Raw genomic sequence first — 111,747 nt, 5'->3', positions numbered from 1 at the left:
GCCTGGATCATCCTGAGAGGGCGCTCGCGCAAGACGATGCCGGGGTTTGTGGTTCTTGAGCTCAGGGTGCGGGATCAGATTCCGCTGGCGCTGCTTGCGGTTATCCTGACCAGCACGCCGGGCTCTGCGTGGCTGGAATATGATTCCAACGACAACACGGTGCTGCTGCATGTGCTCGATCTCGAGAACGAGGCGCAATGGCGTCAAACGGTCGCCAACCGTTATGAAAACCTGCTGATGGAGATTTTTGCATGAGCGCCACGATCATCCAGATATCCGTTACGATTGCGCAGATGATGATCGTGGCGGCGATGGCGATCGCCTTCATTCGTATGTTCCGGGGACCGCGCGCGCAGGATCGCATCATTGCACTCGACACGCTTTATGTGAATGCCATGCTGCTCCTGTTGATTTTCGGCATTGGAACCGCCCGCGTCGTCTATTTCGAGGCGGCACTCGTCATCGGCATGCTGGGTTTTGTCGCAACGGTTGCCTTGGCGAAATTTCTGATGCGCGGGGAGGTGATCGAATGAGCGCCTCATTTGAAAACATACCTCTGTGGGCCGCTATCCCCGTCGGCGGACTTCTCGTGACCGGCGCTTTCCTGACGCTCGTCGGCGCCATCGGGTTTCTGAGGCTTGGAACATTCTACGAGCGCATTCACGCGCCGACATTGGGAACGAGCGGCGGCATCGGCGCGATCATGATCGCGTCGATGATCTTCTTTTCGACCGCGACGCGGTCCCTCGTCATTCATGAACTGCTGATCGGTATTTTCATAACCGTGACGACGCCGATCACCTTCATGCTGCTCGCCCGCGCAGCTCTGCATCGCGATCGTGCCGAGCAGAACGGCAATGTTCCGCCAAAACAATCGCCCGAGCAGAAGCCGGCCGAGGGGCGTCACTCATAAACGACCAACGACTACTGCCGCATGAAGATGCGGCGCTGCGTCTTCTATGGGATCGCGGTACTTAACGCTCAAGCATATAGCAACACTGGACGATGGTTTCGCGACGCGCCCGCGAAAAGAGCTCCCTGTAGCTGGCTTGGCGGAAGCCCAGTTTGGTCAGAACCCGTCCCGAGGCGGGGTTGTCGGATGCGTGACCGGATTCGAGCCTGGACAAGCCGACCACCTGGAAGGCAAAGCCGATCAGTGCTCGCGCCGCCTCGAAGGCATAGCCCTTTCCCCAGGCTTGCCTTTCCAGCCAATAGCCAAGGCTGCCCTCACTCCCGGTAATGCCATCGACGTCGACGATGCCGATCATTCTTTCCTCTTGTTCGATGGCGAAACGATAGGCGGAGCCTTCGGCCCATTCGCGTCCATGGCTGGAAAACCAATCTCTGATATCGCTTTCGTCCGGGGGGTATGAGGCGTTGCTCAGCATACGTGTCACGGCCCAGTCGCTCTGGATTTCGAATGCGCGTGTAGCGTCGATGGCCGAGGTAGGGCGCAAGCGGAGGCGTACCGTCTCGATAGAAGAGCGCTGGATTGATTTTGCTGTCATCATGGAAGTGTCTTGCCGGTAGAAAGATGGCGATGTGCGGTGAGGGCTCCTGAGTTTACTATCTCTGCGCGAGATGATGATGGGAAGCGATTTTATCAAGCTGCCGTTTTTTAGTCTTAGCCAATATATTGCCGCAATGGGCGCGCAAAAGCGCCGCCTCTTGCGGGCCTGGCCTGCGGGAATGTGGGACCGGCCGTGAGAGCGTTCCGTTTACGAGGGGCGAACCCCCTTTCGCGGTCCGGTCCTTTATCGCCGCGTCTTCCCGCAGATCCCCGCCGACCGCTGAAGCCGTGCCGTAACCTTCATTGAGGCAGCGCGACGGCACTGCCGGTACTCGCGTCTATGACGTCTTCGTCGATTGTTTCCAGAACGTCTGCTCAATCATATCCGCATTGAAGATGCGGCATACGAACATGATAGCTTCGATCAAGATGCTGCAACAAAGTTCTTGTTCTATCGGCATGGCGACCTGACGAAGGTGGTCGCATCGATGAACACCTATGAATTTGCCGGACAACAAAATAGCGGTCAGCGCTAGCTGCCATCAATAAATTGTCGATACGCCACAAGTTTTATACTGTCGCGGGTTACTTCGAAGCGAGTATGCGCAGCAGCACGAGGGTGTCGAAGTTCCAGATCGGAACGAGAGCGGCCTGTCCCAGCGAATGAAAAGATAAGAAATTTGCGCTTCGGGGTCGAAAAGGCCGCAATAGGACGGCCGAAATGGCGATTTGCCCCGCAATAATAACGGATTATGTTGCCATTATACATCTATCCTTTACATATATGCGGGCATCCCTGTGGAGGAGCTCCGTCAGCTTTTTTGAAGCGATGGCGGCGTGACAAGGAACGCTAACCTGAAGAGATCAGATCAATGGCAAACTTTCTTGAGAAATGGACTTCCAAAAAGGCTGACAAGCCGAAGGCTGGTGCGCGGAACGTTGTTGATACATTTCGTGCCCGAGTAGCAGAACAGAAGGCATATCTGGAGGAGTACGAGCGCGACGCGGCTGGCTTCAAGAAGTGGCGCTCCACCTGGTTCCAGCGCGTTCCGGGCGGATATGGCGTAACGGTCGGTCGTGACTCGATCAATGCCGGTCGCGGCTTGAGCTATGTCGTCGTCGATACCATCAAGGACGTGGCTGAGTTTCTCGATGATCTCGCCTATCATGCGGAACACGATGTTGGTTTCCAGCAGGCTCTCGAGCAGAACCGCCAGCGTCGTGTCGCACTCCTGAACGCGGCAAAGACGGGAGGCAAGGCAACAACGTCCAAAGCGAAAGCCAAGGCAAAGCCCGTAGCGGCAAAACCGGCTGCCGCCAAGCCCGCTACCGCCAAGACGTCGACGAGAGCTACCCGGGCAAAGGCCGCTGTGGCAGCTCCCGCACCGGCCGCCGCAGAAGCGGCAAAGCCGAAGCGCACTCGCAGGACGAAGGCCGCCGGCGCGGCAGAATAAAGCTGAAGAAGCCCGCCTCGCGCGGGCTTCATTTTGTCTTCCTTCTGCATGGAGGATTATGCGTCAGTTGAGGTGAGACGTAGCATCTAGCAGCATCTAGCAGCATCTATGTTGCAGATGCCGTTTCACGGACAGGAACGAATACTCGGATCGCGATAGGCATAGCTGGCGCTTCGGACTTTATCGCATGAGTGGATCGGTGAAATTTCCATCATGTGTGTCGGTCATTCAAAAGCCATAAAACTGGTGAGACTTGGAAAGGCAAGATGGATCGGCATGATCCAATAGCCGTTGCTTGATATGTTCGTGAGGCATCAGCCTGCATCACCGCATATCCCTGTTTGCAACGCGCTCATCCATAAGGACCTGAATGAGAAGGTTCGCCGCAACCAAAGCAGATCTGCGAGGTTCAATGCGATGCATTCCATCCAAGACCGCGTTCCCGTGTCTATCGTCATTGCGAACTATAATTACGCGCATTTTCTGAGGCGCAGTATCGATAGCGCATTGGAACAGGATTACGATGAGGCTGAAGTCATCGTCGTCGATGATGCATCGACCGATGCGACGGCTGATGTCATCGCCGCCTATGGCTCTCGAATAAAGACATGTCTGCGTGAGATGAACGGTGGACATGCTGCCGCATTCAACACAGGCTTCGCATCCAGCCATGGCGAGATCGTGCTGTTTCTCGATGCAGATGATTATCTTTATCCGAATGCAGTATCGGAAGTTGTCGAAGCCTGGGAGGACAGGACAGCACAGGTGCAGTTCAGACTGCATATCGTTGACGAGAAAATGCAGGTGAAGGATGTATTCCCGCCTGTCGAATTGCCCTTCGATTCCGGCGACGTCACTCCGGAACTGCTGCGGAAAGGCCGCTATCAGACGACGGTCACCAGCGGTTTGGCATTCAAGCGTGCGGTGCTGGACAAGGTCATGCCGGTGCCCGAGCCGGAGTTTCGGCAGGGAGCGGATGGATATCTTGCCACGGTTGCGCCGCTTCATGGTGAGGTAACCTCCATCGAAGATTGCCTCGGCGCCTATCGTATTCATGGTGCAAATCATTCTGTCTTCGCGGAAAAGCTCGGACAGCGCGCGCGCTGGCGGATAAAACATGATTTCCGCCGGCTGGAGGCCCTGTCGGATCAGGCAAGCGAGATCGGACTGAACATGCGTGACGATGCCGGCCTCCACGACCCCGTGCATCTGGAGGAGCGTCTGGCATCGCTTTGCATCGACAGGGACCAGCATCCTGTCGCGAATGATTCCAGACTCTCCCTAGCCGCGGCCGGCGCGGCTGCCAGTCTCAAGATGAATGCGTCGCGAAAGCGCCGGCTGATGCTGGCCGGATGGTTTCTTTCCGTCGGTGTCCTGCCCAGGGATATGGCAAAGACTATCCTCTCGTGGAAGCTTGTGGCCTCGTCCCGGCCTCCGTTTCTCCTGCGCCTCTCGAAAACCATCAGGCATGCGATGGGATAGCTGGATTCCTGAAGACATGGAGTCTCTTGCGCCAATGAATTGACACTGATCCTATTCGGCCGTGCCTGATTTATGCGATGGTCCCATCAAGGCGTCGACCACGGCCTGATGATGGATATTCCTGTCATAGCGGCTGTCGGTTGCAAGCTGCATCAACCCGTAAAAGGCGGTTCTGGCGGAAGGTTTCTTGCCCTCGCGCGGAGATAGGCAATCAGGCGACGATAATTTGCATTCGTCTTGATCTCCAGCGGATTGCCGGCGCCCATCTTCTTCAATGGCCACCACGACCAGCCAATACCATTCTTCTCCTGCAATTCTACAGCGCGGGTATACCATTCATTATTGTTTTCGCCGGATTCACCGTTCCATAGCGGCATGTCATATTGCTCGCGCAGCTTCAGGAAAGGCTCGATCGATTCCTGCGTCGTCGGTGTCCAGTATTTGTGAAAGCTGAGCGCCGTGTTGCGGTCATCGATCGGCAGTACGCCGGCATAATTGTTGCCCCAGCAATTGCCCTCGATAATAAGCATATGGTTGGTATCGATCGCGCGGATGGCGCTGATAGTGCGCCGATAGATGTCGCGTAGCGGCCGGTTTTCGGTCTCCCGGCAGCCGCCTTTGTCTTTCTTGTCCTGAAAACCCCAATTCGGCTCGTTGAGCAGGTCGTAACCCGCAATCGTCGGCTCGTCCCTGTAGCGACGGGCGATCTCGGTCCACAGCGCGATCATCATTGCCTGGTTCTCATCGCTGTGCCAGAGCGAGGGCTTGTCCGGATCGCGGTCGGAAATGGCGATGTCGTGACCCTGGCCGCCAGGCGCCGCATGCAGGTCGAGGATCAAGTACATGTCATTGGCTTTCAGCCAGCGGATCAAAAGGTCGATCCGCCGAAAGCCCTCTTCGTTCCAGACAATGTTCTTGGACGTGTTTCTGCCGTGCTTGTCCTCGATGAAGAGGTTCCAGTGCATCGGCAGGCGCACGCTGTTGAAGCCCCATTTGGCCATTGCGTCGATATCGGCTTTCGTCACGGCATTATCGAGCCAGGATCGATAGAATTGCTCGGTCCTTTTCTCGCCGATGATTTCGGAAATGCGGTGGCGAATGACGTGCTGCGCCTTGAGATTGGCAAGGCCCATCATGTAGCCTTCCTGCACCATCCAGCCGCCGAGGCCGAGACCGCGCAGGATCAGCGGATCGCCCTTGCCGTCGACGATCCGCTGATGATCGGCGCGAACGAATCCCTCGGCCTGCGCCGGCGGTGCAAATGACCCAAGGCAGATAATGGACAGGCTGGTAAGGAACAGCAAAAAATGCCTCATGAATCCCAACTCGCGTGAAACTTTGGCGCCATGTGGGCAAGGTAGCGCGCAGAGGGCCAAAGTCTCGTGACAACATCTACGCCGGCCGCTCCAATGGTCCGCCGAAGATGATTTCCTGATAGGCAGCAAGCAGGGCAGGTTCCTCGATGGAGCCGTGATGGTGAAGCTGACGCCAGACGCCGTCGATCCGGGTGAACCAGCGTGTCGTTCGAATGCGAAGCTCGATACTCCTGCCGGCCGTGACGCAACTTCCCCTCTCACGCCCGACGAACAGGTGCCAGTCATCGCCGCCCTGGCTGGTAAAATCGTGGAATGCGACCTGGACTTTCGCCTTTCCACCAAACAGCTTCGCATAGCCCTCACGGATCGACGGCCATCCACGCCGGATGCCTCCGATCGGATTGTCCATGCTTGGCCTGTCGCTATCGGCCCAGTTGGCGGCGAGTGCGTCCAGGTCGCCGGCATTGAAGGCGCGATAAAAGCCGATGAGGGCATCGAGGGCGCCGCCATCCCCTACCATGTTTTCGCTGCCGGTAATCTCGGTCAAGCGTTCCGTCATCTCCAATTCTCCTGTCGTCATGCATCATGATCTCGAATGTGCTCCCGCGGAGTGCGGATAAACGCCGCGACAGAGAGGTCGATCGCCAGAGCGAGAATCATTGCGCCGGCTCCGATCAAGAAGAGCACGCCGTAGTTTCCGCCGGTTCGGGCAAAGACGAAGGAAAGTCCGTAGGCGGCTGCCGCCTGAAACAGGGCGAAGAATACGGTTGCCAGGCTCCACGCGACTTTCTGTTGCGCCGGATGGTGCGGCAGCAGTTCTGCGATCCTGCCGAGCATCAAGGGAACCGTGCCGGTTACGAAGGCGCCGACGATCAGGCTCGAGGCGATGAGCCAAGCCTGCCCGAGGCCAGAGGCGGGAATGGCGACTGCGACTGCCTCGAGAAGAAAGGCGAACCGCAGCGCTGCGGCAAAACCGGTGCGATCAGCCAGATGGCCGGCAAGGATCGGCCCGATGGTGGCGCCGAGGCCAAACAGCACCCAGTATTCCGCACCGACCTGCAAGCCCTCTCCCAATCCGCGGGCAACGAAATCCACGAGGAAGATCATGTGCGGAACCCAGCCAGCGGCATTCAGCGCATATTCGATGTAGAGCGCACGCAGCGTCCAGCGTTTCGGGACATGCATGGCATTATGGCTTGTGGCAGTGTGGCCAGCGACATCGTGCGGCCATCCGGCCCAGGCAATGATCGTGAGCAGCAGCGACAGGGCGCCGAGGCCAAGCCAGGTTTCGCGCAAGCCCTGTTGCAGCAGAAGTGGAACCAATGTGCCCGATAATGCGACGCCAGCGCCGATGCCCATGAAGATTATGCCGCTGGCAAGCCCTCGGCGAGACGGTGCGATCAGCGGCAGGACGGTCGGCGCTGCCAGAACCATCAGGGCGCCACCGGCAAGGCCGGCTGCAAAACGCCACGCAAAGAACCATGAAAAGCTGACGGGAAAGGCGCAGGCAAAGAAGGCTGCCGTTGCGGCAAGCATCATGATCCTGAGCGTCAGGACGGTGGAAGTGCGTGCGGCAATCGTCCGCCCGAGCAATGCGCCGACCAGATAGCCGGAAAGATTCGCGGCACCGAGATAGGCAGCCGCCGAGGCTTCGAACCAATGCGCATCGACGATGGCCGGCAGAAGCGGTGTATAGGCGAAACGAGCAAGGCCGATGCCGATCAGGCAAGCGCAGAATGCCGACAGGATGGCACGCCATGCCATTCGGGCATTCTGATGGTTCAGGTCGGTTTCATGCGCGGCAGTGTCGGTCATGGGAACTCTCTCAGCTATCTATGCTTGAGAGAATACGCGATGCGTTATATCATAAAAAATGAATTATTGTGAGAACAGATATCTCTATTGGAGATAAGACGAAGATGGACGTATCCGATCTCAGGGTATTCGAAGCGGTATCGCGGCACGGTAGCATGAACCGGGCGGCGCAGGAGCTGCACACTGTTCAATCGAATGTGACGGCGCGGATCCGGGCATTGGAAGAAGAGCTGGGTGTCAGCCTGTTCCAGCGCCATGCAAGAGGCGTGTCGACCACGCCGGCGGGACAACGAATTCTGCCATTTGTCGGTCGCATTACCAAGCTTCTGGCCGATGCCCGTGCAGCCGCCAAGGATGATGGTGAGCCGGGCGGGACGCTTTCCCTCGGCAGCCTGGAAACAACCACGGCGCTGCGATTGTCGCCGCTTCTCGGCCAATTCGCCAAGACCTATCCACAGGTACGTCTTGTCGTGACAACAGGTACGACCCGCCGGCTGATCGACGATGTCGTTTCATGCCGGGTCGAGGGTGCCTTCGTGGCGGGTCCCGTCAACCACCCCGATCTCGATCACGAGGTGATCTTTCAAGAGGAGCTTGTCCTCGTTACAACGCCCGCCATTCGTGGAATGAAAGATCTGGCCGGCATTGTCGATCTGAAGACTATCGTCTTCCAGATCGGATGCTCTTACCGCCAGCGGCTGGAGTCGCTTCTTGCCGAGATGGGTATCGTCACCTCGAAGCCGCTGGAATTCGGTTCTCTCGACACGATCATAAGCTGCGTGTCGGCCGGCGTCGGCATCACTCTTCTACCGAGAGGCGTGGTCGCTGCCGCCGCCCGGGAGGGCAGGGTCGCAATCCACGCGCTTCCGCCGGAGCGGTCGCTGGTGGATACGCTCTTCGTACGCCGATCGGACGCCTATACGACGAGCGCCATGACCGCGCTTCTCGATATGCTTGGTTCGACGCGTACGGCCTAGCTCGAAGCCATGATTTCCTGCCAGGCGCTATAGGCGGAAAGCACCGTTTCCATCTGTGCGGTATGGCCGGCGATGAATGCGTCGCCATAAATGGTCTCGTCCGGATATTCGGTTATCAAGGTCATAGGCACCGTATGGCGATCGTCGATATTGGCGAGGCAGGGGAAGCCGTTGATGATGCGGAAGCCTGTTTCGCCGGCATGTATTTCATAGAGTGCGATCTGGCGGTCGTTGTAATCCAGCAGACCCGGTATGGCGCCGAGGTGCCGGGTGACCTTGTCGAGAAGCTGCTCCGCCTGAGCGGCCCAGCCGGAATGATAACGGGCAATCAGGAAAAAGCCTTTCGGCAGCGTCCACATGGCGAAATTGCGCGGGACATAGCCGGAGAGCGGCCGCGTCCACTCATGGGCCGGATAGCCATGCAGGTTGACGTGCAGCCGCGCTCCGCTCAGCCTTTCCGCCTGGAAGCGGATTTTCTTTTCAAAGAGATAGGGACCGGCGGTCTCTTCGGTCCGATATTCGAGATCGTCGCCGAGCGCGGTATAGCGGGCGGCATGATACATGTGCCGCGGGTTGTCCAAGCGCAGACGCTGATGTAGAGCGTAGCCGTCGGGATTTTCGAGCGGCGAGATGGTGAAATGCGCGCCTTCGAGCTTGGCAAGCCGACGCGCGGCACGCAGAGCTCCCGCGCCGCCGGTCGTCTCGTTGGCGTGCTGTCCGCCGCTGATCATCACGGCTGCATCGCGGCCCTTGATATAGCGGGCTTTGACGGTGCGGCCGGAGCGAGTAAGGGCCTCAAATGCTTCGCCGCCAATCTCTTTGAGTTCGGCCTCGATCTGCTGCACGGCCACAGGTTCCGTTGCGGTCTCGATCTGCTGTTCGGCTCCATCCCAATAGCGAGACGTCAGCGGCTGCGTTTCCACTCGGACGAAAATATCGCCGGAGGACTGCAGGATCTGCGGAACGATCTGCCCCGGCTTCAAGCCGCGGTCACCGAGCGGCCGTCCGGATTTCTTCTGGAAGAATTCGAGCAGCGAGAAATAGAAGTCCTCGTGCAGCGCCTCGCGAAGGCTCATGATTTCGTCGCCGATAGGCAAGGCCTCATCCAACGCCGGCAGGGCAACGCGAATGTTCAGTTCCTCGAAATAGGGTTCGCTTGTGCCCCAGTCGAAGTGCGTGACCGCGTTGATGGTCTCCTCGAAGAGCTGCTCATAGTCCGTGGCGAGCCGGTTGCCCGCCGCATTGCCGTTCCTCATGAGCCAGCCGGTCGGGGAAACGCTCGTTTCGCCGGCGGTATCAATATGGACGCGATTGGGCGCGAGCACCTGCAATCGGCGTTCCTGGCCGGCATTGCCTTTCAGCAGAACGTCATAATGAAAGCCGCTATCGGCTCTTGCGACAAAGGTGATCTCGCGATTTCCCACCATTGCAGCGAGCGGATAGGCTTCAAGGCGAAAGCGGTTATCCGGTGCGTTGGGATGAACCGGATAGCGGATCTCGATCGTATCCACATCCTGCAGGTCGATTTCCTCGATGAAGGCATTGACCAGCGGCTTGTAAGCGCTGCGGATGCGGGCCTGTACGCCTTTTTCCCTGAGTTCGCGCTCTGCCTGCTGGCGGCTTTCTCTGTCATCGAAGGTCCAGGCTTCAAAGTTCTGGCCAGGCTTGGCATCGGCAACAAGGCGCGACAGTGTGCGCTCAAAACGTCTCTCGAAAATCATAGCCATGATATTCTACCTTGTCGTTCTGCCGGTCGGATCGAGGCTGTCGCGCAGCCAGTCGCCGAGGAGATTGAGACCGAGCACGGTCAAAAGGATTGCAAGGCCAGGGAAGAGGCTCACCCACCAGGCGGTTTGTAGATAGGTTCTCCCATCAGCCAGCATGCCGCCCCAGCTCGGAATTGTCGGGTCGACACCCATGCCAAGGAAGGTGAGGCTGCTTTCGAGAAGGATATTGTTGGCAATGTTCAGCGTCATCAGCACGATCACCGGTCCCAGAAGGTTCGGCAGCAGATGCTGGAAGATAATGCGCCAGTCTTTGACGCCGATCGCGCGTGCCGAGAGGATGAATTCCCGCTCGCGCAGGCTCAGCACGGAACCGCGCACGAGGCGTGCATATTGCACCCATTGCGAGACGATCAAGAGGATGATCGTATTGGTGAGACTGCCGCCGACGATGGCGATGAAGGTGATTGCCAGCAGAATGAAGGGCATGGCGAGCTGAATATCGGCAAAGCGCATTAGCAGCATGTCCCAGATACCGCGATAGTAACCCGCGGCAAGGCCGACCAGCACGCCGAGCACCACACCGCCGATCACGGAGGTAAGGCCGACCGTCAGCGATATCTTGCCACCTGCGACGACACGGGCCAGCACATCGCGCCCGAGCGGATCGGTGCCGAAGGGATGGGCGAGGCTGGCGAAGGGCTTTGCAAGCCTTGCCATCAGATCGATTTTTTCCGCGCCTCCGGGAAAGAGTACATCGGAGAGAAGCACGGCAAGGCAGATGATGACGGTGATCAGGGCTCCAACGATGAATTCGAAGCTGTAGAAACGCGAACGGCGTGAAATCGTGGCAGCCATCAGCATTACTCCGTGCGAATGCGGGGATCGACGAGGCCATAGGCGATGTCGACGAGAAGGTTGACACCGACGATAAACAGCGCCAGCACGGTGATCACGCCCTGCAAGACCGGGTAGTCGCGGGCGCCGACGGCGTCGAATGCCAGTGTGCCGAGGCCGGGCCAGTTGAAGACACGCTCGATGACGACGATGCCGCCGAGCAGGCCGCCGAACTGGATGCCGAAATAGGTAATGAGCGGGATGGCGCAATTTCGCAGGGCGTGCTTGTAGAGCACCTTGCTCTCGCTGAGGCCCTTGGCGCGCGCGACCATGATATATTGCGATTGCAGCGTTTCCAGCATGGCGGTGCGCACCAGGCGGACGTTCGTCGCCGTCAGGATCACGCCCATCGTCACCGCCGGCATGACATAGCTCGAAATCCCGACCATGCCGCTCGGCGGCAGCCAGCCGAGCGTGATGGAAAACAACAGCACCATCATCAGCGCCAGCCAGAAATTTGGGAAGGAAAGGCCGACCAGCGAGAGAACGCGAATGATCTGGTCTGCCGTCTTTCCACGTGCCGTCGCCGCCTTGATACCGAGCGGGATGGAGAGCGCAATCGAGACCACCATGGAAATGAAAGCAAGCAGCAGCGTGGCGGGCAAGGCGTTGGCGATCAGTTGCGAGACCGGCGTACCGCCGGTGAAGCTGCGGCCGAAATTGAGCGTCAGCAGTCCCTTCAGGAAGCTGAAATACTGCACGAGGAAGGGCTGGTCCGTGCCTAAGGCTGTACGGATACGCACGAGATCCTCTTCCGTCATGCTGCCGCCGCCCTGAAACATCATCACGGCAGGGTCGCCGGTGAGGCGGATGGCAAATGAGACGAGAAGAGTGATGGCGATCACGACGAAAATCGCCTGCAGCAATCGCTTGATGAGAAAACCGGCCACGTTCTTACCCCGAGAGCTTTCGGATGACGCCGCCGGGCGGGCCGGCGGCGTCTTGCTGGATGATTAATCGACGGTGACTTCGTTCAGCTTGATGCGCGTATCGGGAGCGGGCACGAAGCCCTTGACCCGCTTGCTGACGCCGTAGATCGCATTGCTGTTGTAGAGCGGCAGTTCCAGCGCCTTGTCGGCAACATATTTGCCGATGTCCTTGAGCACCTTTTCGCGCACGGCGCGATCGGTGAGCGGGCGCTGCGATTCCAGGAGCTTGTCGAGAGCGGCATCCTTTTCATAAGGGTTCCACTTTTCGCCGGAGTGGTACATCGAATAAGCGGTGTTGTCGTAGTCGAAGGTCCAGCCGCCCCATTTCTGCTGGAACATCGCGCCGGTCTTGCCCTGCGGGATGATATCGTTCAGCAGAACGTTGGTTTCATAGGGCTTGATGGTTGCGGTGATGCCGACCATCTGCAGGTAGCTTGCGACGACCTGCGCCACCTCGTTCATCGTCGTATCATTGCCGCGAATGTCGATCTGCAATGCCGCGCCCGGCTTCACGCCGGCTTCGGCAAGCAGCTTCTTGGCGCCTGCCGGATCATAGGGAAGTGGCTTCAGATCGGCATCGTAGCCGAAGGACAGGGAGTTCTGGAAGCTGACGATCTCGGTTCCCTGTCCAGCGAGGATCGACTTGACGATCGTGTCGCGATCGACGGCCATGATGATCGCCTTGCGCACGCGCGGATCGGCGGTGATGCCGTCGCGGGTGTTGAAGCGCAGCGCATCGACCGTTGGGCCTGGAACGCTGGCGATTTCCAGCTTGGAATCGCCCTGGATGACCGGCAGCATGCCGATCGGAATGGTCGGCGGGATGACGAGATCGACGCGGCCGGCTTGAAGCTCGGCAACGGCCGTCGCCGGCTCGCTGATGAAGCGGTATTCGAGCTCCGAAAGCTTCGGCGCGCCGCCCCAGTAATCCGGATTGGCTTCGAGCTTGATGTTCACCTTCGGCGTATAGGAAACGAACTTGAAGGCGCCGGTCCCGACCGGGTTGAGGTTGAAATAGTCCTCGCCCTTTTCCTTGATGTATTTCGGCGGAACGATCATCGCGCCATAGCCGGCAAGCTTCGTCAAAAGCACTGGATCGGGCGTCTTCAGCGTCATATCGACCGTGTAGTCGTCGATGATGTCGACGCTTTCGATCGCCGTGTAGTTCGAGCGCTGCGGTCCCTTGGCGCCCTGCTCGCCGAGCAGACGATCGAAGGTAAACTTCACCGCTTCGGCATTGAAGGGCTCGCCGTCATGGAACTTCACATTATGACGTAGCTTGAAGCGGATGCGCTTGCCTTGATCCAGCTCTTCCCAGGATTCGGCAAGGCCCGGTACCAGCTTGAGATCGGGGCCGCGATACGTGAGGCCGTCGAAGATGTTGGTCGAAACAGCGGCCCATGCCACCAGGAAGGTGTCGATCGGGTCCCAGCTGCCGGGATCCTGCGACGACGACACCGTCAGCTTGCCGGCCGCGAAAGCGGGAGCGGCGGTGATGGCGACGCTCGACATGACGAGTGCGGTCAGAGCGGTCTTCAATCCCCATTTCATTCTTTTCATTGAACCTGTTTCCTCTTCAGATCGATGCGATGGTTGGCGGTCGTTCAGGCGCTCTTGGCGATGAAGTGGCCTGAGGTGATTTCTTCGTGAGCCAGGATCGGCGGCTCGTCGCCGACGCGGCGGACCGGATTGGGGATCTCGCCCTCGATAAGCGCGGTTCTGCGCTCCTGCGTCGGGTCGGCGATCGGCACGGCCGAAATCAGGCGCTGCGTATAGGGGTGCATCGGCGTTTCAAAGACCTGCCGCCGGCTGCCGATCTCCATGATCTGGCCGAGATAGAGGACGGCGACGCGATGGCTGATCTTTTCGACCACCGCCATGTCATGGCTGATGAACAGATAGGCGAGCCCCCGTTCGGCCTGAAGATCCATCAAGAGATTGATGATCTGGGCCTGGATCGAAACATCGAGAGCGGAAAGCGCCTCATCGGCAATGATGAGTTTCGGATCGGAGGCAAGGGCGCGGGCAATGCAGACGCGCTGGCGCTGGCCGCCGGAAAACTCGTGCGGATAGCGATCGGCATGGGCTGACGTCAGCCCGACGCGTTCCAGTAGCTCGTCCACCCGGCGGCGAACCGCCTTCGATCCAGTGATGATGCCATGCGTGTTGATCGGTTCTGCAATCGAGAATCCCACAGTCTTACGCGGGTCGAGCGAAGCGAAGGGGTCCTGGAAGATATACTGCACATCGCGGCGCAGGCGGAAACGCTCCAGCGCCGACATGGCGGCAAAGCTCTTGCCATTGAAGGTGATTTCGCCGGAGCGCGCTTTCTGCAATTGCTGGATGGTGCGTCCGATCGTTGACTTGCCGGAGCCGGATTCGCCGACGAGGGCCAGGGTTTCACCGGGATGAATATCGAAAGCGACCTTCTGGACGGCACTGCAGCGATGCGTGACCTGACCGAATATGTTCTTCTTGATATCAAAGCGCACGAAGAGATCGCGCACCGACAGGAGCGGCTGCTGGTCGTAGCGGGCAGTATTCTGGACCCGTTCTTCACCGACGATCTTCGGCTCGCCGCCGTCGAGGACAGTCAGCGGTATGCGTTTCGGAAAATCCTGACCGGTCATGCTGCCAAGCCTAGGCACTGCGGCGAGAAGTGCCTTCGTATAAGGGTGTTTCGGATTGGCGAATATCTCGCGAACCGGACCCTCTTCGACCTTCTTGCCCTTCCACATGACCACGACATCATCAGCCATCTCGGCAACCACGCCCATGTCGTGGGTGATGAAGATCATACCCATGCCGAGATCCTTCTGCAGGTCCCGCATGATGTTGAGAATCTGCGCCTGGATGGTCACGTCGAGCGCCGTCGTCGGCTCATCGGCAATCAACAGCTTCGGACGGCAGGCAAGCGCCATGGCGATCATGACGCGCTGGCGCATGCCGCCGGAAAGCTGATGCGGATAGCGGTTCAAAAGGGCGGCCGCATCCGGCAGGCGTACCATCTTCAGAAGGCGACGGGCTTCCGCCATTGCGGCGGATTTGCCGAGTTTCTCATGAAGAAGAAGGACTTCGCAGATCTGGTCGCCGATGGTGAAGACGGGATTAAGGGAGGTCATCGGCTCCTGGAAGATCATGGCGATCTCCTTGCCGCGAACTGCGCGCATATCCTTCTGCGAGAGCTTCAGCAGGTCCTTGCCGTTGAAGATGATGCTGCCGGTCTGGAAGCGCGCGCCCATCATATCGGCAAGGCGCATGACCGAAAGCGAGGTCACCGATTTGCCGGAGCCGGATTCGCCGACGACTGCGAGCGTTCGCCCGGGCTCGACCGAAAATGAAAGCCCTTCGACCACGCGGTTTTCGCCGAACCGCACAGTCAGATCCGTTACGGACAGAAGCGGTTTGTTGTCGCCAGCGGCCTTGGTCATGCGCTTACCTCGGTATTGGGCAGGTCGTTCATGGCATCCGGAATGATAGCCGCGTTGTTCTTTGCATCGATGATGCAGGCGCACTCGCTGGGATCGCCACCAAGTTCGGACCGCAGCATGCTCATGCCGGCACCTGTTGCAGCCTGACAAAAGCAGGCGATGTTTTTCTACAAGACAGGCGTCTCATGAACATCTGTATCTGCGTTCCCATTATATTTGTTAGGCCGTGAGATAGCATCAAACGACAATCTGGTCTATATTGTTCAACAATTTTCATATTGCCAACGAAAAATGGGACAAACCTGCATGAAATCGTCCAGCGGACTTGCCGTTGGGACGGTGTGACTGCCGCAGGCAAGCATGGCAACGCCGCTCGCGTTCCAGCAAATGCTTGATATAGGCAGGCATCGAAGACATTTGAGTGCGGGCGCCGGGAGAGCGAATGAAGCAGACAAATCTTGCCAGCATCGAGCCGGCGACCGTCGCGGAGACGGGGCAGACGGTTGCAGAACTGACCGCCGCCCGCATCCGAGAGCGCGTGATCAGCGGCACGCTCTCGCCTGGCAGCCATCTCTCGGAGGCGGCTCTTTGCGAGGAGTTGCAGGTCTCGCGCAATACGCTGCGCGAGGTTTTTCGGCTGCTGACGAAAGAGGGCGTGCTACGCCACGAGGCCAATCGCGGCGTCTTCGTTTCCACGCCGAGCATTTCGACGATCATGGATATCTTCCAGATTCGCCGCCTGATCGAGTGTTCGGCACTCGCCAATGCACATCACCGCCACCCAAGCGTCGACAAGATGCGTGCCGCCATCGATGCCGCCGTCCAGCATCGTGAGCGTGGCGAATGGCTGGAGGTCGGCAGCGCCGATATCGCCTTTCATGCCGCGATCGTCGAGCTTGCCGACAGTCCCAGGCTTTCGGCCTTCTATGCGCAGATCTCGCTGGAGCTGCGCCTCGTCTTTGGGCTGATCCGTGATCCCGAATATCTGCACGCACCCTATGTCGGCCAGAACGCGACCATTCTTGCGCATCTGGAGGAGGGGGCGCCGGCGAGTGCCGCCGCCGCGCTGGAGAAATATCTGTTCCACGCCGAACGCTTTATTTTGGCCGCCTATTCGCGCGCGATGCCTGGCTGACGCCCAATTGCCACCATTGATATGATGAATGATGTGGGCAATCCGCGTCTGAGAAGGTCAAGCGCGATGCAATCATTTGCGTCTTGATCAGCTTTGACGGAAGGATATCCCAGCGCCTCGGATAAAGGCCTACTTTGCAACATACCCGACCCCGCCAATGACCCGTCTCCTTCCCGACGTTTTCCGCGACCCGACCATACGGGTGAGCATGCTTGCGATCTTTGCCTTCGGTTTTGCCGGAGCAGCGACCTCGCCCTATCAATCGGTCGTCGGTATCCGCGAACTCGGCCTCAGTAACGGGCTCTATTCGACGCTGATCTTCTGCGCGGCGGCGGTGAATGTCGTCGTCAGTATCCTGCTTGGAAATCTGGCCGACAGGCTCGGCCAATATCGGGTTATGATGCTGACGGTCGCCACTTTCGGCGTGCTGGGTTATGGCGCCGTCTATGTCGTTCCGGCACAGGCGACTTTCGTGCTCAGCGCCTTGTTTTTCCTGCCGATCTACGGCTCGCTCAACTCGCTGCTCTTTGCCAATGTCCGCGTTGCGACGAGGGGAATGGAGCGCAACGATATCGCCACGGTCAATTCCGGCGTGCGTGCGATGATCTCCCTTTCCTGGGTGCTGGTGCCTGGGATAACCGGAGCGCTGCTTGCAAATTCAGCGAGCATGCTGCCGGCCTATCTGTTCGCCGGTCTCGCCTGCGTCGCCTGTTTCGGATTGATCGCGATTTTCCTTCCGCGCCAGGATGGCATAGACAAGGCTGCTGCCCATCATCTTTCCTATCTTGCCGCGCTGGGTGAGGTCATTTCGCCACCGGTCTTCCTGCGCCTGATCGCTGTCGCGCTGATCAGCAGCACGCTGCATGTCAACGGCGCCATCCTGCCGCTTATCGTCACCGGTGCGGCACACGGAACCGTGACTGATATCGGCATTTTGGTTGGGATCGTTGCCCTTCTCGAAATCATCTTCATCGTTTTGTGGGGACGTGCACAGCGGATCATGAGTCACGTAATGGCGCTGGCGATCGGCACCGTCATCTATATCGTTTATCTGGTTCTGCTCGGATTGGCATCTGCCCCCTGGCATGTCTATGCGCTGACCCTCATCAGCGGCATCGGGGCAGCTGCCCTGATCAGTATTCCGATCACCTACCTGCAGGATCTGATTGCCGAGCGCCCGGGTTTGGGCAGCGCCCTGATCTCGGTCAATATCTTTCTGAGCGCAGGTCTCAGCGCCCTTCTTTTCGCGATCGGCACGGCCGTCAGCAATTATTCCGGAACGGCGCTTATCGGAGCCGCTGCCGGTTTGCTGGGGCTCGGCTTGCTGCTTTTCTTCGAAAGGGTGAGGCGGCATAGCTAGGGGCGGTCGTTCGGCTGATGAAACTCATTGACGAGGCATCGAGTATTGCGTAAGTGATAAAGTCATCCGATGACTTGATGAAAGTTCAGCCATGCGCGCTCTGACAAAAACGACGCTTGCGGATACAGCCGTTGAAGCAATCCGCAGCGAAATCACCGCCCGACGCTGGCTGGTGGGGGAAAAGCTGCCGAACGAAGCCTCCCTTTCATCCACGCTTTCAGTCAGCCGCGGCACGATCCGCGAGGCGGTGAGGGTGCTGGTCTCCCAGGGCTATCTCGAAACCCGGCAGGGATCCGGGACTTATGTTCGGTCCAACAAGAATGTCAGTCTCCCCCTGGATATGGCGCGCCGCGCTGGATTGAGGGATCAGTTCGAAGCCCGGCTTGCGCTGGAGGTCGAGGCCGCACGGCTTGCCGCGCTACGCCACTCATCGGACGTCGTTTCACAGTTGCGCGCCTTGTTGGTTGCCCGCGGCAATTATACGGGCGGCGATAAGGCCGCATTCGTCGAGCGCGATCTTGCCTTTCACAGGGCGGTCGTCGCAGCTTCGCAGAACAGGGCCATGATCGAAATCTACGAGTTCTTCTCTTTCTCGATCGCCGAAACTATCGAGGCGACGCTCGGTGCGGATATTCCCGAGCCGGATATGCAGGCGCATATCGCCATCGTCGATGCCATCGAAAGCGGTAGTCCCGAAGCGGCCGACAGAGCCGTGCGCCACTTCATGGCCCCCATCGTCGCTACTCTTGATCGGTTGCTTATGTCATGACCATGCCCTCGCAAAATCTCCCCTCCGTCGAGTTGATCGATGCCGAGGCCGATGAAATTCCGGTACCGCTGCCGCATGGAGGCAAATCGCCGATCGGCAGGTTTCTACTGGGTGCGAGCCTTGTGCTTATCGCTTTCAACCTCAGGCCGGTCTTTTCCAGCGCGTCGACACTTTTGCCGGAGATACGGGCCGGACTTGGTCTCTCCGCCTTCGGCACCAGCATTCTCACGACCTTGCCCGTCATCTGCATGGGACTGTTTTCACCACTTGCGCCAAGGCTCGCACAACGCATGGGCACCGAGCGGGTTCTGCTCGGTGTCATTTTCTTGCTTGCTGTGGGCACGGCGCTGCGGGGCTTTTCGTCGATTTCGCTGCTATTCTTGGGTACCGCGTTGGCCGGCGCCTGCATTGCTATCGGCAATGTACTCTTGCCGGGTGTGGTCAAGCGCGATTTCCCCGATAGAGCGGCGCTCATGACGGGTTGCTATACGATGGCGCTATGCGCGGGAGCTGCGAGTGCGGCCGGGTTCACGCTTCCCGTCGAACATGCCCTCGGCGATTCGCTGGGTGGCGCGCTCGCCATCTGGGCCCTGCCTGCCTTCGCAGTCGGGCTTCTCTGGTTGCCGCAGGTGATCGGAACGCATAATCAGGCCCGACGTACCGGTTTTCGCGTTACCGGTTTATGGCGTGACCGCATTGCCTGGCAGGTGACGCTTTTCATGGGGCTGCAATCGGCTCTCGCCTATTGCGTCTTCGGCTGGCTCGTGCCCATTCTGCGTGAGCGTGGTCTCGACGGCGTGACGGCTGGTGTCATCGTGTCAGTCTCGGTCATGGTGCAGGCCGCCGCCTGTCTGGTTGCCCCCCATATCGCCGTTAAGGGTAAGGATCAGCGCGCCATCAACGTCAGCCTGTGCGCGATCGCCGTCATCGCCTTGCTGGGCCTGCTTTTCGCTCCGCTTTGGACGGTCTGGTTCTGGGCCGTGCTTCAAGGCATCGGTCAGGGTGGATTGATCGCGGTGGCGCTGACGGTCATTGTGTTGCGTTCGCCTGACGCGTATGTGGCCGCGCATCTCTCCGGCATGGCCCAATTCGTGGGTTATTTGCTCGCTGCAATCGGCCCGCTCGTCGTCGGCATGATTCATGGCTGGACGGGAAGCTTTGCCTGGTGCGCAGTGTTGTTCGTGCTGCTTGGTCTCGGGGCTGCGATCAATGGCTGGTTTGCCGGCCGCGCGATCACCGTCAATGCGAGGACAATCGAAACCCCATGATGAAATGAGTGCTGGTCGCTTGCAAAGCGATGGGTGAGGGCGCGGAAGCGCCGGAACGGATAACTATACGCTCGCCGGCAGAGGGCGCTCTATCGATGTGCCAGCAGCCGGGATGAATTTGCTCACGCAAGAGCGATCGCTCATTAAAAGCGCAGCGCACGCTCGCGGCGCCTGGCGAAGCGCCGGGGGTTATCCGATCTTGCGTTGCCGGCGGGGCGGCTCAACCACCGGAGGAATCTCGGTCGTGCCCTTGGCGTGGCCAAGGAGAGCCTTCTTGGCCAGCGTCGATCTTGCGGCGGCATAGGAGGCACACACCATTGGATAGTCCGCAGGCAAGCCCCATTTCCTTCGGTATTCTTCGGGCGTGAGACCATACTTGCTGTTCAAGTGCCGCTTTAGCGATTTGTATTTCCCACCGTCTTCCAGGCACACAAGATAATGATCCGTGATGGATTTCTTGATCGGGACTGCTGGTTTCTGAGATCTTTCCGTCGGCGCTGCCGACGGCACAAGTTGCTGAGAGCCTGCAAGTGCGGAATAAGTTTCCGCAATGAGCCTCGACAAATCTTTCATCGCGAGCTTATTGTTAAGGACGTAGGCGGAGACGATCTTGCTCGTCAGCGCAAGAAATCTTTCGCCAGCGACAGTATTTCCTGTTTTCATTTCCCGCCTCCCATGCTTATTTAATTATTTATGCAATATGGTTTCGGCTTTCAATGGAAGATTGAGCGATTTTGGAGATTATTTTTTACGGGTTATTGTTATAGTAAATATGAGGGGCTTAGGATCTGCAAATTGTTATTTGCTCTGCATGCGCGTTTTCGAACTCACGGTCTCTGCTGCTTGACCGAAAGTCGATAGATTTCCACGAGGTGAGCCATATCGTGCTTTAGCTCTGCCGGAATCGAATGTTAGTTGCCGGGGGATAGACTATATTGTCGATGAAATGGCAGGACGTGATGTTCGGTAAGCGGCGCCATGACGATATCAGGCGGATTTTGTGGTGAAATCCAGCGAATCTCCTCGATCTCGGCCGTTGCTCCGATTTCGGCATCGCCCACGTGCAGCCGGAATATATCTGCAATGACGGTATGGTCCGGCTCGTTGGCGGCCGGCGCCTGGAAGCGGCCGATGAAAGTCAAATCGCTTGTCTCTATCGTAAGGCCGAGCTCTTCGAAAAGCTCTCTGACAACGGCTGCCGCTGCCGTTTCCTGCGGCTCGATCTTGCCTCCCTGTTGCATGAAGGCAACAGTGCCGCGCTTGCGCACAAGCAGCGTTTCTCCATCCAGGCGCAGCATCAGGGCCGCTGCTATGCGTATCGTTTTTGCCATGCCGTGATCTGAGCGGATTCGCGGTTGGTTTTCAACGCTCGTGATGTCAGCGCATGGTGCCTTACGATAGCGGTTTGGCGCCCAGCAATGTGTATCGTTACGATGCTGTCAGATGCTGCCGGAAAATGCGACGATCGCAGTACTGAACTGCTTGTGGGATGCGCCGCGTCGCTACCTTGCATAAACAGATAGCTTGTTATATCTTTTCTGTGAAGCTGAGGCGTTCATGACTGACTCGATCCAAGTTCAATTGCGGAAGGGCGTGCTTGATCTTTGCGTCCTGGCCGTACTCTCCCGGGGTGAAAGCTACGGCTATGAAATTGCGAGCACACTTGTGGCGGCGGTCGGCATGGGTGAAGGAACGATCTACCCGCTGATGCGCAGGATGCAGAATGACGGGTTGGTCGCGACCCGCATCGTCGAGTCGAGCAACGGGCCGCCGCGTAAATATTATCGGCTCACGCCGTTGGGACGTTCGATTTTCGAAGCGCATCGCCGCGATTGGCGCACGTTAGCAGGCTCCGTCGACAAGCTACTTGAGGATTTGCCATGAGCAGGGAAGCCTTTTTGCGCACGCTGAGATTGGGGCTTGCGGGCCTGCCTCCGCACGAGATCGATGATATCGTGGCCGACTATGCTGCCCATTTTTCCGAATCCGAGGCGTCAGGCCGAAGCGAGGAGGAAGTTTGCTCCGCGCTCGGCGACCCTGCCAGGATCGCAAGGGAGTTGCGTGCGGATGTTGGGCTGCGTCGTTTCGAGGCGCACTGGAGCGTGTCGAATCTTTTGGCCGCTACGGTGGCGCTGGCGGGCCTTGCCGTCGTCGATATCTTCTTCCTGCTACCTTTGCTGTTTGCGGCGATGTTCGTGACGCTCGGCCTTGCGATCGCTTTGGTAGCCGTTGGCGCCGTCGGTCTGAAGATTGTCGTGACGACCGTGCTGTTTCACGTCGGCTTGCCCTCCGTCGGCATGCTGGCTCGTCTGCTTGTTGGCGCCGGGCTGGTGAGTTGCTTCGTGGGCGGCGGGGCCTTGCTGCTGATGGGGTTGAGTTTGGGTATCCGCATGCTTGGGCAATATGCCCGCCTGCATTTCCGCTTGGCGCAGGTAGACGAAAGCCGCGCTTGAACGCTGGGCCGCGAATCGTTGGAGGAAATGAACAATGAACGGGAAATTGGCGACTATCGCGACGACCGGACTGATTTGTGCATTCGTCTTTCTGGCCCTCGGGATCGGACTTTCCGGGCCGGATTGGGCAAACGCAGGGCATTGGTGGGGTGGTACGCAATCCAGTTGCGGATCTGCGGCATCCGGCGGACAGCAGGTTATCCTGCCTTTCAGCTCCAATGGCAGCCTGACGATCGATATCCCGGCCTCTGTTCACTATCAGCCGGGCGGAAAGGCGGAGGCCGTCGTGAGCGGAGATCCAGCGCTGCTCAATCATGTGCGGCTGGAGGGCGGAAGGCTGAGCATGGATTGTAATCCGGGTTGGTCCAACTCCAAATTCGACGTCAGCCTATCAGGACCGCTCGTCACTGATTGGAGAGTACGGGGCAGCGGCGATCTCGCTCTGTCGCAGCTCGATCAATCAGACCTGCGCCTGAGGATATCCGGAAGCGGCAGCGTCACGGCCACGGGAAGCGCACGCTCGGTCGATCTCGATGTATCCGGTTCCGGCACTGCGCGTCTAAAGGACCTGGCCGCTCAATCCGCGAAAATCAGAATTCAAGGCAGCGGCGACGCGGAAGTCGCCGCTGCCGCGGATGCCGATGTCTCGATCAGCGGAAGCGGTAATATCGAACTCTACGGGCATCCGGTGCTGCGGCGTTCCGAGATCAGAGGCAGCGGCCGCCTGGTAGAGGTGCCATAATCCATGGCGAGAAAGCGCGCCGCGCGGCGGCGATCTTTGCAATCGGCTTTGATCGATAACATGCGATCGCCTTGCTTTGAATGATTCTCATGTTAATCAGTGAGGGCCATAGTCGAAGCGAATATGCAAAAGATGCAAAACAGAACAGACAGTGATGTGAGGCCGCGCGCTGAGCCGGAAATCGCGGCCACGCACCCCAAACGGCCACTGCGGGACCGTCGCCGTTCCCTAGCGATCGGACTTCTACGCGCCCGTGAAGCGGTCATGAGCCATTTCAGGCCGATCCTGCTGGCGCATGATGTGACCGAGCAGCAATGGCGCGTCATTCGCGTTCTCTACGAAGGCGGAAAGCTCGATGCGACGGAACTCGCAGACAAGGCATCCATTCTTGCCCCGAGCCTGACGCGCATGATCCGTTCGCTCGAAGAGCGCGGCTTTATCACCAAGCATAAAGATGATGCCGATGGCCGCAGGGTATTGTTGCAGATCACAGCGGCCGGGGAGGCGGTTGTCGAGGACGTTATGCCGGAGAGCCTGAAGGTCTATGCCGATATCGATGCTCGGTTCGGCGTGGAGCGCGTCGAGAAGCTTCTCGATATGCTGGATGAACTGGCGGCATTGAAATTGGAGAATGGCTCGGTCGGCGAGGAATGAGGGGCCGCTTCGGTTCTATTGATCCGCAAAATACGCGATAGGCGAACGACGACCGCCATGGCCCCTGCTATTAATAGACCTTGACGTCCTCAGGCGGCTTGGCTGTATCCGCTTTCTTGAAATCGTCAAGAAGCTTGATGGTAGCATTGGCAAGCAGCGTGACGTCGTTGCCTATCGCGACGAAGGTGGCGCCAAGTTCCAGATAGCGTTTTGCCAACGAGAGATCGCCGATCAAGATGCCCGCCGCCTTGCCATGCGACTGGATTTTTGCGAGCGCCTTTTCGACTTCTGTCTGCACTTCAGGGGCACCCGGCTTGCCGAGATAGCCCATGTCTGCGGCAAGATCGGATGGTCCGATAAAGACGCCGTCAACGCCTTCGGTCGAGGCGATGTCGTCGAGCGCCGCAAGCCCCGCGCGGCTTTCAACCTGCAGCAGCAGGCAGATCTCGTCATTGGCCGTGGCAAGGTAGTCCGGAATGCGGTTGAAGGCGGAGGCGCGGGCAAGGGCCGCACCGACACCGCGCATGCCATGCGGTGGGTATCGCACCGCCTTGACCATGGTTTCGGCCATTTCCTTGCTGTCGACCATCGGGATGAGCAGGGTCTGAGCGCCGATATCGAGCAGCTGCTTGATGATCCAGGTCTCGCCGATCGGCGGACGGATCACCGCGTGGCTCGCCGTGCCTTTCATCGCCTGCAGTTGCGAGACGAGAAGCGGTATATCGTTCGGCGCATGCTCGGCATCGAGCAGCAGCCAGTCGTAGCCGGCGCCGGCGCAGATTTCGACCGTGTAGGCATTGGCGAGGGCCTGCCAAAGGCCGATCTGCGCCCGCCCTTCCTTCAGGGCCTGTTTGAAGAGGTTCTTAGGCGCCGGCATGGTTCACTCCTTCATGCGAAGAACAGGCTGACCGATCCGTAGGGCCCGAAATCGGCATTGATCGTATCGCCATGTCGCGCCTCGATCGGGCGGATGAAGGACCCGGCAAGCACGATCTGGCCGGCTTCGATACCGTCGCTATATTGCGACAGGCGATTGGCCAGCCAGGCAATACCGCGTGCTGGCTGATTGAGCACGCCGGCGCCGAGGCCGGTTTCCTCGACCTCGGCATTACGGCTGACGATCGCGCCCATCCAGCGCATGTCGATCTCACCGGGCCGCACGGCGCGGCCGCCGGTGACGATGCCGGCATTGGCAGCATTGTCGGAGATGGTGTCGACGATGGTGCGCGCCTTCTTCGTCTCCGGATCGACACGAAGAATGCGCGTGTCGAGGATCTCAAGCGCTGGCGTCACATAGTCGGTCGCGTTCAGCACGTCGAAGATCGAGACATTCGGCCCCCTGAGCGGCGCCTTCATGACAAAGGCGATTTCGGCTTCGATGCGCGGCTGGATGAAGCGGTCGGCCGGCACCGTGGCGCCATCTTCGAAGACCATATCGTCAAAGAGGACCCCGGAATCGGGGATGTTGATGTTCAGCGCATATTGCATCGCCTTTGATGTCAGCCCGATCTTCCAGCCGATAGGCTTGCGGCCGTTCGCGATCTTCTTCTGCACCCAGGCGCTCTGAACGGCATAGGAATCGTCCATTGTCATTTGCGGATGCTTGAGCGAAAGGAGCCCTGTTTGAACGCGCGTCCGCTCGGCCTTATCGAGGCTTTCGGCGGCGGCCTGGATTTCATCTTGCGATAGCATCAGCGCACCTCGTCGGCGATCGTGTTTTTCAGGATGCCGAGGCCATCGGCCTCGACTTCGACGACATCGCCGGGCTTCAGCCAGATCGGCGGGTCGAAGCGCGCGCCGGCGCCGGTCGGCGTACCGGTGACGATCACGTCGCCGGGGACGAGCGTGGTGAAAGTGGAGATGTAGTTGATGATCTTGCGGAAGGAGAAGATCATCCGGCTGGTGCGGTCGCTCTGGCGCACTTCGCCGTTGACGCGGGTTCGCAGTTCGATGTCGTCGAGCTGAGCCGCATCGGTGAAGGGGATCAGCCAGGGGCCGATCGCGCCGGTATTGTCGAAATTCTTGCCTTGGGTGACGTTGAATTTCGCGTGCCGTACCCAGTCGCGGATCGTGCCTTCGTTGCAAAGCGAGAGAGCCGCGATGTGGTTGAAGGCTTCGGCTTCGGCAATCCGGCGGCCACCCTTGCCGATGACGATGACGACCTCGCCCTCATAGTCGAGCTGCGGGCTTTCCGGCGGACGGATCAACGGCTGGTCGTGGCCTGTGAAGGACCGCGGAAAGCGGATGAAGAGCGAGGGGTTGGAGGGGGCAGCCTGCCCATCCTTGTATTCCTCGTTGCGGTCGGGGAAATTGACCCCGACGCAGATGATCTTTTCCGGCGACGGAATGGGAATCTCGAAGCGGATGTCGTCAAGTGCGAAATCCGGCTTCAATGATTTGGCTTCTTCTGCGAGTTGAGCGAGGCGACCGGCCTCGATCACCTCACGCAGCGTCGGCCAAGTCGCGCCGTGGCGCGCGGAGAGGTCGACGACACCGTTGCCGACCGCAAGTCCATAGCCATGACGGCCGTTTCTCGAAAAGGATAGGAATCTGGGGTGGGTCATGCTTTCACGGCCTTCTCTTGACCTCAGACGACGCCGCCGAGGCAGACATATTTGATTTCGGTGAATTCCTCGATGCCGTAGCGTGAACCTTCGCGGCCGAGGCCGGAGAGCTTGACGCCGCCGAAGGGCGCTTCGGCCGTCGAGATCAGGCCGGTATTGACGCCAACCATGCCGTATTCCAGGGCTTCGGCAACGCGGAAGACGCGCGCGAGATCCTTGGCATAGAAATAGGAGGCAAGGCCGAACTCGGTGTCGTTAGCCTGGGCGATGACATCGGCCTCGTCCTTGAAGCGGAAGAGGGGCGCCACCGGCCCGAAGGTCTCTTCTCTGGCAACAGCCATGGCAGGGGTCACGTCGGCAAGCACCGTCGCCTCATAAAAGCGTCCGCCGAGCTGATGGCGATGACCGCCGGCGACGACCCGGCCGCCCTTAGAAAGCGCATCGGCAACATGCTCCTCGACCTTGGCCAGGGCCGCCTCGTCGATCAGCGGACCGAGATTGATGCCCTCGTCAAAGCCATTGCCTGTTTTCAGCGAACCGACAGCCTTGGAGAGTTTCTCGGCAAAGGCATCATAGACGCCCTCCTGCACGTAGAGCCTGTTCGCGCAGACGCAGGTCTGACCATTGTTTCGGAACTTGGCGATCAGTGCGCCCTCGACGGCAGCATCGAGATCGGCATTGTCGAACACGATGAAGGGTGCGTTGCCCCCAAGCTCAAGACCGAGTTTCTTGATGGTCGGTGCGCTCTGCTTATAGAGCTCGGCGCCCACTTCGGTCGAGCCGGTGAAGGTGAGCTTGCGCACGACCGAGCTTGCGGTCATCTCGCCGCCGATGGCACGGGCCGAGCCTGTGAGAACACTGAAGAGACCCTTCGGAAGGCCGGCGCGTTCGGCAAGGATCGCAATGGCAATCGCCGAAAAAGGCGTCTGCGAGGCGGGCTTCAGCACCATGGCGCAGCCGGCGGCAAAGGCCGGACCGGCCTTGCGGGTGATCATCGCATTCGGGAAGTTCCAGGGCGTGATCGCCGCGACCACGCCAATCGGCTGCTTCATGACCAGAATGCGCTTGTCCTTCTGGTGGCCGGGAATGATGTCGCCATAGACGCGGCGGGCCTCTTCGGCAAACCATTCGATGAAGCTTGCGCCATAGGCGATCTCGCCTTTGGCTTCGGGCAGGGGCTTGCCCTGTTCCGCCGTCAGGATGCGTCCAAGATCGTCCTGGTTTTCCATCATCAGCTCGAACCAGCGGCGCAAGATGCCGGAGCGTTCCTTGGCGGTGCGGGTGGCCCATTCCTTCTGCGTGGCTTCGGCTGCGGCAATCGCCTTTTTGGTCTCGGCAGCGCCCAGATTGGGAACCAGGCCGATGATTTCGCCCGTCGCGGGATTGTCGACCTTGATCGCATTGGATGGATCGGCTTCGATCCACTCGCCGCCGACCAATGCGGCCTGCCGGAACAATGTTGCGTCTTTCAATTTCATGACTGCCTCCTCGCGCTTGCGAACGTTGATGAGGAGCGGGCGTTTTTCACCCGCTCTCAAGGGTAACGCTTACGGCGCGATAATCGGCTGTGCCTTCAGGTCAGGCTCACCCACTTCCGCACCGGCAAACAGGCTACCATGTTCGAACCAGGATTTGGGAGCGGGTGCGCCCCAAAGTGTCTGGCGCTGCGGATCCTTGAGGTCCCATTTGATCGGCTCCAGATCGGGATCGACGGTCTGATAGTCCGAGCAGTAGATCTCGATGCGGTGGCCATCCGGATCGAGGATATAGAGGAAGAAGGCGTTGGAGATGCCGTGGCGTCCCGGACCGCGCTCGATATTGGCGACCCAGCCGGTCGTCGCCATCAGGTCGAGCAGGTCGATGATGTTGAGCGGCGTTGGCACCCAGAAGGCGGTGTGATGCAGGCGCGGGCCACGGCCGTTGGTGAAGGCGATGTCGTGGACGCCGCCCTTGCGGTGCGTCCAGGCGGCCCAGAGGCGGCCGGTTTCCTCGTCCTCGGTATATTCGGTCACGCGGAAGCCGAGCTCATTATAGAAGGCGACGCTCTCGTCGACATTGGTCGAGAAGCAGTTGAAGTGGTCGATGCGCAGCGGCTTCACACCCTTGTAGAGGGCATATTTCTGGTGGATCGGCGGCAGACGCTCCATCTTGGAATAGAATTCAAGCGGGATGCCGTGCGGGTCGCGGGTGCGGAATGTCCGGGCCTGATAGGGGCGCTCGACCCATTCAACCGGCAGGTCCTTGCCCTTGAAGAAATGCGCCGCTTTGTCGAGGTCCTCGTCACTGAACACCTTGAAGCCGAGGTCGCGGGCTTCCGCCTTGTCGGATTTCTTCAGCACGATGCAGTGATGCCCGCGCTCCTCCATTGCCCTGAGATAGATCGTGTCGGCCGTTTCATCCGTCACCTGCAGGCCGAGCGTGTCGACATAGAAGGCGCGGGACTTGGCAAGATCGGTGACGCCGAATTCGATATGGCTGAGACGCACGATGTTGAAGGGCGGATAGAGATTGGGTTTCGGCAGGGGCATTTGTTCCTCCTCTTATGCGTACTTATAGATATTGGCGGGCTCAGCCGCCGAGTTTCTGGATCGCGTGCGGCTTGGTGGCGAAGGCGACGTTCTTGGTTTCCATGTAGAAATCGAAGGACCAGTCGCCGCCGTCGCGGCCGATGCCGGAGCTCTTGACCCCGCCGAAGGGCGTGGGCAGGTGACGGACGTTTTCCGAATTGACCCAGATCATGCCGGCTTCGAGGTGATCGGTGAAACGGAAGGCGCGGGTGACGTCCGACGTCCAGAGATAGCCGGTGAGGCCGTACTGGACATCGTTGGCAAGCGCCAGCGCATCGGCTTCGTCCTTGAAGGGGATCGCGGTCAGTACCGGCCCGAAGATCTCTTCCTGCGCGATGCGCATCTGGTTGTTGGCGCCGGTGAACAGCGTGGGCGAGACGTAGCAACCGCCGCCTGGGCCGTTGACCTTCTCGCCGCCAGCGGCCAGCGTCGCACCTTCCGAACGACCGATCTGAATATACTCCAGCACCTTCTTTTCATGCACGGGATGGACGAGCGGGCCGACGACCGTTTCCGGATCAAGGGGATGGCCGACCTTGATGCGTTTCGCCTTCTCGGCGACGATCGCGGTGAATTTGTCGTAGACACTTTCTTCGACCAGCAGGCGCGAGGACGAGGTGCAGCGCTCGCCGTTCAGCGAGTAGATCATGAAGACGGCGGCATCGGCGGCGCGCTCGAGATCGGCATCGGCAAAGACGATGACCGGGTTCTTGCCGCCGAGCTCGAAATGCACGCGCTTCAGCGTATCTGCGCCCTGCTTCATGATCATCGAACCGGTGCGGCTTTCGCCGACGAAGCCGATCGCCTTGATCAAGGGATGTTCCGTCAACGCGCGACCGGCATCCTCGCCGAAACCGTTGACGAGGTTCCACACACCCTTCGGCAGACCTGCTTCCTCGGCAATCTCCACTAGCAGGCGGGCCGTCAGTGGTGAGAATTCGGCTGGCTTGTGGACGATCGTGCATCCGGCGGCAAGCGCCGGCGCGATCTTCCAGGTCGACAGCATGAAAGGGGTGTTCCAGGGCGTGATGATGCCGACCGGCCCGATCGGCACGCGGGTCGTCAGGTTCACCTGGCCCTCGGCGCGCAATGCCTTGCCATCACGGGCTTCCGGCGCGCGGTCGGCGAAGAAGCGGAAGTTCTCGGCGCCACGCAGAGCGGCCTTGGCCATGAATTTCAGTGACTGTCCGGTATCCATGCACTCGACGAAGGCGATCTCCTCGGCACGAGCCACGATCGCATCGGCAATCTTGTGCAGGAGCTTCTTGCGCGCGTTGCCGGGCATGGCGGCCCATTCGGCGAAGGCAGCTTTTGCGGCCTTTGCCGCGCGGTCGATATCGGCAGCCTTGCCGTGGGCAACGGTTGCGAGCGGCTTCAGATCGACAGGCGAGATGGTCTCGAAGGTGGAACCATCATCGGCACGCACATCCTCGCCATTGATGCGGTTCAGTACGCCGTTATCCTTGAATCGAGCCAGAAAGCCCTCGGCCTTTGCGATGTTTTCCTGCAGTTTGGACATCGTCTATTCCTTTGGTGTTATGTCGTCCCGCGAAGGGAATGTCACTTGCCGCGAAGCCGCGGATGAATGGCGTTCTTCTTCCAGCTGAGTTCCGCATCGATCTCGCGGATCTCAAGCGAGAGGGCGAAATGCGGGGTGTCGAAGAGCGGGCCGAGAACGTCGATCGCCGCGGCGAAGATCGCCTCGCCGGTGCGTTTCTTTTCCTCATCCGTGCGGCCCTTGCCGATGCGGAAGTTCAGGTCGACGAAGGCGTTTTCTGGCAGCTTGTCGGCGATTGCATAGTGCTCGGCGCGAAAGGCGCGCACCCGCACGGCACCGACTTCGAAAAGGCCGGTCTCCAGAACCGTCTTCAGCAATCTTTCGCAGAGCGCGCCGATATCGGCGCGGCCCTCGAGATTGGCCGAATACTCGATGGCGAGATGTGGCATTGAGTCCTCCCGAGACTTTAATTACTTAACACGTTAATAAATATCTCGCGGATGTCAAGCGACAAAGTCGAGCTGTCTTGCCATCTCCAGACTTGCATGGACGTAACGCGACAGACGTTCGACATTGTCCGGAATTTCCGGACGTTCCGCGAGCCATCCAATATATGTAAGGTTCCTCAGCACCATGAATAGGGGCAGGGCCGCCAGAGCCGCTTCGGAGAGTGCTCGCCGGCTGCGATAGCCTGATACCAGCGCTTTCTCGATCACCGGATAGGCGGGTTCGTTGCGGTTCTTGAGCAGGGTCGTTGCGAGATCAAACAGGCGGAATCCATGGCCGGCATCATCGAAATCGATGAAGGCGACGTTGTTTTCAGCTCCCGTCAGAAAGATGTTTTCCCGCACCAGATCGGCATGGATCAGCCCATAGTCGAGGCTTCGGCTATCCGCGTTCGCGAGCAGTTGACGCAGCTGGTGGCGCAATGCCGAGAGGGCGATAGTGCTCTCGGATGAAAGGCCGCGACAATCCCAGAAGCGGCCCCAGAGCGGCGTTTCGCCGAGCAGCCCATCGATGTCCCAAACCGGGCGGTGAAAATCTTCCGGTGGTTCCCACACATCGGCAAGCTCGTGCATGATGGCCATGTTCTGCCCGATGCGGAAGAAGATTGCTTCCTGCATCTCAACAGATTGCGATAGCGGCACGCCACTTTGGCCAAGCGGCACACCATCGATCCAGCTCACCACATCGGCATGCTGTTCGGCAAAATGCCTGTTGGCCGGCAGTCGGACGAGGCTTTGCTTTCTGCTTGTCGGCACAGGGCTCGGCACATCCAAGCCGCCGAGCTTAAGCGTCGCCATGAAATGCAGCTCCGAGCGCAGGCTCGTCTCGTCATGATAGCCTGGCCGATGCAGCCGGAGCGCGGCGAACTGGCCGTCTTCCAGCGTAATGCGGAAGACGGCATTCTCGCGATATTTCATCAGGACAGGCTCGTAGGCCCGCACAGGCCAATGGTCGAGTGCTTCCAGCGCACGTTTCTGGAGCGCGTCACGGATGGTCTGTGGCAACGGATCGGCCATATTGCCTCACAGGCCAGTCAATACGTCGTCGAAGATAGACAACATGAAGTCGGCATTATCCCTGGTGAACGGCATGGGCGGGCGGATCTTCGTGGCGCACTGGTGAATGCCGATCTTGCCCATCAGCACGCCGCGCTCGCGCATTTCGTTGACGATGCGGGTTGCCTCAGCAGTCGCCGGCTCCTTCGTCTGCTTGCCGAGTACGAATTCCGTGCCCATGAACAGGCCGCTGCCGCGTACGTCGCCGATGATCGCGTGCTTCTCGGCCAGCCGCTTGAAGGCATCGCGCGTATACTCGCCAACATTGCGGGCATTTTCGATGAGGTTCTCGTCGTCGATGACGTCGAGCACGGCCATGGCTGCCGCACAGGAGACTGGATTGCCGCCAAAGGTATTGAAATAGCGGAACGCCTTGCGGAAGGCGTTTATCGTGTCGACATTGGCGATGACGCCGCCGACGGGATGCCCGTTTGCCATCGGCTTGCCGAGTGTCACGATATCCGGAACGATGCCGGCGCGCTGATGGCCCCACATGTGCGAGCCTGTGCGGCCAAAGCCGGGCTGTACTTCGTCGGTAATCACAAGGCCGCCAGCCTTGCGTACGGCTGCAACCGTCCTGTCGAGAAAGCCCGGCGGCAGATCAGGAAAGCCTTCATTGGCGAAGAACGGATCGATGATGATGGCCGAAAAGCCATGCGGGGTATCCTCCAGCGAGGCGATCGCTTTTTCGACTTCTGCCGCGAAGGCCGTGGCAAAGGCATCTCCGCCTTCACCCCCGAGCGGACGATAGCTGTCCGGCGCCGGTACGTGCCGGACATGGCCGCCGAAGCCGCCGACCGGCGGCATGCGGGTCGATAGCTGAGACACTGCCGCCGTGTTGCCGTGATAGGTGTGGTTCGTGGCGATGACGCCGGTTTTGCCGGTCATGGCTTGTGCCATGCGCAGGGCCACGTCGTTCGCCTCGCTGCCCGTGCAGGTCAGGATCGCGGCATTCAGGCTCTTGTCGAAGGTTGCCGTCAGCCGCTCCACATAGTCGAGAATGCCTTCATGCAGATAGCGCGTGTGCGTGTTCAACATCGAGGCCTGCCGCGCAATCGCCTCGACCACGCGCGGATGGCAATGGCCGACATGTGGCACATTGTTGTAGCAATCGAGATACTTGCGCCCGTCGGCATCCCAGAGCCAGACGCCTTCGCCGCGCACGAGATGTACCGGCTCGTCATAGAAGAGCGACATGTTCCGGCCCAAAAGCCGTTCACGGCGCGCGATGAGGGCTGCATTGTCGGACATGATCAGCCCTTTGCAGCAGTGAGGCCGGCATCGAGCGCGGTCAGGATCGTCTGGACATTCGCAGCCGTCACGATCAGCGGCGGCGACAGGATGACATTGGCACCGGAGGTGCGGACCATCACGCCGGCATCATAAGTCGCGTCATGGACTTTCTGGACGGTGTCCTTGGCAGCCGAGCTTTTCTTCGCCCGGTCACTGACGAGCTCGAGGGCGCACATCAGGCCCTTGCCTCTGATGTCGCCGACCAGTTCGTGCTTCTCCTGCAGCCTCTTCAGTCCGGCAAGCAGCTCTTCACCGCGGGCAGCGGCATTGGCGGCGACGTCGAGCCGTTTGGTTTCTTTCAGTGTCGCAAGCGCTGCAGCCGCACCGACCGGGTGGCCGGAATAGGTGTAGCCGTGGCCGATATTGCCAACAGAGTTCTTGTTGCTCTCGAATGCCTCGGCGACCTTGTCGGAAATCATCACGGCGCCAAAGGGGAAATAGCCGTTGGTGATCGCCTTTGCCGTCGACATCATATCTGGCTTGACGCCCCAGAGGCGCGATCCGGTCCAGGCGCCTGTGCGGCCGAAAGCGGTGATCACCTCGTCGGCGATCAAAAGGATGCCGTGCCGGTCACAGATCTCGCGCATCAGCGGCAGGAAGGTCTCGTGCGGGACGATGACGCCGCCGGCGCCGAGTACTGGCTCGACGATCAGGGCTGCGATCGTATCGGCGCCCTGGAAAGCGATCTCTTCCTCGAAGAGCCTGCCGATCGCCGCCGCAATCTCGGCGCCATCGGTGGTGTTGAATGGATTGCGATAGGTGAAGGGTGCGGGGAGGTGGATGACGCCGGGCAGCAGCGGCTCATAATTGCGGCGGAAATTCTGGTTGCCGTTGACGGAGGCGCCACCGAAATGCGTGCCGTGATAGCCCTTCTTCAGCGCGATGAACTTGGTGCGCTCGGGCTGGCCATTGACCTTGTGGAATTGGCGCGCCAGCCGCAGGCAGGTCTCGACCGAGTCCGAACCGCCAGAGGTGAAGAAGGAGCGGCTGAGGCCATCCGGCCTGAACCATTCGGCAAGCTCGTAGGACAGTTCGATCAGCGGCGAATTCGTCGTGCCGCGGAAGGTCGAATAATAGGGCAGTTCGTCGAGTTGATCGCGGATCGCCTTCTTTACCGGCTCGCAGGAATAGCCGAGATTGACGTTCCAGAGGCCGCCGACGGCATCAAGTACCTTCTGGCCGTGAATATCGACTATTTCGACGCCTTCGCCGGAATTGATGATGCGGGGCGGATTGGCCTGCATCTCGGCTGGATGGGCCATTGGATGCCACAGGTGGCGTGCATTGTTTTCGATGATGAAATTGGTCTCACGCATATCAAATTCCTCTTGTTCAGAGCCCCAGCATGGCAAGTGCGCGGGCATAGCTTTCGGCGGGGCGGGTGACGTCGAAATGCACGTGAGGCAGGCTCACGGCTTCGGCGCCCTCGATGTTCTTCTTCTGGTCGTCAACGAAGACGCAGGCTTCGCGCGGCAAGTCGAGCTCGGAAAGAACGAGTTCGTAGGCGCGGGGATCGGGCTTCAGGATTTTCGTGTAAGTGGCGTCGACAATGACGTCGAAAAGCTCGATCAGCGGAAAACGCTGGCGGAACTCGACGCCATAGAAAAGGTCGAGTTCGTTCGACAGGATCGCCAACTTCAGGCCGGCCTCCTTGGTACGCAGGATGGCCTCGCGCGCTTCCGGGCGCAGGACAAGCTCCGGCTCGGCGCCGCGCGCCCGGCGCACGAAGGTCTGCATGTCGGTCCAGTTTTCGCCGACCATCTTACCCACCTCGGCCGTGCGTTTGAGCCAATAGTCGCGTTCGGTGATCTCGCGGTTCTGCATCGCGACCCAGAGCGGATCCGTGGTCGTGTCGAACGGCCCGAGCCAGGTCAGCGATCCCTTCGGAAGGCCAAGCGTGCGCTCGGTGATGTCGTGCGTCTCGAACAGCGTACGAGTGACCACACCGCCGAAATCGAGAATGAGGGCGCGATCGACGGTCATCGACGTCCCTCCGGAATAACGCCTTCGGCCACCCATTGATCGAAGATGGCGAGTGCTGCAGCGGAGAAGGCCGGCTCATTGATATGGGCATCGACCTCCTGCAGGGTGACGCTGGACGGAATCGCACGACGCATCTCGTCGATAAAGGCGTCTAGCCCTTCCGGATCATGCAGCGGCTCTTCCGGCTTGTCCCATTCCTGCAATCCTTCGGTCGGCAGCAGGAAGGCGACCTTCGCTTCGGCGCGCCGCAGTTTTTCTCCGATCACACGGGCAACTTCCCGCCGCCCTTCCGGCGATATCGTCACCGACCCGATCAACCTGTTATGGGCGTGATAGGGGCGATCCGCAAAGATCGCGGGCAAGACCTGCCACGCCTGGAGATCGACCATGTCGACTGCGCCGGGAGCCACGATCTGCGGAGTGCCGGCACGTCCGGCATTCTCAAGCCTGTCCGGCCCGGAGGTAACGACGCTACCATAATGATGATTGCTGACTTCCTGGATGCAGAAGTCGAAGACGGCGGCAAATTCACCTTTGGCGGCGATCGCTTCATAGGCGCGTCCGCCCATGCCGGTGGAATGGAATACGGCGACGTCGTAGCCGCGCTTCTCCAGCTCGGGCCGCAGATATTTCATATATTTCAGGCAGGAGGAGCCAAGGGAGGTCATTCCGACGAGGGGGCGTTTGCGATCGGGTTTGATGCTATGCCTTGCAGCGCCGACGACCGCGCCGCAGGCCTGGGAGAGAACCGACTGGCAGATGCTGTTGAGACCATAGAGACCGCCAGCCCACAGGATCATCATCAGATCGGGTGCGATGCGTTCGGGCGGTACGAGATGAGAGTAGGCAATGGTCGAAACCACGAATTTCGGCACGCCGAGCGGCAGGACGGCGGCGACGTCGAGCGCCAGATCCGTGCCCATGGAGCCGCCAAGCACGATGACTCCATCCACCAGTCCATCTTCGTAAAGGCGCAAGGCCAACGCCGCTGCACCCTTCGCCATCGCGGCCATGGCGCTATTTTCGTCGCCGCTTTCGGTAATGGTTTCGATTGTCGTTGCGGCGGCCTTCGCGATGTCATGCTTGGAATATTCAGGGCTGTAAGGTGGGTCGCCGAGAATGCTGACATCCATCATGGCCGGCTGGCCGCCGGCTTGCTTGATGACGGACGCCATGAATTGCAGTTCGTCGCATTTGGTGTCACCGGTTCCGATGACGAGTATCCGTGGTGAGGGAGCCTCCGGGCTCATCAATCCGTCCTCCTGAGTTTCGCAATAGTTCCCGCGGGTCTTTCCGACCCGTAATATTTTTCTGCGATGGCGTTGGCTGCGTTGGCGGTCTGTGCGCCGAATTCGTGAATGGCGGTCGTGTTGGTGCGCGAGAGGGGAGCGGCGATCGCCACACAGCCAATCGGGCGACCGCCCGGCGTGCGCACCGGAGCGGCCGTGCTGATGACGCCGGCTTCCAGGCCCTGGTCAATGATGGAAAAGCCCCGTGCTGCGGTTTCATCGAGCATCCGACGCAGCAATTGGGGATCGGTGACGGTGTAATCGGTGAATTTTTCGAGCGGCCTTTTAAGCGCTTCGTCGATTTCTATTCGTGGACAGGAGGCCAGAAAGGCGAGGCCTGAAGCTGTCGCATGAAAGGGCAAGAGACTGCCGACATCGACTATGATGCGGTGCGCACGCGGTGAATCCTCCACGTGAATGGTAGAAAGCTGCCCGCCCGAAAATTCGGACAGATGCACGGTCTCGGCCGAGGATTCGGCAAGCGTCCTGATGAAGGGGATTGCGACCCGCAGGAAGGGAAAGCGTGCTTCGCGGATACGGGCGAGGCGAACCGGTGCCGAGCCGATGCGGTAGCGGCGCGTATCTGAATCCTGCTCGACGAAGCCGTGTTTTTCCAGCTCCACCAGAAAGCGTCGTGCCGTCGCCTTGTCCAGCGCGCACAGGCGGGCGATGTCGGTCAGACCCGCCTCCTTGTCCAGCCGTGACAGGGTATCCAGCAATGCCAGCGCCTTCCGATCGTGCTCATCATTCCTCCTCTTGGGTTGGTCAGGTTCTGATTTCGTGCGTCCAGCCTCGGCTTCCCGTCAAATCAGCTTTCTGACCCTGCGCCGCCGCACGATAGCAGCGACCCAAGATACTTAACATGCGAAATAACTTGACAGAGGCCGGCAATGTTTGCAAGTCTATATTTGAAGCTGTGGTTCAAATAATGAACCATAAGCGCTGACGGCGGTAAAATCAACAAAAGCATAAGCCCGCTCGTCAGTCCGGTTTTTGGTGGAGGTCGCACGCGTGCAATCGCGGCGATGATCGGATGTTTTTAAACAAGGGGAACGAACGCAAATGAACACGCAAAATTCACAGGGCGCGGCCGAAAACCAGCTGCGCAAGAACAGTCTCGGCGTAGGTGCCGTGACCTTCCTCGTTGTTTCGGCCGCCGCACCGCTGACGGCGGTTGCCGGCGGCGTGCCGCTTTCGATGATGCTCGGCAACGGGCCGGGCATTCCGCTGACCTTCCTGCTGGTGACAGGCATTCTGCTGCTGTTTGCGGTCGGCTATGTCGCCATGGCCCGCCATATAAGAAATGCCGGCGCTTTCTACGCCTACACCGCGCAGGGCCTTGGCGGCCTCATGGGTGGTGCCGCAGCCTTGATCGCTATTCTCGCCTACAATGCGATGCAGGTCGGCGTTCTCGGGCTTTTCGGTGCTGCAACGAAAGGCTTCTTTGCCGAACAGCTCGGTCTCGATCTTCCCTGGTGGTTCTGGAGCTTTATCGGCATCGCCTTCGTCGCCGTCTTCGGCTACCGCCGCGTCGATCTTTCAGCCAAGGTGCTGACGGTGCTCGTCATTCTCGAATATCTCGTCGTGTTCGTCATCGACGCTGCGATCTTCGCCAAGGGAGGCGATGCGGGCCTCTCCGCCGCGCCTTTCACGCCAACTGCCTTCTGGAGCGGAACGCCGGCGATCGGCCTCCTCTTCTGCTTCGCGGCCTTCATCGGTTTCGAAGCGACGACCATTTACAGCGAAGAGGCCCGCGAGCCGGAAAAGACCGTACCGCGCGCGACCTATATTTCCGTGATCGTCATCGGCCTCTTCTATATGCTGACCTCTTGGCTGATGGTAATCGGTGCCGGCGTCGACAAGCTTGTTCCGACGCTGCAGGGCCTTGCCGATCCCACGACCTTCCTCTTCGGCCTTGCCGAGCGCTATGTCGGCCACTGGATTACCGTCGTGATGAGCGTGCTCTTCATCACCAGCCTTTTTGCTGGCATCCTCGCGTTCCACAATGGCGTGGCGCGTTATATGTATGTCGCCGGCCGCGAAGGCTTGCTGCCGAAGTCGGTCGGCGTGACGCATCCGGTCTTTCAGAGCCCCCATGTCGGGTCGATCATTCAGACCGTCATTGCCGTGCTCGTCGTCGCGCTCTTTGCGGTAACGGGTCAGGATCCGGTGCTGGCACTCTTCTCCTGGCTTACCAATGTCGCAACGCTGGCGATCATCCTGCTGATGGCGTTTACAGCCTTCTCGATCGTGGTGTTCTTCAGCCGCAATCCGGGGCTTGAGCGCAATGTGCTTGTTATCAAGGTGCTTCCGATCGTGACGGGTCTCATCCTCCTGACGCTTGTCTACTATATCTCGGCGAATTTCGGCGCGATTGCCGGCGCCAATGGCGTGCTTGCGGTGGTCTTGCCGGGGCTTGTGCTAATTGCCGGCGTCATCGGCTTTATCGCAGCGGCTCGTCTGAAGTCGGCCGATGCGGCAAGCTTTGCTCGCCTCGGCGCCGGCCAGGAAGCCTGAATCAGTTCCAATCGTGGTGGCGGGCAAATCCCGCCACCCTCTTTGTGAGACAATGAGATGCAGGAAAAGATCGACCAGCTCCGGACATTATCCGTTTCGCCCCAGACGTTGTTCATCGGAGGCGCCTGGCGCCAACCGATCAGCGGCGCAACGATGGACGTCATATCGCCGATCGACGGAACAAAGCTGACCACGATTGCCGATGCCGGCACGCAAGATGTTGACCTTGCCGTCAAGGCCGCCCGCCATGCTTTCGAAAGAGGCAGCTGGTCGAAGGCGGCGCCGGCCGAACGCAAGAAGGTGCTGCTGAAAATTGCCGAACTGATCGAGAAGAATGCGCTCCAACTGGCTGTGCTTGGGGTACGCGACAACGGCACGGAAATCTCGATGGCGCTGAAGGCCGAGCCTGGCAGCGCCGCCGGCACATTCCGTTACTATGCCGAGGCGATCGACAAGGTCTATGGCGAAATCGCTCCGACGGCTGAGAACATACTCGGGCTCATCCATCGCGAAGCTATCGGTGTCGTTGCCGCCATCGTGCCGTGGAACTTCCCGATGATGATCGGCGCCTGGAAGATTGCGCCGGCGCTCGCCGCGGGCAATTCCGTCGTGCTGAAGCCCGCCGAAGGCGCGTCGCTGACGCTGCTGAAGCTTGCCGAAATTTGCGCCGAAGCCGGATTGCCCGAAGGCGTGCTCAACGTCGTGACCGGTCGCGGTGCGGTGTGCGGCGAAGCATTGGGGCTGCACATGGATATCGATGTGCTGGCCTTCACCGGTTCCGGCCCCGTCGGGCGGCGGCTCTTGGAATATTCGGCACGCTCCAACCTGAAGCGCGTCTATCTGGAACTGGGCGGCAAGTCCCCGAACATCGTCTTTGCCGATGCGCCGGATCTCGATCAGGCGGCCAAGGTTTCTGCCTATGGCATTTTTCGCAATTCCGGCCAGGTCTGTGTCGCCGGCTCCCGGCTGCTTGTGGAGAAATCGATCCATGAGGCCTTTTCCGAGAAAGTCATCCGCATCGCCGAGGCCATGAAGGTCGGAGATCCACTGCAGTTGACGACCGACGCAGGGGCCATTTCCAGCGAGATCCAGCTGAAGAAGGATCTCGGCTATATCTCGCAGGCGCTATCGGAGGGTGCATCGCTGCGCACCGGTGGTTTGCGTATTCTTGAGGAGACGGGCGGTTATTACATGCGGCCGGCGGTGTTCGACGTGACGCCGTCGATGACCCTGGCGCGCGAAGAGGTCTTCGGCCCGATCCTGTCGATCATCTCCTTCCAAACGGAAGCGGAAGCACTTGAGATCGCCAATAGCACGGAATATGGCCTTGCCTCCGCCGTCTGGACCTCGAACCTGTCGCGCGCCCATCGGATGGTGCGGGGAATCCGCGCCGGCGTCGTGCATGTCAACACCTATGGCGGCGCCGATAACAGCGTGCCGCTTGGCGGCGTCAGGCAATCGGGTAACGGACACGACAAGTCGTTGCATGCGCTCGACAAATACGTCGATCTGAAGACGGCATGGATCCAGCTCTAACAGCTATTTTCGCATGCAAACAGGGTGCCGCCTCGTCGCCGGCACCCTGCTTTATTTCCACGAACGCCAGCCATCCATGCGGCTCCTAGCCGCCGAAGCTGCCCGTCTGGGTCGGCACATGCACATAGTTGCGGTCGAAATAGAGCAGCGCATGTCCGTCCTTGCGGCTGCGAATATCCATGACTTCACCGATGAAGATATGGTGCGTGCCGACCAGGCGCGCTTCGGTCAGGCGGCAATCGAAGGAGACGATGGCATCGGAAAGCGCCTGGCTGCCGGAACGAAAGTTGATCCATTCCGCCGCGGCATAGCGTTCCTCCATGTCGGCGCGTTGGCCGGCGAAATAGCCGGCCAGTTCCTTGTGCTCCTGCGTCAGGACATTGACGCAGAAGCGACGATTTTCCAGGAAGAGGGAGGTCTGCGCCGAGCGACTGTTCATGCAGACCAGTAGCGTCGGCGGTTCGTCGGTGACGCTGCACATGGCGGTCGCAGTAAAGCCGCCGCGGCCGGCAGGGCCGTTGGTGGTGATGACGTTCACCGGAGCGCAGACCCGAGCCATGGCGTTGCGAAATTCGGTTTTCGAGAGTTGCTCCTCCATGGCAACGTCCTCACTCGGCGGCGTTGCGGGCAGGGGAGGTATCACTCAGCGGCGGCAGCCACGTATCTCCGGTCCAGCCGTTTTCGTCGTAATCGCTCATGCACTGATCGACGAGCGCTTCCATCTCCTTCAACCGGCCACCACGCTCGGCGCCCTTTAGCACCTGCAGGCGAACTTCCTCCGGCGCGCCGGCGTAGTTAAGTTCGTAAAGGGCGTGGCGTCCGCCGAATTCGGTGCCTGTGGCGTCCCAGAGCAGCTTCATGATCTTGATGCGCTCGATATGACCCATGTCGTTGGAACCGCGCACATATTGCGCGAGGTAGCGGTCGATCTCCGGATTGCCGAAGTCCTTGGCCGAGGAAGGCAAGTAGATTAGCCCCGAAGCGATGACCCTGCGTACGGTTTCGATGACGCGCGGATAGGCCTCCGACATGAAGGTGCGGTAGGAGAGCGCGGCTTCCATGTTCGGCAATACAGCGCCATTGGCCCAAGGTTGCGGATTATAGGCCATGGCGTTGGAAAACGACCAGAACATGTGGCGAAGCGCGATGATTTCGCCGAGCGCCGCCTGATTGCCGCGGAAGGCATCGCCGCCGGTCGCGCGCAGCGCCTTGGCGAGCAGTCCGGCAATGAAGTCGAGCTTCACGGCGAAACGCGTGCAGCCTTGGAAGCAGTAACCGTGCATGAAGCCCGAGGCCGGGTGGAAGGAGAGGATCTTTGCCGCGTCGCGCAGCACGAGCACGTCCTCCCAAGGCACGAAGACATTATCAAGCACCAGGATCGCGTCGTTCTCGTCAAAGCGAGAAGACAGCGGATAGTCGAAGGGATGTCCCACAGTATTGGCGGTCTGCTCGTAGGAGACGCGGCAGAACATCTTGATCCCGGGCGCATTCATCGGAACGATGAACATAACTGACAGAGACGGGTCTTCCGTGACGGTCGCCGAGCTCTGGGCAAGGAAATTATAGTGAGTCAACGCCGAAGACGTCGCTACGACCTTGGCACCGGAAACGTAGATGCCGGCATCGGTTTCCTTGGTGATGTGGACGAAAACGTCCTTAACGGCATCGGCAGGCTTGTGACGGTCGATCGGCGGATTGACGATCGCGTGGTTCATGAAGAGCACGGATTCCTGCGCCCGCTTATGCCAGGAAAGCGCATTGTCCTTGAATGGACCGTACCAGTCGGCATTGGCGCCGAGTGTGTTCATGAGGGCCGCTTTGTAATCGGCGGTGCGACCCATCCAGCCATAGGACATGCGGGCCCAATCGGCAATGGCGCCTTGCTGGGCGACAAGCTCGGCTGAGGATTTTGCCACCCGGAAGTATTTGTGGGTATAGCCGCCTGAACCGGTATCGGTCGGGGATGTCAGACGATCCTTGGTCTTTTCGTCGTGCAGCGCGTCGTACATGCGGGCGAGCGAGCGGACGGAATTGCGCATGGCTGGATGAGCAGTCACATCGGCGATGCGCTCGCCATTGATATAGACTTCGCGGCCGTCGCGCAGGCTTTCCAGATATTCGGTGCCGGTAAATGGGCGGGTCTTGTCGCTGCGGTGATCTTCAGCTCGCATCTCGTATTCCTCCCTTGAGATCATGAGCAATGCTACGTCCGGCGCGCCGGTCCGGCCATGGACAAAGGGGGCAATTCGCTGGTACTTTTTCCGGCATGTCGCAGAAGAACGAGATTCCGAATTTCTTTGTCTATGGCGTGCCGAGCCGGGCGCTCGATGTCGGATTCCTGCATGTGGAAACGGTCATGGACCGAAAAACGCTGCATTTCGGGCATGTGGCGCCGCACAAACATCCGCTGATGGGCCAAATCACCTATTGGTACAAGGGGGGCGGGCGCTACCGGGTCGAGGACCGAACTTGGAATTTTTCCGCTCCGACGATCAGCTTCGTGCCGAGCAACATCATTCACGGATTCGAGGTCGACGATCAATCTGACGCCATCGTCGTCTCTATATCGGACGACACGTTGAAGGCGTTGGCACCCCAGGTGGATCTCAGCCTCGATGTGCCGACCTTTCTGACGGCGCGGCCGGACGATCCTTCCTGGCAAAAGATCGAAACGCTGCTGCAAATGGTCAGCGCCGAGTATCGCGAGCGCGGCGGCCTGAGCGAAAAGGTCATGCTGGGGCTGATCGGCGTCGTGCTGTCGCTGATGAACAGGCTCGGCGGCAACGCGGCATTTCCATCGGCTTCGCCGACCGTGGCGCTGGCGCTCGCGCTGCGCAGCGCCATCGACCGGCATTACAAGAGCGATTGGCCGGTCGGCAACTATGTCGACCTGCTCGCCACGACGCCGCATCTGCTCGATAAGGCGGCGCGCGAGGTGTTCGGGCACAGCGTCAAGGAGATGCTTTTGGACCGGCGGCTGCTGGAAGCCAAGCGTCTGCTGATGTTCACCATCCGCTCCGTCGAGGATATCGGCCGCGAGGTGGGCTTTGAAGATCCCGCCTATTTCTCACGCTTTTTCCGCAAACGGGTGGGGGAGGCGCCGGCGGCCTGGCGGCGCCGGAATTTGGAGCGGGAGCCATCGGGTAACCATGCGGCGTAATAAGGGCCGGTCGTTGCGACGTGTTCGACCTATCTTGATCGATCAGCTTCGCCGATAGCGGGCACGAAACTCGCGGGGTGTGCAATTTTCGCGCTCATGGAATAGCCGAGAGAAGTAGAACGGATCATCGAATCCGACTTTTGAGGCGATGATCTCGATCTTGTCGTCCTTCATCGTCAGCAACTCCTTGGCGCGGTCCATGCGCACACGAAGCTGAAAGCCCTTCGGCGGTAGCCCGACTTCCGCCGTGACTTTTCGGCGCAGTGTAGCGGGCGACATGCCGTATTCGGCTGCAAAAGCTGCCATGTCGAGGGCTTCTGTTGCTCTTTGGCGAAGCGCCTCGATTATTTCGCCGATATCCGAGCCTTGCTGAGGGGAGGGAGTGGCCTGGCTCGCCTGCCGCGCAGCCAGAATGACGATCTGATGAAGAGCGGAGGCGGCAGCGGCTCTCGACAGGTTGGTATCCTCGATGAGATCGTCTTGGATCGTGCCGAAGAGACGCTGCACGCTGTCGAGATTACGCAGGGTAATGAGCGGATTCTGCTCGCTGATGAGGCGAAGGCGCAGAAAGTCGCGCACGAGAGAGCCTTCGAAAAGCGCCCATCGCTCGCTCCAGCCTTGCGCATCGGGACCGTAAGAGTGCTGGCGGTTCGGGAAGAGCCAGAAGACCGCCGGGCCCTTCACGCTTCTGCGGTCGCCGGCATCCGTTTCGAGAAAGCCCTGGCCGCTCTCGACGAGAACCACCGCATAGTTCGGCAGCTTCCGCGCGGTTACAGCATGCATGGCGTGCTGCCTGCCGCTGCCAGTGACCGACAGTCCTCCGGCGGCTGCAAGTGGTGAGCGGTAGATGGCATGTGTTGCCGGTTTCACGGTGAGCGAAAAGTCCAGTATCACTTTCGTCCATGTAGTGAACCATCGCTGGCAGCTAGATTCAATGGGCAATCAATTCAAACCATAGGCGAGTGAAATGTCGATTCCCATGCAGAGCATTCTCTCCGACAAGAGTGTACTCAACCTTGTTGCCAATGGAAAGGTTCTCTCCACTGCGTCCCATCGGCTCGGTTATCTCACCCCGACCGATCCGAGCATCGGTGTCGAGGCAGTCCGCCGGCTTTACGAGGAGAACGGCTATGTGTGGCTCAAGGGGTTTCTGCCGCGCAAGGACGTGATCGATTTTCGCGGCTGGGTCTTCGGTCACATGGCGAAGACTGGGCTGATCGAGGCGGGAACGGACCCGAGGCATGGAATATCGTCTGCTTTAGCGCCGGAATGCCGGGATGTCGATCGTTGCCTGATGTCGCTCGTGCGCTCGGTCGCCTATGAGGGCTTTTGCGCCCAGCCGCGCCTTTCGCGCTTCATGGACGAATTCCTCTCGGGCATCTCTTATCTGCATAAGCGCAAGATCATGCGCCACGTCCGGCCGGGAACGACGACGGCGACACCAGCCCACTACGATCTGGTCTATCTTCGCGGCGGCACCAGCCGGATCGTCACGGCCTGGATACCGATCGGCGATATCCCCGTCGAAATGGGCGGGCTGACCTATTTGGAAGGATCGCATGTCATCGGTGCCCGGATGGAGCGCGAGTTCAGCGAAAAGAACAAGGATCTCAGTCCTGAGGAACGCGTTAGCGCCTATAATCGAAACATGACGAAGGGTGGCTGGGTCTCGAAGGATCTGCCCGACATGGCGGAACGCTTCAATACGCGCTGGCTGGTCGCCGACTATGAGACAGGCGACGTCATGCTCCATTCACCATTCATGATCCACGCCTCGACCACCAACCAGGACGGGCAGCGCAGACTGCGCCTTTCCACAGATATTCGCTATCAGAATGTCGAGGACGAGATCGATGCGCGATGGAACAATCACTGGACGCTCGGCGACATGCTGTGATTCAGGTTTGATCCTGTTGTAGGCTCGTTCGAAGCGTGCTCCAATTGTCATCCTTTAGCACGCGTTCGATTTCCTCGACACGATCACGACGGCGCTTGAGCCGTTTGCCGATGCGGCCAAACCAGCGTTTGCGCTTGGTCGCCTCGCGGCTTGCCTGTAGCTGCTCGATGAAGACTTCGCCGACAGACCCATTTTCGACCCGGTCGAATATCCAGCAGAAGGAGGCAGGCAATTTCGCCACCTTGAATTGCGGCTTCGCGCTTGCCGCATCCTCGGTGATGATTTCCTCCAGAACGACCTGATCCCACACGTCGGGCTTGGCAAGGCATCCTTCCCGCCAGCGCTCGATGAGTTGCGCCGCGCCAGGCGTATCGTTGATAAGAATGGTCGCGCTGATAAGGCGCTCATCGCCTTCATAATAGACGGCAATGTCGCATTCGAGTTTACGAAGCTCCGGCCAGGGATTGCGGTGGAAGACGGCGTCGACGTCGACGTAGAGCAAAGGCCCGCGCAGCCTTGCTCTTTCCTGAAGCAGGAAACCCGGTTTCAGCCCGGCATTCAATACCCAGCTGCCGGCGCTGGGCACTGCCGTTGCATAGACCTTCAGCCCGATCCGCTCGGCCGAATGGGCCATACGCTCCTTTTCCTGTTCGTAAAAACTGCCCTCAGTGAAAAACGCCACAATCGGGCCGTCGGCGCTGGTGGTCGTGGATTTGCGTTCGGCCAGATCCTGTTTTGCCGGGAAGGGGACAATCAATGCGCGTTGCTGCGGGCTCCACGGGCGAATTTTATTGAGGATATTCAAGAAGGCACCTTCGGGGGTTTATGAGCTTCAATCGAATATCCGCCACCACGAAGCGTTGCGGACAAGATTGAGAGTTTGGATGAATGGAGCATTTAGTCTGGCCAATTTCGGAAACGTCACACCGGTGACGTCCGTACCGGATTGGCAAACCGTTTGATCTTCGCTAATCGATTGTCATGTCCGATAATGTCATCAAGTTTGAACGTCGTCCGAAGCCGAAACCGCCGAGACAAACGCCTCCCTGGCTCAAGCGTTTGTTGGCGATCCTGGCCGTCATTGCGTTTTTCGTAGCAGCCTTTGCTTATTTCACGCTGAAGAGCGGCGCAGCCGGCCCAACATTCTGAGCAGTTCAAGACCGCTCCCCTTGCTTTTCGTAGAAAGCCGTTGAGCCTGGACACAGTTCATCTCGGCAAGATTTTCTTTTGCTGGAAATGAAGGTGTTTATCTAGATATTTCAATTATTTAACGGAAATACTTTATGTCCCCGCAGCTTGGTTGCGGGTGGAAGTTGATCCTCGCGTTTCTATATTTCAGGGATGTTCATGGTCTGACAAACAGGAAGAGGAGCAGGACATGACATTGACCTCGCAAGACGTCACCGCCGTACTCGGCCCTGTCGACGAGACCCTTATCGCCGATATCGTTGCGACAGGCGCAACGCCGACGGACCTGTCCGAGGCATGGGCTTGGGTCAACAGCGATGAGGCTTTGATCGGCGAGGGCCGCCATCTGCCGGCCGGTAAGGTCGCTGCGCTGGTGGAGCTGCTTTCCGCCGACGACGAGGAATGGGAAGAGTAGCAATTGGCGTTTTCAAGGCCCGATGCTAGCCATGCCGCCACCTATATGCGGCATGGCTGCAGGCTCTAATATTCTTAAAGCTCGACCTTCGCATTGTCACCCATGTCGGGTCTCGAATTCGAGACTGCAGCCGCCGCCATCTTGATGTAGCTGATGATGCTGCCGGGGCTATCCCAGTATTCGGCGAAAACAGGCGTTACCTTCAAAACGCGGATCGAGGGATCGTCGGCACTGTCCCACCACGCTCTGGCGCCTGTGGACCAGAGATCCTTGACGCGTTCGCGGTCGTTGCCGACTTCAGCTGTCCCGGATATCGAAACATATTTTTGACCCCGGGTGTCGGCGAAGGCGAGGCAGACATTCGGCCAGCGCGCGATCTCCTCATCCTTGTGGCCCGCGACATCCGTCAGGAAATAGATCGCGTTTTCGATCGGTTCGGGATGAGCGGCCATCGGCCGAGCGCGCAGGCTTCCGGATATTTGCGTGGTCAGCATGCAAAAGCCGATCTTGTCGACCAGCTCCCAAACGCGGGCGTTGTCGTCGGTGTCCGTCATGGCTGTCTCCTGGTTTCGATTGCAAAGAGAGGGAGTTGAGCTGAGATCATCCGATGAAGGGGCCTACGGCTGTTCGCGAGTGCCCGGTGCGGCTTCACGCTGGTCCGCATCGTCGAGGTCGCTCTTCACGACGAAGGCGTCGCCATGCTGGCGGACGGCTTCTTTTTCCGCTTCGATATTAGGCACGTCGTCAGGAGCGCGCTCTTTGACGTGTTCCGACGCCGCATCGATCTCACCTTTGGTCTGGTCGGCGGGAACCGATCCGGCGCGATTGCGGGTCGCGTCATGCTCGGTCTTCGCGTTGCCATTGTCGCGTCGCATGTCTGTCATTTCGCTCATCCTGTTCGTCTGGTCCGCGAAGTCTCGCGTCATTTTTGAAAATGGCGCGGCAGAGAGCCTTCCGTGGTGCGGGGGCGATCGGCCATGTCGGTCAAACCGCGCGGCGCGCTCATTGTTCCGTACTCGCGAGGCAAACACCGATTTCCTTTGTCGATGGAAGCCGGAAGGTTGGGCGGAATGGAACCTTGAACCCGAATTTGCGTCTTCCTAAGTGAGTGGCAGCCGAGGCTTTATGAGCTCGGTCACAATCACGTCTGTCAGGAGTGACCAAAATGGAAGAAAGAACAAAAACCATCGAAGAACTCAGCGTCGAAGAGCGCGAGGAAATTCTCATCGATGTTGCGAAGACGTTGGAAGGCAATGCACGCGAGGCCCTCGTCGAAGGCAACAAGCAATTCGCCATTCTTTCCACCAATATGGCCGAAGCGATCCGCGTCAATGCAGATGAGCTTGCCCGCGACGATCCGGAAAATGCCGAACGGCTTTTGCAACAGGCTGTCGCAATGATCTCGCAGTTCAATGCTACTCATCCTTACCGATTGGTCAGTACGGCTGTTCACTAAGGGGCCTCACGCCTCATTTCACGTTTCGACAACACGACCCGGAGGATTTCGATGTCAGAACTTATTGTGCTTGGTTTCGATGATGCAGACAAAGCGGACGCTGTCCTGAACCGGCTCGTTCAGCTCGAAAAAGAATATCTGATCGATCTGGAGGATGCCGTCATCGCCGTTCGTGATGAATCCGGAAAGGTTCGTCTGAAGCAGAGTGTCAATCTCACGGCGGCAGGCGCCGCAAGCGGTGGTCTTTCGGGCGCTCTCTGGGGTTCGCTCGTTGGTCTGCTTTTCCTCAATCCTCTTGCTGGGCTCGTCGTCGGCGGTGCAATCGGTGCCGGCTCCGGCGCTCTTGCCGGATCGATGGCCGATTACGGTATCGACGACGATCTTATGAAGCGTCTGGCCGAAACCATTCCGGCGAAGAGTTCCGCGCTTTTCCTCCTGATCCGCAAGGTTCAACCGGAAAAGGTGCTTGCCGAATTCAAGGGCGAGCATGCGCGGCTGCTGCGCACCTCGCTGTCGCCCGAGCAGGAGGCGCGGCTGCGCCAGGTGCTTGTCGACGAGACCTCACCGACGTCCGAGGCTTCCGCCACCGTCTGAACGTAAATCCGATCTCTACTCCTGTTGTCGGCGGAGGCCGTGCTTTCGTCCAGGAAGCGCGGTGGCTCAAGGATTGAACGGCGCGCTCGCATTACCTGCGCGCCTTCCCTAATCGCGCAAATACTGCCATTGTAGGTCATGCGGTCATTCACTAGCGGCAGCAGGGAGAGGGCAAGCCCCGGACGGCCATTGTCAGCACACGTTTCCAGGCGAAAACTTGCGCGATGACCGATCCTGTAATTCGTCAAAGCCAGCCGCCGTCAAAACCCAAGACATCGCTGATTCAGACCAAACGCGCGGCGCTGCAGGCGCTAAGGGTTATGATCGCGTGCACGATCACCTATGCCATTTCACAGCATCTTCATCTCCAGCAGGGCTATTGGGCCGTCTTCACGGTACTGATCGTCATGCAGGCGTCGGTGGGCGCGACCGCCGGAGCGGCTTTCGACCGGCTGGTTGCGACAGTCGCTGGCGCCGTGCTCGGAGGTATTGCGGTATTCGTCACGCCGCAGCAGCCGCTTGCGATTGGCATTGCCCTGATCTGCGTCGTCGGCGTTTCAAGTTTCGTGGCGGTGCGCGTGCCTCGTCTGCGCAATGCCGGACTGACGGCCGCGATCGTCATGCTGACACATTCCGCCGCCGTTCCCGTCGAGATTTTCGTGATCGATCGCATCGCCGAAATTACCCTGGGCGGTGTCGTCGGCGTGCTCGCCAGCCTGTTCATCCTGCCGACGCGCTCGCGGACCATGGTTTTGGATCGCTTCGGGTCGGCACTCGATGTCATGGCGCAGATCTTGCGAAGGCTCGCAGCCGGCGTCGAAAAGGGGGAGCCGGTATCGGCCACCGAGGCAAATATCGCCCTGCGTCAGTCCTTGATGGCGACAGAAGCGCTTTTGAGCGACGCGCAGCGCGAGCGCGCCTTCTGGCTGACACGACAGGGAATTTCGGAGGCCATTCCCCGTTCGCTCTGGCGCATCCGCAACGACATGACCTATCTCAGCCACATCGTGGAAACACCTTTCCCGCCGGCGATTGTCGAGGCGATCGGGCCGCAGGCAGGCGGAATGCTGGAGGCACAGGCCCGTTTTGCGGAGGCATGCGGCCGGGCGTTGCGTGCCGGTGGCGAAATCGATCCGGATGTGCTTTCGGCAGGCGACGCGGCTTTCGACGCCGCGTTCAGCACTCTTCAGACTTCCGAGGCTGCCCAATCGATGGGATTTAGCGAAACGGGCCGGTTGTTCGGTCTCGATTTCACATTGCGACGCATGCGCCAGAATTTTCTCGATCTCGCCGACCGCATCCGCGAAAGCAACGTCAATTGAAAGGCTCCAGCCTGTTTTTGGCCAGTCCCAAGTCTCTGCGTTGGGTGCGATGGTCGACATCCATCAACATGGAAATCTGATTGAGGCTGTCGAAGCAGTTGACGCAATTTTAACCGAGGATACTATATATAGTGTTCGAGGTTCTTCTGATTCGCAAGGATTGGAGGCTAAGATGGGAATCCGGTCGGCGAGCATGACGATTGCCAAGCCGGAGCTGCCCCCGCAACTGTGAGCGGCGAGCATTCGTTTGATGACGTCACTGAGGCCTTGTGTCTTGGGAAGACAGGACGAATGTTATGACCCGCGAGCCAGGAGACCTGCCTTGAGCAACAACGTCCACGGGCGGGGTGTCCGACTGGCGAGCGATGGTTCATGCGGCAGGATCGCCGTCATCGCTTCCTTGAAGACCCCGCATGAATAACTTCGGGGTGAAGTCCATGTTATTGAGTATTCATAGTCGCCCGCGCGAATGACGGCCGCTGAAATGCGTCCGGCCGCCGGCTAGGCTTACGTCCACTTTTCACCCGCCGAGCGGGCATCATCCGATGCCCGAGCGATTTTCTGTGCCCATCCATACGAGGATACCTCATGAGCATTACCGTCTACAGCAAACCCGCCTGTGTCCAGTGCACGGCAACCACCCGCGCGCTTGATCGCCAAGGCATCGACTACACCATCGTCGACGTATCGACCGATGCCGCCGCCTATGAGCTGGTGCAAGGTCTCGGCTATCGTCAGGTTCCGGTTGTTGTCGCCGGTAAACTGCATTGGGCCGGCTTCCGTCCCGACATGATCAGCACCCTCGCTTAAGGATCCGGGCCGTGGGCGAGATCGTCTATTTCTCCAGCCGGTCGGAAAATACCCATCGCTTCGTTGTCAAGCTCGCATTGCCGGCTGCTCGTATCCCGCTTGCCGCGGGCGACGAGTTTCGTGCGACCTCGCCCTACGTCCTGATCGTCCCGACCTATTGCGGCGAAGGCGGCAAGGGGGCCGTGCCCAAGCAGGTGATCCGCTTCCTCAACGATGCGGGCAACCGTTCGAACATCCGCGGGGTCATCGCCGCGGGCAACAGCAACTTCGGCGCGACCTATGGGATCGCCGGCGACATCATCTCTGCCAAATGCCAGGTACCGTATCTCTATCGGTTCGAACTTCTGGGCACAGATGAGGATGTCGCCAATGTCAGACACGGATTGGAACGATTTTGGACACGCTAAGCTCTTCTTTGTCGCGAGATGCCGGCGAAAAAACGCAGAGCACTTTTCCTGCTCCCGCGAATGACCGCCCGGCAAAGGCCCCGGAGACGGCGTTGGATTATCACGCCCTGAACGCCATGCTGAACCTCTATGACGAGCACGGAAAAATCCAGCTCGACAAGGATCGCATGGCGGCGAAGCAATACTTCCTGCAGCACGTTAACCAGAACACGGTCTTTTTCCATAACCTTAGGGAAAAGCTCGATTATCTGGTGACGGAAGGTTATTATGAGCAGGAGGTGCTCGACCAATATTCCTTCAATTTCGTGCGCGATCTCTTCGATCACGCCTATGCGAAGAAGTTCCGTTTCCCGACTTTCCTCGGCGCCTTCAAATACTACACCAGCTACACGCTGAAGACCTTCGACGGAAAACGTTATCTCGAGCGTTATGAAGACCGCATCTGCATGGTCGCGCTGACGCTGGCGCAGGGCAGCGAGCAACTTGCCCGCGATCTGGTCGACGAGATCATCTCCGGCCGGTTCCAGCCGGCAACGCCGACCTTCCTCAATGCCGGCAAGAAGCAGCGCGGAGAGCTGGTCTCCTGCTTCCTGCTGCGTGTCGAAGACAATATGGAATCGATTGGCCGCGCCATTAACTCGGCTCTGCAGCTTTCGAAACGCGGCGGAGGCGTGGCGCTATCGCTCACCAACATCCGTGAGGCCGGTGCGCCGATCAAGCACATCGAGAACCAGTCGTCCGGCATCATTCCCGTCATGAAGCTGCTGGAAGACTCCTTCTCCTACGCCAACCAGCTTGGGGCGCGGCAAGGGGCGGGCGCCGTCTACCTGAACGCTCACCATCCCGACATCATGCGCTTCCTCGATACCAAGCGCGAAAATGCCGACGAGAAGATCCGCATCAAGACGCTGTCGCTCGGCGTGGTCATTCCCGACATCACCTTCGAGCTCGCGAAGAACAACGAGGACATGTATCTCTTCTCGCCCTATGATGTGGAGCGCGTCTACGGCGTGCCGTTTACCGAGATTTCGGTGACGGAGAAGTATCGCGAGATGGTGGGCGACAGCCGCATCCGCAAGAAGAAGATCAAGGCGCGCGAATTCTTCCAGGTGATCGCCGAAATCCAGTTCGAGAGCGGCTACCCCTACATCATGTTCGAAGACACGGTGAACCGCGCCAATCCAGTTGCCGGCCGCATCACCATGAGCAATCTCTGCTCGGAAATCCTGCAAGTCAGCGAAGCTAGTGAATACAACGACGATCTGTCCTACAAGCATATGGGCAAGGACATCTCCTGCAATCTCGGCTCGCTCAACATCGCAGCCGCGATGGACAGCCCGGATTTCGGCAAGACGATCGAAATGTCGATCCGAGCGCTGACGGCTGTCTCCGACATGAGCCATATCTCCTCCGTACCCTCGATCGAAAAGGGCAATGACGAGAGCCATGCCATCGGTCTCGGCCAGATGAACCTGCACGGTTATCTCGCCCGCGAGCGCATTTTCTACGGTTCGGAAGAGGGCGTCGATTTCACCAATATCTATTTCTATACGGTGACCTACCACGCCATTCGCGGCTCGAACCTGCTTGCGGTCGAGCGAGGCCAGAGCTTCAAGGGCTTCGAGAATTCGAAATACGCCTCCGGCGAATATTTCGACAAATATACGAACCAGGAATGGAAGCCTGCGACCGAACGTGTCGCGGAAATCTTCGAAAAGGCCGGCATTGCCGTTCCGACCCAGGAAGATTGGCTGGAACTCAAGAAAGCCGTGATGGAAGGCGGGCTCTATAACCAGAACCTGCAGGCCGTGCCGCCGACGGGCTCGATCTCCTATATCAACCACTCGACCTCTTCGATCCACCCGATCGTCTCCAAGATCGAGATCCGCAAGGAAGGCAAGATCGGCCGCGTCTACTACCCGGCTGCCTTCATGACGAACGACAATCTCGATTACTACCAGGACGCCTACGAAATCGGTCCGGAAAAGATTATCGACACCTATGCGGCCGCGACCCAGCATGTCGACCAGGGCTTGTCGCTCACGCTGTTTTGCCGCGATACCGCGACGACGCGCGATATCAACAAGGCGCAGATCTATGCCTGGAAGAAGGGCATCAAGACCATCTACTACATCCGGCTTCGCCAGATGGCGCTCGAAGGCACGCAGGTTCAGGGCTGCGTTTCCTGCACGCTCTGAACCTTTGAGGGACGATGACAATGAACATGCAATTCAAGCCGGCAAGCCGCGTTCGCGCCATTAACTGGAACCGCATTGAAGACGATAAGGATCTCGAAGTCTGGAACCGCCTGACCGGTAATTTCTGGCTGCCGGAAAAGGTGCCGCTGTCGAATGATATCCAGTCCTGGGCCACGCTGAAGCCGGAGGAGCAGCAGCTCACCATCCGCGTCTTCACCGGCCTCACGCTGCTCGACACGATCCAGAACGGCGTCGGCGCCGTAAAGCTGATGGCTGATGCCGCCACCCCGCATGAAGAAGCGGTGCTGTCGAATATCTCCTTCATGGAAGCGGTGCATGCACGCTCCTATTCGTCGATCTTTTCGACGCTCTGCCTGACGCCCGATGTCGATGATGCCTATCGCTGGTCGGAGGAGAACGAATTCCTACAGAAGAAGTCTACGCTGATCATCGAGCAATATGCCTCCGGCGATCCCTTGAAGAAGAAAGTCGCGAGCGTCTTCCTTGAGAGCTTCCTGTTTTATTCCGGCTTCTATCTGCCGATGTTCTGGTCGAGCCGCGCCAAGCTCACCAACACCGCCGATATGATCCGCCTCATCATCCGCGACGAAGCCGTGCATGGCTATTACATCGGCTACAAATTCCAGCGTGGGATTGAGCGGCTTTCGGACGGGCAACGCCAGGAGATCAAGGACTTTGCCTTCGATCTTCTGCTGGAGCTTTATGACAACGAGGCCAAATATACCGAAGCGCTCTATGACGGCGTCGGGCTAACAGAAGATGTCAAGAAGTTCCTGCATTACAACGCCAACAAGGCACTGATGAATCTCGGCTATGAGGCGCTCTTCCCGGCCGAGGCCTGCAAGGTCAACCCGGCGATCCTCTCGGCGCTTTCCCCGAATGCGGACGAGAACCATGACTTCTTCTCGGGATCGGGCTCGTCCTATGTGATCGGCAAGGCGGTCGCCACAGAGGATGAGGATTGGAATTTCTGAGGATGGAGCTTGGCGCAGCTTAGGCAGTTCGAGACAGTACCTTCGAAACCGCCTCACGACGAAGCGGCGCGTGCGCTCGTATGAAACGGCAAATGACCGGCCCTAGCGGATAGGGTCGGTCATGAGCCTACGGGCCTTCGGCCAGAGCAGGGATTATTTGTTGAGCGCATCCTTCAGCGCCTTTGCAGGCGTGAAGGTCAGCTTCTTCGATGCTGCAACCTTGATGGTTGCGCCCGTTCCCGGGTTGCGTGCTTCGCGCTCCGGCGTATCCTTGACCTTGAACTTACCAAAACCCGGAATTGAGGTCTCGGCGCCGGAAGTCGCGGCTCCGGTGATGGTGGCAAAGACGGCTTCGACGATTGCCTTACCCTGTGCCTTGGTGAGCTTGTGATCTGCGGCAATCTTGTCTGCAATTTCATTGGTAGTGGTCATGAGGCTTCCCCCGCATTGATAACGGCGGAATCATTTCCATTGGAGATGCCAGTTGTCACGAGGACTTCTGACATGAAAGGGCGAGAAAGCCTGCATTTCCACAGGTTCCGACGCATTGACGCCATTTTGGAGGTTTTCCGCGGGTGATTTTCCAGGCGAAGACCTGGCCATGCAGCCGATAGACAGCGACAAACGGGTATCCGCAGAAGCCTGCGAATCTCCGAAAATGGACGAGCCGTGGAGCAACGGCGCATCTTTTCACCATATGGACACCCGCTACGGCGGCGCGATCGGGGTGGCCTTTCGCTGGTTGGCTCTATAGAGGCTTGCTCACGATGGATGAATGGAACAAGCAATGGAACACGAGATCAAGATAGACAACCGCGGCGATTTCGGGCTGTGGGCAATCGAGGTCGCAAAGCAGATCATCAGCAGTGAGGGCCTTGAACTGGCAAGAGCAGCACGGGACGGCACGGACGACGATGTCCGCGCGGCCGGCAACGCACTTGGTCAGGCGATCACCAACGCAATGATGGAAATCTATGATGGCCTGATCGATAGAGCTGATGAAGGTTAGGATCGTCTTAGATCGTTGCTGCCGAGCATCCGTATACGGATAGATTGGTTTGGTTGAAATCCAAAAGTTTCGCCAACTTAAAATCGCAGCCTTACAATCACGAACAAGCATCCCCATATTAGGGCAAATTCGTCTTTCTGCCCTATGACAGGAGAGCCAATGTTCAGTGCAGTGTCGCGCTTTGCCAAGATCGCAGCTATCGTCGTCCTCGCCGCCGCGTCGTCCGTGGCGACCTTTGATGCCGCCGATGCGCGCCGGGCTGGATCCAGCGGCTTCGGAAGCCGTGGAACGCGCACCTTCGATACCCCGGCCATTACGAGGACAGCGCCCACGCAGGCCGCACCCATTGACCGGACGATGACGCAGCGGCCGCCGCAGCAGACGACGACCCAGCCGCCGCTTGGCGCGCCCCAGCGTCCTGGCCTTTTCGGCGGCTTCGGCGGGTCAATGATCGGTGGCCTGATCGCCGGTGGCCTTCTCGGCATGCTGCTCGGCCATGGTTTCGGCGGTGGCATCGGCTTTCTCGGAATGCTGCTGCAGATCGGCCTGATCGTGCTGCTCATCAGCTTTGCGATGCGCTTCTTCGCAAACCGGCAGCGCACGCAATATGCAGCACCCGGATCTGGGTCGTCCTACAATATGAACCCGATGAACAATGCCGGCGCATCGCCGCGTCCTTCCTTCTCCATTCCGTCCATCGGCGGCGGAGCAGCGGCCGCGCAGAAGGTGCGCCAAGCCAATGACGAGATTGGACTGCAGCAGGCCGATCTCGATCGTTTCGAGCACCTTCTCACCGAAATCCAAACGGCCTATGGCGCCGAGGATTATGCGGCGATCCGTCGGCTAACCACGCCGGAGGCGATGTCTTATCTGGCCGAGGAGCTCGGTGAGAACGCTACCAATGGCGTGCGTAACAGCGTTTCCGATGTGCGCCTGCTGCAGGGTGATATCGCCGAGGCCTGGCGTGAGGAAGATGCCGAGTACGCAACGCTTGCAATGCGCTACTCGAGCATCGACGCGATGGTCGATCGCACGACCGGAAAGCTTGTGGATGGCGACGACCGCAATCCTTCCGAGACGACGGAACTCTGGACCTTCGTGCGCAAGCCGGGTTCGGACTGGAAGCTTTCGGCGATCCAGGGAACAGGCCAGCATTAATCTTGAACTGACCCCAGTTGGAGATTGCCCCGAGCGGAACCCGGGGCAATCGGCTGATCCGGCACCGGCATGAGCCCCTCCAAGGCAGGGCTTGGCTTTTATCAAGCCTTATTTCGGTTGCGGCGCCGTCTCAAGGCCATTCGTTTTTTCGAAACGCTCCAACGCCATTGTGAGACGGCTTTCAGCAGAGTGCTTTGGTGCTTGCTGGAGCGTCTAGCGCACCGGCTATGGAGCGGCTAAGGGCACCATTGAGTGCTATAGTGCGGATGGGAGCAGCACAGTAGCGCAAGAATCAAATCTTATGCTTGGAGGACGCGAATGAGGGCAGTCCGTTTGGAAGCGATCGGCGATATGACCATGCGCATGGTCGAGAAGCCGAGCGCCGAACCGGGAGAGATCATCGTCCGGGTTCTCGCCGCCGGCATCTGTGGGTCCGACCGGCACATGTACAAGGGCGAATATCCGACAGCGATCCCGGTGACCCTGGGTCACGAGTTCTGCGGCCTCGTGGAAGAGGTGGGTGAGGGTGTTTCGTCATTTGTAGGCGGAGAACTCGTTACGGTCGATCCGAATATTACCTGCGGTACCTGCCCTGCCTGCCGGCGTGGGCGGTCGAATCTCTGCGCCAACCTCACGGCTATCGGCGTGACGCGGGATGGCGGCTTTGCCGACTATGTTGCGGTTCCCTGCGGCCAGGCGTTCACGCTGCCTCCGGATCTCGATCCCGTCCATGGCGCTTTCTGCGAGCCGCTGGCCTGCTGCATCCATGCCATCGACAAGGCACAAATCCGTCCGGGCGATAGCGTTGCCATATTGGGCGGCGGCGTCATCGGCCTGCTCATGGTCCAACTGGCCCGTTTGGCCGGCGCAGACCAGATTATCCTTGTCACGAGACAGCTGTCGCGGCGCGAGGCGGCGTTGCGCCTGGGAGCGACGCTGGCCCTCGACCCGACGGCGATCGATGCGGTTGCTGCCGTCAAGGACGCTACCCATGGCGGCGTTGACGTCATCATAGAATGCGCCGGCGTTCCCGAAACGCTTCAAAGCGGCGTTCGGATGGCGCGGCGCGGCGGTGCTTTCGTCCTCTTCGGTGTAACGCCGGCAGGCCTCGAAGTGCCCATTCTGCCGTTTGATCTGCTCGTCAATGAGGTTGAGATCAGGCCGGCCTATCTCAATCCCTTCACCCACGCTCGCGCCGCCGCCATGGTGGCAAGCGGGATTCTGGAACTGGATTCGCTTGTTACGAAGACGATCGGCCTTGAAGACGTGGCAGGCGTGATTGGAAGCGCGCCGCTGGCCGGCGAAATCAAGGTCATAGTCCGTCCCTGAACGCCGCTGTTTTCGGCGAGGTTGCAGACAAGGTCTATTAGCCGCGTTGGAACAAATCCCGCTCGATTGCAGGGCAGGGATGCCGAAGTGGACTCCGATCGCCGTCAGCGCCAAAATCCAGCTATATTAGACGTTTTTCATGTGCTATCATGCAATCATGGAGGGTGGTCGATCTTGAGGAATGCGCCGGATTCTTCGAGTGAGTTCGGCAATACAGGCAGGGCATCTGCCTCGCGTATGAGCAGACTTTCAGCCCATCATCATTCGCACTGGCATTTATAAGATTTTTATATCTTCCGCTTTCCCGCCGTCTCGAACCTTAATGCGGTTCGGTCGCATATTGTGTTCGGAAGATGCACCCCAAGTGCTCTTTTGGTCGGCAGGAAAAAGAGGCGCTCCGAGCAAGGGCGCTCTCCGTCATTTCTGCATTCAACAATAACAATCAAGGAATCGCGATCGATGATGGACATTCTTCTTGTCGGGATCGGCGTTTTATTCTTCCTCCTTTGCGTCGCTTACACCAAGGCCTGCGACAGCCTCTAGTCGGAGAGACGGCAATGCTTCTCGATTACATTCTCGGTGGCGGCGTGACGATCTTTCTCACCGTCTACCTGGTCTATGCTCTCATTCGCCCCGAGCGCTTCTAACGGCGCTGGATAGGGAAAGTTACCTCCATGACCTTCAACGGATGGCTTCAGATCCTCATTTACATCGGGATCCTTCTCCTGCTCGTCAAACCGCTCGGCGGTTACATGACACGTGTCTTTACCGGCGAGCGCACCTTCCTCTCTTTCGTCCTCCGTCCTGTGGAACGGGGGCTTTATCGTTTGGCCGGCACGGATGAGCGCGAAGAGCAGCACTGGACGACCTATTCGGTCTCCATGCTGCTGTTTAGCCTTGCCAGCTTCCTCGCGCTCTACGCGCTGCAGCGCCTGCAGGGCAGCTTGCCGTATAACCCGGCCGGCATGACCGCTGTCGGACCTGAACTATCCTTCAATACGGCGGCCAGCTTCGTCACCAACACCAATTGGCAGAACTATGGCGGCGAAAGCACGATGTCCTATCTCGTGCAGATGGCCGGCCTGACGGTGCAGAACTTCGTTTCCGCGGCAACCGGCATCGCCATCGCCATCGCGCTGATCCGTGCATTTGCGCGTGCCTCCGGCAAGGCGATCGGCAACTTCTGGGTCGATATGATCCGCGCGACCCTCTATGTCCTCTTGCCGATCTGCATCGTGCTGACGATTGCTTTCGTCTACCTTGGCGTCCCGCAAACGCTCGGTCCCTATGTCAATGCCACGACGCTTGAAGGCGCACAGCAGACGATTGCTGTCGGTCCCGTCGCTTCGCAGCTCGCCATCAAGATGCTCGGCACGAATGGCGGCGGCTTCTTCAACGCCAACTCGGCGCATCCCTTCGAAAATCCCGACGCCGTCTCCAACCTTATCCAGATGCTGGCGATCTTCTCCATCGGCGCGGCACTCACCAACGTCTTCGGCCGTATGGTCGGCAGCCAGCGTCAGGGCTGGGCGATCCTGGCTGCGATGGGCACGCTGTTCATCGCCGGCGTGATTGTCACCTATTGGGCTGAAGCGGCTGGCAACCCGCTTGTTCATGCACTCGGTGTCCAGGGTGGCAATATGGAAGGCAAGGAAGTCCGCTTCGGGATTGCCGCCTCGTCGCTCTTCGCGGTCATCACGACCGCTGCATCCTGCGGCGCGGTCAACGGCATGCTCGACAGCTTCACCGCGATCGGCGGCCTGATCCCCCTCATCAACCTGCAGCTCGGCGAAGTCATCGTCGGCGGCGTCGGCGCCGGTTTCTACGGCATCCTGATGTTCGTCGTCATCGCCATCTTCGTTGCAGGCCTGATGGTCGGGCGCACGCCGGAATATCTCGGCAAGAAGATCGAGGCCAAGGAGGTGAAGATGGCAATGCTTGCCGTGCTTTGCCTGCCCGCCGGCATGCTGATCTTCACGGCGATCTCCGCGGTATTGCCCTCCGCCGTTGCCTCGATCGCCAATGCCGGCCCGCACGGCTTCTCGGAAATCCTCTATGCCTACAGCTCGGCCGCGGCAAATAACGGCTCGGCCTTCGCCGGCCTGACCGGCAATACCCCTTGGTACAATATCACGCTCGGTATCGTCATGCTGATCGGCCGCTTCCTGGTCATCGTTCCTGCCCTTGCGATTGCCGGTTCCCTGATCAGCAAGAAGACGGTTCCTGCCTCGGCCGGCACCTTCCCGACGGATGGTCCGCTCTTCGTCGGCCTGCTCGTCGGCACGATCCTGATCGTCGGTGGCCTGACCTTCTTCCCGGCGCTGGCGCTCGGACCGATCGTCGAACATCTGTCGATGATTGCAGGCCAGACCTTCTAAGGAATGACGGTTATGAGCCAACCGCTTCTAGGCAAGCTTAGAAAAGCCATCGATCCACGCCCCTTCGACAGGGGGCGTGGCCCGGTCGGAACAGCCTGCGCGTCCGATGCCATTTTGCTGGCAATGGCCGCACTGTTCCTCGGCCTTGTCGTCTTCGGATTTTTGATCGGCTGATCGGCAGCGTTCCGATCTGACGTTTTCCTCTTCACGCTGGAGCCTCTTATGAGCCAGTTAAAATCAGCGAGTATTCTGGATTCTCGCATCCTCGTTCCGGCGATCGGCGCTTCGTTCACGAAGTTGAATCCGCGCACCCTCGCCAAGAACCCCGTCATGTTCGTCGTTGCCGTCGTGTCGATGCTGACGACCGTTCTCTTCCTGCGCGACCTTATCACCGGCGGCGGCAATCTCGCCTTCTCGCTGCAGATCAATATCTGGCTTTGGTTCACGGTATTGTTCGCCAACTTCGCCGAAGCCGTCGCCGAAGGCCGCGGCAAGGCGCAAGCGGACTCGCTGCGCAAGTCGCGCACGGAGACCCAGGCGAAGCTGCTCGTCGGCAACAGCCGCACCGACTACAAGATGGTGCCCGGCACCAGCCTCAAGGTCGGTGATGTCGTTCTGGTCGAGGCCGGCGATATCATCCCCTCGGACGGTGAGGTCATCGAAGGCGTCGCTTCCGTCAATGAAGCTGCGATCACCGGCGAGTCCGCACCCGTCATCCGTGAATCGGGAGGCGACCGCTCGGCTGTGACAGGCGGTACGCAGGTTCTATCGGATGAGATCCGCGTGCGCATCACGGCCGCTGCAGGCTCGACCTTCATCGACCGTATGATCGCGCTGGTCGAAGGTGCCGAACGTCAGAAGACGCCGAACGAAATCGCGCTTAACATCCTCCTGGCCGGCATGACGTTGATCTTCGTGCTCGCGACCGTCACGATCCCGAGCTTTGCCGCCTATGCCGGCGGTTCGATACAGACGGTCGTGCTCGTCGCCCTCTTCGTGACCCTGATCCCGACCACCATCGGCGCGCTACTGTCGGCGATCGGTATTGCCGGCATGGACCGCCTGGTGCGCTTCAACGTGCTTGCCATGTCCGGCCGCGCCGTCGAAGCCGCCGGCGACGTCGATACGCTGCTCCTCGACAAGACCGGCACGATCACGCTTGGCAACCGTCAGGCAACCGCCTTCCGTCCGGTCCGGGGGATCAGCGAGCAGGATCTCGCCGATGCCGCACAGCTCGCCTCGCTTGCCGACGAGACGCCTGAGGGACGCTCGATCGTCGTGCTCGCCAAGGAGAAATATGCGATCCGCGGCCGCGACATGACGAGCCTGAAGGCGACCTTCGTTCCCTTCACTGCACAGACCCGCATGAGCGGCGTGGACCTCGATGGCTCCTCGATCCGCAAGGGCGCTGTGGATGCCATCGTCGCCTATGTCGAAGGTGCAGCCAATGGTACGACGGAAGGCTCGGCGGTCATGTCCCGCACATCGAGCGAAATGCTGCGTGAGCTGCAAGGAATCGCCGACGAGATCGGCAAGGCCGGTGGCACGCCGCTTGCCGTTGCCCGTGACGGCCGTCTGCTCGGCGTTATCCATCTCAAGGATATCGTCAAGGGCGGCATTCGCGAACGCTTTGCAGAACTGCGCCGCATGGGCATCCGTACCGTGATGATCACCGGCGACAATCCGCTGACGGCCGCCGCCATTGCCGCCGAAGCCGGTGTTGACGATTTCCTCGCCCAGGCGACGCCTGAGATGAAGCTGGCGCTGATGCGCCAGGAGCAGGCGCAGGGCAAGCTTGTTGCCATGTGCGGCGACGGCACGAACGATGCGCCGGCACTTGCCCAGGCCGATGTCGGCGTGGCCATGAACACCGGTACGGTCGCTGCCCGCGAAGCCGGCAACATGGTCGATCTCGACAGCGACCCGACGAAGCTCATCGAGATCGTCGAGATCGGCAAGCAGCTGCTGATGACACGTGGCGCGCTGACGACCTTCTCCATCGCCAACGATATCGCGAAGTACTTCGCCATCATCCCAGCGATGTTCATTGCCTTCTATCCGCAGCTGAAGATGCTGAACGTCATGGGGTTGGCAACGCCGCAAAGCGCGATCCTCTCGGCGATCATCTTCAACGCGCTTATCATCGTCGCACTGATCCCGCTGTCACTGAAGGGTGTCCGCTACCGGCCGATCGGCGCCGGCGCGCTGCTCAGCCGCAATCTGCTGATCTACGGCCTCGGCGGCATCATCGTTCCCTTCATCGGCATCAAGGCCATCGATATGGCGATCACCGCCATCGGCCTTGTCTAAGGAGTTTCTCTCATGTTGAAACAAATCAGACCTGCGATCGTCATGATCGTCGCCACGACCGTCCTGACCGGCCTTGCCTATCCGCTTGCCATGACCGGTGTCGCCCAGGCGCTCTTTCCCCATCAGGCCAATGGCAGCCTGGTGGAGAAGGACGGTAAGGTGATCGGCTCCAGCCTTATCGGCCAGAATTTTACGGCGGATAAATATTTCCACGGTCGTCCCTCGGCCACGACCGGCGCCGATCCGAATGACGCGACCAAATCGGTTTCCGCACCCTATAATGCCGCCAATTCCGGTGGTTCCAATCTCGGTCCGACCAATTCGGCTCTGATGACACGCATCAAGGGCGATGCCGCAACGCTGCAGGCCCAGAATCCGAACGTGCCGGTTCCGATCGACATGGTGACCACATCGGGCAGCGGTCTCGATCCGGACATCTCGCCTGAGGATGCCTATTTCCAGGTGCCGCGTGTCGCCAAGGCCCGCAATATGGATGAGGCCAAGGTCAAGTCGCTCGTGGAGGCAGCCATAGAGCCGCGAGAGCTCGGGGTTCTCGGGGAACCTGTGGTCAATGTGCTGGCATTGAACCAGGCGCTTGATGCTTCTATGACTCAATGAGTTGAAGAGGTTGAGACGGTTAACGCCGTCTCAACCTTATCAGGAAAGACGACCCGCGAATGGCAGATGAAAGCCGCGACATGCTGAGCAGGCCTTCTCCCGATGCGCTTCTCGAAAAGGCGCGGGCCGAGACACGCGGGCGGCTGAAGATATTCCTGGGAGCGGCACCCGGCGTCGGCAAGACCTATGAGATGCTGATGTCAGGCAGGGCGAAGATCGCCGACGGCGTCGATGTTGTGATCGGCGTTGTCGAGACCCATGGTCGCCGTGAGACACAGGCTTTGCTCGACGGATTCGAGATCGTTCCGCGCGTCAATGTCGAATACAAGGGCAGGGCGCTCGAGGAGATGGATCTCGATGCCATCCTCAAGCGTCGTCCCGAACTGGTGCTCGTCGACGAACTCGCCCATACCAACGCGCATGGCAGCCGGCATCCCAAACGTTATCTCGATGTGAAGGAGCTTCTCGACCGTGGGATCGATGTCTATACGACGTTGAATATCCAGCACGTCGAAAGCCTGAATGACGTCGTTTCGCAGATCACCCGCATCCGCGTGCGCGAAACGGTGCCGGATTCAATCATCGACATGGCCGATGATGTCGAGATCATAGATCTGACGCCTGATGATCTCATCAAGCGGCTGCACGACGGCAAGGTCTATGTCTCGAAGACCGCAGAACGGGCGCTGACCAATTACTTCACGCCGGGCAACCTGACGGCGTTGCGCGAACTGGCGCTGCGACGCACAGCCCAGCGCGTCGACGACCAGCTCCTGACCCACATGCAGGCGCACGCGATCCAAGGCCCCTGGGCTGCCGGCGAGCGTGTGCTCGTTTCCATCGATCATCACCCGCGCTCGGCGTCGTTGGTCCGATATGCCGCCCGCATGGCCGCGCGTCTGCGGGCCCCCTGGGCAGCCGTCTATGTCGAGACCAACCGCTCGATCAGTTTGAGCGAGGCGCAGCGCGACACGATTGCCGCGACGCTCAGGCTCGCCGAACAGCTCGGCGGTGAAGCTATCACGCTTCCGGGCCGCGAGGTGGCGGAGGAACTGCTTCGCCATTCGGCGAGCAACAATGTCACCCACATCGTCATCGGTTCGCCGAAAATCGGCTCCTGGCGCGATTGGTCTCGCCGCTCAGTTTCCTATGATCTCATCCGCAGGGCTGGGGACATCAGCGTCCATGTCATTTCCGGCAGCGAAGCGGATGGCGAGGCTGCAAGGCGGGGTGTCAAAGTGGCGCCTTCGCCGCCGCCTTTCCAGCTCCGTGGTTATGTCCTGGCAACACTCTATGTCGCCATCGCGCTCGGTGTCTGCGTCATCCTCGATCAGGTGCTGGATGTGCGAAATCTGGCGCTCGTCTTCCTGATGGCGGTCCTGGCAAGCGCCGTGACCCAAGGTCTGCGTCCGGCGCTCTATTCCTGTATTCTCGGCGCGCTTGCTTTCAACTTCTTCTTCCTGCCGCCGCGCTACACACTGACGATCAGCGATCCGGAAAGCGTGCTCGCCTTCTTCTTCTTCCTCGGTGTCGCGGTGATCGCGAGTAACCTGACGGCGACGGTGCAGCGCCAGGCGGCGGCGGCGCGACAGCGGGCGCGAACGACGGAAGACCTCTATCTTTTCTCCAAGAAACTCGCCGGCACCGGCACGCTCGATGATGTTCTCTGGGCGACCGCCTTTCAGCTGGCCTCGATGCTGAAGCTGCGTGTCGTGCTGCTTCTGCCGGAACATGGCACCATCGCCGTCAGGGCCGGCTATCCGCCTGACGATACGCTCGATGATGCCGATATTGCCGCGGCGCGCTGGGCATGGGAGCACAATCACGCCGCCGGCCGTGGCGCAGATACGCTACCGGGTGCCAAACGCCTTTACGTTCCACTCCGCACCGGCCGCACTGCCGTCGGCGTCATCGGCCTCGATAGCGACCGGCGCGACGGCCCGCTCTTGACGCCGGAGCAACAGCGGCTGCTCGACGCGCTCGCCGATCAGGCGGCTCTTGCCATCGAGCGCGTACAGCTGGTTGCCGATGTCGATCGGGCGAAGCTTGCCGTCGAGGCGGACCGGCTGCGCTCGGCATTGCTGACGTCCATTTCTCATGATTTGAAGACGCCGCTCGCTGCCATCCTTGGGGCGGCAGGCACCTTGCGGGATTATCTGGAAACCCTGCCGCATGAAGATCGCGTCGATCTCCTCTCGACCGTCATCGACGAATCCGAGCGCCTCAACCGCTTCATCGCCAATCTTCTCGATATGACCAAGATCGAGTCCGGTGCGATGGAGCCGAATTATGCCCTGCATTATGCCGGCGATATCGTCGGCAGCGCGCTGCGGCGGGCGGAAAAAATCCTGACGCATCACCGTGTCGACGTGCAGATGCCCGTCGATCTGCCGATGGTGAAGGTCGATCCGGTGCTGTTCGAGCAGGTGCTGTTCAACCTGCTCGACAATGCCGCCAAATATGCGCCGGAAGGATCGGCCATTCGGCTGGAGGCCTGGTCCGATATCGACAACATCGTCTTCCGGATAATGGACGAAGGACCGGGTATTCCGCCCACCGACCTCGAGCGCGTCTTCGATACATTCTACCGCGTACGCAAGGGCGATCAGGTGCGCGCCGGAACCGGTCTTGGCCTGTCCATCTGCCGCGGTTTCATCGAGGCGATGGGCGGCACGATTGCCGCCGGTAACAGAACGGATCGGCAGGGAGCGGTCTTCACCATCCGCCTGCCGAAACCAACAGATGTTCCGAAGCTGGATGAATTGAAATGAACACTACCGCCGTCAAGATTCTCGTTGTCGATGATGAGCCCCCGATCCGCAAGTTGCTGCGCGTCGGTCTTGGTGCCCAGGGCTACGTCGTCAACGAGGCACAGAGCGCCGCATCGGCTCGGGTATCGGTCGCCGAGGATCAACCCGATCTGATCGTGCTCGATCTCGGCTTGCCCGACAAATCCGGCCAGGACCTGCTTTTGGAATGGCGTGAGGATGGGGTGCAGATTCCGGTGGTCATTCTGTCGAGCCGCACCGATGAAGCTGGTATCGTCAAGGCGCTCGAGAGCGGCGCCGATGATTATGTGACCAAGCCTTTCGGCGTCAACGAGCTTGCTGCCCGTATCCGTGTGGCGCTGCGCCATCGCCTGCAGCAGCAGGGCGAAAAGGCGATTTTCCAGACTGGCGGCCTTTCCATCGATCTCGTCAAGCGCATCGTCAAGGTCGATGGCAGGGAGATCAAGCTGTCGCCGAAGGAATACGACATCCTGCGAGTGCTTGCCCAGCATGCCGGCAAGGTCCTGACGCATCAGTTCCTGCTGAAGCAGATCTGGGGGCCGGCGGCCGATGTGCAGTATCTGCGCGTCTATGTGCGGCAGCTCCGGCAGAAGATCGAAGAAATCCCGGATCAGCCACGCTATATCACCACCGAAACAGGCGTCGGCTACCGGCTGCGCGAGCCGGATTGAGGCGGCGGAGATCTCGAGCCCATTATCGAGGCGATTTGGCCTCGGACTTGTGGCGATGAATGCCATTTCAGAATTTATTGCCGGACCTTGAGTGCGACCATGGACCTTTCCACGATCATTCTTCCCGAACATGTCTTTGTCGGCGTCTCCACTCCGACGAAATGGCGGGCATTACAGATGCTGTCGTCGAAGGCAGCCCATTGCTTTGGCCTGGACGAGGCAGTGGTCCTGCGGGCGCTGGAGACGCGCGAAAAATTGGGCACGACGGGGATCGGCAATGGCGTTGCGGTTCCGCATGCCGCCATCGCTGCCATGACGAGGCCTCGGGGACTGATGGTGCATTTTGCACATCCCGTCGATTTCGAAGCCATCGACGACGTGCCGACGGAATGGGCTTTCGTGCTGTTGTTCGGAGAGGGCGGTCGGAGCGACTATCTGAACGTGCTTGCCGCGATCGCGAGGCGTTTGCGCACGGAAGGCGTTCTGACGGCAATGCGGCAGACAAAGAGCGCTGACGAACTCTATTCCGTCTTTATGTCCGACACAATTTGCTGACGACGCATCCGTTGGGCATCTGATGTCATTCTGGAATGTGATTTCACTTTTCTGGATTATATGGGATGCTGTTCTCCACGGTTGCTGAAAACGGGAACTGTCTTCGTTACTTTATACGACCAAGTTGGTAGGGTTTAAGGACAAACGAAGGGGGTGTATTCATGCAGACGATAAAGCTTTCACGGCTTCTCGCCACAGCAGTTCTGATCGGCAGTTTCTCGATCGCGGCCGTCGCGCCGACCTGGGCGGCGGACAAGACGCTTCTTAATGTTTCCTACGATCCGACCCGTGAACTCTATAAGGACTTCAACACGGCCTTTGCTGCCAAGTGGAAGAAGGACACGGGTGAAACCATCAATATCAAGGCTTCGCATGGCGGTTCCGGCGCGCAGGCCCGCTCGGTTATCGACGGTCTCGATGCCGATGTCGTGACGCTCGCCCTTGAAGGCGATATCGATGCGATCGCCAAGGCGACGCACAAGATCCCCGCCGACTGGAAGACCAAGTTCCCGAACAATTCCGTTCCCTATACCTCCACCATTGTTTTCCTGGTGCGCAAGGGCAATCCCAAGGGGATCAAGGACTGGGGGGATCTGGTCAAGGATGGCGTCGAAGTCATCACGCCGAACCCGAAGACATCGGGTGGTGCCCGCTGGAACATTCTGGCGGCATGGGCCTGGGCCAAGCAGGCCAATGGCGGCGATGATACCAAGGCGCAGGACTATGTCGGGCAGCTCCTGAAGCATGTCCCGGTCCTCGACACCGGAGCGCGCGGGGCGACGACGACCTTTGTGCAGCGTGGTCTTGGTGATGTGCTGCTCGCCTGGGAAAACGAAGCCTATCTCTCGCTCGACGAGCTCGGCCCCGATAAATTCGAGATCGTAACACCATCCGTTTCGATCCGCGCCGATCCCCCGGTTGCCGTTGTCGACGGCAATGTCGACACCAAGGGCACGCGCAAAGTCGCGGAAGCATACCTGAACTACCTGTACTCGGATGAAGGTCAGAAGATCGCTGCGAAGCACTATTACCGGCCGATCAAGCCGGAAGCAGCCGATCCGAAGGATGTCGCTCGTTTCCCGTCCCTGAAGCTCGCAACTATTGACGACTTCGGCGGATGGTCTCAAGCTCAGCCGAAATTCTTCGCTGACGGGGGCGTCTTCGATCAGATCTATAAGCCGGGACAATAAGACTGAATGCATTCTATAACCCGCAAACGGTGGCGGTTACGGCAGCCGAGCGTCATTCCGGGATTCGGATTGGCGCTCGGCGTTACCTTGGCTTGGCTCATCTTCATCGTTCTCATTCCGCTGTCGGGACTGCTGTGGAAGAGCAGTGCGCTCGGCTGGCAGAATTTCTGGGCCCTCGCGCTTGACGTGCGCACGCTCTATGCGCTGCGCATGAGCTTCGGCGGCGCCTTCATCGCGGCGCTCGTCAATGCCGTGCTCGGACTTATCCTGGCTTGGGTGCTGGTGCGTTACCGCTTTCCGGGCAAGCGCATCCTGGATGCCATGGTTGATCTGCCGTTCGCCCTGCCGACGGCAGTCGCCGGTATTGCCTTGACGACGCTCTACGCGCCGAATGGCTGGATTGGGCAGTTCCTGACGCCGCTCGGCATCAAGATCGCGTTCACTCCGGTCGGTATTGTCATTGCATTGATTTTCGTCGGCTTGCCGTTCGTGGTGCGCACCGCGCAGCCCGTCATGGAAGAGATCGACCGCGAGGTCGAGGAAGCGGCAGCGACCCTCGGCGCGTCGCGTTTCCAGACTATAACCCGCGTGCTCTTGCCAGGTCTTGCGCCGGCGGCGCTGACGGGGTTTGCATTGGCATTCGCGCGCGCGGCCGGCGAATACGGATCGGTCATCTTCATCGCCGGCAACAAGCCCTATGTTTCCGAAATCGCGCCGCTGCTCATCGTCATTCGCCTGGAGGAATATAATTATTCGGCAGCGACGGCGATTGCGACGTTGATGCTGTTTATTTCCTTCACCATGCTTTTGATCATCAATCTCATCCAGTCCTGGAGCAGAAGGAGGTATGGCTATGGCGCATGATCTTTCTGCACCGGTCGAAACGGGTCGTTCCGTCATCACCGAAAGCCGGCTTGCGCGCATCGTCTTCATATTGATCTCGCTCGCGTTCCTGACGCTGATGGTGCTTCTGCCTCTCGCCGCCGTTTCGTCGAGGCATTCCGCAAGGGGATCGAGACTTTCTTCGAAGCTCTCGTCGACGAGGAGACCTTCGCGGCCATCCGGCTGACGTTGATCGTTGCCGGTATCAGTGTGCCGTTGAATCTTGTCTGCGGCGTTGCCGCCGCCTGGGCGATCGCCAAGTTCGAATTCAAAGGCAAGGCCTTACTGACGACGCTGATCGATCTGCCCTTTTCTGTGTCGCCGGTCATATCGGGCCTGGTCTTCGTGCTGTTGTTCAATTCGAACAGCACGCTCGGCCCCTGGCTGCAGAGCCACGGCATTCAGATCTTGTTTGCGGTTCCAGGGCTGGTGCTGGCGACGATGTTCGTCACCTTTCCATTCGTCGCGCGTGAACTGATCCCGCTGATGCAGGAGCAGGGCAGCGCAGACGAGGAGGCCGCACTTTCGCTTGGAGCGAATGGCTGGCAGACCTTCTGGTATGTCACTCTGCCGAACATCAAATGGGGTCTGCTTTACGGCGTGCTGCTTTGCAACGCCCGCGCCATGGGTGAGTTCGGCGCCGTTTCGGTGGTTTCCGGCCACATTCGCGGCGAAACAAACACCATGCCGCTGCAGGTCGAGATTCTTTATAACGAATATAATTTCTCTGGGGCCTTTGCCGTTGCTACGCTCCTGGCTCTGCTTGCCCTTGTCACATTGATACTGAAGACGCTGCTGGAAATGCGCTATAGCGAAGAGATCGCAGCCAGCCGGCGTCACTGAAGGAATTTTTGATGGAAGTTCGCGTTCAAAACCTGCGCAAGGAATTCGGTCGCTTTCCCGCATTGCATGACGTGTCCCTGGATATCCGCTCGAGCGAACTGATCGCGCTTCTCGGGCCATCCGGCTCTGGCAAGACGACGCTGCTGCGCCTGATTGCCGGGCTGGAAACGCCCACGGAAGGCAAGATTTTCTTCGGCGAGGATGATGCTTCGTCGAAGACCGTGCAGCAGCGCAACATCGGCTTCGTGTTTCAGCATTATGCGCTGTTCAGGCACATGACCGTGCTCGACAATATCTCCTTCGGCCTGAAAGTTCGCTCGGCATCGCGGCGCCCGCCGCGCGATGAAATCCGCCGCCGTGCAACGGAGCTGCTAGAACTGGTGCAGCTAAATGGCCTGGAGAAGCGCTATCCAACGCAGCTTTCAGGCGGCCAGCGGCAGCGTGTTGCGCTGGCGCGGGCCATGGCCGTGGAGCCGAATGTCCTGCTTCTCGACGAGCCCTTCGGGGCTCTCGATGCGCAGGTGCGCAAGGATCTGCGCAAATGGCTGCGCGAGATTCACGACCGCACCGGCCACACCACCGTTTTCGTGACCCATGACCAGGAAGAAGCACTGGAGCTCGCCGATCGCGTCGTCGTTCTCAATAAGGGCGCGATCGAACAGGTCGGCACGCCGGACGAGATCTACGACACGCCGAACTCGCCTTTCGTCTATGGATTCATCGGTCAATCCAATCGCCTCAAGGTGCGCATCACCAGCGGTGAGATATGGTTCGATGACAAGCCGCTGGGGCTCAGCACGCCGCATGAGCCCGATGGCGAAGCCTATCTCTATTTCCGACCCCACGATATCGAGATTCGCGACGGCGATAGCGGCGCGATTGCGGGTTTGCTCGTTGCCAGCAGGCGCGTGGCAGGTACCCGCCATCTCGAGATCAACATCGGTGCCGAGCACGATCCTATGGAGATCGAACTGCCGCCGAACAAGGCGGACGCATTGGACCGCAACCGCATCGCCTTCAGGCCGACCCGTTGGAAGCTCTTTCGCAACGGCGTCTGACGATCAGTCCTCGGGGTGAGCGGCAGAAACGAAGCCGCCGCCCTGATAGACGATTGCGGGATCGTTTGGATCCTCAGTGGGCGTTCTCGACAGAATTTCGGCCCGCCACGGCGCTGCGCTATCGCGCGGCTTCCAGCCGAGGAAAGCTGCGTTGCTGTTGTCCCACCATTGTTCGTCATTGTCCGAGACGCCGTAGACGATCGTATGGCCAAGGCGCGGGGCGTTGAAAGCGCAATCGCACAGCGAGACGAAATCCCTGATGCTGAACCAGGTGGCGAGCATGCGCGTATTGCGCGGCTCCGGGAAGCACGAACCAATACGCACCGAAAGCGTTTCCTGGCCGAACTTGTCGAAGTAGAGGCTGGCGACAGCCTCGCCGAATACTTTTGAGACGCCATAGAGCGAATCTGGCCGTGTCGGCACCTTGTTGTCGATCCGCTCGTCGCGACGGTAGAAGCCGATCGTGTGATTGGAGCTTGCAAAAATGATGCGCGGCTTGCCGGCGGCGCGCGCTGCTTCATAAAGATTGTAGAGGCCGACGATGTTGCCTTGAAGGATCAGATCGAATGGCTTCTCGACCGAAATGCCGCCGAGATGGATGATCCCGTCCACGCCCTTGACCATTGCCTCGACGCCGCCACGGTCGGCGAGATCGCAAGCGACGAAACGCTCGTTCGGACGCAAGTCGCTTATCGGCGAGAGATCGGATAAAACGACATTCTCGGCAATTTGCGACAGAAGCGGCCTGATCGCCTGCCCGACGCCACCGGCGGCGCCAGTCAGCAACAAAGTCTTCAGCATGGATTGTCTCCCGGATCGGTCAATTGCGGGCAGCCTATAAGATGGTCCTTCGCCCGTCATCACATATATCGGTGGGATCAACACGAAGCATGTCGATAACGTCTAGGCTGTCTGTGGATGCCGCTGAGCGTCGTTGTCGAACGTTTCGAGACTGACGACCGCCTTGATGGGCAGATGATCCGACGCCATGCGCGCCAGTGGTGAGTCGTGCACCTCGACCGCGGAAATCATGCCTCGGCGATTTGCCATGATGCGATCGAGTGCCAGGAGTGGCAGCGTCGAGGGAAAGCTCGGAACAGCAGGGGGAAGCGGGCCGAAGGCGGCCTGGAAGGTATTGAGCGATGAGCGGTCGCCCAGCCGCCATTCATTGAGATCGCCCAGCAGAACGGTCGGCATCTCGCTGCCGCCGTTCATGAGGTCGACGATCAGGCGTGTCTGCTGGGCACGCGAGCGATGCAGCAGGCCGAGGTGCGCGGCAATGATTCTGAGGCTTCCTCCGCGCGCCAATTCCAGTTCGGCAATGAGTGCGCCGCGCGGCTCCAGCCCGGGCAGATTGATCTGATGGACATCGCGAACCGTGCCCTGCTTGAAAAGCACGACATTGCCATGCCAGCCATGGGCCTTGGTGACGCCGGTGATCGGCACCGGAATAAGCCCCGTCTCGCGCTCGAGGCGACGCAGATCAAGGATACCCGTGCGTTCCCCGAAACGGGTGTCGGCTTCCTGCAAGCCGATGATATCGGCATCGATTTCATGAATGACGCGACTGGTGCGTTCCGGATCGAAGCGACGGTCGGCGCCGACGCATTTGTGGACATTGTAGGAGGCGATCAATGTGCCTTCCGGTCGGTCCACCTGGCCGCCAGCCGGCTTGGGGCGCGATTTCTTGCGGTTCTTCAGGCTTTCCAGAATGCTCGCACGGAGGCTTTCTTTCTTCTTTCGCATCTATCCGTCGACCGTTCCTTGATCAGACCATGTCGGGCACATGGGAAAGAGTATAAGAAGCGATCGTTGGCCTTGTCATGTAAAAAGGCTGCGACCAGGCCAGATTGTTCGGCCGAGCGAGCGTCAGAGATAGGGCGAACCGAGCCAAAGCACCTTTTCGACAAGTCTGACGATGAAGGGCCGCGCCCGAAGCTTTTCGAGATCGACCGGATGCGCCGTTTCGAGGATTGCGCCGATATGCGCATCGATCGTGCCGGCAAAGCCGCGATCGAGCACCTCGAGATCAACCTCGAAGTTGAGCCTCAACGAGCGCGGATCGAGATTGGAAGAGCCGACATAGGCCCAGATGCCGTCGATGGCCAAGAGCTTGGAATGGTTGAAAGCGCCTTCGGCGCGCCAGATGCGGCAATAATTCTTCAGCATCTGGTCGAATTGCGCCGTCATGGCTCGGTCGACGAGCACGAGATTATTGGCTGTCGGCACGACGATATCGACCTCGACGCCGCGCCGGGCTGCTGTCACTAGAGCGCTGATCAATTCTCGATCGGGCAGGAAATAAGGCGACATGATGCGGATGGATTTGCGCGCCACCGACAGCGCACCAATCAGCATCTTATGATTGGTCTCGACGCTGCGATCCGGGCCGGAGGCGACGACCCGCATAAAGACGGGGGCACCCGGCTCGTTGGAAGGGGCGGCAATTCGCCACTCCGGGGCGTTCAGGACCTCGCCCGTGGTAAAGCGCCAGTCTTCGGCTGCCGTATTGAAGAGATCGGCGATTGCCGGTCCTGTGACGCAGAAATGCATGTCGCGGGCGCAGTGATCGCGAGCGAATTCGCGCGTAAAACCCTGGCGTATGTTCATGCCGCCGGTAAAGGCAATTCGCCCGTCGATGCTGAGGATCTTACGGTGGGTGCGCAGATTGGCGTAGGGCAACCGGAGGCCGATGATGACATTGCCGTTGAAGACGTCGACCTGAACGCCGCCCTGGCGCAGATAACCCATGATACTCGGCACGGAATAGCGGGCGCCGACGGCATCGATCAGCACGCGGACGCTGACGCCGCGTTTGGTCGCGCCAATCAGGGCATCGGCGATGCGAAGGCCGATCGGATCGCGATCGAAAATATAGGTTTCCATCAGGATGCTGCGTTCGGCGCCATCGATTGCGGCTTTCATCGCGGCATAGGCGACATCGCCGTTCGTCAGCATCTCGATCGTATTGCCGGTGCTCATCGTGTAACGGACGACCCGGTCGCCGAGCGTCTTCATCGAGCCGAAACGTTCGCCGAAGAGCCGCCGCACCTCGCCGTCATCCGCGTCGAAGCTGGAGAGCTCGCCATTCGCATCCTTGCGAAAGAGCGCATCTCGCTGCGAGCTGAGGGAGGCCCGGCGGATTCGATTGATGCCGGCGACAGCATAGAGGACGGCACCGATGATGGGGGACAGGATGATGACGCCGACCCAGCCGATCGCGGCGCGGACATCCTCTTTGGTCATGGCTGCATGGATTGCAGCGGCGGCCCCCATCGCGATGGAAAGGACGGCGAGAATTTGGCCCCAATGGGCGGCCACGAGGTCGATCATGATGCAAGTATATCCTTGCGCGCAAAAGCTGCAATGAGCCGGCTTGCGGTCATCAGAAGGCTATCGGTGCGAAAATTCATCCTATTAGATAATTTTAATTGAACCCCGTTGTCACCGCCTTCATAGTTAGGGTGCTTCGGCTGCTTCGCTACCGTCCCTCACGGTAAATCTGTCTTTCGTTTGAAGCGCCACTGCGGTTCGAGAGTCGAGACCGAAGAAGGCTTGACCTAGTGTCTTGACTGCTCGGGGGAGGCGTAAAGCCCGCATTTCAAGAACGGGCATTGTTCATCAAAACCATGTTCAATGATGCGAACGGAGAACAGCAGATGTTGGAACCTCGGGACGAATGGATCAAGAAACGCGCATACGCCATATGGGAAGAGGAAGGTCATCCTTCGGGACGCGACGCCGAGCACTGGGCGCAGGCGAGCAGCGAGCGTATTGCGCTTGAAATGACTGTAGCAAACGGCAGCACGATCGATATCAAACCAAAGGCGAAACGCAAGACGGCGGTCGCTGCGGCGGCTGTTGCCGAGGAGAAATCGGCCAAACCCGCGAAGAAAACGCCGAAGAAGGCTGTAGCGCCGAAGGTGTAAGGCGTGTCGGTCTCAAGAGTGTGGCGGAGACAGGAGCGGCCTGTTGGCAACGGCGGGCCCTCTCTCTTTCAAGAGACGGCGGCCGGCGGAATATTTGCAATAATTCCGGTGATTTGGCTCTCCTGCGCGACATAGTTGTCACACATCGATGCTACGAATTGCGAAGGGAGCTTAGCAATGGGTCGTAGCGACATCGATGATAGGGAAATGACTGTTGCCGCAATCGTTGCGGCGTGCTGCGCTGCCTGCTTTGCCAATGGGTTTGGAGCGATGCGATGACATCCCTCCTTATATTGACCGCGCTCTATCTGCTGGCCGCCTTGGTCCTGATTTTGATCATCGATCGTTCAGTCGGCATCTTTTTCCCGGCTTCGGCCAAGCAATCTGCCGCCGCGCGGCATGATCGGCGCTTCCGAATGCTTCCGGCCAATCTGCTGTTCAGTAATCGCAATTCGCCCGGGCGGATCTCGGAACCTTTTCTCTGACGACGGGTTGGTTTTTCGTCCTAACAAGGAGAAAGATCATGCCCCGAGGAGACAAATCGGCCTATACGGACAAACAGAAGCGCAAGGCTGAGCATATCGAGGAAGGATATGAAGACCGCGGCGTTTCCAATGAGGAGGCGGAGCGGCGTGCCTGGGCGACGGTCAATAAGGAAAGCGGCGGCGGCAAGAAATCCGGCTCCGGTTGCGGCCATTCCGAAAATCACGAATCGTCCGAAAAAGGTGGCAGGATCGGCGGACGTGCCGCCGCCAAGCGGCCCGCAGCGGAGCGTTCCGCCTCTGCGAGGAAGGCGGCGGCGACGCGTAAACGCCACGAGCATAATGCGCGCAGCTAGCCTCCCCGTTGGAGGTCTCGCCGGACCTTTTTCACACGCCGAAGATGACATTCACAGGGCTTCTGGCGCATATGTGTAGCCCATACCGTCGGTCGCCACTTATCTTCTGTACCATCGGCGCTAAATTGTGGGCTTGCGATGCGCCGATGGTGACGGTGACGAGAATATGCCCGTCGCTACGACTGCCGCGGCTGACGTTTTCAATTCTCGGGAGTGAAAAACCGCATGGTTTACGAACTCTATTATTGGGATGGCATTCAAGGGCGCGGCGAATTCGTTCGGCTGGCGCTGGAGGAGGCGGGTGCGGAGTATGTCGATGTTTGTCGCGGACCGGCAGCCAAGGGGCAGGGAATGCCCGCCATGTTCGCCATCATGGGCGGAAAATCCGACTTCGATCTTCCGTTTGCGCCGCCATTTCTGAAGGACGGTGATCTGATTATTCCGCATGTGGCGAATATCCTGATGTATCTCGGGCCGAAACTAGGTCTGGCACCGAGGGACGAAGGAAAGCGCCACGTGTTGAACGGCCTGCAGTTGACCATCACCGATCTCGTCGCCGAGGTACACGACACGCATCACCCGATCGCAACGTCGAAATATTACGAGGACCAGAAGCAAGAGGCCAAAGCGCGCGCTGCAGAATTCATCGAAAACCGCATTCCCAAGTTTCTCGGCTATTTCGAGAAAGTGCTTCAGCAGAACCCCGAAGGATCGAGCCATATCTTCGGCGGCGAATTGACCTATGTCGATCTATCGCTGTTCCAGGTCTATGAGGGATTGCACTATGCCTTCCCGCGCGCGACAAAGCATTTTGAGCGCGATTATCCGCATCTGACTGCGCTGCACGCAGCTGTCATGAAACGGCCCAACATTGCTCGCTATCTTCAGTCCGATCGCCGCATTCCCTTCAATGAGAACGGCATTTTCCGGCACTATCCGGAACTGGACAAAGATGTGGGCTGAGCGATGCTTTATCAATTCATTCCTGCATGCTGGATCATCTGGCTGCTGATCTGGCTTTTCGCCTCGTTCGGCGTCAAGAAGAGCGTGCGGCAGGAGGATCCGTGGTCGCGGCTCGGCAATACCGCGCCGATCTGGATCGGCGCCTTCCTGCTTTCAATCGATCCATCGTGGTTCGGCCCCTTGCGATATCGTATCATTCCGCAAGACCCTACATCTTATGCAATCGGTGCTGCTTTGACCTTCATCGGTCTGATCTTCGCCGTCTGGGCGCGCTATCACATCGGTAGAAACTGGAGCGCCGTGATTACCCTCAAGGAGGATCACGCGCTCGTACGCTCCGGTCCCTATGCGCTCGTTCGGCATCCGATTTATTCCGGCCTGATGCTTGCCATCATCGGCTCGGCAATTGCGCGAGGCGACATCGCGGCGGCCCTGGCCATCGTCGCCGTTCTCTATGCCGTGCTGCGCCGTGTGCAGATCGAGGAAAGCTGGATGAGCGAGACCTTCGGCGTGGCCTATGCCGACTATAAGGCCAGTACGCCGGCGCTGGTCCCGTTTCTCGTGTAGCGTCAGACTTTGAGCGGCGATGCCGCCTTGAAGAAATCCGCCCAAGGATCGGCGCTCGAGTGGCCGAGGCGCGATGCCGCATTCTTGACCGTAAAGGAAGCAGGCCCGATCGTGTCGTCCAATTCTTCCCAGTTGACCGGCATCGAAACGGCCGCGCCCTTTCTGGCGCGTGTCGAATAGGGTGCCACGGCGGTATTGCCTCGGCCGTTGCGCAGATAATCGATGAAGATGTGACCGGTCCGTTTCGCCTTGCTGGCGACCGACAAATATGTCTGCGGACTATCGGCACTCATGGCATGGGCGATCGCTTCGGCGGCATCTTTGATATCAGGCCAGGTCGCCTGCGGTTTGACGGATGCGACCACATGCAGGCCCTTGCCGCCAGAGGTTTTGACGAAGGAGGTTAGGCCCAGGGCAGCGAACCGCTCCCTGATCTCTTTCGCTGCAGTCACGACCTTGCTCCATGCGATATCCTCGCCGGGATCGAGGTCCATGATGATCATATCGGGCTTTTCCCAATGATCGATCGTGGTGCCCCAGGGATGTATCTCCAGGGCGGCTGATTGGACGAGCGCAGCAAGCCCGTCGAAACTCTCGATCTTCAAAAGTTTCGCAGCGTCTTTGTCTTCAGGATCGGCGATTTCGGTGATGTGATGATTGATGCCTTTCCAGGCGTGTTTCTGGAAGAAGCGTGGCCCGTCGATACCATCGGGGCAGCGTAAGAGGGCGAGGGGGCGATTGACGACGAATGGGGACATGCGCTCCCACGCCAGGGCATAATATTCGAGAAGATCGTGTTTGGTAATATTATCGTCGGGCCAATAGACCCGCTCCGGATGGGTCAATTCCACCGACGTCTCGATGCCGTCATGAGTGGGCGTCTTTGCCATCTGCATGCGCTCCATCTTCCTCGACGCGAAGGTCCCGCGCCGGGCAAGACTAACGTTGCCCGACACACAAAGCGACCGCTGGCCGCATCTCACGGCATGAGCTGGCCGCCATTGACCTCGATGATCTGGCCGGTGATGTAGCCGGACAGGGTGGGAGAGGCGAGGAAGAGATAAGCGCCGACGCAGTCTTCCGGCGTGCCGACGAATCCCATGGGAATCGTCTTGCGTTGCAGTTCCATCTGCTCGTCGTTGGTATAGCGCTCATGGAACGGCGTCGCGATGACGCCGGGTGCGACGGCATTGACGCGGATCTTGTCGTTGACGAATTCTTTGGCGTGCCCATGGGTAATGGTCGAGACGAAACCCTTGGAGGCGGCATAGAGAATTGCGCCATTGCCGCCGCCGTTGCGCGCGGCAATCGAGGTCGTGTTGATGATGAAGCCGCCCTGCTTCTTCAGGTGTGGATGGGCGGCGCGGGTCGCCGCAAGGACGGAGCGTGCATTGAGGTTCATCACACGCTCATAATGCTCATCCGTCATTTCGGCGGTCGGCAGCCGCCCGAGCATGCCGCCGGCATTGTTGATCAGGCCGTCGAGGCCACCCAGCGCGTCTACCGCATCCTTGACGACGCTCTCGGTCCCGCCGTCTTGCGAGACATCGCCCTGAATGAGATGGACGGTTCCGCCGCCAGCCTTGATTTCATCGGCCAGCTTTTCCGCCGGTTCGCGGCTTGCATTGAAGTGCAGGCCGATCTTCATGCCCTGTGCGGCAAAGGCGCGTGCCACGGCGGCGCCGATGCCGGTCGAAGCTCCCGTTATCAATACTCTTTTGCCGGCAAGATCGGGAATGCGAATGGACGCAAGCGATTGCGCGAGTTCTGCCATGGCGACTCCTCCTGAACGTCAACCAATCATACGACGAAATATGGCTTTGTCTTATCAGGCCCGGGGGCGAAAAGGCAATCATGCCAAGCGCGATAAAAGGACGGACATGTCCTTTGTCGAGGAAGCGTCCTTAGTCGCCGGAAAATAAAAGGGTTTTTCTTGTTTTTGAAGTTAAGGTTTTAATCGAAGTCGCAGAAGCATCGCTCCATGTCCATCCCGCAAGCGAACAAAACGATCTGGCGTAGCGCCGTTGCGGCAGATAAGGAAGCTACCAGGAGAGTCGAACGCTTGGGCCTGTTCACGATGAATGACGGCGACTGCGACTTTCAGCAACGGGGTAAGACTGAGGATATCATGAGCAAGAACAAGCTGATCCGTTTCGACGTCGCCGACAATCAGGCCGGCGGCCAGCGTCGCCCCTTCGCCAAGGCCGTCAGGGCAGGCGATTTCGTGTACGTTTCGGGCCAGGTTCCGACCATCAACGGCGAAATCGTTACGGGCAATATCGTCACGCAGACCGAGCAGGTCATTGCCAATATCAAGGATGTCCTTGCTCTTGCCGATTGCACGCTCGAGCATGTGGTGAAGGTCAATGTGTGGCTGGATGACGCTCGTGATTTCTCGAGCTTCAATGCGGTGTTCGAAAAGCATTTCATCGATCATCCGCCGGCCCGTTCGACCGTTCAGTCGCCAATGATGGTCGACGTGAAGGTGGAAATGGACGTCATCGCCTACAAACCGCTCGACTGACCGAGCGCTGTTTTTGCCTCGATTGCGGTGCGGCAAGGGCTGCATCGCAATCGATCTCGCGCCCATTTGCGATGGCGCGCCCAGATGATCAATCTCCCGACTATCTGCCTTAAAATCCCAAAGCCTGCAGGCCGCCGCCTACTTCGACATTGCGGATAGGCGCCGCTTTTTCTCGATTGCGGCTCTGTGCGACCGCATCTCCAAGCGCGCTGCCACCAGGCCGCAGTCCTAAATATATCCGCACAATTTCCAGTAGCGGCGGAGTGCGTGCCGACATCGGCGACAATCCTTCAAACCTCAAAATCAATGCCTGTTGATTTCCAATCAGCGATTGACGAATTTCAAAACTCACGATTAAATCAATTTGATTGACTACTCCAAAACAACAAGAGGGGCTGGAAATGGGAATGAGGAAAAGGTCATTGCGCAATCTATTTCAGCGGACATCACTGGCAGCGGCGGCGCTTGGCGCTTCACTGGCGTTCGGGGCAGGCATGGCATCCGCGGAAGCCGTGCTGACGATGCACATCGAGGAGCAGACCAGCTGGGTCAGCAACTTCAATCCTTTCGACCTTGCCGGTCGTCGCCAGAGCACGATGGATTTCATCTACGAGCCGTTGGTCATCTTCAACGCCAATGACGGCGGCAAGCCGGTCTGGCGCCTCGCGACCAGCTACAAGTTTTCCGACGATCTGATGTCGATCACGTATGAACTGCGTCCCGGCGTAAAATGGTCGGACGGTCAGCCGCTGACTTCGGCCGACGTGAAATACACGATCGACCTGATGTTGAAGAACCCGGCTGTCGACACCGTTGGTGTCGGTCAGACAGTCGCCTCCGTCGAAGCACCGTCGCCGACAGAGGTGACGATCAAGCTCAAGGCCGTGAATTCCGAATTCCCGGAATCCCTCGCCGATCTCGCCGTCGTGCCCGAGCATATCTGGAAGAGCGTGGCCGATCCGGTCGCCTTCAAGAACGAAAAGCCCATCGGTTCCGGCCCGATGACCGAAGTTCGCCGTTTCACGCCGCAGGTTTACGAGCAGTGCCGCAATCCGAACTATTGGGATGCCGCATCGCTTCATGTCGATTGCCTGCGCCTGCCGCAGATTTCGGGCAACGACCAGATGCTGGCGCTGCTGCCGGAAGGCACCGTGGACTGGATCGGCTCGTTCCTGCCGCAGATCGACAAGACTTTCGTCGCGCTCGACCCACAGCATAATGGTTACTGGCAGCCGCCGGCGGAAACCGTTGCCTTCGAGATGAACTTCAAATCTTCGAGTGTCGGTAATTTCGAGGCATTCAAGGATCTCAACTTCCGCCATGCGTTCAGCCTGGCGATGGACCGCAAATCGATGGTCGATATTGCCGGCTTCGGCTATCCGGTCGTCAACCTGCATGCCAGCGGCTTGCCGCCGCGCTTCGAAAGCTGGCGCAACAAGGCTGCCGAGGGCGACAAGGACGCCTTCATGGGCTTCGACACCGACAAGGCGAACAAGATCCTGGATGACGCCGGCTACAAGAAGGGCGCGGATGGCTTCCGCACCACGCCGAGCGGCAAGCCGATCACCTTCGCGGTCATCGTGCCTAACGGCTGGACGGACTGGATCGATGCCGTGCAGATCGCCGTCGAAGGGCTTCGCGCCGCGGGCATCAATGCTTCGGTCGCCACGCCGGAATACGAGCAGTGGCGCAAGCAGCTTCTCGATGGCAGCTTCGATGTCGTCATGAACTCGCGCGCCGATAGCGCGACGCCGTTCCAGGGCTATTATCAGAGCCTATCGACGGTCTATGCCGGCAAGCTCACCGTCGCCGCGCCACGCTACTCCAATCCGAAGCTCGATGCGCTCTTCGATCAGTATCTGAAGTCGTCTTCCGATGATGATCACAAGAAGATCTTCAACGATATCCAGGTTTTGATCGCCGACGATTTCCCGGTCGTTCCCGTCTTCAACGGCCCGACCTGGTATCAGTATTCCAGCAAGCGTTTCACCGGTTGGGTCACGGACAAGGATCCGGTGATGAATCCGGAAAACCACGACAACAACCGCATGCGTCTCATGCATCTTCTGCGTCTGAAGCCGGTCCAATAAGGCCACAGCGAAGGAAGCAGACATGCGTGTTTCGAGCCGGCGCCTCGGCGTCTACGCGGTGGCATTGGCCTTCGCGATCGTCGTGAACTTCATTCTTCCCCGGCTTATGCCGGGGAGCCCCGTCGATGCCATGGTCGCCCAACTCGGGCCGCGGGCCACGCCCGCGGCAGTCGAGGCGATCAAGGCCCGTTTCGGCGAGATCGACCAACCGATCATGATGCAGTTCCTCGATTACCTTAAAGGCCTCGCCACCTTCGATCTTGGCGTTTCGGTCAAATACTATCCGCAGACGGTGGTCCAGGTGCTGAGCCGGGCGACTCTCTGGACCATCTTCCTTGTGGTCACCGCGATCATATTTTCGCTGTGTGTCGGTGTCGTGCTCGGTGCGGTCGCGGCATGGAGGCGCGGCGGGCGGTTCGATACGGTCGTATCGCCCTTCGCGGTCATCCTGTTTTCGATACCGCCCGTCATCGTGGCGCTCACGACCCTGTTCGTCTTCGCCGTATCGTTGCGCTGGTTCCCCGTGGGATATGCCTATGATCCCAACCTCGATCCGGGTTTCAATTTCACCTTCTTGGGCAGCGTGTTCATGCACGCGATCCTGCCGGTGCTGACGCTGTCACCATTCCTGATCGGTGAGTTCCAGACCACCATGCGTTCTTCGATGATCGTCGTGCTTGGCGAGGATTACGTGACGATGGGCCGCGCCAAGGGGCTGAGCAATCTCGCCGTCATGTTCGGCTATGGCGCGCGTAACGCGCTTTTGCCAGTGCTCACCAATCTTGCGCTGATACTCGGCGCCGTCTTCGGCGGCTCGATCGTTACCGAGATTGTCTTTAATTATCCGGGTCTTGGGCTGACGTTGTTTACCGCCAGTGTGGCGCGCGACTATCCCGTCATCCAGGGACAATTGCTGCTGATGACGCTCGCAACGCTCGGCGCCAATTTCCTCGTCGACATCATCTACGGCCTCGTTGACCCGCGATTGAGAGAGGCAGGCCGATGAGCTTCTCCTTCCGATCTATTTTCAGCCAGAAGAAGGCGCTTGTCGGCTTCGTCATCGTCGCGGCGCTATGCCTGATGGCGATCTTCGCGCCGATCATCGCTCCCGGCGAGCCCGGCGCTCGCGTGGGGCGGTCACATCAACCACCATCCGTCGAGCATGTCTTCGGCACGACGAAGATGGGCCGCGACGTCTACAAGCAATTCGTCTGGGGCGCCAGAAGCTCGCTTTCGGTTGGCTTCGCCACGGGCATCGCGATTACCGTGCTCGGCACCGCCATCGGCCTCATCGCCGGCTATACCGGCGGCAAGACCGATGCGGCACTCGACCTTGCCACCAACGCGGTGCTGGTCATCCCGAACATGCCGCTCCTCATCCTGCTCGCTTCCTTTGCCGGCACAGTCGGGCCGATGACGATCATGACTATCATCGCCCTGACGTCCTGGCCATGGGGCGCGCGCATGACGCGTTCCCAGACGATGGCGCTGCGCAACCGCGATTTCGTCACCGCCGCCAAGATGATCGGCGAGCCCGCCTGGCGTATCATCTTCGTCGAGATCCTGCCGAACCTGACGCCGCTCATCGGCATCAACCTGGTCGGCAGCATCATCTACGCGATCGTTGCCCAGACCACGCTCGAATATCTCGGCTTCGGCGATCCGCTGAAGGTTACTTGGGGCACCATGCTTTACAACGCTCAGAATGCCTCGGCCATCATGGTTGGCGCCTGGTGGGATATCGGCATACCGGCTATCGGCATCGCGCTGACGGGGCTTGGTCTCGCGCTGATCAACTTCACCTTCGATGAAATCGCCAATCCGCAATTGCGTTCCGGCCCGGCCTTGACCCGCTGGTTCCGCCTGACACGCGCTCGCAACCGCATGATGAGGACCGAGCAATGAGCGGCAATCTGCTTGAGATCGAACATCTTAATATCGACTATCTGCTCGACAAGGGCGATTTCCGCGCGGTGAAGGATGTATCCTTCAATATCGGCCGCGGCGAGATCTTCGGTCTTGCCGGCGAATCCGGCTGCGGCAAGAGCACGATCGCCTATGCGATCACTCGGCTCTCCAAGGCTCCGGCCTGGATCAGCGGCGGAAGCATTCGGCTCGACGGGCAGGATCTGCTCAAGATGCCGGAAGGCGAGCTGCAGAAGATCCGCTGGAAGCGCATCGGCATGGTATTCCAGAGCGCCATGAATTCTCTCAATCCGCTGATGCGGGTGGAGGCACAATTCCACGACGTCTTGCGTCGCCACACCGGATGCACGCATCAGGAATCGCGTGCGCGGGCCGAAGAAATGTTTAAGCTGGTCGGCATCCCCCCGCATCGCGTCGGCGACTACCCGCACCAGTTTTCCGGCGGCATGCGCCAGCGCATCGTCATCGCCATCTGCCTGGCGCTACGTCCTGAACTCATCATCATGGACGAACCGACAACAGCGCTCGATGTCGTCGTGCAGCGTGAGATTCTCGAACAGGTTCTCGACCTGCAGCAGACCTATGGCTTCTCGGTGCTGTTCATCACCCATGACCTGCATCTGATGGCGCAGCTATGCCACCGTATCGGCGTCATGCTGAGGGGCGAACTGGTCGAGGTCGGTGATGTCACTCAGGTCAGCCAGTCGCCCGTTCATGAGTACACGCGCAAGCTTTGGAATGCCATTCCACAGCTTCCGGTCAGCGCCCATCCTCTCGGAGTTTTCGCATGAAACCGCAGATACAGGCTGTGACTGCAGAACCCGTCATCCGGCTCGATGATATCCAGCGCCATTTCGGCCCCGTGCACGCGTTGAAAAGCGTTTCCTTTTCACTATTCGCGGGAAAGGCACTGGCATTGGTCGGCGAATCCGGCTGCGGCAAGACCACCTGCGCCCGCATCATTGCCCGCCTCGACAAGCCAACTGCCGGCCGGCTCCTCTTTCGCGGACAGGATCGCACGGCGCGAGGGGCGAGCAAAGACGAGCGGATGTACCGCAAGGATGTGCAGATGGTGTTTCAGGATCCGTTCTCCTCGCTCAATCCGGCCTTCACGATCAATCATCACATCGCAAGGCCACTGCAGTTGCACGGTGGAGACAAGCCCAAGGCCGAGCGAGAGGAGGATATCGCGAAGCTGCTCGAGAGTGTCGGGCTCGATCCTGCGGTGACGCGGCAGAAGTTTCCGCACGAACTCTCCGGCGGTCAGCGCCAGCGCGTCAATATTGCCCGAGCGCTTGCGGTTTCTCCGAGCGTACTGGTGGCCGACGAGCCGACTTCGATGCTCGACGTCTCGATCCGCAAGGACATTCTCGATCTGCTGGCACGGGTAAAACGGGAAAACGATCTCGCCATGCTCTACATCACCCATGATATCGCAACGGCTGCCCATGTTGCGGAGGAGATCGTGGTGATGTTTGCCGGCCAGATGGTCGAGTGGGGCGAGACCGATGCCGTCCTCGCCAGTCCAAAGCACCCCTATACGCAGCTTTTGCTTTCTGCTGTGCCGGATGGTGGCCGTAGGTTCGTGACCGGCGGCAGTGCCCGCTTCCTCGAACAGGCGGAGAAGATCCGCGCGCTCAGCCGGCCGGTCTCGACAGTGGTCGAGGAGGTCGGCCCCAATCATTTCATGCGTGCGCTCGTCGCATCGAATTAGGAGGAATTCCCCTTGGACTACCTAGTCAATCTATCGACCCTGCCGATCGACATGCAATCGGCCGAGCGCATGGCGAAGGCGGGCGTTACCATAAGGCGCGCACTGCCGCCGGAACTGCGTGTTATCACCGGTTGGGTGGCGGAACATTTCAGCCAGGGCTGGGCAAGCGAGACGACGGTCGCAATGACCCGCCAGCCGCTGACATGCTTTATCGCCACGCGCAATCGGGAGCTTGTTGGCTTTGCCTGCCACGAGGCGACGGCACGCGGCTTCTTCGGCCCGACCGGCGTCGACGAAAGCGTTCGCGGCCTCGGCATCGGGCGCGCGCTGCTGTTTGCCTGCCTCAACGACCAGAAGGCCATGGGCTACGCCTATACGGTCATCGGCGATGTCGGCCCGTCGGAATTCTACGAGAAGACGGTCGGCGCGATCCAGATCCCCAATTCAGCACCCGGCATTTATGCCGGCATGCTCAAGCTTTGAACGAACCCTTTAAGAAGAGAGAATGCTCATGTCGACACCGCGATCCCTGGCTCTGCGGCTTGAAACAACCTGGAACCCGCCGACGGGCGATAAGGAATTTTCCTATGTCCTGCGGCTGAAGAGCTTGTCATCAGAGCCGCTTTCCGGCTTCGCGCTCTGTGTCAGCGGCCCCGGCCGCGTCGATCCCGCCGGCATCGTCGAGGGCGCAACGGTCACGAAACGGCTGTCCAATTTCACCGAATTCCAGCCGCCGGAAGGCTTCATACTGGCTGGTGGTGAGACATGGACCATTACGGTTCATGCTTTGAGCTGGCCCTTCCGTCACTGGACGGATGGTGCCACCAGTGCTTATCTGGCACTTTCCGATGGAACTGCCGTATCCCTTGCCACTGAGCCGACGCGCACATCGTCAAGCAATGCGCCTTTGAAGCGCGGCGCCGAAATCTATCTCGTTCCGGCCAATCCTCCCGTTCCACTGGCGATCATTCCCTGGCCGAACCGCGTTGCGGTTTCGTCGCGCCGTCCGCTGCCGGCAGGCTTTGCGCTGAAGGCGACGACACCAGAAGCACAGGCGGCGGCTGCAAGCTTCACGGCTCTCGTAGAGCATCTTTTCGCGGCCGAGGGACTTGTCCGCGCCGAGGCGGAAGGCGCTGCAACGGTGGTGCTGCGTCAAACGGAAGGTCTAGGCCCCGAAGCCTATAGGCTGGAGTTTGCCTCGGAGAGCGTCACTGTCGAGGCGAGCACCCAGACCGGCTTCGTCTATGGCCTCGTCACCATCGGCCAGATCTGGCGCGGGGCACGCCTGCATCCACAGGCTTTCCATTTCCCGGCCGCCGGCGAGATCGTCGACGAGCCGTCCATGAGCTGGCGCGGCCTGCATCTCGACGTCTCGCGCCAATTCTACGGCACGGCTGAAATCAAGAAGCTGATGGCGGTTCTTGCCTGGAACAAGCTCAATCGCTTCCATTGGCACCTATCGGACGACGAATCCTGGCGCGTCGAGATCGATGCCTATCCGGCATTGACGGAGATCGGCGCATGGCGGGGCCACGGACTGCCGTTGCCGCCGCTTCTCGGCTCCAGCCCGGCTCGCACCGGCGGCTATTATACCAAGGCGGCCGTGCGCGAGATCGTCGCTTACGCCAAGGGCTTCGGAATCGAGATCCTGCCCGAGATCGATATGCCCGGCCATTGCTATGCGATGCAGCAGGCAATCCCGGAGCTTCGCGATCCGAACGAGGTCGGCAGCTATTATTCGGTGCAAGGCTTCCCGGACAATTGCGTCAATCCGGCGCGAGAGAAGACTTATGAGGTCATCGAGACCATCCTTTCCGAACTGATCGAACTCTTCCCGTTCAAGACGATCCATATCGGCGCCGATGAAGTGCCGCTTGGCGCTTGGTCCGGCTCCCCGGAGGCGCTTGCCCGTCTCCGCGAACTGGCCGGCGACGAGTTAGCGGACGCCCATGCCAAGCGCCTGAACGTCATCACCAACACGCACGGGGCCGACGATATTCACGGCTCGGGTGCTGCTATCCTGCAGGCCGAATTCCTGGAGCGCATCCAGGCGTTTCTTGCCTCGAAGGGCTGCATAACTGGCGGTTGGGAAGAGGCGGCGCATGGTGATAGGATCGACAAGGACAAGAGCTATCTCTGCAGCTGGCGCAACGTCGAAGTGGCGGCTGAGCTCGCTGGACGTGGCTACGAGATCGTCGTCTGCCCTGGCCAGGTCTATTATCTCGACATGGCGATGCGCCCGGACTGGGACGAGCCGGGCGGCAGTTGGGCCGGCTATTCTGATGCGGAGAAGATCTACACCTTCGATCCCGTCGGCGGCTGGACGGATGCGCAGAAGGAGAAGCTTCGCGGCATCCAGGCCTGCATCTGGTCGGAACCGATGACCGACCGCGCCGTTTTCGACCGGCTCGTCTTCCCACGTCTTTCGGCGCTGGCGGAAACCGGCTGGACCAAGCCTTCGGCCAAATCCTGGGAGCGGTTCAAGGCGCTCGCGGGCACGATGCCGCTGCTTTACGGCCTGCATCAATTTTGACAGCTTGATGCACGGCCCTCAGGCGCGACCCAGCTGGGTCGCGCCTGAGCAAGGTTGCCAGAACGCAGGTCGAGCCGCTTGCCTAGCCTATGACGGCGCGGTGCGTCAGCGGCTTCTGAAGCACATCGAATTGAGGGTTGGTTTCCGAGAAAATGGGCAAGGCCGCCGCGCCGAGGATGGCGGTATCCTTGCCGGTGGCGCCGATCATCAAACGGGGAATGGTGCGCTTTTCCATCGGATTCACTGGAGTGTACAGCGGCTCCACGCGCTCGGCCAGTCCGATCATGAGGGATGTGGGAGCGCTGCCGCCAAGCACGATCGTCTGCGGATCGAAGGCCAGTTCGAGAAAATCGATCGTCTGTCGAAGCGGCTGCACAGCCTGTTCCAACCAGACCTCCAGGCCGCGGCTGTTGGCCGCAATCATCGCATCCAGTTCATCCGGGTCCAGCTCCTGCGCATCCTCGATCTCCAGACATTCGTAGGCGACGGATGGCGAGACATAGCGGTCGAGACAGCCGCGCTTACCGCAGGTGCAAAGCCTGCCATGCGGCTCGACGATGATGTGGCCGATTTCGCCGGCATTGGCACGGCTGCCCTTGTAGAGGTGGCCGTCGAGGAACATGCCGGCGCCGATGCCGCCGTCACCCGCCAGAAAGAGATAGACGAAGCTTCCGAGGCCGCGGGCAACACCATGGAGCCGCTCGCCGATCGCCGCCGCTGTGGCATCGTTTTCGACAAGCACAGGCAGGCCGATCAGGCGTTCGAGTTCACGGGCCACGGGAAAATCCTGCCAGCCCGGCAGGTTCAGTGGGCTGAGCGATGTGACGCCGCCATCGGCGTAGCGCCCGGGCAGGGCAATGCCGACGCCCAGCAACCGGGCGTGATCGAAGGAAAAGGTTTCCTGCAGATCCCTGACGATCTCGGCAAAGACCGGCATTGCCTCGGTCGGTCCCGGCCTGTCGACATGGCGGTCAATGCGGGCGCAAACCGTGCCGGAAAGATCCGTGAGTACCCCGGCCGCACGCTGGCGGCCGAGTTCGAGGCCGATGGAGTAGGCCCCCATGGGATTGATGGTGTATGGGATGATGGGCTGGCCGCGGGCGATCTTCTGCGCCTCCATCGGGATGAGGAGGTGCGAACGCGCGAGTTCCTCCACGATATTCGAAACCGTCTGCGTGGTCAGTGCTGTCACGCGCGCAATCGCTGCGCGCGACATCGGCCCGTTGGTGCGAATGGCCTCGATCACGACACGCCGATTATGCGATTTGGCCTGTTCGAGATTCGTGCCTGAAATTGTCTTCATGGGAGGACCGGAGATGACTTTATTTTATGTTGTTGCTTGCCACGCTTTGCCATGGCGTGGAGGAGGGGCCGCATGCCGCTTCTGCGTCTATATGTAGTTTCTATGCTTTTGCCGATGCGTTCAAGCGGCGATCAATTGAGGTTGCGCCGTTTGAACGCGAGTGCATAGCGCTTTTTCTCTTCTACAGATGATCCGCGCGTCTCTTTACTGCGGCTGACATTGCGTTAGTGTCTGGTTACCTCGGCCTTTTGCCGCGGTAAGCCCCGGAGGAATTCGATGATCAGACTGCTCGGAATCGCCATTATCTCGACCTGCATTGCCGGTGGTGCGATGGCGGCGGATGCAACATGCAAGGCCCAGGCCGCCGACAAGAAGCTGGCAGGCGCCGCTTTGACCAGTTTTACCAAGAAATGCGAGAAGGACGCCGCAGCCGCCTGCGATACCCAGGCAGCATCGAAGAAGCTTGCTGGCGCCGCAAAGACCAGCTTCGTCAAGAAGTGCACCTCCGACGCCGCCGGCAGCTGATCGCCCAATTTTTTGTCTTGTCTCAAGAGGCTTCGGCCGTCGTTGGCGGCCGGGTCAAAAAGTGCCTCGCTACCGAGGTCGATCCGGCGATCGGTATATTCCAGTCTCGCGAGCTATGCTTCACCCAGTAGGCAACCGAGTTCGGACCATATTATTCCTTGCGGTAGGTACCTTGCAGGGTCACGCCATCCGCAAAATCGCACACACCCGCCTGTGATACGCGCCAGGTTCTTGCGTCGAGACGGTCAAGGCCGATCTTGCACGCGTCTCTGGTGATTTCAGCGTGCTCCTTCGTCAGCGGGACGACACTGTCGATGCCATCGGCATTGACATCGCCCGCGTCGGCGCCGCCCGGGCCAACATAGGTCGAGGCGAGCGAGACCGCGAGGAAGCCCCCAACCGGCCCGAAGATCGCGAGATGACCCTCATTGCCGTCGGCGCTGCTCGACTGGAAATCCGCCGATGCGCTTCGACCACCCTTGGTCCTCAGGAGAGACGCGATCCGGTCGTCGTAGGCCTGTCGAATGCATTCAGCGTCGCTGCAGGACTGTAGCGTCGTAATCCAGTGCCGTTGCTGTTCCCGGATTTTGCCCGCATCGTCGTGCTTCAGCGCGGCAGCATAGAGATTGCTCACCATCGCATCCCGGGCCAGTAGCGATTTGTCCCGACAAATCATTTGGTCACCTGTCGAACCAGGTTTTGCGCAATCGATCCCTGCGGCTTCGGCGTTCATGGCAAATAAGCCGATGATGATTACCGCCGAGGCGGATCTTGCAATCTTCATGGGTACCTCCATCCTCCGACACCGAAGCTAATTATCGCTGCCGGCGGTTTCGTAAAGGTCATCCGGCAGACGGCCAAACTCGACAAATGTCGCACCGGTGTTTGAAGATCGTCGATATCCTCCTAGTTTGGACAATCTGAGCGGATTGATGTCGATGGGAGGTCGCGTGGAAGGCGAAAAGCAATTGTCCGGCAGGATCACGTTCCTGATTGTCGGTTCCTTGTTTCTTGCCATTGCCATAGCGATGGGAGCCTTGGCACTTCACCTTTATCGGACCTACGCAAACGCGACCGCCATGGCAGCATGCACGGTTTTCTCCTGGGGCTTCGGCAGCATGCTCATTTCGATGGTGCTCGTGCTTTTGACTTCGAGAAAGAAGGTTAGGGGCAGGCTCGCCACCAGACGCGGCAAGGTGACAGTCAGGCTCGACAATAGGTCCCCAGGCTCCAATAGTCACGTGACCGGCGATGGTGTCGAAGCCGAAGGCGAGGCGGGGGTGCCCATCACAAGCCTAATCCCCTCTCTCTTCCTAATGGCCTCCTCGATCGGCTTGGCGCTTCTCGGTCTCTTCCTTTTCGGCCGGCATCGGCTCGATCTTATCGGATCGGGAATGTTCATTGCATTCGTGATCTATATTGCAAATTGGAGCAGGCTGGCTTGGCCGCGGAGATAGCTTTCTTGTGTCGACGGGGGAGAAACTTCGCCGGCTATTCTCGCCTTCCTAGATCGGTTTCAACAGATCGATCGAATGTCAGGCTGCATACTTGCGACCGCTTTCGAACGAGGTATTTGCCTCCAGCGGATCGAGATCGACCCGATATGCGAACAATCTACGGCTAGCTCTGACGGTCATCGGAATAAGCAGAGGCAGAAGCAAATCTCGCAGAAACAGGCTAAGCCGACTGTTTTTTCGTTTCCTGGAAGCATTCTGCCGGGTGAGCTTCACCACGCGGGCAATACGCGGGCGCCGGAGGGCCTCATAGCGGGCAAAGGCTGCGCCGTGGTCGAGCGTCGCTGCGAGACAGGATGACAAGACTACCGCATCTTCTATTGCCATCGAGGCACCCTGGCCGGCATGTGGGCCGATGGCATGCGCGGCGTCGCCCAGCAAGACGACACGCCCGCTCGACCAGACCGGAAGCTGTGGCATGTCGAAGATGGGATAGCTGCGCTCGACCTGACCGACCGCTTGAAGGATCGATCTGTTGGGTTCGGGATCGTCGGCATGCATTTCGCGAACATGAGCGGCGAGTGCTGCCGGTTCCAGTGCTCGCACCGCTTCGGGTGTATCAGCAGGGAAGGAATCGAACCAGTATACTGGATGGGATGCCGTCTTGATGTAGCCGAAGAAGGCTTTCTCTCCGAACGTCATGCGCATGACGCCATTTGTATCCGGTATCTCGGCATCGACGATGCCGCCTGTGCCGATCAGGCCGGTAAATTGCGGCTGGGTATAATCCGGAAATATTTGTGTACGGACGAAGGATCGCAGTCCGTCGGCGGCGACGAGCAGGTCGACGGCAAGACCAGTCCCTTCGGAGGAGTTGAGCGTTACGGCATGCGCATGATTGTCGACCTTGGTCACGCGCCGGCCAAATTGTATGGTGATGCCTTCGGCTTGGCACTTTTCGATCAGGATGCGTGTGAGAACGCCGCGTCTGATGGTGACGGCGGGCGTGCCGAATGCCGCCAAATGGTCGTTCTGGTCGATGAGCGCGAGCCTTTTTCCGCGGGCGTTGCAGAGCTCGATGGCGCGGGTTTCCAATCCCTGGCGCAATACTTCTTCGTAGCAATCCACCGCCCGCAGCCCGTTCATGCCGTTGGACGCGAGCGTCAGAAACTCTCCTTCGGACAAGGCGGCTTCCTTGGAGCGGGCTTCGAACAGCACCGGATGAAAGCCAAATCTTGCCAGCCGGAGTGCGAGCGCGAGCCCGCCTACGCCAGCGCCGCATATGCCGATCGTCGCCTCAGGGGTTTTCGCTCGATTCATGGTTGCGGCAGGATCGTCAATGGGGCACATTGGTTCTTCATTCTAATAGTTTGATGAATGAATTATTCGATGATCGAACAAAAGTCAAATGAAGATGAGCGTCATCTCGTGGAAGCCATCAGCCTTGCCTGCATGCGCTGGCAGGAGGCGACCGAGAGCTTCGACGAAACCTTCGGCAAGCTGCATGGGCTCAATAGCGCCGAGCGGCGATGTCTCAGCGTGATCATGCGCGCGCCGCAGCCCGCAAACGCCGTCGCCAAGGCTATCGGCCTTGCGCCGCCATCGGTTACTGCCTTGATCGATCGCCTTTCGGCCCGGGACCTTCTCCACCGCGTTCCCGATCCGAACGACCGGCGTCGCGTGCTGGTAGCACCGTCCGAGAAGGCGGTCAGGCTGGGACGAGAAGCCTATGGCCCAATCGAGCAGGCCGGCGCGCAGATGCTTAAACAGTTTTCCGAGGCGGAAAAGCAGGTGATCTTGCGCTTCGTCACGCAAGCCATCGAGATGCAGGAGCGAGAGCTCGAGCGGCTGTTGCAGCAGGACAAGAGCTGAATTCAATCGCCGGCGGACGATGCTCCGATTTTAGGAACGCGGTACGTCTTGTCATGATCTACGACATTTCTTTACTATCCGATGTTATAATCGGGCTTGGGGATAAATTTGAAGGCCCGCTGGGAGAAGATGCTGGACGCGGAAATCGTCGCATTCCTGGAAGCGTGTCCGATGGCGGCACTTGTGCTCGACGCCGTCGGCACGATCGTCTTCGCCAATGCGGGAGCCCTGGAGCTCTTTATCCTTTCAGATGCGCCTCACGACCTATCCGTCTCGGATTTGATACCGGAGTGGCCGCTGCCGGGCGCTGCGTCGCAGCCATTGCTCGTGACAGGCGCCGGCCATCGACGGGATTGCCGGGTCAACGTCATGACTTGGCCCTCGACGTCAGGAAGGTTGACGGCGGTTCTTATCGAACCAGGGAGCGAAGACCGCCATGCTGCGGTGGCGGCGAGAGAGGCCAATCTGCGCCTTCGATATGTGATCGAGATGCTGCCGGAAGCGGTCTGCGTCTTCGATGCGAGTGATCGCTACGTTCTGTGGAACGAGAAATATGCGGAGCTCTATCCGGATATCGCCGATCACCTCAAACCGGGCATCGCTTTCGAAGATATTCTGAAGATCAGCCTTGCCAGCGGCCGCATGCCGGAGGTTGTCGAAGACAAGGATACGTGGCTGAAGCAGCGCATGCGAAAGTTTCGCCAGCCGGTTTCACAGGAGGAGCAGCAGCTCCAGGATGGCCGATGGCTTCGGCATGATGATCGGCGCACACCCGACGGCGGGGCCATCGGAATGCGGATAGACATTAGTGAGCTGAAACAGCGCGAAGAGCGGTTGCGGCAGCTTTTCGATGCCAATCCGATGCCGATGCTCCTATGCGATGGCAGCAATCTGCAGATCCTTCAGGTCAACCGGGCAGCTATCGACTTTTATGGCTTTTCAAAAGCGACGCTGCTCTCGCGGAGGGCGTGCGACATGCATGCCGAGAGCGAGGCGGATCGCTTTGCAGATGGGCTTCTCGAACTCGAAGGCGATTGCGAGGCCAGAACCGTCTGGCGGCAGAGAGTGGCCGATGGGTCGGAACGCCACGTGCTTGTTTACGTTCGATTGCTCCACGAAGGCCTGGAACGCCGTCTCCTGCTGACCATTGCCGATGTCAGCGATCGCATTCTCGCGGAGGCCGAAGCCAATCGTCTGGCACGGCACGACATGCTCACCGGATTGCCGAACCGGATGTGCTTCTACAAGGCTCTCGATGACGCCTTGAAGGTAAATAACGGAAGGAGCGTCGCCGTTTTCTGTCTTGATCTCGATGGGTTCAAGCCGGTCAACGACACTTTCGGGCATGCTGCCGGCGACGAGGTTCTCAAGATGGTGGCCGAGCGGCTGCGTGGTGCGGCCAGAGACCACATGGTTGCGCGCTTGGGCGGTGATGAGTTTGCCATCCTGATGACCGGGGAAGTGGGCGATGTCGCTGATGTGGCGAAGGGTTGCATTGCTGCCTTCAAATCCTCCTTTCGCATTGAGGGCACCACCGTCGATATCGGTATCAGCATCGGCGTTTCGGCGGCGCCGGAGAATGGCGAGAACGGAGAAGTTCTGATTCAGGAAGCGGACCGTGCCCTCTACCGAGCCAAAGCCAACGGCCGGAACACATGGCGGATGGCGAGCAGTGACCACCGCCAACAGACTGTTTCAGCACGCGTGAGATAAGAGGCGGTTCAAAAACGCACGGGCATATGTGGCTCTTGAACTTGGCTTGATCTCTCCTCATTTCAGTAGTCACTGTTTCAATCTGTCGAACCGACAGCCTCCTGCTTTTCAACAGTTGCTGCCGTTCCTCTATGCGACGCGTCCGCGTCGGAGGAGTTTTCATGGGCTTTATTGATCGCGACATCCAGCCGTCATCCGATGCCGAGCTGCTGGATGCCTATTCTCAGTCGGTATCGAGTGCCGTCGATCTCGTCGGTCCGGCAGTCAGCCGCATCGAGCGTTTGGGCGGCCGTGCCGGACATGGCTCGGGCTTTGCCATTTCGCCTGATGGCCTGGTCGTCACCAACAATCATGTCGTCGACGATGCCAAGGCGGTACGCATTAAGACCCCGGAAGGGGCGACCGTTGAGGGCAGAGTGCTTGGGCGCGACCCGGATACCGACCTCGCTCTCATTCGCGCCAACGACTGGCCGGGCAATTGGGCGCGACTTGGCGATTCCAAATCGCTGAAGCGTGGTCACATCGCGATCGCCATCGGCAATCCGCTTGGCTTCGAATGGACCGTCACCGCCGGCATCGTCTCGGCGCTGGGCCGGTCGATGCGCGCGGCCAGCGGTCGGCTGATGGAAGATATCATTCAGACGGATGCCGCCCTCAATCCCGGCAATTCCGGCGGTCCGCTGGTTTCTTCCGCCGGCGAAGTGATTGGCGTCAATACCGCTGTCATCCAGGGTGCGCAGAGCATCGCGTTTTCGGTCGCCTCTAATACGGCGAAGCATGTGGTGTCCGAAATCCTGCGTTTCGGCCATGTCCGGCGTGCTTATATCGGCATTGCCGCTGATACGGTCGAGCTGCATCGGCGCATCGCGCTCGAGGCCGGCGTCACACATTCGACCGCCGTGCGTCTGCGTCGTGTCGAGAAGGATAGTCCGGCCGAAAAAGGCGGCTTGCAGGAGGGTGACTACCTGCTTGCCATCGATGGACACGCCGTCTCCGGCATAGACGATGTCGTCCGGCTGCTTGATGGCGACAAGATCGGCATGGAGATCGAGGTCTTGATCTTCAGCGTTGCCGGCCTGATCGAGCGAAGGCAGGTCAAGCCTTCGGCACGACCTGCTATCTAACGAATGGTGCTAATCCTTGAGACGGCGGTATTGCACTCGCGGTGCTGCCGTTCTCTTTTATCCTCTTCCGACAAGCGGCATTTTCGTTGCCATGACAGTCATGGAAAGAACATTGGCGTCGAGCGGCAGGGTTGCCATATAGACGACGGCGCGGGCAACATGCTCTGCCGAAATTGTCGGCTCCGCTGCGGTCTCGCCATTTGCCTGCAAGACGCCGGCGTTCATCCTTGCGGTCATGTCGGTTGCGGCGTTGCCGATATCGATCTGGCCGCAGGCTATGTCGAAGGGACGACCGTCCAGTGCCGTCGATTTCGTCAGGCCTGTGATGGCGTGTTTCGTGGCCGTATAGGGTGCGGAATGGGGCCGCGGTGTCGTTGCGGAGATTGAGCCGTTGTTGATGATGCGCCCACCCTGCGGCACCTGGGTTTTCATCAGGCGAAAGGCCTGCTGCGTGCACAGGAACGCGCCCGTCAGGTTCGCACCGAGAATGGCGTTCCATTGCTCGAAGCTCAGCTCCTCCATCGGCACGGCCGGCAGACCCATGCCCGCATTGTTGACCAGAAGATCGAGGCGGCCATAGTGACTAGAGATCGCATCGAAGAGGCTGCGAACCGACGCGGGGTCACTGACATCGGCGGCAACCGCAAGAAATTCGGCCCCCGTCTCCTCGGCAAGCTCGCGGGCAGTTTTTTCTAGAACGTCAGCCCTACGTCCCGAGATGACGACCTTGAAGCCTGCCGAGCCGAGCGCCTTGGCGATGGCTCGACCGATGCCCGTCCCACCACCAGTCACCAATGCGATCGCATTTTTTACATTAGATGATGCCTGCGTCATACGACCCTCCCGTCCAGTTCATCTTCGATATGCGCCCGCAGGATCTCGTCGAAGCTCTGTTCGGCCTTGAAACCGAGATCGGTCGCACGCTTGGCGTCGAACTGTGTCGCCCAACCGGAAACGATGCGCTCGATCATCGGATCCGGCTCGCGGCGGATGAGCGCAACCGCCTTGTCGCCACCGACACGGCGCAGGGCATCGATCTCATCGGCAACGAGCGCCGAAAGTCCCGGCATGGTGAGATTGCGACGCGGCCCGACCTTCGCCGTATCGAGCGTTGCGGCGTGTACGAAGAAGCCGACGGCGGAGCGTGGACTTGCAAACCAGTGCCGCACCGTATCGCTGACGGGCAGAATAGCCTCCTTGCCGACCAGCGGCTCACGCAGGATGTTGGAAAAGAAGCCGGAGGCCGCCTTGTTGGGAGTGCCGGGACGCACGCAGATGGTCGGCAGTCGGATGCCAATGCCATCGAAAGTGCCGCGGCGTGAATAATCGGCAAGCAGGAGTTCCGTGATAGCCTTCTGCGTGCCGTAGCTCGTCAGCGGCGCGGTCAAGAATTCGTCACCGATGACATCGGGGAAGGGGGTGCCGAACACGGCGATAGAAGAGGCGAAGATGACGCGCGGGGTATAGGCCGATTTCAGGCCTTGCTGGCGAATGGCTTCGAAGAGTGCCCGCGTGCCGTCGAGATTGACGGAGTATCCCTTGTCGAAATCGGCTTCGGCCTCGCCCGAAACGATGGCGGCGAGATGGAAGATCATATCCGGACGGTCTTCGATGAGCTTTTCCGCAACACCAGGGCTCGCAAGATCGATCGTTAGGGCTTTTGATATGGATTGAAGCGCTTCCGGCACCGGCGGCTGGAAGGCATCGACCAGCGTCAGGTGATCGATAGCCTTGCCGAGAATCGTCGGCTCGTCGGCGATGCGGTTGACGAGCTTGCGGCCGACCATGCCGGCAGCGCCCAGGATCAAAACATGCATATTGGATTTTCCTCCCAATAGAGCAATTCCAGGAAAAGTACGTGGCGGTTTTCCATTCGGAATTGCGAGAAAACAAGCAGACGGAGCGGCTCAAGGATTCAATGAAAAGCTGAACCACTCCAAACTGATATCAGTCTTCGGGATCGATCCCGAGCAAATGTCTTTGATGGCCATCCGGCATCGAGGATGCTAATCACCCTTTCATCTGTATGCTTGCAGCCAGGCGAGCCCGGCCTCTGTTGTGGTTGCCGGGCGATATTCCGCGCCGATCGGCCTGTCATAGCCAAGCTTCTCCAGAAGCTGCAGGATGTGACGGTAGTCGATCTCCCCGTGGTCCGGTTCCCGTCGATCCGGAACGGCGGCGATTTGGATATGGCCGATTGCCGCCATATGATCCTCCAGCCTGCGGGTCAGGTCGCCCTGCATGATCTGGAGGTGATAGCAGTCAAACATCAGCTTGAGGTTGGCGGCATCGATCGCGGCTATGATATCGAGTGCCCGATCGGCAGTCTGCAGGAAGTAGCCTGGCGCATCGCGATAGTTGAGCGGCTCGATCAGGATCGTCGTCCCCGTCTTGTCAGCGCGTTCGCAGGCATAACGCAGATTGGCGATGAATGTGCCCCGTGCCTCGTCGCCGGCGGCTTTGCCCGCCATCACATGCACGTTTCGCGCGCCGATGGCGGCTGCATAATCGATCGCCTGATCGATGAGACGACAGGCTTCATCCTCGCGGCCCGGAATGGCGGCAAGTCCATTGTCACCGGCCGCGATATTGCCGCGGGCGGTGTTGAGGCCGAGCATGGAAAGACCAGTCTCCTCCAATGCCTGACGCACGGCTTCAGCGGGCGTGTCGTAGGGGTAATGGCATTCCACCGCATCGAAGCCGGCGCGCTTGGCGGCGCGGATGGCGTCGGGAAGGGAAAGCTCCTGCCATAGGAAACCCAGATTGGCCGAAAAGCGCGTCATCTTCAGTCCCATTCCACATCGTAGGTGCGGATGAGATCGGCGATCTGAGCCTCCGTCAACAGCGAAGGATTGGCCCCGCGTGTCAAGATGGCAAGCTTTGCCGTCTCTTCCAGTTCTTCAATCGCATAGACAGCCGCTTCCAGATCTTTCGCGGAAACGACGGGTCCATGTGCCGCTAGCATGACGGCGCTGCGCTTGCCGGCCAGTCCGCGAATGGCATCGCCCATCGCCGGGTCGCCCGGCATGAAATAGGGCAGGAGTTTTACTTTGCCGAGCTTCATGATCGAATAGGCCGTCAACGGCGGCAGCATGTTGTCCGCATCGACGCCGGGCAGGATCGAGAGGGCCACCGAGTGGCTGGAATGAAGATGGACCACGGCGCCCGTCTTCTTCGGTCGTGTCTCATAGAAGGCGGCATGCAGCGGCATTTCCTTGGTCGGCTTGTCGCCGCCGATCAGACGCCCTTTGTCGTCGAATAGCGAGAGGCGTGCCGGATCGAGGCGCCCGAAGGAACTGCCCGTCGGCGTCACCAAAAGCCTGCCGTCGCTGAGGCGTGCCGAAATATTGCCCGAAGAGCCGGCGGTCAGCCCGCGGTCGTAGAGCGATTTGGCCATCATGCATATCTGTTCGCGCAAGTTCGCTTCTTCGCTCATACCGTCTCCAATCGGTCGAAAGCGTCCGCAAAGAAGGTTTCTTTGCCGAAATTGCCAGATTTTAAAGCTAGAGCGACTGTTTCACCTCCAAGGGTCGTGAAAGTCCAAGGCACGCCGGGTGCGATTTCCGGCCCGATAGTCAGATGCGCCGCGCCGAGCGCCTGCGTGATTGCACCGGACGTCTCGCCGCCTGCAACGACGAAGCGGCGCGTGCCGCAATCGAAGGCCGTGCGGGCGATCACGGAAAGAGCGTCCTCGACCACTTTGCCTGCCTTGTCCCGCCCCAAACGTTCTTGCGCCTGCCGCACTTCATTAGGCTCGGCGGTGGCGTAAATGAGTTTCGGCGCGTCGGGGAATTGCTGGCGCAGCCATTCCAGCGCGGTACCGGGGCCTTCCTCTGCAAGCGCGATCGGATCGAGCCGCAGGCTGGCGACCTTGCCGGCGTAATTGGCAACCTGCTTCCGCGTCATGGCAGAACAGCTGCCGGAGAGCACGATCGAACCGCCGGTGATCTTTGGCAGTGCCTGTCGATGTTCGGAAAGGCTGACGAGACCTTCCTCCATGTAGAATTGCGGAAGCTGGCCGGCAATCGCGCTGCCGCCTGTCACCAGCGGCATGTCGAAAGATGCTGCTGCGATCGTTCGAAGATCGTCGTCGGATACGGCATCGACGATTACATGCCGAATGCCGTCGTTGCCGAGTTGTGCCAACTTTGCTCTCAGCGATTCCGCTCCCTTCGAGACGATATTATGGTTGGCAAGGCCGACGGCGCCATTCACCTGCGGCGTCAGAAGCCGTACAAGGCTTGAATCGCGCATCGGCGTCAGCGGATGGTCCTTCATCGGACTTTCCGACAGAAGCTGTTCGCCGACGAAAAGATGACCCATGAAGATGCTACGCCCATTTTCCGGAAAGGCTGGGCAATAGATCGCCTGGGTCGCGCCGGTCTCCGCCATCAGCATATCCGCGACCGGACCGATATTGCCTTCGGCCGTGCTGTCGAATGTCGAGCAATATTTCCAGAAGAAGCGGCTCGCTCCCGCTTCCTTGAGCCAATTCAGTGCTTGCCGGGCCTGCTTCACGGCGACCTCGACCGGCGATGTTCGACACTTGAGGGCGATGACTTCGAAAGCCGCCGTCTCGTTCGGGTAGCGTCTGTCTTGCGGAATGCCGATCCGCAGCGAAACGGGCAGTCCGCTGCGCGCCAGCAGCGCGGCAAGATCGGTCGCTCCGGTAAAGTCATCGGCGATACAGCCAAGCAGGAGTGTCATGGCCTACCCCTTAACGCCCGGCAGGCTGGCGCCGCTCCTGGCGGCCAGAATCTTCGCAACCGCGGCGTCATCCTCCAGGCCCAGGCCCGCCTCCGATGCTTCTACGAAGAGGTTGAGCGCCGTAGCAGCAAGCGGCGTAATGGCACCGGCTTTGTCGGCCTCCGATGTCACGATGCCGAGATCCTTGACGAAGATGTTGACTGCCGAGCGCGGCGTATAATCGCCCGATACGATGTGTTCGCCGCGGTTTTCGAACATCCAGGAGGAGCCGGCGGACACGCAGATCACGTCATAGAGCGTCTTCAGATCGATGCCTGCCTTGGCGGCGAGCGTCATCGCCTCGGCCGTTGCGGCAATATGCACGCCGGCCAGCAACTGGTTGATCATCTTGACTTGCGAGCCGGCGCCGGGGCGATCCCCGAGGCGGAATACCTTGGCGGAGATAGCTTCGAGCACTGCGGATGCCTTATCGAAAACCTCGGGCATGCCGGATGCCATGACGGTAATCTCACCCGAAAGCGCACGGACATGGCCGCCAGAGACGGGAGCGTCGATGACGAGCATGCCAGCTGCCTCCAGTCTTTCGGCAATGGCGATCGTGGCGCTCGGGGCCATGGTGGTGCAGAGCAGGAACACGGTCGAGGGCCGTGCGGTCTTCAGCGCGCCGTCCTGGCCGAAAAGCACGTCTTCGACCTGCTTGCTGTTGACGACATAGACAAGGATCACGTCGGCATCTTCCGCCGCTGACGCCGGCGTCGTGCAGGGCGTACCGCCGTTCTCTGCAAAACGGGCGAGAACCTCGCTGCGAACATCGCAGCCGCGCACGGCAAAGCCCGCTTTCAGAAGGGAGAGAGCAGCGCCCCAGCCCATGGACCCCAGGCCGATAATGGCTGCCTTCTTCGTGTTCTGCACGGTGCTACCTCCGCTATTTTCAGCTATGTTACCGATACCGGTATCGGTAACATAGCTTTATTTTCCCGGGAATTGTCAATAGGCTGATGTTTGCCTTTTCGCGGAAACATTCTATGAAGAAGAGCGGCATCGTGCCAGCCGCCATGGGTCATCGAGGGTTGCTTGGGGATGCGCAAACCCACTCTGGAGGAAGTCGCGATCGAGGCGGGCGTCAGCAAGATGACGGCATCGCGCGCCCTGCGTGGCGTAGCCGACGTCTCCAGCGAAACCGTGACAGGGTGATCGAAGCGGCAACGCGGATGAATTACGTCGGCAACAGGCTGGCGCTCTCCTTGTCCTCGCAACGCACAAACCTGGTCGCCGTCGTCGTTCCCAGCATGTCGAACATCGTCTTTCCAGAGGTACTTGCCGGTATTTCCGCCGGGCTCGATGGTTCCGGCATGCAAGCCGTGTTCGGCATATCCGATTATGACATGGCAAAGGAGCGCGAGATCATCCGCGACATGCTCTCCTGGCAGCCTTGCGCCATCATCGTCACCGGGCTCGATCAACCGGAGGAGACGGTGGAGTTGCTCCGCCACGCCAATATTCCGGTCATCCAGCTCATGGATCTCGACGGCACGCCGATCGATTTCAATGTCGGGTTGTCTCATGGTGCGGCGGGAGAGGATATGGCCGAAGCGTTGATTGCGGCCGGGCGAAGACGGTTCGGTTATGTCGGCAGTGCCCTGGCTCGAGATCTGCGCGCGCGCAAGCGAAAAGCCGGCTTCGAGCGCGTCCTGCATGCGCATGGCCTTGGGTTTGCCGGGCAGCGGACCGATGACGTCTTTTCCTCGATCGCGCTCGGAAAGCAGCTCACGACGTCGTTGCTTGTGGCGGCGCCAGACCTCGATTGCATCTATTATTCCAATGACGATATGGCGAGCGGCGGCTTGTTTGCCTGCATGGAACTGGGGGTTGCGGTTCCTGATAAAATGCTGATTGCCGGCTTCAACGGGCTGGATCTGGTCAATTCCTTGCCCGCGCCGATCGCAACCTCGCGCTCGCCCCGGCGCGCTATCGGTGAGGCCGCGGCGCAATTGGTGCGCCAAGCAGTCGGGATAGGCCGGGAACCGATGCGGAAAACAATAGTGTTCAAACCGACGATCGTGGGAATTGATGGTTAAGTTTAGGTCAAGACGGCATCGTCTTTTGGAGAATGCAGAGACAGGAGCAGCGCAAGAGAAAGTTGTCATTTCGGATGCGCGGCACTAATCTGTGCCGCATTGAAGGGTTGGCAATTCATGCATGACGATTCGATCCTGCCGATAGAGTTCGCCGTTTCGCTTGGCTTGTTATGCAATATCGGCGCTCCGCTTCTAGCCTTTTGGATGGCGGGAAAATTGCCTCGTTTGCGCCTGTGGATTCATAGCGCCGCTTTCCTCGCGATCCTGGCTTCGCCGCTCACGGCGATGATGCTTGGGTTGCCGGATCTGCTCCCCGAAGAGGATGACAACCCCAGCGCTCGTTTTGCCTTTCTGCCGCTGATCGTCGAAACGGCGATCATTGTGTTGCTCTATTGCCTGGCAGGGGCGATGCTTCTTTCCCAATCCGTTCATTCGGCAATCACCGACTGGCATGGGGATGCGCGGCTTTCGCAAGTGGCTTCGCGTCCACGCCGCGATGGCACATCATCCTCTTTCGCATCCAAAGGTTCCAAGTCACAATAGATGTTGTCCAGCCGAACGCCGGATCGGCACCGATCCGAAGCTCGCGCGACCGTGTGACAGGGCGCGCGATCTGGTTCTGGCCGTGTTCAGGCAGAGTTCATGCGAATCAGCGTATCTCTATTTTCATCCGCAAGACAGGAAATTTGGGGGTAAGGAAAATGCTTGAAGGTTTGGTACGGATCTCGCGTATCGCCGTGGTCGGATTGGCCGCGTTGCAGCTGATGACCTCTGCGGCTTCGGCTCAGTATTACGGCGGCGACGACGGTTATGCACCGCCGCCCTGGCAGCGCGATCAAGGTCGCGACTGGAGAGGGCCGCCGCGCGATCGTGGCTGGGACCGTGACAGAGGTTGGGACCGCGATCGGGGCTGTGACAGACGTGACCTGATGCGCGCTGCGCGCGCGGAAGGCTTCCGCCGCATCGATTCGGTTGATAGCAACGGGCGCCGAATTGTCGTCCGCGGCTGGAATGACGGCGGCCCCGACCGCATGGTCTTCGCCAATCGGCGCGGCTGCCCGGTTATCGACTGACGCTCAAGTCAGCATGTGAGCGGAGCCGAGCTAGGATCGGCCTCCGCTTGCTTCGCGGCAGGGCATGCTTTCGACTGGCTGAAGTTGGCGCATGTGCCGCTAGCGGCGATCATTTTTCCGATGATCTTGCTTCACTCGGGCGTCAGGCTGCGGCGGCTCGTGGTTTTGTGGCAATGATATCGCCGTCATGTTCCGGTTGAGCTTTGGCTGATGTTCCAACATCGGCAGCTGGTGACTTGACCTGAAATTGCCAATATATGCCCCAGGGATCTATCACTCCGCTGCGATCATCCGGGCGACCCTTCCCCAGCGCATAACGCAAACGGCTTGCCTCGTCTTCCGTCGCGCACTCGACCGTGACCGAAGAATTATGCTCCAGGTAGTCGAATGGCCCAGCCTCGAATCCCATGTAAGAACGGTTTCCGAGTTTGAAGCCCGCGAATTTTACGCTGCCGGCCGGTCCATTCGGTTGATCGGTCAATATGTTCGAGATCCATCCGACGGCCGAACCAGGGATAAGCGCCGTATAGAGCTCTATCGCTCTTTCCATATCCCGGCGAAACCAAAGATGCTGCCTGACCTTCATTGTAGCGCTTTCATCAAATCCTTGATGGATGGCGATTGGCATAAAAGAGCTACGCCTGCCGTTCGCCCAATAAAAAATCATGCCGCCGATGACCCGCTTCTTATGGAACGGTGCCGCCGGCGGCATGCTGAAGAGTTGCTTCTTACCGTTCGTGCTCACCCCTGCGGAGCGCGGACGGAGGCCGCAACACTATTTCTCCGCAACTCTACCGGCGAGAGCCATCACGTAGTCGTCGGCAATATCGGCCAAGGTCAAAGCGACCTCAGGCTCATTCCAGCCGGCGGAGACCACCGTTTGGACGAAATCGCGAAAGGCCAGTTCAAGGACCTCTTCGCGCTCGACCGCGCGGTATGAATCAGTGACGGGATGCTGGGGCTTGCTGATCTCTATTGTTTGGCGAGTAGATACCATTGCTGTTTTCCCTAAGGCTTGCCCCGATGGACGCAGGGTACATTCACCAAACATTGGGGCTTTGGTGTCTGAGCTAGTATTCCCTTTCATTTTTAATGGTTTACCTATCGGGTGTCGTTAGCCATGCATCCCGAAACTTGCAGCAGCGTCCATTTTCGCGATTGCTGAAGTGCGGTGTTTCCGCTTGTGCATGGATGGGCGCGACGGGACGCCGCGCATCGGAGTCATTCGACTGCGTTTCATTCAGGAGATTTTGAAGCCCGCTATGCGGAATTGTCTAATGATAATAGCCCAGGGTTTTCAGCCATTCGTCGAAAGAGTGGCTGTTGCCGGACGGCGCCGGTGAGATGATCTGTCCGACATAGCGTGGGATGGTAAGGTTTCTGGCTTCGCGAGGGCTATAGCCGAATTCCTTGCCGAATGCCCGGCTGAAATGCGCCGCCGAGGAGAAACCTACGGCAAAGGCGATGTCGACGATCTGCTCACGATTGGCGGGATCGCTGAGAGCCGCATGCGCCGACAGGAGACGGCGGCGCTGAATATAGTGATGTACGCCGCCATATTGTTCAAATATCTGATAGAGCCGGGTGCGGGATACGCCAAGCTCGCGGCATATGCGTTCGGCGGTCAAATCGCCCGAGATCAGGTTGGCTTCGACGAACCGCCGCACCCGTTCCGTCAGGGCGAGGGCGCTATGCTGTTCTGTGCCGGTCGATTGAGCCGCTGAGGTCGAAATGGCAGCCACGATCATGTTGCGCACCGTCTGTACGACATGGGGTAGATCAGTGGCTGCAAGACGCGCGAGATTGTGTTCGACGCTATCGAGAAATTCGATCAGCATGTTGGTGAAGACGCCGGAGAGGGCAATATTGTTCTCGATTTCTACCGGTGCGGGAACGTCGAGCAACAACGCCCTCGGCAGAAAGAGCGAGAGGACCTTCGCCTCGGTCGAGCGCCCCCGAAAAGGGTGTCCTAGCGAACGCAATTCCACCTTGCCCGGCTCGCCATCCAGAACGTGGCCATCGACTTCCGTCCACGTCCGGCCGCTGGATAACACGGAAATGTGCCAGTGATCGACGTGATTGGCTTTCACTTTCGCCTGCGAGCGCATGTAACTGTGAGGCGGCGCATCCTGCTGAACGACGAGCATGCCGCCCAGATTCCATGCTGTATGGTCTGCCGGAAAGCCGGCTTCCGGAGAGGCATTATCCGGCAGCCGGACGTCGGCCAAGGGAGCGACATAAGTCTGCCAAGCGGCAAATTGATCGCCGGGCTCCATACCACGTGTCGAAAATTTCAAGGGCTGCAAGGCTGGCGGCGGCAGGGCGCCCTCCGCTGCCTTCTCCGGCCGGGGAAAGCGCCGCCGTTCGGACTGCATGGATTTCCTATCGCCACGCCATGACTCGTCCTGCGCCTCGTCTGACGCGGATTGGGATCGGTCGTCGCGTCGCAAATCAGACAATCAAGTCTCTCCGAATGCCGTCGGGCGGAAGATAAGCATCGCTGTCAACTCTCCATCCGCCATACCGACAGGTTCCTGCTGCCCGCTTCCATCGGATAAGCCCGAAACTTGCTATGAATTGCTCTTTTCAGCGAGCCGATACGCGGCGATCCTGGTCTTATCCCGGGTTTTTTCACCTCAATACGGTTTTCATTTGCTGCGCATTTTCGAAAAGGCAAGTCTCGCGGGTTGGCAAATCAATATCCCGTTTCACTTGTCCCAATATATGGCACCAATTCGCACCGATCTGTGCAGATGCGTTTGCTGGCCGACGCGACAAGGGGGCGGCGTCTCCATTCCAGGAGTTTGAAACGAAAGCGCAAATCGCTCAATGCGTGCCCTCTGCAACGTTCAAGGCAACACTATCCGTTTTTATTGCACTCGACCTGACATGGCTTCCACCCATCTTACTTTCGCGGGAGTTTTTAGCCAGGTGTCTTGCGAGCGGCCAATTCGTTTTTTGCAGAGCTATGAATAATTTGCAGTTGCCCATTCCGCCAAGCTTGCCTAGGCAGATAGCAACTGCGGTGTTTGGAATGAGACATGACCGAATCCTCGATAATTCCCGTATTCGATGGCCATAACGACGTGTTGCTCCGGCTGCGTCGCGGCGGCTTGAATTCCATCGATGCTTTCCTGAACGGCGAAGCTGCCGGACATATCGACCTGCCTCGCGCGCGTCGTGGCGGTCTTGCCGGCGGGCTCTGCGCCATCTTCATCCCTTCGCCGGATCAGCCGAAGCCTGGAAATGCCGATTTTGCGACGCCCGCCCAGCCGGACGCGCTGAACGAAACCCTGGCCATGGCGCGGCTTTTGCTTGCGATCGAGGCCCGGTCGCAAGGAGCCGTAAAGGTTTGCCGTTCGGCCGCCGATATCAGGCGGTCGATTGCCGAAGGCCAGTTCGCCGCCGTTTTCCATATCGAGGGCGCGGAGGCGGTCGCGGCCGATCTCGATGCCCTATACGTCCTGCATCAGGCCGGTTTGCGCACGCTTGGACCTGTCTGGAGCCGCCCCAATGTCTTTGCCTATGGTGTGCCTTTCCGGTTTCCTTCGACGCCGGATATTGGCCCCGGGCTCACCGACGCCGGCAAAGATCTGATCCGCGCCTGCAACGAGCTTAGGATCATGATCGACCTCTCGCACATGAACGAGCAGGGGTTCTGGGATATCGCCAAATTGTCGAATGCGCCGCTGGTTGCCTCGCATTCCAACGCGCATGCCATCAGCCCGCACAGCCGCAACCTGACCGACAAGCAGCTTGACGCCATCCGCGATACCGGCGGTTTGGTCGGTATAAATTTCGGCGTGTTGTTCCTGCGTGACGATGGCGTCAGGAACACCGATACGCCTCTCGAAGTCCTCGTTCGCCACGTTGCTTACATTGCAGAGCGCATCGGCATCGAACATGTCGCGCTCGGTTCCGATTTCGATGGTACGACCATTCCGGCAGCGCTCGGTGATGCGAGTGGCCTGCCGAAGCTGATCGACGCCTTGCGCGCGCATGGGTTTGATGCTCCCTCGCTTGCCAGGATCGCGCATCAAAACTGGCTTCGAGTCCTCGAACAGACATGGGGCGGCTAAGACGGGAATTGTCCCGTCTCAGCCAAAGACACGCACCTTTGTCTAAAGCCTATCCGACGCGTCAGGGAAGAGCGTTGGCTTCGCCAAGATTGCGATAGCCGGTTGCTGGATGCGGGACTGCAAGCCGGGGTCCGCTGCCGCCAAGCTTCTCGCGCAAGGTGCCTGTGCGATACTCGGTCTTGTAGACGCCGCGCTTCTGCAGTTCCGGCACCAGAAGATCGACGGCATCCTCGAAGCTTTCGGGGGTGACGGCATAAGCGAGATTGAAGCCGTCGACGTCGGTATCCTCGATCCATTCCTGCATCAGGTCGGCAACCGTCTGTGGCGAGCCGACAAAGACCGGGCCGAAGCCGCCAATGCCGACCCAATCGGCCATTTCGCGCACCGTCCATTCCTTGTCCGGATCGATGGTGGTGAAGGTCTCGACGGCCGATTGCACTGCATTGGTATAGCGATGGCGCAGCACCTCGTCGGCTGAGAATTGGCCGAAATCGATGCCGGTCCAACCGGAGATCAGCGCCTGCGCCCCTTCGAGCGAAACATATTGACGGTATTCGTTGAACTTGCGCTGTGCCTCGGCATCGGTCTCGCCCAGGATCACTGTCTGTAGATTGAAGGAAAGGATTTCGCGGGGATTGCGCCCGATGCGCTCGGCTGCTTCGCGAACATTGGCGACATAGCGCTTCAGGACTGCCTTCGAAGGTGCCGCGACAAAAATGCATTCGGCATGTGCACCGGCGAAATCCTTGCCGCGGCTGGAGGCGCCCGCCTGGTAAAGCACGGGGGTACGCTGCGGCGACGGCTCGCTGAGATGAATGCCGGGCACGCTGAAATGCTTGCCGGAATGGCGGATCGGGTGGACTTTTTCCGGTCTCGTAAAGATGCCGCTCTCGCGGTCGCGAATGACTGCGTCGTCTTCCCAGCTACCCTCCCACAGCTTGTAGCAGACTTCGAGATATTCCTCGGCCAGGGAATAGCGGTCGTCATGCTGCGTTTGTGCAGACTGGCCGATGTTGAGCGCGCCGCTGTTCAAATAGGAGGTGACGATATTCCAGCCGACGCGCCCTTTCGTCAGATGATCGAGCGTCGAGATGCGCCGCGCGAATGTGTAGGGATGCTCGAAGGAAAGCGAAGCTGTCAGACCGAAGCCGAGATGCTCCGTCTCATAGGCCATGGTCGGGATGAGCTGCAGCGGATCGTTGACCGGCACCTGCGCCGAATGGCGCAAGGCCGCATCGACATTGCCGTTCAATACGTCATAGACCCCGAGCACATCGGCGATGAAGAAGCCATCGAATTTGCCACGCTCTAGCGTTTTCGCCAGATGGACCCAATAATCGAGATCCTTGTAGGTCCAGGATTTGTCGCGGGGATGGCGCCATAGGCCTGGTGACTGGTGTCCGACGCAGTTCATGTCAAAGGCATTGAGCCTGATTTCGCGTGTCATCTTGCTATTCCTGCGATTGTATCGTTCGGTCGGCGCTCAGGCGCCAACCGCTTTCTTGTTGACGAAGCTGAAGGTGAGCACGGCGAAGATCAGCAGACCGGTGCCGACCTGCTGCCAGTAGAAATTCAGGCCCGTCAGCAGCAGGCCGTTGGCGACGATGCTCAAAAGCAGAACGCCAAGCACCGTGCCGGCGACGTTCGGCCGCCCCAGCGACGAAAAGGTCGTGCCGATGAAAGTGGCTCCAATGGCGTTCAGCATGAAGCCGTTGCCGGAAGAGGGGATATAAACCGTCACGGTCGCCGTCAGGATCAGGCCGGCAAAAGCGGCAATCGTGCTGGTGAGGATGAAGGTCACGGCCACATGCTTTGCGAGACCGATGCCCGAATAGCGAACGGTGCGCGGCTGAATGCCGATCGCAAGCACGGCGCGGCCGAAGCGCATGCGGGCAAATAGCAGTGCTGCTGCCGCGATGATGACTGCTGCGATCAGAAGCGGCACCGGAAAGCCAACAAGCGTTCCATGCCCGATAAAGCGGAACGCTGCGGGAACACCGGAGGGTGGCAGATAGACCGGATTGCCGCCATCCGTGAGCAATTGCTGGATGCTGCGGCCGATGAATAGCGTTCCGAGCGTTGCCAGGAATGGCGATACGCCGATTGCCGAAATCAGTATGGCATTGAAGGCGCCGACCAATGCGCCCGCGCCAAGGCCCGCTAGGGCGGCGAGCGGCACCGGTAGACCAGCCAATATGCCGGAGACGAAGGCAAAGCTCGCGAAATCGACGGCCGTCCCGACCGAGAGATCGATACCGCCGGCTGCAACGGCAAAAGTCATGGCGATCGAGACAATGGCAAGCAGAGTGAAGTTGTTGACGAGAATGCTCTGCAGATTGCCGACACTGAGAAATGTCGGCGCCACGGTCGAAAACAGCGAGAAGACGAGCACAAGGGCGACGATGAGCCCATAGCGGGCAAGGCCAGCGAATGACCGTGTCGGGGCAATGGCAGTGATCACGGTTCAGATCTCCCGTTTGCGAAGCAGTGTGGTGGCCGAAACTACGATGAGGATCAGAAGACCTTGAACGCCGCTGACCAGCGTGCTCGGCAGATTGAGCAACTGGAAGCCATTGACGAGAAAGCCGACAAATAGCGTCGAGATCAGCGTGCCGCCGATGGTCGGGACGAGCCGGCGGGAAAACACCGAGCCGAGCAATGCAGTGACGACGACGGGAAGCAGCATCTCGCCGGAGCCGGTAGTGCTGCCGCTGAGATAGGCGACGGAGAGGATGCCAGCGATGCCGCCGCAGAACCCGCTGGCTAGGAACGCCCCCG

Annotated in this window: 114 protein-coding genes, 3 pseudogenes and 1 riboswitch (2 of these 118 running past the window's edge); of the genes and pseudogenes, 64 read left to right on the top strand and 53 right to left on the bottom strand. The window is 59.4% G+C overall.

The genetic code is table 11. The features are described from left to right. The 3 genes in view from ACK83U_RS25350 to mnhG are tightly spaced (each overlapping or abutting the next) and all read left to right on the top strand, a layout consistent with a single transcriptional unit that may run on beyond the window. Positions 1–255 carry the 3' portion of a Na+/H+ antiporter subunit E gene (locus tag ACK83U_RS25350; RefSeq protein WP_112604004.1) on the top strand. 222 nt of this gene lie to the left of the window's left edge, so 255 of the gene's 477 nt are visible here — the last part of the coding sequence; the start codon falls outside the window, past its left edge; its stop codon occupies positions 253–255. After that, complete coding sequence (locus ACK83U_RS25345) at positions 252–533, top strand: K+/H+ antiporter subunit F (protein ID WP_112604003.1); 282 nt, start codon at positions 252–254, stop codon at positions 531–533. Before ACK83U_RS25350 ends, ACK83U_RS25345 begins: the two co-directional genes overlap by 4 nt. After that, the gene (gene mnhG, locus ACK83U_RS25340; RefSeq protein ID WP_112604001.1) at positions 530–913 is read left to right on the top strand and encodes a monovalent cation/H(+) antiporter subunit G; all 384 of its coding nucleotides are present in this window, start codon (positions 530–532) and stop codon (positions 911–913) included. Before ACK83U_RS25345 ends, mnhG begins: the two co-directional genes overlap by 4 nt. A gap of 61 nt (positions 914–974) precedes the next feature. Here the strand turns inward: mnhG and ACK83U_RS25335 are convergent, their stop codons facing one another. Beyond that, a complete protein-coding gene (locus ACK83U_RS25335) occupies positions 975–1,511 on the bottom strand; it encodes a GNAT family N-acetyltransferase (RefSeq protein WP_112603999.1) in 537 nt (178 codons plus the stop codon). A 355-nt stretch (positions 1,512–1,866) separates the two neighbouring features. Between ACK83U_RS25335 and ACK83U_RS25330 the strand changes: the two genes are divergently transcribed. From ACK83U_RS25330 to ACK83U_RS25320, 3 genes are all read left to right on the top strand, one after another. After that, entirely contained in the window at positions 1,867–2,046 is a 180-nt protein-coding gene (locus ACK83U_RS25330) for a hypothetical protein (RefSeq protein WP_184373646.1), read from the top strand. A 336-nt stretch (positions 2,047–2,382) separates the two neighbouring features. Beyond that, positions 2,383–2,964: a hypothetical protein gene (locus ACK83U_RS25325; RefSeq protein WP_112603997.1), complete on the top strand. Its 582-nt coding sequence runs from the start codon at positions 2,383–2,385 to the stop codon at positions 2,962–2,964. A 417-nt stretch (positions 2,965–3,381) separates the two neighbouring features. Then, positions 3,382–4,446 (top strand): glycosyltransferase, encoded by a 1,065-nt coding sequence (locus ACK83U_RS25320; RefSeq protein ID WP_112604067.1) that lies wholly within the window; start codon positions 3,382–3,384, stop codon positions 4,444–4,446. A 152-nt stretch (positions 4,447–4,598) separates the two neighbouring features. Here the strand turns inward: ACK83U_RS25320 and ACK83U_RS25315 are convergent, their stop codons facing one another. The 3 genes from ACK83U_RS25315 to ACK83U_RS25305 form a co-directional block, all read right to left on the bottom strand. Next, positions 4,599–5,762, bottom strand: a complete 1,164-nt coding sequence (locus ACK83U_RS25315) for a glycoside hydrolase family 5 protein (RefSeq protein WP_412474915.1) — start codon at positions 5,760–5,762, stop codon at positions 4,599–4,601. 76 nt (positions 5,763–5,838) lie between these two features. Continuing rightward, positions 5,839–6,321, bottom strand: coding sequence for a nuclear transport factor 2 family protein (locus ACK83U_RS25310; RefSeq protein WP_112603993.1), 483 nt, complete (start codon positions 6,319–6,321; stop codon positions 5,839–5,841). Positions 6,322–6,338: 17 nt separating this feature from the next. Further along, positions 6,339–7,577 (bottom strand): YbfB/YjiJ family MFS transporter, encoded by a 1,239-nt coding sequence (locus tag ACK83U_RS25305; protein WP_112603991.1) that lies wholly within the window; start codon positions 7,575–7,577, stop codon positions 6,339–6,341. Between the two features lie 104 nt (positions 7,578–7,681). On the opposite strand from ACK83U_RS25305, the gene ACK83U_RS25300 reads away from it, so the two are divergent. After that, positions 7,682–8,554, top strand: a complete 873-nt coding sequence (locus ACK83U_RS25300; RefSeq protein ID WP_112603989.1) for a LysR family transcriptional regulator — start codon at positions 7,682–7,684, stop codon at positions 8,552–8,554. Here the strand turns inward: ACK83U_RS25300 and ACK83U_RS25295 are convergent. The 6 genes from ACK83U_RS25295 to ACK83U_RS25270 form a co-directional block, all read right to left on the bottom strand. Continuing rightward, positions 8,551–10,281, bottom strand: coding sequence for a M14 family metallopeptidase (locus tag ACK83U_RS25295; RefSeq protein WP_112603987.1), 1,731 nt, complete (start codon positions 10,279–10,281; stop codon positions 8,551–8,553). The two genes, ACK83U_RS25300 and ACK83U_RS25295, sit on opposite strands and share 4 nt — an antisense overlap. 6 nt (positions 10,282–10,287) lie before the next feature. Continuing rightward, positions 10,288–11,136 (bottom strand): ABC transporter permease, encoded by an 849-nt coding sequence (locus ACK83U_RS25290; RefSeq protein WP_112604065.1) that lies wholly within the window; start codon positions 11,134–11,136, stop codon positions 10,288–10,290. 5 nt (positions 11,137–11,141) lie between these two features. Further along, complete coding sequence (locus ACK83U_RS25285) at positions 11,142–12,065, bottom strand: ABC transporter permease (protein ID WP_112603985.1); 924 nt, start codon at positions 12,063–12,065, stop codon at positions 11,142–11,144. A gap of 63 nt (positions 12,066–12,128) precedes the next feature. Beyond that, positions 12,129–13,664 carry an ABC transporter substrate-binding protein gene (locus ACK83U_RS25280; RefSeq protein WP_112603983.1) on the bottom strand — a complete coding sequence of 512 codons (1,536 nt, stop codon included), beginning with the start codon at positions 13,662–13,664 and terminating at the stop codon, positions 12,129–12,131. 44 nt (positions 13,665–13,708) lie between these two features. Next, entirely contained in the window at positions 13,709–15,535 is a 1,827-nt protein-coding gene (locus tag ACK83U_RS25275; protein WP_112603981.1) for an ABC transporter ATP-binding protein, read from the bottom strand. Beyond that, positions 15,532–15,660, bottom strand: coding sequence for a hypothetical protein (locus tag ACK83U_RS25270; protein ID WP_281409874.1), 129 nt, complete (start codon positions 15,658–15,660; stop codon positions 15,532–15,534). Before ACK83U_RS25270 ends, ACK83U_RS25275 begins: the two co-directional genes overlap by 4 nt. 317 nt (positions 15,661–15,977) lie before the next feature. Between ACK83U_RS25270 and ACK83U_RS25265 the strand changes: the two genes are divergently transcribed. The 4 genes from ACK83U_RS25265 to ACK83U_RS25250 all read left to right on the top strand — a co-directional run bounded on the left by ACK83U_RS25265 (position 15,978) and on the right by ACK83U_RS25250 (position 20,067). Further along, positions 15,978–16,670 (top strand): GntR family transcriptional regulator, encoded by a 693-nt coding sequence (locus ACK83U_RS25265; protein WP_112603979.1) that lies wholly within the window; start codon positions 15,978–15,980, stop codon positions 16,668–16,670. A 157-nt stretch (positions 16,671–16,827) separates the two neighbouring features. Continuing rightward, positions 16,828–18,030 carry an MFS transporter gene (locus ACK83U_RS25260; RefSeq protein WP_112603976.1) on the top strand — a complete coding sequence of 401 codons (1,203 nt, stop codon included), beginning with the start codon at positions 16,828–16,830 and terminating at the stop codon, positions 18,028–18,030. Between the two features lie 91 nt (positions 18,031–18,121). Beyond that, positions 18,122–18,799 (top strand): FadR/GntR family transcriptional regulator, encoded by a 678-nt coding sequence (locus tag ACK83U_RS25255; protein ID WP_112603974.1) that lies wholly within the window; start codon positions 18,122–18,124, stop codon positions 18,797–18,799. After that, positions 18,796–20,067, top strand: coding sequence for a CynX/NimT family MFS transporter (locus ACK83U_RS25250; RefSeq protein ID WP_112603972.1), 1,272 nt, complete (start codon positions 18,796–18,798; stop codon positions 20,065–20,067). Before ACK83U_RS25255 ends, ACK83U_RS25250 begins: the two co-directional genes overlap by 4 nt. A gap of 189 nt (positions 20,068–20,256) precedes the next feature. Here the strand turns inward: ACK83U_RS25250 and ACK83U_RS25245 are convergent, their stop codons facing one another. Together ACK83U_RS25245 and ACK83U_RS25240 are read right to left on the bottom strand one after the other, a co-directional pair. Beyond that, the gene (locus tag ACK83U_RS25245) at positions 20,257–20,730 is read right to left on the bottom strand and encodes a MucR family transcriptional regulator (RefSeq protein ID WP_112411231.1); all 474 of its coding nucleotides are present in this window, start codon (positions 20,728–20,730) and stop codon (positions 20,257–20,259) included. Between the two features lie 248 nt (positions 20,731–20,978). After that, on the bottom strand, positions 20,979–21,398 hold the full coding sequence (locus tag ACK83U_RS25240) for an NUDIX hydrolase (RefSeq protein WP_112603970.1): 420 nt from the start codon (positions 21,396–21,398) through the stop codon (positions 20,979–20,981). A 226-nt stretch (positions 21,399–21,624) separates the two neighbouring features. Between ACK83U_RS25240 and ACK83U_RS25235 the strand changes: the two genes are divergently transcribed. From ACK83U_RS25235 to hpaR, 4 genes are all read left to right on the top strand, one after another. Continuing rightward, positions 21,625–21,951, top strand: a complete 327-nt coding sequence (locus ACK83U_RS25235) for a PadR family transcriptional regulator (RefSeq protein ID WP_112337348.1) — start codon at positions 21,625–21,627, stop codon at positions 21,949–21,951. After that, the gene (locus ACK83U_RS25230) at positions 21,948–22,520 is read left to right on the top strand and encodes a DUF1700 domain-containing protein (protein WP_112603968.1); all 573 of its coding nucleotides are present in this window, start codon (positions 21,948–21,950) and stop codon (positions 22,518–22,520) included. Before ACK83U_RS25235 ends, ACK83U_RS25230 begins: the two co-directional genes overlap by 4 nt. Before the next feature lie 34 nt (positions 22,521–22,554). Continuing rightward, positions 22,555–23,262, top strand: coding sequence for a GIN domain-containing protein (locus ACK83U_RS25225; protein WP_112603966.1), 708 nt, complete (start codon positions 22,555–22,557; stop codon positions 23,260–23,262). 132 nt (positions 23,263–23,394) lie between these two features. Continuing rightward, entirely contained in the window at positions 23,395–23,916 is a 522-nt protein-coding gene (hpaR, locus tag ACK83U_RS25220; protein WP_112604063.1) for a homoprotocatechuate degradation operon regulator HpaR, read from the top strand. Between the two features lie 70 nt (positions 23,917–23,986). Here hpaR and hpaI read toward each other — a convergent pair whose 3' ends face one another. The 13 genes and pseudogenes from hpaI to ACK83U_RS25155 form a co-directional block, all read right to left on the bottom strand. Then, positions 23,987–24,793, bottom strand: a complete 807-nt coding sequence (gene hpaI / locus ACK83U_RS25215; RefSeq protein WP_112603964.1) for a 4-hydroxy-2-oxoheptanedioate aldolase — start codon at positions 24,791–24,793, stop codon at positions 23,987–23,989. Positions 24,794–24,804: 11 nt separating this feature from the next. After that, on the bottom strand, positions 24,805–25,608 hold the full coding sequence (gene hpaH / locus ACK83U_RS25210; RefSeq protein WP_112603962.1) for a 2-oxo-hept-4-ene-1,7-dioate hydratase: 804 nt from the start codon (positions 25,606–25,608) through the stop codon (positions 24,805–24,807). Next, a complete protein-coding gene (locus ACK83U_RS25205; protein WP_112603960.1) occupies positions 25,608–26,480 on the bottom strand; it encodes a fumarylacetoacetate hydrolase family protein in 873 nt (290 codons plus the stop codon). Before ACK83U_RS25205 ends, hpaH begins: the two co-directional genes overlap by 1 nt. A gap of 23 nt (positions 26,481–26,503) precedes the next feature. Beyond that, complete coding sequence (gene gabD, locus ACK83U_RS25200) at positions 26,504–27,958, bottom strand: NADP-dependent succinate-semialdehyde dehydrogenase (protein WP_112603958.1); 1,455 nt, start codon at positions 27,956–27,958, stop codon at positions 26,504–26,506. A 69-nt stretch (positions 27,959–28,027) separates the two neighbouring features. Then, positions 28,028–29,008: a 3,4-dihydroxyphenylacetate 2,3-dioxygenase gene (gene hpaD / locus ACK83U_RS25195; protein WP_112603956.1), complete on the bottom strand. Its 981-nt coding sequence runs from the start codon at positions 29,006–29,008 to the stop codon at positions 28,028–28,030. A gap of 40 nt (positions 29,009–29,048) precedes the next feature. Then, on the bottom strand, positions 29,049–30,566 hold the full coding sequence (gene hpaE, locus ACK83U_RS25190; RefSeq protein ID WP_112415102.1) for a 5-carboxymethyl-2-hydroxymuconate semialdehyde dehydrogenase: 1,518 nt from the start codon (positions 30,564–30,566) through the stop codon (positions 29,049–29,051). Between the two features lie 41 nt (positions 30,567–30,607). After that, a complete protein-coding gene (locus tag ACK83U_RS25185) occupies positions 30,608–30,994 on the bottom strand; it encodes a 5-carboxymethyl-2-hydroxymuconate Delta-isomerase (protein ID WP_112603954.1) in 387 nt (128 codons plus the stop codon). 54 nt (positions 30,995–31,048) lie between these two features. Then, positions 31,049–32,068, bottom strand: a complete 1,020-nt coding sequence (locus ACK83U_RS25180) for a phosphotransferase (protein ID WP_112603952.1) — start codon at positions 32,066–32,068, stop codon at positions 31,049–31,051. Between the two features lie 6 nt (positions 32,069–32,074). Beyond that, entirely contained in the window at positions 32,075–33,358 is a 1,284-nt protein-coding gene (locus ACK83U_RS25175) for an aspartate aminotransferase family protein (RefSeq protein WP_112603950.1), read from the bottom strand. A gap of 2 nt (positions 33,359–33,360) precedes the next feature. Then, complete coding sequence (locus ACK83U_RS25170) at positions 33,361–34,716, bottom strand: aspartate aminotransferase family protein (protein WP_112603948.1); 1,356 nt, start codon at positions 34,714–34,716, stop codon at positions 33,361–33,363. Between the two features lie 16 nt (positions 34,717–34,732). Next, positions 34,733–35,383, bottom strand: a complete 651-nt coding sequence (locus tag ACK83U_RS25165; protein ID WP_112603946.1) for an HAD-IA family hydrolase — start codon at positions 35,381–35,383, stop codon at positions 34,733–34,735. Then, a complete protein-coding gene (locus tag ACK83U_RS25160) occupies positions 35,380–36,633 on the bottom strand; it encodes a Tm-1-like ATP-binding domain-containing protein (RefSeq protein WP_112603944.1) in 1,254 nt (417 codons plus the stop codon). The genes ACK83U_RS25165 and ACK83U_RS25160 overlap by 4 nt, the downstream gene beginning before the upstream one ends. Further along, positions 36,633–37,417: pseudogene (locus ACK83U_RS25155) on the bottom strand (IclR family transcriptional regulator). Before ACK83U_RS25155 ends, ACK83U_RS25160 begins: the two are co-directional and overlap by 1 nt. A 317-nt stretch (positions 37,418–37,734) precedes the next feature. Here ACK83U_RS25155 and ACK83U_RS25150 point away from each other — a divergent pair. Both ACK83U_RS25150 and ACK83U_RS25145 read left to right on the top strand, forming a co-directional pair. Further along, a complete protein-coding gene (locus tag ACK83U_RS25150; RefSeq protein WP_112603940.1) occupies positions 37,735–39,189 on the top strand; it encodes an APC family permease in 1,455 nt (484 codons plus the stop codon). A gap of 57 nt (positions 39,190–39,246) precedes the next feature. Next, a complete protein-coding gene (locus ACK83U_RS25145) occupies positions 39,247–40,725 on the top strand; it encodes an aldehyde dehydrogenase (RefSeq protein ID WP_112603938.1) in 1,479 nt (492 codons plus the stop codon). Between the two features lie 85 nt (positions 40,726–40,810). Here the strand turns inward: ACK83U_RS25145 and ACK83U_RS25140 are convergent, their stop codons facing one another. Both ACK83U_RS25140 and ACK83U_RS25135 read right to left on the bottom strand, forming a co-directional pair. After that, on the bottom strand, positions 40,811–41,323 hold the full coding sequence (locus tag ACK83U_RS25140) for a flavin reductase (RefSeq protein ID WP_112603936.1): 513 nt from the start codon (positions 41,321–41,323) through the stop codon (positions 40,811–40,813). A gap of 10 nt (positions 41,324–41,333) precedes the next feature. Continuing rightward, positions 41,334–42,896, bottom strand: coding sequence for a 4-hydroxyphenylacetate 3-hydroxylase N-terminal domain-containing protein (locus tag ACK83U_RS25135; protein WP_112603934.1), 1,563 nt, complete (start codon positions 42,894–42,896; stop codon positions 41,334–41,336). A 95-nt stretch (positions 42,897–42,991) separates the two neighbouring features. On the opposite strand from ACK83U_RS25135, the gene ACK83U_RS25130 reads away from it, so the two are divergent. Beyond that, the gene (locus ACK83U_RS25130) at positions 42,992–43,885 is read left to right on the top strand and encodes a helix-turn-helix domain-containing protein (protein WP_112603932.1); all 894 of its coding nucleotides are present in this window, start codon (positions 42,992–42,994) and stop codon (positions 43,883–43,885) included. Between the two features lie 42 nt (positions 43,886–43,927). Here ACK83U_RS25130 and ACK83U_RS25125 read toward each other — a convergent pair whose 3' ends face one another. Beyond that, positions 43,928–44,755, bottom strand: a complete 828-nt coding sequence (locus ACK83U_RS25125; protein ID WP_412474914.1) for a helix-turn-helix domain-containing protein — start codon at positions 44,753–44,755, stop codon at positions 43,928–43,930. Positions 44,756–44,852: 97 nt separating this feature from the next. Between ACK83U_RS25125 and ACK83U_RS25120 the strand changes: the two genes are divergently transcribed. Continuing rightward, a complete protein-coding gene (locus tag ACK83U_RS25120) occupies positions 44,853–45,782 on the top strand; it encodes a phytanoyl-CoA dioxygenase family protein (RefSeq protein ID WP_412474913.1) in 930 nt (309 codons plus the stop codon). Position 45,783: 1 nt separating this feature from the next. On the opposite strand, the gene ACK83U_RS25115 is transcribed toward ACK83U_RS25120, so the two are convergent. Beyond that, the gene (locus tag ACK83U_RS25115; RefSeq protein WP_112603928.1) at positions 45,784–46,587 is read right to left on the bottom strand and encodes a putative nucleotide-diphospho-sugar transferase; all 804 of its coding nucleotides are present in this window, start codon (positions 46,585–46,587) and stop codon (positions 45,784–45,786) included. Positions 46,588–47,160: 573 nt separating this feature from the next. Between ACK83U_RS25115 and ACK83U_RS25110 the strand changes: the two genes are divergently transcribed. Further along, positions 47,161–47,385 (top strand): hypothetical protein, encoded by a 225-nt coding sequence (locus ACK83U_RS25110; RefSeq protein WP_112337328.1) that lies wholly within the window; start codon positions 47,161–47,163, stop codon positions 47,383–47,385. A 74-nt stretch (positions 47,386–47,459) separates the two neighbouring features. Here ACK83U_RS25110 and ACK83U_RS25105 read toward each other — a convergent pair whose 3' ends face one another. Then, entirely contained in the window at positions 47,460–47,939 is a 480-nt protein-coding gene (locus tag ACK83U_RS25105) for a pyridoxamine 5'-phosphate oxidase family protein (RefSeq protein ID WP_112603926.1), read from the bottom strand. 63 nt (positions 47,940–48,002) lie between these two features. Then, the gene (locus ACK83U_RS25100) at positions 48,003–48,269 is read right to left on the bottom strand and encodes a hypothetical protein (protein WP_246712158.1); all 267 of its coding nucleotides are present in this window, start codon (positions 48,267–48,269) and stop codon (positions 48,003–48,005) included. Between the two features lie 281 nt (positions 48,270–48,550). Between ACK83U_RS25100 and ACK83U_RS25095 the strand changes: the two genes are divergently transcribed. The 7 genes from ACK83U_RS25095 to nrdF all read left to right on the top strand — a co-directional run bounded on the left by ACK83U_RS25095 (position 48,551) and on the right by nrdF (position 55,167). Continuing rightward, the gene (locus ACK83U_RS25095; RefSeq protein WP_112603924.1) at positions 48,551–48,841 is read left to right on the top strand and encodes a hypothetical protein; all 291 of its coding nucleotides are present in this window, start codon (positions 48,551–48,553) and stop codon (positions 48,839–48,841) included. A 51-nt stretch (positions 48,842–48,892) separates the two neighbouring features. After that, on the top strand, positions 48,893–49,435 hold the full coding sequence (locus ACK83U_RS25090) for a DUF1269 domain-containing protein (protein WP_112603922.1): 543 nt from the start codon (positions 48,893–48,895) through the stop codon (positions 49,433–49,435). Between the two features lie 224 nt (positions 49,436–49,659). Then, positions 49,660–50,757: an FUSC family protein gene (locus tag ACK83U_RS25085; RefSeq protein WP_112603920.1), complete on the top strand. Its 1,098-nt coding sequence runs from the start codon at positions 49,660–49,662 to the stop codon at positions 50,755–50,757. A gap of 121 nt (positions 50,758–50,878) precedes the next feature. Then, a riboswitch (cobalamin riboswitch) is annotated at positions 50,879–51,097 on the top strand. Positions 51,098–51,345: 248 nt separating this feature from the next. Further along, entirely contained in the window at positions 51,346–51,567 is a 222-nt protein-coding gene (gene nrdH / locus ACK83U_RS25080; RefSeq protein WP_112603918.1) for a glutaredoxin-like protein NrdH, read from the top strand. A gap of 11 nt (positions 51,568–51,578) precedes the next feature. Continuing rightward, complete coding sequence (gene nrdI, locus ACK83U_RS25075) at positions 51,579–51,974, top strand: class Ib ribonucleoside-diphosphate reductase assembly flavoprotein NrdI (protein WP_112398515.1); 396 nt, start codon at positions 51,579–51,581, stop codon at positions 51,972–51,974. A gap of 116 nt (positions 51,975–52,090) precedes the next feature. Next, positions 52,091–54,172 carry a class 1b ribonucleoside-diphosphate reductase subunit alpha gene (nrdE, locus tag ACK83U_RS25070; RefSeq protein ID WP_412475035.1) on the top strand — a complete coding sequence of 694 codons (2,082 nt, stop codon included), beginning with the start codon at positions 52,091–52,093 and terminating at the stop codon, positions 54,170–54,172. A 20-nt stretch (positions 54,173–54,192) separates the two neighbouring features. Beyond that, positions 54,193–55,167 (top strand): class 1b ribonucleoside-diphosphate reductase subunit beta, encoded by a 975-nt coding sequence (nrdF, locus tag ACK83U_RS25065; protein WP_112603914.1) that lies wholly within the window; start codon positions 54,193–54,195, stop codon positions 55,165–55,167. Between the two features lie 153 nt (positions 55,168–55,320). Here nrdF and ACK83U_RS25060 read toward each other — a convergent pair whose 3' ends face one another. Beyond that, the gene (locus ACK83U_RS25060) at positions 55,321–55,599 is read right to left on the bottom strand and encodes an HU family DNA-binding protein (protein ID WP_112603912.1); all 279 of its coding nucleotides are present in this window, start codon (positions 55,597–55,599) and stop codon (positions 55,321–55,323) included. A 355-nt stretch (positions 55,600–55,954) separates the two neighbouring features. Between ACK83U_RS25060 and ACK83U_RS25055 the strand changes: the two genes are divergently transcribed. The 15 genes and pseudogenes from ACK83U_RS25055 to ACK83U_RS24985 all read left to right on the top strand — a co-directional run bounded on the left by ACK83U_RS25055 (position 55,955) and on the right by ACK83U_RS24985 (position 71,957). Next, positions 55,955–56,176: a hypothetical protein gene (locus ACK83U_RS25055; protein ID WP_112603908.1), complete on the top strand. Its 222-nt coding sequence runs from the start codon at positions 55,955–55,957 to the stop codon at positions 56,174–56,176. Positions 56,177–56,335: 159 nt separating this feature from the next. Further along, positions 56,336–57,334 (top strand): Tim44 domain-containing protein, encoded by a 999-nt coding sequence (locus tag ACK83U_RS25050; protein WP_112603906.1) that lies wholly within the window; start codon positions 56,336–56,338, stop codon positions 57,332–57,334. Between the two features lie 318 nt (positions 57,335–57,652). Further along, positions 57,653–58,663 carry a zinc-dependent alcohol dehydrogenase family protein gene (locus tag ACK83U_RS25045; RefSeq protein WP_112603904.1) on the top strand — a complete coding sequence of 337 codons (1,011 nt, stop codon included), beginning with the start codon at positions 57,653–57,655 and terminating at the stop codon, positions 58,661–58,663. Positions 58,664–59,220: 557 nt separating this feature from the next. Further along, on the top strand, positions 59,221–59,310 hold the full coding sequence (kdpF, locus tag ACK83U_RS25040; RefSeq protein ID WP_041678183.1) for a K(+)-transporting ATPase subunit F: 90 nt from the start codon (positions 59,221–59,223) through the stop codon (positions 59,308–59,310). A gap of 27 nt (positions 59,311–59,337) precedes the next feature. Beyond that, positions 59,338–61,041 (top strand): potassium-transporting ATPase subunit KdpA, encoded by a 1,704-nt coding sequence (kdpA, locus tag ACK83U_RS25035; RefSeq protein WP_112603902.1) that lies wholly within the window; start codon positions 59,338–59,340, stop codon positions 61,039–61,041. A 12-nt stretch (positions 61,042–61,053) separates the two neighbouring features. Then, a complete protein-coding gene (locus ACK83U_RS25030; RefSeq protein WP_162707999.1) occupies positions 61,054–61,215 on the top strand; it encodes a hypothetical protein in 162 nt (53 codons plus the stop codon). Positions 61,216–61,263: 48 nt separating this feature from the next. Beyond that, a complete protein-coding gene (gene kdpB, locus ACK83U_RS25025; protein ID WP_112603900.1) occupies positions 61,264–63,351 on the top strand; it encodes a potassium-transporting ATPase subunit KdpB in 2,088 nt (695 codons plus the stop codon). 12 nt (positions 63,352–63,363) lie between these two features. After that, positions 63,364–63,969 carry a K(+)-transporting ATPase subunit C gene (locus tag ACK83U_RS25020; RefSeq protein WP_112603898.1) on the top strand — a complete coding sequence of 202 codons (606 nt, stop codon included), beginning with the start codon at positions 63,364–63,366 and terminating at the stop codon, positions 63,967–63,969. Between the two features lie 59 nt (positions 63,970–64,028). Continuing rightward, a complete protein-coding gene (locus ACK83U_RS25015; RefSeq protein WP_112603896.1) occupies positions 64,029–66,740 on the top strand; it encodes a sensor histidine kinase in 2,712 nt (903 codons plus the stop codon). Then, positions 66,737–67,429 (top strand): response regulator transcription factor, encoded by a 693-nt coding sequence (locus ACK83U_RS25010; RefSeq protein ID WP_015342832.1) that lies wholly within the window; start codon positions 66,737–66,739, stop codon positions 67,427–67,429. Before ACK83U_RS25015 ends, ACK83U_RS25010 begins: the two co-directional genes overlap by 4 nt. A gap of 99 nt (positions 67,430–67,528) precedes the next feature. Beyond that, positions 67,529–67,984 (top strand): PTS sugar transporter subunit IIA, encoded by a 456-nt coding sequence (locus ACK83U_RS25005; protein ID WP_112337311.1) that lies wholly within the window; start codon positions 67,529–67,531, stop codon positions 67,982–67,984. Between the two features lie 161 nt (positions 67,985–68,145). Next, positions 68,146–69,174, top strand: coding sequence for a sulfate ABC transporter substrate-binding protein (locus ACK83U_RS25000; protein WP_112398524.1), 1,029 nt, complete (start codon positions 68,146–68,148; stop codon positions 69,172–69,174). 6 nt (positions 69,175–69,180) lie between these two features. Beyond that, a complete protein-coding gene (cysT, locus tag ACK83U_RS24995; RefSeq protein WP_015342835.1) occupies positions 69,181–70,038 on the top strand; it encodes a sulfate ABC transporter permease subunit CysT in 858 nt (285 codons plus the stop codon). Beyond that, positions 70,028–70,899 (top strand): annotated as a pseudogene (gene cysW / locus ACK83U_RS24990) (sulfate ABC transporter permease subunit CysW). The gene cysT and the pseudogene cysW overlap by 11 nt, the downstream one beginning before the upstream one ends. Before the next feature lie 11 nt (positions 70,900–70,910). Beyond that, complete coding sequence (locus ACK83U_RS24985) at positions 70,911–71,957, top strand: sulfate/molybdate ABC transporter ATP-binding protein (protein WP_112411261.1); 1,047 nt, start codon at positions 70,911–70,913, stop codon at positions 71,955–71,957. A gap of 3 nt (positions 71,958–71,960) precedes the next feature. Here ACK83U_RS24985 and ACK83U_RS24980 read toward each other — a convergent pair whose 3' ends face one another. The 3 genes from ACK83U_RS24980 to ACK83U_RS24970 form a co-directional block, all read right to left on the bottom strand. Next, positions 71,961–72,758: an NAD-dependent epimerase/dehydratase family protein gene (locus tag ACK83U_RS24980; protein WP_112603892.1), complete on the bottom strand. Its 798-nt coding sequence runs from the start codon at positions 72,756–72,758 to the stop codon at positions 71,961–71,963. A 102-nt stretch (positions 72,759–72,860) separates the two neighbouring features. Then, a complete protein-coding gene (locus ACK83U_RS24975) occupies positions 72,861–73,703 on the bottom strand; it encodes an endonuclease/exonuclease/phosphatase family protein (protein WP_112603890.1) in 843 nt (280 codons plus the stop codon). Between the two features lie 123 nt (positions 73,704–73,826). Continuing rightward, positions 73,827–75,290 carry a phospholipase D-like domain-containing protein gene (locus ACK83U_RS24970; RefSeq protein ID WP_112603888.1) on the bottom strand — a complete coding sequence of 488 codons (1,464 nt, stop codon included), beginning with the start codon at positions 75,288–75,290 and terminating at the stop codon, positions 73,827–73,829. Positions 75,291–75,616: 326 nt separating this feature from the next. On the opposite strand from ACK83U_RS24970, the gene ACK83U_RS24965 reads away from it, so the two are divergent. The 5 genes from ACK83U_RS24965 to ACK83U_RS24945 all read left to right on the top strand — a co-directional run bounded on the left by ACK83U_RS24965 (position 75,617) and on the right by ACK83U_RS24945 (position 78,254). Next, positions 75,617–75,886 carry a DUF2934 domain-containing protein gene (locus ACK83U_RS24965; RefSeq protein WP_112604057.1) on the top strand — a complete coding sequence of 90 codons (270 nt, stop codon included), beginning with the start codon at positions 75,617–75,619 and terminating at the stop codon, positions 75,884–75,886. Between the two features lie 293 nt (positions 75,887–76,179). After that, on the top strand, positions 76,180–76,371 hold the full coding sequence (locus tag ACK83U_RS24960; protein ID WP_246712159.1) for a hypothetical protein: 192 nt from the start codon (positions 76,180–76,182) through the stop codon (positions 76,369–76,371). 38 nt (positions 76,372–76,409) lie between these two features. Beyond that, the gene (locus ACK83U_RS24955) at positions 76,410–76,724 is read left to right on the top strand and encodes a plasmid stabilization protein (RefSeq protein WP_112603882.1); all 315 of its coding nucleotides are present in this window, start codon (positions 76,410–76,412) and stop codon (positions 76,722–76,724) included. Positions 76,725–76,949: 225 nt separating this feature from the next. Further along, positions 76,950–77,687 (top strand): glutathione S-transferase, encoded by a 738-nt coding sequence (locus tag ACK83U_RS24950; protein ID WP_112603880.1) that lies wholly within the window; start codon positions 76,950–76,952, stop codon positions 77,685–77,687. Between the two features lie 3 nt (positions 77,688–77,690). Beyond that, positions 77,691–78,254: a methyltransferase family protein gene (locus ACK83U_RS24945; protein ID WP_412474912.1), complete on the top strand. Its 564-nt coding sequence runs from the start codon at positions 77,691–77,693 to the stop codon at positions 78,252–78,254. A 2-nt stretch (positions 78,255–78,256) separates the two neighbouring features. On the opposite strand, the gene ligD is transcribed toward ACK83U_RS24945, so the two are convergent. Beyond that, a complete protein-coding gene (gene ligD / locus ACK83U_RS24940; RefSeq protein WP_412474911.1) occupies positions 78,257–79,150 on the bottom strand; it encodes a non-homologous end-joining DNA ligase in 894 nt (297 codons plus the stop codon). 83 nt (positions 79,151–79,233) lie between these two features. Next, complete coding sequence (locus ACK83U_RS24935; RefSeq protein ID WP_112603876.1) at positions 79,234–80,028, bottom strand: SDR family NAD(P)-dependent oxidoreductase; 795 nt, start codon at positions 80,026–80,028, stop codon at positions 79,234–79,236. Positions 80,029–80,382: 354 nt separating this feature from the next. On the opposite strand from ACK83U_RS24935, the gene ACK83U_RS24930 reads away from it, so the two are divergent. Continuing rightward, positions 80,383–80,778 (top strand): RidA family protein, encoded by a 396-nt coding sequence (locus ACK83U_RS24930; RefSeq protein ID WP_112411413.1) that lies wholly within the window; start codon positions 80,383–80,385, stop codon positions 80,776–80,778. A 109-nt stretch (positions 80,779–80,887) separates the two neighbouring features. Here the strand turns inward: ACK83U_RS24930 and ACK83U_RS24925 are convergent, their stop codons facing one another. Then, entirely contained in the window at positions 80,888–81,208 is a 321-nt protein-coding gene (locus tag ACK83U_RS24925; protein ID WP_162707998.1) for a hypothetical protein, read from the bottom strand. Here ACK83U_RS24925 and ACK83U_RS24920 point away from each other — a divergent pair. Genes ACK83U_RS24920 through ACK83U_RS24890 form a run of 7 tightly spaced genes read left to right on the top strand, consistent with a single transcriptional unit; the run spans position 81,180 to position 89,041 of the window. After that, complete coding sequence (locus ACK83U_RS24920) at positions 81,180–82,868, top strand: ABC transporter substrate-binding protein (protein WP_112603874.1); 1,689 nt, start codon at positions 81,180–81,182, stop codon at positions 82,866–82,868. The two genes, ACK83U_RS24925 and ACK83U_RS24920, sit on opposite strands and share 29 nt — an antisense overlap. 22 nt (positions 82,869–82,890) lie before the next feature. After that, positions 82,891–83,874: an ABC transporter permease gene (locus ACK83U_RS24915; protein WP_112603872.1), complete on the top strand. Its 984-nt coding sequence runs from the start codon at positions 82,891–82,893 to the stop codon at positions 83,872–83,874. Then, the gene (locus ACK83U_RS24910; RefSeq protein ID WP_112603870.1) at positions 83,871–84,773 is read left to right on the top strand and encodes an ABC transporter permease; all 903 of its coding nucleotides are present in this window, start codon (positions 83,871–83,873) and stop codon (positions 84,771–84,773) included. The genes ACK83U_RS24915 and ACK83U_RS24910 overlap by 4 nt, the downstream gene beginning before the upstream one ends. Beyond that, positions 84,770–85,585 carry an ABC transporter ATP-binding protein gene (locus tag ACK83U_RS24905; RefSeq protein WP_112603868.1) on the top strand — a complete coding sequence of 272 codons (816 nt, stop codon included), beginning with the start codon at positions 84,770–84,772 and terminating at the stop codon, positions 85,583–85,585. Before ACK83U_RS24910 ends, ACK83U_RS24905 begins: the two co-directional genes overlap by 4 nt. Continuing rightward, complete coding sequence (locus ACK83U_RS24900) at positions 85,582–86,508, top strand: ABC transporter ATP-binding protein (protein WP_112603866.1); 927 nt, start codon at positions 85,582–85,584, stop codon at positions 86,506–86,508. Before ACK83U_RS24905 ends, ACK83U_RS24900 begins: the two co-directional genes overlap by 4 nt. 12 nt (positions 86,509–86,520) lie before the next feature. After that, complete coding sequence (locus tag ACK83U_RS24895; RefSeq protein WP_112603865.1) at positions 86,521–86,991, top strand: GNAT family N-acetyltransferase; 471 nt, start codon at positions 86,521–86,523, stop codon at positions 86,989–86,991. Positions 86,992–87,013: 22 nt separating this feature from the next. Beyond that, the gene (locus tag ACK83U_RS24890; protein WP_412474910.1) at positions 87,014–89,041 is read left to right on the top strand and encodes a beta-N-acetylhexosaminidase; all 2,028 of its coding nucleotides are present in this window, start codon (positions 87,014–87,016) and stop codon (positions 89,039–89,041) included. An 82-nt stretch (positions 89,042–89,123) separates the two neighbouring features. Here ACK83U_RS24890 and ACK83U_RS24885 read toward each other — a convergent pair whose 3' ends face one another. After that, on the bottom strand, positions 89,124–90,344 hold the full coding sequence (locus ACK83U_RS24885; RefSeq protein WP_112603863.1) for an ROK family transcriptional regulator: 1,221 nt from the start codon (positions 90,342–90,344) through the stop codon (positions 89,124–89,126). A 276-nt stretch (positions 90,345–90,620) separates the two neighbouring features. On the opposite strand from ACK83U_RS24885, the gene ACK83U_RS24880 reads away from it, so the two are divergent. Further along, positions 90,621–90,869, top strand: coding sequence for a hypothetical protein (locus ACK83U_RS24880; protein WP_112603861.1), 249 nt, complete (start codon positions 90,621–90,623; stop codon positions 90,867–90,869). Between the two features lie 151 nt (positions 90,870–91,020). On the opposite strand, the gene ACK83U_RS24875 is transcribed toward ACK83U_RS24880, so the two are convergent. Further along, on the bottom strand, positions 91,021–91,602 hold the full coding sequence (locus tag ACK83U_RS24875) for a lysozyme inhibitor LprI family protein (protein ID WP_412474909.1): 582 nt from the start codon (positions 91,600–91,602) through the stop codon (positions 91,021–91,023). Positions 91,603–91,819: 217 nt separating this feature from the next. Between ACK83U_RS24875 and ACK83U_RS24870 the strand changes: the two genes are divergently transcribed. Continuing rightward, on the top strand, positions 91,820–92,326 hold the full coding sequence (locus tag ACK83U_RS24870; protein WP_112604051.1) for a hypothetical protein: 507 nt from the start codon (positions 91,820–91,822) through the stop codon (positions 92,324–92,326). Positions 92,327–92,404: 78 nt separating this feature from the next. On the opposite strand, the gene ACK83U_RS24865 is transcribed toward ACK83U_RS24870, so the two are convergent. Further along, positions 92,405–93,643, bottom strand: coding sequence for an FAD-dependent monooxygenase (locus ACK83U_RS24865; protein ID WP_412474908.1), 1,239 nt, complete (start codon positions 93,641–93,643; stop codon positions 92,405–92,407). A gap of 69 nt (positions 93,644–93,712) precedes the next feature. Between ACK83U_RS24865 and ACK83U_RS24860 the strand changes: the two genes are divergently transcribed. The 3 genes from ACK83U_RS24860 (at position 93,713) to ACK83U_RS24850 (ending at position 97,032) form a co-directional block, all read left to right on the top strand. Continuing rightward, a complete protein-coding gene (locus ACK83U_RS24860; protein ID WP_412474907.1) occupies positions 93,713–94,195 on the top strand; it encodes a MarR family winged helix-turn-helix transcriptional regulator in 483 nt (160 codons plus the stop codon). A gap of 108 nt (positions 94,196–94,303) precedes the next feature. Then, positions 94,304–95,908, top strand: coding sequence for a diguanylate cyclase domain-containing protein (locus tag ACK83U_RS24855; RefSeq protein WP_412474906.1), 1,605 nt, complete (start codon positions 94,304–94,306; stop codon positions 95,906–95,908). A 161-nt stretch (positions 95,909–96,069) separates the two neighbouring features. Next, positions 96,070–97,032 (top strand): S1C family serine protease, encoded by a 963-nt coding sequence (locus ACK83U_RS24850; protein ID WP_112603853.1) that lies wholly within the window; start codon positions 96,070–96,072, stop codon positions 97,030–97,032. A gap of 57 nt (positions 97,033–97,089) precedes the next feature. Here ACK83U_RS24850 and ACK83U_RS24845 read toward each other — a convergent pair whose 3' ends face one another. The 6 genes from ACK83U_RS24845 to ltnD form a co-directional block, all read right to left on the bottom strand. Beyond that, positions 97,090–97,866 (bottom strand): SDR family oxidoreductase, encoded by a 777-nt coding sequence (locus ACK83U_RS24845; RefSeq protein WP_112603851.1) that lies wholly within the window; start codon positions 97,864–97,866, stop codon positions 97,090–97,092. Then, positions 97,863–98,849, bottom strand: a complete 987-nt coding sequence (denD, locus tag ACK83U_RS24840) for a D-erythronate dehydrogenase (RefSeq protein WP_112603849.1) — start codon at positions 98,847–98,849, stop codon at positions 97,863–97,865. The genes ACK83U_RS24845 and denD overlap by 4 nt, the downstream gene beginning before the upstream one ends. A gap of 201 nt (positions 98,850–99,050) precedes the next feature. Further along, positions 99,051–99,815 (bottom strand): hydroxypyruvate isomerase family protein, encoded by a 765-nt coding sequence (locus ACK83U_RS24835; protein ID WP_412474905.1) that lies wholly within the window; start codon positions 99,813–99,815, stop codon positions 99,051–99,053. A gap of 2 nt (positions 99,816–99,817) precedes the next feature. Beyond that, on the bottom strand, positions 99,818–100,468 hold the full coding sequence (otnC, locus tag ACK83U_RS24830) for a 3-oxo-tetronate 4-phosphate decarboxylase (RefSeq protein WP_112337281.1): 651 nt from the start codon (positions 100,466–100,468) through the stop codon (positions 99,818–99,820). Beyond that, the gene (gene otnK, locus ACK83U_RS24825; RefSeq protein ID WP_112603845.1) at positions 100,465–101,739 is read right to left on the bottom strand and encodes a 3-oxo-tetronate kinase; all 1,275 of its coding nucleotides are present in this window, start codon (positions 101,737–101,739) and stop codon (positions 100,465–100,467) included. The genes otnC and otnK overlap by 4 nt, the downstream gene beginning before the upstream one ends. Before the next feature lie 3 nt (positions 101,740–101,742). Further along, the gene (gene ltnD / locus ACK83U_RS24820; protein WP_412475034.1) at positions 101,743–102,609 is read right to left on the bottom strand and encodes an L-threonate dehydrogenase; all 867 of its coding nucleotides are present in this window, start codon (positions 102,607–102,609) and stop codon (positions 101,743–101,745) included. Positions 102,610–102,819: 210 nt separating this feature from the next. Between ltnD and ACK83U_RS24815 the strand changes: the two are divergent. From ACK83U_RS24815 to ACK83U_RS24805, 3 genes and pseudogenes are all read left to right on the top strand, one after another. Next, positions 102,820–103,817: pseudogene (locus ACK83U_RS24815) on the top strand (LacI family DNA-binding transcriptional regulator). Between the two features lie 117 nt (positions 103,818–103,934). Beyond that, the gene (locus tag ACK83U_RS24810; protein ID WP_246781308.1) at positions 103,935–104,360 is read left to right on the top strand and encodes a hypothetical protein; all 426 of its coding nucleotides are present in this window, start codon (positions 103,935–103,937) and stop codon (positions 104,358–104,360) included. A gap of 158 nt (positions 104,361–104,518) precedes the next feature. Then, the gene (locus tag ACK83U_RS24805; RefSeq protein ID WP_183713991.1) at positions 104,519–104,890 is read left to right on the top strand and encodes a hypothetical protein; all 372 of its coding nucleotides are present in this window, start codon (positions 104,519–104,521) and stop codon (positions 104,888–104,890) included. Positions 104,891–105,032: 142 nt separating this feature from the next. On the opposite strand, the gene ACK83U_RS24800 is transcribed toward ACK83U_RS24805, so the two are convergent. From ACK83U_RS24800 to ACK83U_RS24790, 3 genes are all read right to left on the bottom strand, one after another. Further along, positions 105,033–105,602 carry a VOC family protein gene (locus tag ACK83U_RS24800; RefSeq protein WP_412474904.1) on the bottom strand — a complete coding sequence of 190 codons (570 nt, stop codon included), beginning with the start codon at positions 105,600–105,602 and terminating at the stop codon, positions 105,033–105,035. Between the two features lie 63 nt (positions 105,603–105,665). Then, positions 105,666–105,887, bottom strand: coding sequence for a hypothetical protein (locus ACK83U_RS24795; protein ID WP_112603841.1), 222 nt, complete (start codon positions 105,885–105,887; stop codon positions 105,666–105,668). A gap of 277 nt (positions 105,888–106,164) precedes the next feature. After that, a complete protein-coding gene (locus tag ACK83U_RS24790) occupies positions 106,165–107,265 on the bottom strand; it encodes a helix-turn-helix domain-containing protein (RefSeq protein ID WP_112603839.1) in 1,101 nt (366 codons plus the stop codon). Between the two features lie 666 nt (positions 107,266–107,931). Here ACK83U_RS24790 and ACK83U_RS24785 point away from each other — a divergent pair. Further along, on the top strand, positions 107,932–108,969 hold the full coding sequence (locus tag ACK83U_RS24785; RefSeq protein ID WP_112603837.1) for a dipeptidase: 1,038 nt from the start codon (positions 107,932–107,934) through the stop codon (positions 108,967–108,969). A gap of 61 nt (positions 108,970–109,030) precedes the next feature. On the opposite strand, the gene ACK83U_RS24780 is transcribed toward ACK83U_RS24785, so the two are convergent. The 3 genes in view from ACK83U_RS24780 to ACK83U_RS24770 are tightly spaced (at most 36 nt apart) and all read right to left on the bottom strand, a layout consistent with a single transcriptional unit that may run on beyond the window. Then, a complete protein-coding gene (locus tag ACK83U_RS24780) occupies positions 109,031–110,416 on the bottom strand; it encodes an LLM class flavin-dependent oxidoreductase (protein ID WP_112603835.1) in 1,386 nt (461 codons plus the stop codon). 36 nt (positions 110,417–110,452) lie between these two features. Continuing rightward, positions 110,453–111,430 carry an ABC transporter permease gene (locus ACK83U_RS24775; RefSeq protein WP_112603833.1) on the bottom strand — a complete coding sequence of 326 codons (978 nt, stop codon included), beginning with the start codon at positions 111,428–111,430 and terminating at the stop codon, positions 110,453–110,455. Between the two features lie 3 nt (positions 111,431–111,433). Beyond that, positions 111,434–111,747, bottom strand: the final stretch of a protein-coding gene (locus ACK83U_RS24770) for an ABC transporter permease (RefSeq protein WP_112603831.1). 709 nt of this gene lie beyond the right edge of the window; 314 of the gene's 1,023 nt are visible here — the last part of the coding sequence; the start codon falls outside the window, past its right edge — the gene reads right to left on this strand; it ends in the stop codon at positions 111,434–111,436.

The sequence above is a fragment of the Rhizobium sp. WW22 genome (genome assembly GCF_047041135.1).
In the GTDB taxonomy this organism is placed as follows: domain Bacteria; phylum Pseudomonadota; class Alphaproteobacteria; order Rhizobiales; family Rhizobiaceae; genus Rhizobium.
Note: the sequence above shows the minus strand (reverse complement) of the source record. Positions and strands in the feature narration are given on the sequence as shown.

Coding starts and splice junctions, on each gene's coding strand:
- ACK83U_RS24885 (WP_112603863.1), bottom strand. CDS start 90,344: ATGAAGACAATTTCAGGCACGAATCTCGAACAGGCCAAATCGCATAAT.
- ACK83U_RS25255 (WP_112603974.1), top strand. CDS start 18,122: ATGCGCGCTCTGACAAAAACGACGCTTGCGGATACAGCCGTTGAAGCA.
- ACK83U_RS25020 (WP_112603898.1), top strand. CDS start 63,364: ATGTTGAAACAAATCAGACCTGCGATCGTCATGATCGTCGCCACGACC.
- ACK83U_RS24805 (WP_183713991.1), top strand. CDS start 104,519: ATGCTTGAAGGTTTGGTACGGATCTCGCGTATCGCCGTGGTCGGATTG.
- hpaI (WP_112603964.1), bottom strand. CDS start 24,793: ATGCCGGCGCCTAAGAACCTCTTCAAACAGGCCCTGAAGGAAGGGCGG.
- ACK83U_RS25015 (WP_112603896.1), top strand. CDS start 64,029: ATGGCAGATGAAAGCCGCGACATGCTGAGCAGGCCTTCTCCCGATGCG.
- ACK83U_RS25275 (WP_112603981.1), bottom strand. CDS start 15,535: ATGACCAAGGCCGCTGGCGACAACAAACCGCTTCTGTCCGTAACGGAT.
- ACK83U_RS25270 (WP_281409874.1), bottom strand. CDS start 15,660: ATGAGCATGCTGCGGTCCGAACTTGGTGGCGATCCCAGCGAGTGCGCC.
- ACK83U_RS25050 (WP_112603906.1), top strand. CDS start 56,336: ATGTTCAGTGCAGTGTCGCGCTTTGCCAAGATCGCAGCTATCGTCGTC.
- ACK83U_RS25010 (WP_015342832.1), top strand. CDS start 66,737: ATGAACACTACCGCCGTCAAGATTCTCGTTGTCGATGATGAGCCCCCG.
- ACK83U_RS24900 (WP_112603866.1), top strand. CDS start 85,582: ATGAAACCGCAGATACAGGCTGTGACTGCAGAACCCGTCATCCGGCTC.
- ACK83U_RS24970 (WP_112603888.1), bottom strand. CDS start 75,290: ATGATCGACCTCGTGGCCGCCCATTGGGGCCAAATTCTCGCCGTCCTT.
- hpaE (WP_112415102.1), bottom strand. CDS start 30,566: ATGTCCAAACTGCAGGAAAACATCGCAAAGGCCGAGGGCTTTCTGGCT.
- ACK83U_RS25280 (WP_112603983.1), bottom strand. CDS start 13,664: ATGAAAAGAATGAAATGGGGATTGAAGACCGCTCTGACCGCACTCGTC.
- ACK83U_RS24920 (WP_112603874.1), top strand. CDS start 81,180: ATGGGAATGAGGAAAAGGTCATTGCGCAATCTATTTCAGCGGACATCA.
- ACK83U_RS25230 (WP_112603968.1), top strand. CDS start 21,948: ATGAGCAGGGAAGCCTTTTTGCGCACGCTGAGATTGGGGCTTGCGGGC.
- ACK83U_RS24850 (WP_112603853.1), top strand. CDS start 96,070: ATGGGCTTTATTGATCGCGACATCCAGCCGTCATCCGATGCCGAGCTG.
- ACK83U_RS25185 (WP_112603954.1), bottom strand. CDS start 30,994: ATGCCACATCTCGCCATCGAGTATTCGGCCAATCTCGAGGGCCGCGCC.
- ACK83U_RS25085 (WP_112603920.1), top strand. CDS start 49,660: ATGACCGATCCTGTAATTCGTCAAAGCCAGCCGCCGTCAAAACCCAAG.
- ACK83U_RS24880 (WP_112603861.1), top strand. CDS start 90,621: ATGATCAGACTGCTCGGAATCGCCATTATCTCGACCTGCATTGCCGGT.
- ACK83U_RS25315 (WP_412474915.1), bottom strand. CDS start 5,762: ATGAGGCATTTTTTGCTGTTCCTTACCAGCCTGTCCATTATCTGCCTT.
- ACK83U_RS25180 (WP_112603952.1), bottom strand. CDS start 32,068: ATGGCCGATCCGTTGCCACAGACCATCCGTGACGCGCTCCAGAAACGT.
- ACK83U_RS25150 (WP_112603940.1), top strand. CDS start 37,735: ATGAACACGCAAAATTCACAGGGCGCGGCCGAAAACCAGCTGCGCAAG.
- ltnD (WP_412475034.1), bottom strand. CDS start 102,609: ATGGGCTGGGGCGCTGCTCTCTCCCTTCTGAAAGCGGGCTTTGCCGTG.
- ACK83U_RS25045 (WP_112603904.1), top strand. CDS start 57,653: ATGAGGGCAGTCCGTTTGGAAGCGATCGGCGATATGACCATGCGCATG.
- ACK83U_RS24905 (WP_112603868.1), top strand. CDS start 84,770: ATGAGCGGCAATCTGCTTGAGATCGAACATCTTAATATCGACTATCTG.
- ACK83U_RS25260 (WP_112603976.1), top strand. CDS start 16,828: ATGACCCGTCTCCTTCCCGACGTTTTCCGCGACCCGACCATACGGGTG.
- ACK83U_RS25000 (WP_112398524.1), top strand. CDS start 68,146: ATGCAGACGATAAAGCTTTCACGGCTTCTCGCCACAGCAGTTCTGATC.
- ACK83U_RS25290 (WP_112604065.1), bottom strand. CDS start 11,136: ATGGCTGCCACGATTTCACGCCGTTCGCGTTTCTACAGCTTCGAATTC.
- ACK83U_RS25225 (WP_112603966.1), top strand. CDS start 22,555: ATGAACGGGAAATTGGCGACTATCGCGACGACCGGACTGATTTGTGCA.
- ACK83U_RS25300 (WP_112603989.1), top strand. CDS start 7,682: ATGGACGTATCCGATCTCAGGGTATTCGAAGCGGTATCGCGGCACGGT.
- ACK83U_RS24875 (WP_412474909.1), bottom strand. CDS start 91,602: ATGAACGCCGAAGCCGCAGGGATCGATTGCGCAAAACCTGGTTCGACA.
- ACK83U_RS24845 (WP_112603851.1), bottom strand. CDS start 97,866: ATGACGCAGGCATCATCTAATGTAAAAAATGCGATCGCATTGGTGACT.
- ACK83U_RS24910 (WP_112603870.1), top strand. CDS start 83,871: ATGAGCTTCTCCTTCCGATCTATTTTCAGCCAGAAGAAGGCGCTTGTC.
- ACK83U_RS25345 (WP_112604003.1), top strand. CDS start 252: ATGAGCGCCACGATCATCCAGATATCCGTTACGATTGCGCAGATGATG.
- cysT (WP_015342835.1), top strand. CDS start 69,181: ATGCATTCTATAACCCGCAAACGGTGGCGGTTACGGCAGCCGAGCGTC.
- ACK83U_RS24795 (WP_112603841.1), bottom strand. CDS start 105,887: ATGGTATCTACTCGCCAAACAATAGAGATCAGCAAGCCCCAGCATCCC.
- ACK83U_RS25135 (WP_112603934.1), bottom strand. CDS start 42,896: ATGCGAGCTGAAGATCACCGCAGCGACAAGACCCGCCCATTTACCGGC.
- hpaD (WP_112603956.1), bottom strand. CDS start 29,008: ATGCCCCTGCCGAAACCCAATCTCTATCCGCCCTTCAACATCGTGCGT.
- ACK83U_RS24955 (WP_112603882.1), top strand. CDS start 76,410: ATGCCCCGAGGAGACAAATCGGCCTATACGGACAAACAGAAGCGCAAG.
- ACK83U_RS25305 (WP_112603991.1), bottom strand. CDS start 7,577: ATGACCGACACTGCCGCGCATGAAACCGACCTGAACCATCAGAATGCC.
- ligD (WP_412474911.1), bottom strand. CDS start 79,150: ATGCAGATGGCAAAGACGCCCACTCATGACGGCATCGAGACGTCGGTG.
- ACK83U_RS25030 (WP_162707999.1), top strand. CDS start 61,054: ATGAGCCAACCGCTTCTAGGCAAGCTTAGAAAAGCCATCGATCCACGC.
- hpaH (WP_112603962.1), bottom strand. CDS start 25,608: ATGCTATCGCAAGATGAAATCCAGGCCGCCGCCGAAAGCCTCGATAAG.
- ACK83U_RS25055 (WP_112603908.1), top strand. CDS start 55,955: ATGGAACACGAGATCAAGATAGACAACCGCGGCGATTTCGGGCTGTGG.
- ACK83U_RS25140 (WP_112603936.1), bottom strand. CDS start 41,323: ATGGAGGAGCAACTCTCGAAAACCGAATTTCGCAACGCCATGGCTCGG.
- ACK83U_RS25145 (WP_112603938.1), top strand. CDS start 39,247: ATGCAGGAAAAGATCGACCAGCTCCGGACATTATCCGTTTCGCCCCAG.
- ACK83U_RS25165 (WP_112603946.1), bottom strand. CDS start 35,383: ATGACCGTCGATCGCGCCCTCATTCTCGATTTCGGCGGTGTGGTCACT.
- ACK83U_RS25090 (WP_112603922.1), top strand. CDS start 48,893: ATGTCAGAACTTATTGTGCTTGGTTTCGATGATGCAGACAAAGCGGAC.
- ACK83U_RS24810 (WP_246781308.1), top strand. CDS start 103,935: ATGCATGACGATTCGATCCTGCCGATAGAGTTCGCCGTTTCGCTTGGC.
- ACK83U_RS24860 (WP_412474907.1), top strand. CDS start 93,713: ATGATCGAACAAAAGTCAAATGAAGATGAGCGTCATCTCGTGGAAGCC.
- ACK83U_RS25110 (WP_112337328.1), top strand. CDS start 47,161: ATGACATTGACCTCGCAAGACGTCACCGCCGTACTCGGCCCTGTCGAC.
- ACK83U_RS25105 (WP_112603926.1), bottom strand. CDS start 47,939: ATGACGGACACCGACGACAACGCCCGCGTTTGGGAGCTGGTCGACAAG.
- ACK83U_RS24965 (WP_112604057.1), top strand. CDS start 75,617: ATGTTGGAACCTCGGGACGAATGGATCAAGAAACGCGCATACGCCATA.
- ACK83U_RS25060 (WP_112603912.1), bottom strand. CDS start 55,599: ATGACCACTACCAATGAAATTGCAGACAAGATTGCCGCAGATCACAAG.
- ACK83U_RS24980 (WP_112603892.1), bottom strand. CDS start 72,758: ATGCTGAAGACTTTGTTGCTGACTGGCGCCGCCGGTGGCGTCGGGCAG.
- ACK83U_RS25310 (WP_112603993.1), bottom strand. CDS start 6,321: ATGACGGAACGCTTGACCGAGATTACCGGCAGCGAAAACATGGTAGGG.
- ACK83U_RS24915 (WP_112603872.1), top strand. CDS start 82,891: ATGCGTGTTTCGAGCCGGCGCCTCGGCGTCTACGCGGTGGCATTGGCC.
- ACK83U_RS24835 (WP_412474905.1), bottom strand. CDS start 99,815: ATGACGCGCTTTTCGGCCAATCTGGGTTTCCTATGGCAGGAGCTTTCC.
- ACK83U_RS25120 (WP_412474913.1), top strand. CDS start 44,853: ATGTCGATTCCCATGCAGAGCATTCTCTCCGACAAGAGTGTACTCAAC.
- ACK83U_RS25005 (WP_112337311.1), top strand. CDS start 67,529: ATGGACCTTTCCACGATCATTCTTCCCGAACATGTCTTTGTCGGCGTC.
- ACK83U_RS24985 (WP_112411261.1), top strand. CDS start 70,911: ATGGAAGTTCGCGTTCAAAACCTGCGCAAGGAATTCGGTCGCTTTCCC.
- ACK83U_RS25325 (WP_112603997.1), top strand. CDS start 2,383: ATGGCAAACTTTCTTGAGAAATGGACTTCCAAAAAGGCTGACAAGCCG.
- ACK83U_RS24890 (WP_412474910.1), top strand. CDS start 87,014: ATGCTCATGTCGACACCGCGATCCCTGGCTCTGCGGCTTGAAACAACC.
- kdpB (WP_112603900.1), top strand. CDS start 61,264: ATGAGCCAGTTAAAATCAGCGAGTATTCTGGATTCTCGCATCCTCGTT.
- ACK83U_RS24945 (WP_412474912.1), top strand. CDS start 77,691: ATGCTTTATCAATTCATTCCTGCATGCTGGATCATCTGGCTGCTGATC.
- ACK83U_RS24935 (WP_112603876.1), bottom strand. CDS start 80,028: ATGGCAGAACTCGCGCAATCGCTTGCGTCCATTCGCATTCCCGATCTT.
- nrdE (WP_412475035.1), top strand. CDS start 52,091: ATGCTGAACCTCTATGACGAGCACGGAAAAATCCAGCTCGACAAGGAT.
- ACK83U_RS25205 (WP_112603960.1), bottom strand. CDS start 26,480: ATGACCCACCCCAGATTCCTATCCTTTTCGAGAAACGGCCGTCATGGC.
- hpaR (WP_112604063.1), top strand. CDS start 23,395: ATGCAAAACAGAACAGACAGTGATGTGAGGCCGCGCGCTGAGCCGGAA.
- ACK83U_RS25100 (WP_246712158.1), bottom strand. CDS start 48,269: ATGACAGACATGCGACGCGACAATGGCAACGCGAAGACCGAGCATGAC.
- ACK83U_RS24790 (WP_112603839.1), bottom strand. CDS start 107,265: ATGCAGTCCGAACGGCGGCGCTTTCCCCGGCCGGAGAAGGCAGCGGAG.
- gabD (WP_112603958.1), bottom strand. CDS start 27,958: ATGAAATTGAAAGACGCAACATTGTTCCGGCAGGCCGCATTGGTCGGC.
- ACK83U_RS25295 (WP_112603987.1), bottom strand. CDS start 10,281: ATGGCTATGATTTTCGAGAGACGTTTTGAGCGCACACTGTCGCGCCTT.
- nrdH (WP_112603918.1), top strand. CDS start 51,346: ATGAGCATTACCGTCTACAGCAAACCCGCCTGTGTCCAGTGCACGGCA.
- ACK83U_RS25235 (WP_112337348.1), top strand. CDS start 21,625: ATGACTGACTCGATCCAAGTTCAATTGCGGAAGGGCGTGCTTGATCTT.
- mnhG (WP_112604001.1), top strand. CDS start 530: ATGAGCGCCTCATTTGAAAACATACCTCTGTGGGCCGCTATCCCCGTC.
- ACK83U_RS25095 (WP_112603924.1), top strand. CDS start 48,551: ATGGAAGAAAGAACAAAAACCATCGAAGAACTCAGCGTCGAAGAGCGC.
- ACK83U_RS24780 (WP_112603835.1), bottom strand. CDS start 110,416: ATGACACGCGAAATCAGGCTCAATGCCTTTGACATGAACTGCGTCGGA.
- ACK83U_RS24785 (WP_112603837.1), top strand. CDS start 107,932: ATGACCGAATCCTCGATAATTCCCGTATTCGATGGCCATAACGACGTG.
- ACK83U_RS24800 (WP_412474904.1), bottom strand. CDS start 105,602: ATGCCGCCGGCGGCACCGTTCCATAAGAAGCGGGTCATCGGCGGCATG.
- ACK83U_RS25265 (WP_112603979.1), top strand. CDS start 15,978: ATGAAGCAGACAAATCTTGCCAGCATCGAGCCGGCGACCGTCGCGGAG.
- otnC (WP_112337281.1), bottom strand. CDS start 100,468: ATGAGCGAAGAAGCGAACTTGCGCGAACAGATATGCATGATGGCCAAA.
- ACK83U_RS24975 (WP_112603890.1), bottom strand. CDS start 73,703: ATGCGAAAGAAGAAAGAAAGCCTCCGTGCGAGCATTCTGGAAAGCCTG.
- ACK83U_RS25245 (WP_112411231.1), bottom strand. CDS start 20,730: ATGAAAACAGGAAATACTGTCGCTGGCGAAAGATTTCTTGCGCTGACG.
- otnK (WP_112603845.1), bottom strand. CDS start 101,739: ATGACACTCCTGCTTGGCTGTATCGCCGATGACTTTACCGGAGCGACC.
- ACK83U_RS25335 (WP_112603999.1), bottom strand. CDS start 1,511: ATGATGACAGCAAAATCAATCCAGCGCTCTTCTATCGAGACGGTACGC.
- kdpA (WP_112603902.1), top strand. CDS start 59,338: ATGACCTTCAACGGATGGCTTCAGATCCTCATTTACATCGGGATCCTT.
- ACK83U_RS25240 (WP_112603970.1), bottom strand. CDS start 21,398: ATGGCAAAAACGATACGCATAGCAGCGGCCCTGATGCTGCGCCTGGAT.
- ACK83U_RS24930 (WP_112411413.1), top strand. CDS start 80,383: ATGAGCAAGAACAAGCTGATCCGTTTCGACGTCGCCGACAATCAGGCC.
- ACK83U_RS25160 (WP_112603944.1), bottom strand. CDS start 36,633: ATGAGCCCGGAGGCTCCCTCACCACGGATACTCGTCATCGGAACCGGT.
- ACK83U_RS24950 (WP_112603880.1), top strand. CDS start 76,950: ATGGTTTACGAACTCTATTATTGGGATGGCATTCAAGGGCGCGGCGAA.
- ACK83U_RS24865 (WP_412474908.1), bottom strand. CDS start 93,643: ATGAATCGAGCGAAAACCCCTGAGGCGACGATCGGCATATGCGGCGCT.
- ACK83U_RS25175 (WP_112603950.1), bottom strand. CDS start 33,358: ATGTCCGACAATGCAGCCCTCATCGCGCGCCGTGAACGGCTTTTGGGC.
- ACK83U_RS25170 (WP_112603948.1), bottom strand. CDS start 34,716: ATGCGTGAGACCAATTTCATCATCGAAAACAATGCACGCCACCTGTGG.
- nrdF (WP_112603914.1), top strand. CDS start 54,193: ATGAACATGCAATTCAAGCCGGCAAGCCGCGTTCGCGCCATTAACTGG.
- ACK83U_RS25250 (WP_112603972.1), top strand. CDS start 18,796: ATGACCATGCCCTCGCAAAATCTCCCCTCCGTCGAGTTGATCGATGCC.
- kdpF (WP_041678183.1), top strand. CDS start 59,221: ATGCTTCTCGATTACATTCTCGGTGGCGGCGTGACGATCTTTCTCACC.
- ACK83U_RS25130 (WP_112603932.1), top strand. CDS start 42,992: ATGTCGCAGAAGAACGAGATTCCGAATTTCTTTGTCTATGGCGTGCCG.
- ACK83U_RS25320 (WP_112604067.1), top strand. CDS start 3,382: ATGCATTCCATCCAAGACCGCGTTCCCGTGTCTATCGTCATTGCGAAC.
- denD (WP_112603849.1), bottom strand. CDS start 98,849: ATGCATGTTTTGATCCTGGGCGCTGCCGGCATGGTCGGCCGCAAGCTC.